Source organism: Streptomyces sp. NPDC004266 (assembly GCF_042874095.1).
Classification (GTDB): Bacteria; Actinomycetota; Actinomycetes; order Streptomycetales; family Streptomycetaceae; genus Streptomyces.
This window is the reverse complement of the sequence record NZ_JBIAMM010000012.1, coordinates 1-112,633: the sequence shown is the minus strand read 5'-3', so window position 1 is coordinate 112,633 and position 112,633 is coordinate 1. Positions and strand designations below refer to the sequence as shown.

Below are 112,633 nucleotides of genomic sequence, written 5' to 3'. Positions count from 1 at the left end.
CACGCGGCGCTCGCCGCGGGCACGCACTACGTCGACATGGCGATGTCGCTGTCCGTGCCGCACCCGACCGCCCCCTACGAGCAGTGCGGGGTCAAGCTCGGCGACGAGCAGTTCGCCCTGGCCGAGGAGTGGGAGAGGGCCGGCCGCCTCGCCCTGGTCGGCATGGGCGTGGAGCCGGGCCTCTCGGACGTGTTCGCCCGTCATGCGGCGGACGAGCTCTTCGACGAGATCGAGGAGCTCGGCGTCCGCGACGGCGCGAACCTCACCGTCGAGGGGTACGACTTCGCCCCCTCCTTCAGCATCTGGACCACCATCGAGGAATGCCTCAACCCGCCCGTCGTCTACGAGAGGGGCCGCGGCTGGTTCACCACGGCGCCCTTCAGCGAGCCGGAGGTCTTCGACTTCCCCGGGGGCATCGGCCCGGTGGAGTGCGTGAACGTCGAGCACGAGGAGGTCCTCCTCATGCCCCGCTGGGTGGACGCGCGCCGGGTCACGTTCAAGTACGGCCTCGGCGACGACTTCATCGCCAAGCTCAAGACCCTCCGCGACCTCGGCCTCGACTCCACGGCGAAGGTCACCGTCCCCGGCGCGCACGGGCCGGTCGAGGTCTCGCCGCGCGACGTGGTCGCCGCCTGTCTGCCCGACCCGGCCGCCCTGGGCGACCGCATGAGGGGCAAGACCTGCGCGGGCACCTGGGTCAAGGGGACCAAGGACGGCGCGGCGCGCGAGGTGTACCTGTACCACGTCGTCGACAACGAGTGGACGATGCGCGAGTACGGGTCCCAGGCCGTGGTCTGGCAGACCGCCCTCAACCCGGTGATCGCCCTGGAGCTGATCGCCGCCGGCACCTGGAAGGCGAGCGGCGTCCTCGGCCCCGAGGCGCTGCCGCCCCGCCCGTTCCTCGACCTGCTCGACGCGTACGGATCGCCGTGGGGGCTCCGCGAGGAGCGCTGAGCCGGGCCGGGCGCGTCCCCGGCGGAAGGGCCCCGGAGTCGCCACGGGCGGTGATCCGGCCGAACTCCCCTGACGGCGGGGCCCTCCGAGCGTGCCTGCCACGATGTCGGCCCAGTACGTCACCCGGCAGATCCTGGGCGTCATGCCCGCACGGTACGGGAGGTGGCCACGGTCCCCGACTCGGTCGCCCTCACCCGGGGACTCGTCCGACACGCCGGGGCCCGGTCCCGGGCCCCGGCGTGCGGGGATCAGTACCGGAGCAGGCCCGCGTCGATCCGTTCCCAGGCGGACCGCAGTTCGGCGAGCCGGGCCTGCTCGGACCCTGCCCGGTCCGCCTGCTCGCGGGAGTCCTCGGACAGGTGGAAGAGCTGGTCGCGGCCGGACTTGCCCCGGTAGTACTTCCAGTCGCCGCGGCGCAGCGCCCGCTCGCCCCGCACCCGCCAGAACAGGTCCCGCTCGGGCACCTCGGCGCCGCGCAGCAGGTGCCCGGCGAGGCTGGTGCCGTCGAGGGGGTACGCCGGGTGGGGGCGGGCGCCGGCCAGTTCGAGCAGGGTCGCCGTCCAGTCGGGCGAGAACACCGGCAGGTCGCTGACCTGGCCGCCGTCTATACGGGCGGGCCAGCGCAGGATCGAGGGCACGCGGATGCCGCCCTCCTGGAGCGAGCCCTTGTTGCCGGCGAGCGGCCAGTTGTAGGAGAAGCGCTCGCCGCCGTTGTCGCTGCCGAAGAAGACGAGGGTGTCCTGCTCCTGGCCGGAGCGCCTCAGCGCCTTGAGGACCTGCCCGATCGAGCGGTCGAGGTCCTCGACCATCTCCTTGTACTTCTCGACGGAGCCGCCGTCCTGGTGCCAGAGGGCGGAGCGGTCACCGGCCTTGATGCGGCGGACGATCTCGTCGCTCGCCTCCTTGTCGCCGTCGGCGATCCAGGGCCAGTGCGGGGTGGTGAAGTTGAGGTTGAGCAGCCAGGGCTTCTCGTGGTCGCGGCTCACGTACTCGCTCGCCCGCTCGGTGAGGATGCGGGTGTAGTAGCGCAGGTCCTTGTACTCGGCGTCGCCCTCGTAGAGGTCGTACTCGCCGCCGAGGCCGAGCTTGGAGTAGTACTCCAGGGCCCCGCCGAAGTTCCCGAAGAACTCGTCCCAGCCGGACCGGGTGGGGGAGTAGTCGGGGAGGTAGCCGCAGTGCCACTTGCCGATGAGCGCGGTGGCGTAGCCGGAGTCGCGGAGCAGTGAGGCGAGCGTGGGGTGGGTGGGCTCCAGGCCGACGGACCTGTCGGCGATCGGCTCGGCGAGCCCGCCCTTGGTGCGGCCCGGGTAGCGGCCGGTGTAGAGGCTGAAGCGGGTGGGGGAGCAGGTCGCGGAGCCGGAGTAGGCGTCGGTGAAGCGGACGCCCTCGCGGGCGAGGCGGTCCAGGTGGGGCGTGCGGATGTGCGGGGAGCCGTACGAGGAGAGGTCGGCCCAGCCGAGGTCGTCGCCCAGGATGAAGAGGATGTTGGGACGCCGGGAGTGACGGCGCGGGTGCGCGGCGCGGAAGGGACGCTCCTGCGGGTCGGGCGCGGGGGCCGCCTGCGCGGCGGTGGCGGTGGCGCCGAGGGCGGCCGCGGCGGCGGCACCGGCGGCGACCCCTCCGAGGGCGCGGCGGGACAGGGGCGTGGACATACGGGTCTCCAGAAGGGCGTGCGGACGTGCGGGCATGCCTCCGGGGCCCGGCGGGCGGGGGACGGCGCCGCGGGCGGGGCGGGCGGAGGAGCGGGGTGGGGTACGGCCGGGTGAGCGGAAGGGCCGTCAGGCGCAGCGACAGACCGCGCTCGCGACACGGACGAGGTCCACGTGTCGGCGCTGGACGAGGGTGACCGAGCGGTCACGCAAGGGCTGCATGGGGCAGGAGTCTCGTCGAGCCGGCCGGGGGCGTCAACGGCGTACGGGCAGGTTGACGCGCGTAGTTCGCATGATCGAAACGGTTCGTACGCAGTCGCGCCGGCCGCCGGGGCCGGCGGTCGAGTGCCCCGGGGTCAGCGGTCCAGTGCCTCGTCGAGGGTCAGCGCGGCGGTGATCAGCGCGAGGTGGGTGAAGGCCTGCGGGAAGTTGCCGAGTTGTTCGCCGGTCGGCCCGATCTCCTCGGCGAACAGCCCGACGTGGTTGGCGTAGGTGAGCATCTTGTCGAAGGCGTACCGGGCCTGTTCGAGCCGCCCGGCCCGGGCGAGCGCGTCCACGTACAGGAAGCTGCACAGCGAGAAGGTGCCCTCGGAGCCGCGCAGGCCGTCGGGGGAGGCGGCCGGGTCGTAGCGGTAGACCAGGCTGTCGGAGACCAGTTCGCGGTCCATCGCGTCCAGCGTGGACAGCCAGCGCGGGTCGCGCGGCGCGATGAACCGGGTGATCGGCATCATCAGCAGCGAGGCGTCCAGGACCTCGCTGCCGTACTGCTGCACGAAGGCCTGCCGCTCGGTGGACCAGCCGCGCTCCATCACCTGGTGCAGCACCGCGTCCCGGGCGGCCGTCCAGCGGGGCAGGTCGGCGGGGCGGCCGAACTCGCGGGCCATCCGTACCGCCTGGTCGAAGGCGACCCAGCACATCAGCCGGCTGTACGTGAAGTCCTGGCGGCCGCCGCGGGTCTCCCAGATCCCCTCGTCCGGGCGGTCCCAGTGCTCGCACAGCCAGTCCACCGTGGCGGCGAAGCGCTGCCAGCCGTCGTAGCCGGCCTGCTGCGCCAGGTGGCGGGCCTGCGCGAAGGCGTAGACGGCCTCGCCGTAGATGTCCAGCTGGAGCTGGTCGGCGGCGCCGTTGCCGGCCCGGACCGGGGCCGAGCCGCGCCAGCCCTCCAGATGGTCCAGCACCTCCTCCCTCAGCTCCGGGTCGCCGTCCACCCGGTACATGATCTGCAACGGCTCGCCGTTGACCGTGCCACCGTCCCGCAACCGGGCGCCCAGCCAGCGGCGGAAGGCGTCCGCCTCCTCGGTGAAGCCCAGGTCGACCATCGCGCGCACGGACAGCGAGGCGTCCCGGACCCAGGTGTAGCGGTAGTCCCAGTTGCGTTCGCCCCCGACCTGTTCGGGCAGTCCCATGGTGGCGGCGGCCACCGGCGCGCCGGACGGGGCGTACGTGAGCAGCTTCAGCGTGATCGCCGAGCGGTTGACCTGATCCTGCCAGCGGCCGCGGTAGCGGCAGCGGCTGATCCAGTCGTGCCAGAAGAAGCGGACCCCGTCGAAAGCGGCCCGCAGGCTCGCCTCGTCGGCCGGCTCGGGAGGCTCGGCGCCCGGCGCGTCCAGGGTGAGCACGGCGGCGGCGTGCTGACCGGCGGTCAGCTCCACCTCGGCGCGGACGTCCCGGCCGTCGCGCTCCAGCGCGATGGCGCCGAGCACCTGGAGGTGAGCGGCGACCGTGGCTCCGGCGAAACGCGCGGTGGCGCCGTCGAGGACCAGCTCGTGCGTCTCCCGGCCGTAGTCGAAGCGCGGCCGGCACTCGACCGCGAAGCGGACCGTGCCGCGGACCACCCGCAGCACCCGGACCAGGGTGTGCCGGTCGGTGGGCACGGTCGGGTCCGCGGGCATCGGCATGAAGTCGGCCACCTCGCCGACCCCGTCGGGGGTGAGGAAGCGGGTGAGCAGCACCGCGCTGTCGGCCAGGTACAGCTGACGCGCCGTCGTACCGGGCGCCTCCACGGTGATCGAGAAGTGGCCGCCGCGCTCGTGGTCGAGGAGCCGGCCGAAGACGCTCGGGGAGTCGAAGCGGGGCGAGCAGAACCAGTCCACGACACCCTCGGCGGACACCAGGGCGCACGTCTGCAGGTCTCCGACGAGACCGTGGTCGGCGATCGGCGGGTAGCGGTGCATCGGCGGCGTCCTCGTGGGCTCGGGGCGACAGGCGATCCTCCCTCCCACCCTCCGGCCGGACGGCCCCCCGGGCCACCGGGGCTGCGCCGAACCGGCGCCGTCGCCGGCGAAGGACGGAGGGAGGACGGTACGACGGCTGTCGCAGCCCGGGTGGGGCCTCTGTCCATGACGGTCGTCATGGGAGGTGGACGTGACCGTCGTCCCGGTGGACACGCCGAAGGGCCGTCTGGGGCCGGATCGCCGCCGCGAGCCGGCCGAGACCCTGACGGACGCCGTACTCGTCCCCGAGGCCGTGCGGTTCGCCCCTGCCGCGCGGGCGGGCTTCCAGGCGCGCTTCCTCAGGAGAAGGCCGCCGCCGTCCGCCCGGCCCTCGGGGCGTAGGACGGGCCGGGCCGGGGCGGAGTGGTCCGCTCAGTCCCCGATCGCGTCGGCGATCAGCGCCCGGAGCCGCGCGGCCGTGCGGTCGAGGGGGTCGGTGCCGCGCTTGGCGCGGCACATGGCCACCGCGCCCTCGACGGCGGCGACGACGAGCGTGGCGATCTGCGCGGCCCGTCCGGCCTCGGCGCCGTGGGCCCGCAGGGAGTCCGCGAGCAGGCCCTCCCACAGCTCGAAGACCTCCGCCGCGGCGGCCAGGGCGGGCGGGACCTCGTCCGCGGGCGGTTCCTCGACGGCGACGGCCAGGACGGGACAGCCCGCGTGGAAGTCGGTGTCCACGACGATCTCCCACCACAGGGCGAGGAAGGCGTCGAGGCCCGCGGCCGGCCCCGCTCCCAGCTCCTTGCGCAGGCTGCGGGCCATCCGGTCGCCCGTGTGGCGGACGGCCTCCGAGGCCGGCTGCTGCTTGCCCTCGGGGAAGCAGTGATACGTGGAACCGAGCGGGGCCTGCGCGTGCTTGGCCGTCTCCCGGATGCTCGTGGCGCTCAGGCCGCGCCGGCTGATCATGTCCGCCGCGCCCACCACGATCCGCTCGCGGGACGGCGTGCTGCTCCTGGACACCCGTACCCCACGCCCTTCCGCTATGACGATCGTCATGGCCTACCGTGACCCTCGCTCGCACCGACGGTCGCGAGCGGGGGCCGGGCCGCGGGCTCGTCGCGGGGAACCGCTACGAACGCGAGCCGCCCGGTGGTTCGCTTCCGTCCCCGCCCGGCGTCGCCGCGGGCGACGACCGGTCCACGGGCGTGGGGAAGTGGGGCAGGACGTCCTCGGCGAGTTCCTGCAGCACCTCGTCGAGGGGCCGGTCGTTCGGCCGGAGGTTGAAGGAGACATGGGCGACGCCGAGCGCGGCCATCTGTTCCAGGTGACCGCGCAGCGCCTTGCCGCCCGTGCTGAGGCCCAGGCGGATGGGGCGCGGCGGGGCGTCCGGGTCCTCCCGCAGGTCCAGGACCATCGGCGTGAGGTACGGCTTCCCGCCGTCCGTGAGCTCCTGCCACTCGCGCGTCCTCAGCCGCAGCGCGCCCAGGTCGCGCGGGTAGTCGAGGGAGGCGTCGGCGTGCTCGGCGATCCACTCGGGCGTCTGCTGAGCGCCGCCGGCGACGGCGAGGGGGATCCCGGCCGGGTGGACGGGCTTGGGCAGGACCTCCAGCTCCCGGTCCGCACCGAGTCCGGCCCGGGACAGCTCCAGCGGGCCCGTGCGCCAGGCGGCGCGGAGGGTCTCGACGCCCTCGCGGAAGGCCGTGCCGCGCGTCTCGAAGTCCCGTCCGAACAGCGGGTACTCCACGGGGCGGTCGCCGCTCGCGAGACCGAGCAGCATACGGCCGCCCGACAGGACGTCGACGGTGGCCGCGGCCTTGGCGGCCAGCAGCGGGTCGCGCAGGGGCAGCACGATCGCGCCGGTGCCGAGGACGGCGTTCTCGGTGACGGCGGCCAGATGGCCGAGGTGGGTGAAGGTCTCGAAGACCGAGCCGGCGTCGCCGAACCGGACGGGGTCGTACAGCGGGACGTCCCGCAGCCACAGGGCGGCGAAGCCGAGCCGGTCGGCGAGCCGGGCGAGCCGGGTGTGCCCGGTCAGGTCGGGGACTCCGAACGGGCGCCCGGCCTCGCGGTCGGCGTGGACGCGCGCGGGGGCCCAGTCGTTGTCGAGGGGGAGTTCGAGGCCGAGGGTGAGCCGCCCGGCGCCGGGGGCCAGACGGGTGAGGGCGGGATGGAGGAGTGCCACGGCGTGTGTCCTTCCGGGCGGACGGGCGGGGCCCCGCCCCGCGGGCCGGAGGCCTGCCGGGGACGGAGCCCAGGGGGAGGGGAGTGCCTGCTCAGTTGAGTTCGTCGGGGTGCGGGCCGGTCCGCAGATCGCGGTCGAGCGCGGCCACGGCCCGCATCTCCTCGTCCGTGAGCGCGAAGTCGAGGACGTCGAAGTTCTCGCGGATCCGGGCCGGGGTGACCGACTTGGGGATGACGACGTTGCCGAGCTGCAGGTGCCAGCGGATGACGACCTGCGCGGGGGACTTGCCGTACCGGGCGGCGATGGCCGCGACGGCCGGGTCGCCGAGGACGGCGCCCTGGGCGAGCGGGCTCCACGCCTCGGTGGCGATGCCGTGCTCGGCGTGGAAGGCGCGCAGCTCGGTCTGCTGCAGCCCGGGGTGGAGCTCGACCTGGTTGACGGCCGGGGTCAGCGCCGTCCCCTCCATCAGCCGCCGCAGGTGCGCGGGCTGGAAGTTGGAGACGCCGGCGGCGCGGATGCGTCCTTCCTCGGCGAGGCGCTCCAGGGCGCGCCAGGAGTCCCGGTACAGATCGCGGGCGGGCGCCGGCCAGTGGATCAGGTAGAGGTCGACGTGGTCGAGGCCGAGCTTGGCGAGGCCGGCGTCGAAGGCGCGGAGGGTGGAGTCGTAACCCTGGTCGGCGTTCCACAGCTTGGTGGTGACGAAGAGCTCCTCGCGGGGCAGCCCGGAGGCGGCCAGCGCACGGCCGACGCCGGTCTCGTTGCCGTAGATCGCGGCGGTGTCGATGCTGCGGTAACCGGCCTCGAGGGCGGCGGTGACGGCGGCGGTGGTCTCGTCGTCGGGGACCTGGAAGACGCCGAAGCCGAGCCGGGGCATCTCGACGCCGTTGTTCAGGGTGACGGTGGGGACGGCGGAGGGGGCCATGGTGAGCGGGTGTTCCTTCACTTGGTGCGTTCGGTCAGGGTGTAGCGGACGGTCTGGGCGCTGATGAGCCCGTCGCGGAAGACGAAGGTGTCGACGCCGTCGAGGACCTCGTGGGCGGAGCCCGCGGCGGTCCACCGCAGGAACAGGACGTCTCCCGCGAACCGCGGGGCGAGCTGCCAGTCGGCGTCGGGCAGGTCGGACAGGAGCCGCCCGATGCCCTCCTTCACGCCCTCGCGTCCGGTCAGGACGCCGTCGGGGGTGAGGAAGACCGCGTCCTCGGTGTAGTTCCGGCTGATCAGGTCGAGGTCGCCGGTGCCGAGGCGGGTGCCGTGGTCGGCGAAGACCTCCTGCGGAGTGCGGGTGCGGGGGCCGGTCATCGGGAGAGTTCCTCGACGGCGGTGGCGGCGAAGCCGTGGTCCTGCTCGGGGGCGCCGCCGCCCACGCCGATCGCGCCGATCAGGCGGCCGTCGCGGTGGACGGGGAGGCCGCCGGCGATGAACAGCAGCGGCCGGTCGAGCGCGGTGGGCAGCGAGTGGAACGGGCCGTCGGGCTTCACGAGGTCGACCAGGTCGGCGGTCGGGGCGTTCAGCTGGAGCGCGGTGTACGCCTTGCGCGTGCTGGTCTCGCCCGAGATCAGCACCGCACGGTCGTCCCGGCGGAAGGCCAGCAGGTGCCCGCCCGCGTCCAGGACGGTGACGCTGACGGTGACCCCGGCGGCCTCGGCGGCGCGGCGGGCGGTGGTGATCAGGGTCTCGGCGTCGGCGGTGCTCAGCGGGGCGACGGCGGTGGTGCTCATGGCGCTTCTCCTGAGGTGAGGTGAGGTGAGGTGAGGGGAGGGGAGTGGGGGTCAGTGATGCACGGGGGTGGGGGTGCGGACGTCGGCACCGGCACCGGCGGCGGCCTCGACCGCGGGAGCACGGCGCTCCAGGGCCGCGGACCAGAAGGCGAGGCCCAGGGCGGTGGCGGCGAGGACGGCGCCGACCCAGTTCGGGGCGGTGTAGCCGAGGCCGGCGGCGATCACGAGGCCGCCGAGCCAGGCGGAGAGGGCGTTGCCGAGGTTGAAGGCGCCGATGTTCACGGCGGAGGCCAGCGTCGGCGCGCCGTGGGCCTGGTCGAGGACGCGCTTCTGCAGCGGGGGCACGGTGGCGAAGCCGAGCGCTCCGACGAGGAGGATGGTGATCGCGGCGAGGATCTTGTCGTGCGCGGTCACGGTGAACAGCGCGAGCACGACCGCCAGGCCGCCGAGGGCCGTGTACAGCATGGGCATCAGCGCGCGGTCGGCGAAGCGGCCGCCCAGCAGGTTGCCGAGGAACATGCCGATGCCGAAGAGCACGAGCAGCCAGGTGACGGAGCCGTCCGCGTAGCCGGCGACGTGGGTCATCATCGGCGCGATGTAGGTGATCGCGGCGAAGACACCGCCGAAGCCGAGCACGGTCATGGCCATCGCGAGCAGCACCTGCGGGTTGCGGAAGGCCTTCAGCTCGCCGCGCAGCCGGGTGCCCTCGGGGCGGGGCATGGCGGGGACGAGCCTCGCGATGCCGAGGAGCCCGACCACACCGAGCGCCGCGACGATCGCGAAGGTGATGCGCCAGCCCACGGCCTGCCCGATGAAGGTGCCGAGCGGCACGCCGACGATGTTGGCGACGGTCAGGCCGGTGAACATGGTGGCGATGGCGCCGGCCTTCTTCTCCGGCGCGACCAGTTCGGCGGCCACGACCGACCCGATGCCGAAGAACGACCCGTGGGCGAGCGAGGCGACGACGCGGCCGGTCAGCATCACCCCGAAGTTCGGGGCGAGCGCGGAGAGCAGGTTGCCGAGCACGAACAGGCCCATGAGCAGCATCAGCATCCGCTTGCGGCTGACCTTGGTCCCGAAGGCGGTGAGCAGCGGCGCGCCGATGACGACGCCGAGTGCGTAGCCGGTCACCAGGAGGCCGGCGGTGGGGATGGTGACCCCGTAGTCGGCGGCGATCTGGGGCAGCAGCCCCATGATCACGAACTCAGTCGTGCCTATGCCGAAGGCCCCGACCGCAAGGGCGAGGAGAGCGAGCGGCATGGCGCGCCCCTTTCCGGAATTGCTTGAACGATCCCTTTGCATGCCTCGACAATAGTTGCATGCGCGCCATATATGCAAGCGCGGGTAGGTGGTGAGGTCTGGATGATGCCGCCCGCGGGCCACGTCGGCTCGCCGCGACGTGGCCGGTGAGGGGCGTGGGCGGGTGACCCGCCGGTGGGCGGCAGGGCTCCCCGGCGTGATGGAGGAGGTGCTCCCCGCGGCGGACGCCCGCCGGGCGGGCGGTGGAGGCGGGGCCGACGCGTGCGCGTGGCGACCGGATCCCGGCGAAGTGTGCCGATTCGGCGAGGGAGTTCGTCTTTCGTTCACCGGCGACCCGGGCGCGCGCCCATGAGATCTCGTAAACATAACGCGTCTGGACCAAAGAGGTTCCGATGCGAAAGATCCAAGGAGCCCCCCGTCATGCCTCCCTCCCCCGACGTCTCCCGTCGCGCGCTGCTCGGCGGTGCCGCCGGCGCCGCCGTGCTCGCCTCGCTGCCGTTCAGCGTGCGCGAGGCCCTTGCGGCGCCCGCCCGCCCGGGCCGGCTGGAAGACATCGAGCATGTCGTCGTACTGATGCAGGAAAATCGTTCCTTCGACCACTACTTCGGGACCCTGCCCGGCGTACGCGGCCTCGGAGACCGCACCGCCGTCCGCGGCGCCAACGGCAGGTCGGTCTTCCACCAGCCCGACCCCTCGCGCCCCGAGGGCCACCTCGTCCCCTTCGCGATGAACGCGGCCCACACCAACGCCTACCGGAACGGCGCCCCCGCCTTCGGCTTCGTCGACTCCTTCCCCCTGTGGAACGACGGTCGGGCCGACGGCTACGTGACCGGCCGCACCGGCGGCTGGCTCGGTCACGGCTTCTACGAGCCCGCCGACATGCCGTTCTACAACGCGCTCGCCGGCACCTTCACGGTCTGCGACCAGTACCACGCGTCGGTCCAGTGCAACACGAACACCAACCGCGACCACTTCATGACCGGCACGAGCGGGGGCACGGTCAACGACACCGTCGTCTACAACAACAGCTACGTTCCCGGTGGTTACACCTGGACCACGTACGCCGAACGGCTCCAGGGCGCCGGAATCAGCTGGAAGACCTACCAGGCCCGGGACAACTACGACGACAACGCCCTCGCCTGGTTCCGGCCGTTCCAGCAGGCCGGGCCCGGCGACCCGCTCCACGACCGGGGCATGGCGATGGTCGGCGCCGCGGCCGACCAGGGCGACGGCCACAAGATGGGCGACGCGCTCGTCGAGGCGTTCCGCGCCGACGTGGCCGCCGACCGCCTGCCGCAGGTGTCCTGGATCGTCGCCCCGGAAGCCCTCTCCGAGCACGCCAGCTGGCCCCCGCCGCTCGGCGAGCACCTCACCGCGCGACTGATCGAGGCGCTCGCGGACCATCCCGAGGTCTGGGCCAAGACCGTCTTCATCCTCAACTACGACGAGCACGGAGGCTTCTTCGACCACTGCATGCCGCCCGTGCCGCCGCTCTCCGCCGACCGGGGCAAGGCCACCATGTCCGTGGACGGCGAGGTCGTCGTCCGGGTGAGGCAGGCCGGCGGCGCCACCGCGATGCGGGTCGTCTCCCAGGACGGCCGCTACCGGGTCCGCGCCGCCGACGGCGGTCTCACCTGGTCGGACACCCTGCCCGCCGGGGAGACCCTGGTCTCCGGGCCGCACGCCATGGGCCTCGGCCTGCGGGTGCCGATGCTCGTCGTGTCCCCGTGGACCCGCGGCGGCGTCGTCGACTCCACCGTCCTCGACCACACCTCCGTCATCCGCTTCCTGGAGCGCCGCTTCGGGGTGCACGAGCCCAACATCAGCCCCTGGCGCCGCTCCGTCGCCGGCGACCTCACGTCCGTCTTCGACTTCTCCGGCGAGGACATCACCTGGCCCGAGCTCCCCGACACCAGCGGCAACGTGGCGAAGGCCGACGCGGCCGCCGGGAAGCCGTCGATCGCCATCCCCTCGCCGCAGTTCTTCCCGCGCCAGCAGCGCGGCACCCGGCCCGCCCGCCCCGTGCCGTACGCCCTGTCGCTGCGCTCCGGGGTCCGCGACGGCAAGGTCGAGCTCGACCTCCGCAACGAGGGGCGCCAGGCCGCCGTCTTCCAGGTGTACGCGGAGCCCGGCAGCGCCCCCGACTTCTACACCGTCGGTGCGGGCGAGCGGCTCTCCGGCGCCCGCGCCCTCCAGGACGGCACCTACGACCTGCGCATCCACGGCCCCAACGGCTCCCTGTGGGCACTGCGCGGCGCCGCCGACGACGCCCTGGAGGCCCGCCTCGAGGAGAAGTCCGACGACGACCGCGCGTACGTGGAGGTCGAGATCGAGAACCGCGGGCGACGCTCCCGCACCGTGCTCGTCGGCGATCTGGCGTACGGCGGCGGGGTCCGTGAGGTCCGGGTCGGCGCGCGCGACGAGCGCACCGTGAAGCTGCGGGTACCGGCCGAGCGCTGGTACGACATCGCCGTGAGCGCCGCCGACGACCCGCGGTTCCTGCGCCGCTTCGCCGGCCGCTTCGCCGACCGGCGGCACGACCGCGGCCGGGACCGCGTCCGAGGCGTCACCGACCCCGCGATGGGCCTCGCCGACGCCCTCACCGCCGAGGTGACCACGGCCGCCGGTGACGAGCCGGTCGTCGCGGGCGGGACCACGGCCCGGTTCACGGTCACCGTGAGCAACCGCGGACCCGCCGAGCTCCACGACGTGACCGCCGCCCTCACGGTGCCGTCCGGGTGGACGGCGAAGCCGGTCGCGGACACTCCGCCCAGGACCCTGGCCCCCGGTTCCTCGTACGCCGCCGGCTGGGACGTCACCGCGCCGGTCGACGCCCCCGCGTACGGCTCCGCCCGAGTGCTCGCGGTCGCCCGCGGCCGCGCGGCGGACGGCCTGCGCCTCGCGGACGGCGAGATCCAGGCCCGGATCGCCCCGACCATGAGCGGTCATCTGCTCGCGGAGGACTTCCAGTCGCTCGCCGGGAAGCTGGTCAAGCGGGGCCAGGTGCTCGGCTGGACGGCGACGGCACCGGAGGGCTGGTCGGTCGTCAACGCGACCGCGATGCCCCAGGGCACGCCGATGTTCCAGGGCTGGACCTTCCACACCCGTCGCGCCTGGTCGGCCGGCGCCCAGAACAGGCCGAACTTCACCCGGGGCCTCGGCATCGTCGCGGTCGCCGACCCGGACGACTGGGACGACACGGGAGCGCCCGCGAGCAAGGGCCGCTTCGACTCGACCCTGGTCTCGCCCGCGGTCCCGATCCCGGCCGACCGTACGACCCTCCGGGTGGACCTCGACTCCCACTACCGGCAGGAGGGCGACCAGAAGGCCGAGGTCCGCGCGGTCTTCGACACGGGCGAGGAGCAGATCGTGCTGCGCTACGGCCCCGGCTCGCCGGACGCGGAGAACACGGCGGTCGCCAAGGACCTCACCGTCCCGGCAGGGGCGCGGACGGTAACCCTCCGCTTCCGGATGTACGACGCCGGGAACAACTGGTACTGGGCGGTGGACCACATCCGCCTGAGCTGACGCGCGTGCGGGCGGTGACCGGGGCCTCCGGTCACCGCCCGAGGCCGCACCCCTCGGGGCGCACGGGCACCCGGACGAATCCGCCCCCGTTCGCATCCGTCCGCGCTCCCGGTGCGGAAGAAGGGACGACAGCGCCGTCCGCGGTGCCGTAACGGATCGTCCGGGGCCTCCGAGAGGGGTCCGGGCGGAGGGGACACCCATGCACACTCACCTCCTCGGTGACTCGGCGCACCGCAGGCCCGCCGAGATCCCCCGCGGCGGGTCCGGCAGCGGAGGAGCGGGTCATGGCGGCTGAACGACTCGACGCCATCGTGGTCGGAGCCGGTGCCGCCGGCCTCGCCTGCGCGGCGGACCTCGTCGGGGGAGGGCTTTCGGTCCGCCTCGTGGAGGCCGACGGATCGCCCGGCGGGCGCATGCGTACCGACCGTGTCTCGGGATTCACGGTCGACCGTGGCTTCCAGGTGTTCAACACGTCCTACCCACAGGTCAGGAAGCGGCTCGACCTGCGCCGACTGCGGCTTCGGCGCTTCAGCCCCGCCGTGCTCGTCGCGACCCCGCGCGGGAACCGGCGGTTCACCGATCCCACCCGCGATCTCCGCGGTGGCAGGGACCTGCTCGTCGGCCGGGTGGCTTCGCCGAGGGACCTGCTCGCCGTGGGAGCGCTGTCGGCCCGGGACATGCTGGAGCCGACGGCCCGGCTGCGTTCCCGTCCCGACACCACCACACACGCCACCCTCAGGAAGGCCGGGATCTCGGAAGACCTGATCGAGACCTTCTTCCGGCCCTTCCTGTCCGGTGTCTTCCTGGAAGAAGACCTGGACACCTCGGCCCGCGTCTTCCACCTCGTCTGGCGCACCTTCCTGAGGGGCACGCAGTGCCTGCCCGCCGACGGCATCCAAGCCGTGCCCCTCCAGCTCGCCGCCGAGCTGCCACCCGGCGTGCTGCTCACCCGGGCACCGGTCGACAGCCTCACCGACGGGGGAGTGCGTCTCGCCGACGGCGCCGAGCTCGACGCCCGGGCCGTCGTCGTCGCCGCCGGTCCACGTGCCGCGGCCCGCCTGCTGCCGGGGCTGGAGATCCCCGAGGGGCGCACCGTGACCACGGTCTACCATGCGGCCGAACGCTCCCCGCTGACCGAACCCACCCTCGTCGTGGACGAGCGCCGGCGCTTCCTGAACACCTGCGTCCTCACCGAGGTGCATCCGCACTTCGCGAGGGACGGCCGGGCGCTGGTGTCGACCTCGGTCCTGGGAGAGCTCCCTCCGGCACGGGACGCGTCACTCCGAGCGGCCCTCGCCGAGGTGTACGGGACGGACACCGACTCCTGGGAGACGGTGCACCGGACCACGGTGCCCGACGCGCTGCCGGCCATGCCGCCGCACCACCCGCTGACACGAACCACCCGCCTGCGCGCCGGCCGCTACGCATGCGGCGACCACCGGGCCACGGGGTCACTGCAGGGCGCCCTCGCCTCCGGTGCCCGCGCCGCCCGGGAGGTCTTGGCCGACCTCGGTCGGGGGCGCGTCCGGCCGTGAGTCCGGTCACCGCCCGTCGGCGAGTGGCCCCCGCACCGGGGTCCTGGCGCCCTCAGCCGCCGTCGACGAGCCGTGCCACGAGGTCCGCCGCTCGTCCGTGCCACAGGCCGGCGCCTCGCAGCATGGCGTGACCGCCGACCGGCATCCGCACTCCCGTCGCGTCGGCACCGACGGCACGGGCGCGACGGACGAAGTCCCACGACTCCTGGGCGGAGGTGACGCGGTCCGCCTCGTCGTGGAGGAGGAAGAGCCGTCGGCCGGCGAGGTGACCGACCGGATCGGCGGGCGGGCACCACGGGGCCAGGGCGACCACTCCCCGTACCGCTGGATCTCCCGCGACGCGCAGGGCCGCTCGCCCGCCCATCGAGTGACCGAGCAGAACGACGGGAACGTCCCCGGCGCGTTCCCGAAGGACGGCGAGGGCCTCCCGGGCGTCGCGGGCGGCGTCGGCCCGGTCCCCGTTCCAGCCCCTTCGGCGGTATCTCAGGTAGGCGACGCACACGGGCCGGGGACGGAGTGCGCGCAGCACCGCACGGCCGAACGGCCTCATGCGGAGGGCGGCGACGTCGACGGGCGGTGGCGGTCGCAGTCCGTCGGCACGACCGCCGGGAAGCAGGAGCACCGCGGCGATCGGGGCGGAGGGCGGGTGCCGGAGAACCAGACGCTCGTCCACCTGCCCCTTCCGCCGATCGGAGAGAGCCACGGTCACCGCTCCCGTGCCCGCGACGGGCGGGCGGGCCGGCGCGGGGGACGGGGGAGGAAGCCGCTCGTCCGGGCGCGGTACTCGGCGTATCCGGGGCGTTGTGCCATGTGGTTCTCCAGGAGCCTCTTGCCGCTCCCGAAGACGAGGAGCCCGCTCATCACGAGGGGGGAGACCACGGTGAGCAGGGCGGTCTGCCACGAGACGCACGCCATCAGGTAGAGGCCCCACCACACGAGGAAGTCGCCGAAGTAGTTGGGGTGGCGGGTCCAGCTCCACAGCCCCCGGTCCATGATGCGTCCCTTGTTCGCGGGATCCGCCTTGAACCGGGCGAGCTGGTGGTCTCCCGTCGCCTCGAAGCACACTCCGACCGCCCACGACGTCAGCCCGACGGCCGCCGTGGCGTCGAGGGGCTCGGGCACGAGGGAGGCGACCTGGACGGGCAGGGAGACGAGCCAGACCAGGCCGCCCTGGAGGAGGTACACCTTGCGGAGGGCGTAGAGGCTTCGACTGCCCGGGGCGCGGTCCAACATCCGCGCGTACCTCGGGTCTTCGCCGTGCCCTCGCCCGCGGCGCGCGATGTGGACGGCCAACCGCAGTCCCCACACGACGGTGGCGAGCGCGACGACGGCTCTGCGGCCGTCGTCCCCGTACCCGTCGGAGAGCGACCAGGACACCAGGGCCACGGCGGCGAACGCGACGCCCCACGCGACGTCGACGATCCGGTGCAGGCCTCTGGCGTTCCCCATGACGAAGGTGATCAGCATGACGGCCGTCGCCGTGCCGGCCGAGACGGCCAGGAGCAGCACGAGGGCACCGGTGTCGACGAACGTCACGCGCGTACCCCTCCCCCGTGACGGGGGTGGAGTCCCCCGTGCCGGGCGTGAAGGACCGACCCCATCGCGCCTACCCCTCCTGGCCGGTCGCGGTGAGCGCGATCTGGCGTACGTCGAGGTAGTGGGCGCGGAAGCCCGCCTCCGAGTAGGCGAGGTAGAGCTCCCACATGCGGCGGAAGACGCGGTCGAAGCCGAGTTCCGCGACGGCTTCCCCGTTGTCCAGGAACGTCTCGCGCCACAGCCGGAGCGTCTCGGCATAGTGCTCGCCGTAACCCGCGTCGTGGACGACGGCGAGTCCGGCCGCGGAGCCGTGTCGGGCGATGGCCTCCCGGGAGGGGATGAGTCCGCCGGGGAAGACGTACTTGCTGATCCAGGTGTGGGTGCGGGCGGTGACGCGCATCCTGTCGTGCGGCATCGTGATGGCCTGGAGCACGGCGCGCCCGCCGGGCGCCAGGAGTCCGCGCAGGGTCGCGAAGTAGTCGGGCCAGTACTCGGGACCGACGGCCTCGATCATCTCCACGCTGACCACGGCGTCGTAGCGTCCGCCCGTCCGGCGGTAGTCGCGGAGTTCGACGTCGACCCGGTCGGAGAAGCCGGCGGCCCTGACGCGTTCCGTCGCCAGGCTCCGCTGCTCGGCGGAGAGCGTGATGGTACGGACGTGGGCCCCGCGGGCGGCGGCGCGCAGGGCGAGTTCCCCCCAGCCCGTGCCGATCTCCAGGAGCCGCGTTCCGGGGCCGACCCGGGCCAGGTCGAGGAGCCGGTCGATCTTCCGGTGCTGGGCGGCGGTGAGGTCGGCGCCCCGGGCCGGAAGGGAGTCGAAGACCGCGGACGAGTAGGTGAGGCTGGGGTCGAGGAACAGGGCGAAGAGCTCGTTGGACAGGTCGTAGTGGCGGTGGATGTTCCGGCGGGCCCCGTCGAGCGAGTTGCGGTCGTTCCGGGGCCTGTGGCGCGTCCAGGCGCCGCGCAGGCGCCGGAGCGGTGCCGGGGCGAGGTCGTCGACGTGACGGGCGAGGACCGTGAGCAGCCCGACGAGGTCGTCGCTGTCCCATTCGCCGGCCATGTAGGACTCGCCGAAGCCGATGAGGCCGTCCGCGCCGATCCTCCGGTAGAAGGCCCGGGGGTCGTGGAGCGTCAGTGTCGGCGCGGTCGACGGGCCGTCCGCCGTGCCGGCCGCGGACCGGCCCCCCTCCGGCGTGACCGTCCGCAGCGGCAGGCGGGCGAGCGCGCGCTCCACGAGCGTGCGCGCGACGGCCGTGCGCAGGGCGGAGGCGCGGGGGAGCCGGGCCACGTCCGGCCAGCGTTCGGCGCAGACCGAGAGGGGACCGTTGTCGGTGTCGCGTGCGGATACCGAGGGTGACAGGAGAGTCACAGCATGCCTTCCTGGGTGGGAGGGGTGGGCCGGGGCCGGACGGGCAGTCCCTTGAGGTGGAGGCGGATCCCATGGAGGCGGATGCCGAGCGAGACGGCAGCGGTCGACCAGGGGTGGCGCAGGGAGGCTGCGAGGAGCGTCCGGGTGCCCGCGGGACGGTGGGTGCCGAGGACGGTGGCGGTCAGGGGGCGGTGGCCCTCCGCGTGGCGGAGCTGGACGGTGAGGTCCAGCCGGTCGCCGGGCAGGGGCAGGCGCATCCGGTAGGAGCCTTCGACGTCGAAGAACGGCGACACGTAGAAGACCTTGGGGACCTCGTCACGACCCTGGGAGTCGGGTCGCAGGAGGTAGCAGTGGCGTTGCCCATAGGTGTTGTGCACCTCCGCGACGACGCAGACCGGGCGCCCGGTGCTGTCGTGGCACCAGTAGAGGGTGAGGGGGTTGAAGACGTGCCCGAGGACACGCGCGTGGCCGAGCATCAGGACCGTTCCGTCGGCGTCGGTGACGCCGTTGGCCACGAGGAAGGCGTCCAGTCCGGCCCGCAGGGTGGGCGCGGTACCGCCGAAGTGGTCACGGGGGTCGAACCGGGCGAGGGGACGAAGGAGCCGGGGAGGACGGGGGAGGTCGTCGATGTCGACCAGCCAGAAGTACGTGCGTCGACGGAACCCGTACCGCAACGGGGCGACCCGCGTGTGGACGACCTCGCTCCGGTAGAGGGCGGGGACATGGGGGAACGTACCGCCCTCTCCGCTTCCGGCCGCTCTCCCGTTCACCAGTCCACTCCGAGGCTCCGGGCCGCCTCGACTCCTGACCGGCAGCCGTCTTCGTGGAACCCCCAGCCGTGATAGGCGCCCGCGTACGCCGTGACAGAGGTGTTGAGGCCCGGCAACAGGCGTTGAGCCGCGACGGATTCGGGGGTGTACACGGGATGCTCGTAGGTCATGCGGGCGAGGACGGTGGAATCGTCGACCCTGCCACCGGGATTGAGCGTCACGATGTGGGGCTCGGCGACGGTCAGCCGTTGCAGTCGGTTCATGTCGTAGCTCACCTGGACCGATTCCGGACGGGCCGCACAGGAAGGAAGCCAGTAGTTCCAGGATGCGCGCGCGTGGGGGCTCCGGGGTAGGAGCGAGGTGTCGCGGTGCAGCACGGTCGGGTTCCGGGAGTAGGTGAACGCTCCCAGGGCGCGTCGTTCCTGTGCGGTCGCGTCGGCGAGAAGCCGCAGGGCCTGGTCGGGGTGGACCGCGAGGACGACGGCGGAGTGGGTGGTCGATTCGCCGTCCTCGGTGACGACGCGGGCCTGGTCCGGGCCGCGCAGGACGCTGCGGACCGGCGTGGCGGTCCGGACGGCCGTCAGCCCCTTGGCCGCGCGTTCGACGTAGGCCGAGGAGCCTCCGGTGACCGTCTTCCACCGCGGCGACCCCGTCACCGCCAGGAGTCCGTGGTGGCCGAGGAACCGGAAGAGGTACGCCGCGGGGTACCGGAGCGAGGTCTCCGGTGCGCACGACCACACCGCCGAGACGAGCGGGATCGCGAAGTGGCTGACGAAGTGGGCCGTGAAGCGGCGCCTTCGGAGGAAGTCCCCCAAGGTCATCGTCTCGTCGCCCGCTTCGAGCAGGCGGCGGGCGGCCCGGTGGAATCGCGGCACGTCGGCGAGCATGCGCAGATGGGCCGGGCGGCGGAGGTTGCCGCCGCCCAGGAGACCTCGCGGCCCCCGGGCGCCGGCGTACTCCAGTCCGCAGCCGTCGCACCGTACGGACATGCTCATCTCCGAGTCCTGGGTCGTCACGCCCAGCTCCCGGAAGAGCCGCAGGAGGTGGGGGTAGGTCCGCTCGTTGTGGACGATGAACCCCGTGTCCACCCGGACGACGCCGCCCTCGCGCAGGGGCAGCTCATGGGTGTGGGCGTGTCCTCCGAGGCGGTCCTCGGCCTCGTACAGGGTGACGTCGTGCACGCGCGCCAGGATGTGGGCGGCCGTCAGTCCGGCCACTCCCGCCCCCACCACCGCGATGTTTCGGCGGTTCATCTGTCCACCCCTCATGGCCCGGACCCGAGTCCGGGAGCAACAGCTGTCGGTCAACGGTTCTTCGGAGCAGTTCCTCGATCGGATGGGGATGCCGGTCCGTGGCCGGGAGGGGTCCCGCGGCGCCCGCCACAGGACCCTCCTCCGATCCGACGCGGACAGTGACGTCGTGTCCTGCTTCGTGCGGCCACCCTGTTCCAGGCAGGCATGACGGGACAACACGCATCGTTTATGCGTCGATAAAACGCTGCGGGGGTGTCGTCGCCTTCGCCGCGGGCGGGGCCGGTGGACCGTACGGGGCGACGCGGGGGAAGGACGCGGACTCAGCGCCCGGAGGGCAGGGACTGCTCCGTCCAGATGGTCTTGCCCGTGCGCGTGTACCGGCTGCCCCACCGGTCGGCGAGCTGCGCGATCAGGAAGAGCCCACGGCCCCCCTCCTCCGTCGCGTGGGCGCGGCGCATACGGGGCTGGGTGCTGCTGCCGTCGGACACCTCGCAGATCAGCGTCGCCGTGCGGATCAGCCGGAGCGAGATCGGCCCACCCGCGTAACGGATGGCGTTGGTGACGAGCTCGCTGGCCACCAGCTCGGTGGTGAAGGCGAGCTCGTCCAGGTCCCAGCGGGACAGCTGGCTCAGCACGTGGGCCCGCGCCTCGGCCACCACCGCCGGATCCGCAGGGAAGGTCCAGGTGGCGGTGGAGTCCGCGGGGACCCCGCGGACCGCCGCGAGCAGCAGCGTCACGTCGTCCGACAGCGGAGCGGGGACGAGGCGCCGCACCACTTCGGGGCCGACCTCCTCCAGGGGCCGGCCTGACCCGAGCGAGGCCAGTGCGTGCCGGAGGGCCGTCATCCCCTCGTCCAGGTCGGAGTGCCCACCCTCGATCAGCCCGTCGGTGTAGAGCGCGACGACGCTGCCGTCCGCCACCTCCCTCTCCACGGGTTCGAACGGCAGTCCGCCGACCCCGAGCGGTGGACCGGGGCTGAGGTCGAGGTAGGAGACGCTGCCGTCGGGGTCCATCAGCGCGGGCGGCGGATGTCCCGCGCTGGCCACGACGCACCGCCGGGTCACGGGGTCGTACGTCATGTAGAGGCAGGTGGCACCGAACGAGCCGAAGGGAATCTCGGTGCCGGGTGGCCGCGCGGCTTCCGTACCGTCGGTGTCGATGACGAACTGGGACACGAGGTCGTCCAGATGCGTCAGCAGTTCGTCGGGTTCCAGGTCGAGGTCCGCCAGTGTCCGCACGGCGGTGCGCATCCGTGCCATCGTCGCGGTGGCCTGGAGGCCGTGCCCGACCACGTCCCCGACCACGAGGGCGACCCGTCCGGACGACAACGGGATGACGTCGAACCAGTCACCGCTGACACCCGTCGCCGTGTCGGTGGGGAGGTAGACGCTCGCGGTGTGCACGGTGGACGTGTCGGTGGTGGAGGACGGCAGCAGGCTCCGCTGCAGGCCGACCGCGGCGTTCCGCTCGCGGGCGTAGCGACGCGCGTTGTCCACGACCAGGGCCGTACGCGAGGCGATCTGCTCCAGGAGGGCGAGGTCGTCGTCGGTGAAGGGCGGACGGTCCTCGTCCCGCCCGACCCGGATGCGGCCGAGGAGCGCCCCTCGCGCCCGCAGCCACACGCTCATCCCGCGCGCGAGGCCACCGACCGCGTCAGGAGGAGCCGGGCTCGCGTCAGGAGGCTCCGCGCTCGCGCCCGACGCGTGCGGCCGCACCCGGCCCGAGAGCACACCGCCGGTGTCCACCTCGTACGTGGCGGAGCCGAGCAGGTCGGGGGAGAGCCCGGCCACCGCCGTCCGACGGAGCACATGCCGATGACGGTGTTCGGGGGCCGGCTCCTCGTGGGTGAACACGGCCTCGGCGACCTCGACGACCGCCACGTCGGCCAGTGCCGGAACGAGTACGGCGGCGAGGTCGCGGGTGGTCTCCTCGGCGGAGAGATTGGTGCTGAGGACGGTGGTGGCCCGGTGCAACAGGTCGAGGCGACGACGCGAGAGCCGTTCTTCCGTGACGTCCACGAAGAGGGCCGTCACGCCCATCACGAACTCGTTCGCCTCCTGCAGGCGGAACGCGGAGACCGCCATGATCCGCCCCGCACCCGGGTCGACCCGCGTGTGCACCTGGACGTCGACCGCGACCAGCGGGACCCCGGTCGTCAGGACCTCCCGCAGCCGCGCGTCGATCACGCGTGCGTCCGACTCCCGGACGAAGTCGCTCAGCCGAGCCCCGTACAGATCGCCCGGGACACCCGTGTAGGGCAGGAGGTGCGTGTTCGTCCTCACCAGGCGCAGGTCGTTGTCGAAGACCGCGAGACCGATCCGGTCCTGGAGGAACAGCTCCCGCATGAAGGCGTTGCCCTGACGCCACTGCGCGACCAGGGCGCGGGGCGCACCCAGTACCAGGAACCGGGGCGGGGAACCCCCCGGTCCGTCGGTGAGCGGCAGGACCCGGAAATCCACCTCCCCGGCGCCGTCCGGGGCGAGCTTCGCGCGCCCCTCCCACACCGGCCCGTCGCGCTGCGCCATGACCGCCCGCCAGCTCCCCGGATCCGCCAGGAGATCCCGGACGCGTCGCCCGTGCAGGTCCCGTGCCGACCGCCCCAACAGGTTCTCCGCCGCGGGTGTGCACCCCAGGACGGTCCCACGGCCGTCCACCACGAGACCGGCCGCGTGCCCCACGTCGAGGAGGTCGTCGCTGTCCGAGGTCATCGGAGGGCACCGTCCATTCCGTGCATGGTGAGCGGCTGCGGCCACCGCTCCTCACCACTCTGCCCGGGCGTCCGGCTCGCGGCACGCCGTACGCTGCCGAATGGCCGCCGTACCAGTACGCCGGTCTCCTCCGCCGCCAGGACCTCCGTCCCCCGCTTCGTCGCCCCACCGGCCGACAGCTCCCTCGCCGACGGCCGCCGACCGGGCACGACCAGCACCGCACCCCTCCTGCACGCCGCACGAAGCCGTCACGCCGGACCCGCCCGGGTCCGGTCACACCCGAGTTTTCGGCCCGGGGCGCGCAGGCGTGACCCGGTGGTACGAGGAGCTGTTCCCGCGGGACCATGAAGGTACCGATTCACTCGGCTCCCCGGCCCGTGGCATGGTGCCCAGCGCAGCGAAGCCGCTCGGACGGTCCGGCTCCACGGACCGCACCGCAGTGATGCCGGGTGCTCCCTCGACCGGTCGGAGCTCGCCGGCCCGTCGTTCGACGTGCGTTCACCCGGCGACCGAGCCGATGCCGATCGCCGTTCGGCATCGGACAGGACGCTCGTCTCGCTCCACCACCCCACTCCTCCTCTCCTCCCGGGACGGACACCGTGTTCGAAGTACGCGCTCGCCGTGGGCGTCGTCACCTCGCCCTCTTCCGCCGCGCCTCGCTCCGCCTGGTCGTGGCCGGCTCCACGACGGTCGCCGCCGTGTCGGCGCTCGTGTCCACGGCCCAGGCGGCCCCGGCGGACGACATCCGCATCAACGAGGTGGTGACGACCGGCAGCGTCAACGACTCGATCGAGCTGTTCAACAAGGGCGCGGCCGCCGTCGACATCTCCGGCTGGGTCCTCAGGGACGACAACAACAGCTCGAAGTTCACCGTGCCGTCCGGGACGACGCTCGGCCCGGGCGCGGTCAGGGCCTTCGACGTCTCCGCGTCGTTCGGTCTCGGTTCCGCGGACAAGGCCCGCCTCTACCTGCCCGGCGGCAGCACGCTGGTCGACAGCTTCACGTGGACCAGCCACTCGGCCCCGTCCTGGTCGCGGTGCCCCGACGGCACCGGCGCCTTCGGCCAGACGGCGCTCACGCTCGGCGCGCTCAACTCCTGCGGCGGGAGCGGCACGGCACCGGAGGCCTGGCCCGGCGGCGGCTCCGTGGCCACGGCCGACGGCTCCGACGTCTTCGGTCCGGACCTCAGCGGCCTGTACGAGGAGGGCTCCGTGATGTGGGGCGCCCAGAACTCCGGCACGCTGTGGCGGCTGGTCCGTGACGGCTCCGGCGGCTGGCGGCCGGACACCGCGAACGGCTGGGCCTCCGGCAAGACCCTGCGCTTTCCCAACGGCACCGGCGCCCCCGACAGCGAGGCCGTGACGCTGACGGCCGCGGGTGCGGCGGGCGGCGCCTACGTGGCGAGCGAGCGCAACGGCGACGCCTCCGGCACCAGCCGCCTGTCCGTCCTCCGTTACGACGTCACCACGGGCACCGGCACCACCCTGACCGCCACGAAGGAGTGGAACCTGACCGCCGGCCTGCCGGCCGTCGGCTCCAACGCCGGCTTCGAGGCGATCACCTGGATCCCGGACGCCACGCTCACCGCGGCGGGCTTCAAGGACGAGTCGACCGGCACGGCCTACGCCCCGAACCGCTTCGGCGCGCACACCGGAGGCGTGTTCTTCGTCGGCGTCGAGGGCACCGGATCCGTCTACGGCTACGTGCTCGAGGACGGCGGCACCGCCACCCGGGTCGCGACGATCAGCAGCGGCATGGCCGGGGTCATGGAGCTCCAGTGGGAGCCGCAGGCCGCGCGCCTGTGGCTGGTCTGCGACGACACCTGCTCCGGCCGGCACCGGACGCTGAAGATCGGCACCGACGGCGTCTTCGCCCCGGCCGCCGTCTACAACCGCCCGGCCGGCATGGCCGACCTGAACAACGAGGGCTTCACCCTCGCCGCCGCCGACGAGTGCGCGGGCGGCACCAAGCCCGTCTACTGGGCGGACGACAGCAACACCAGCGGGCACGCGATCCGCAGGGGCACCATCACCTGCTGACGCCCGGCACAAGACGGAGCGGGTTGCCCCCTCCCCCGGAGGGGGCAACCCGCGTATCCGCAGAGGGCTACCTCTTCGGGCAGGTCTCCTGGGTCACCTTGCCGCCCGTCGTGCCGGCGGTGGCCGGGTCCATCGACAGGCACAGGCCCGTCCAGTTGTTGATGAACGTGTAGGCCGGCCGGGACCCGGTCGGAGTGGCGAGCTTGGTCGGGATGATGTTCCACATCTGGCTGCCCGAGAACCAGCGGGTCTCGCAGTCCCACCAGAACAGCTGGGTTCCGGAGCCCGGCGGAGTGCCGTTGTTGTACGGGACGGTCAGGCACTTGCCGTTGCTCGCCTTGATCCAGAAGTGGCCCTTGCCGTCGTACGAGGGCTTCTCGGCCCCCCACTGGTGGCTGCCGGGCGGCGTCGACTGGCACTCGCGCTGGGTGACCAGGCCACCGGTCCTGGAGCTGTCGAACTCGGGACCCCGGACCATGCAGCGGCCGTACAGGCTGTTGACGTAGGTCTTGTTGTCGTTGACCAGCCAGATCATCCGGTTGCCGCCCTGGACGGCATTGTCGGCGTTGTGGTCGATGATCGCGTTCACCAGGCCCCAGCCGGGGAAGTCCGACATGACGATGCCGACGCGGCCCCGCGTGCTGTTGAGGTGCTGCATCAGCTGGACGTTGACGCCGGTGTACTTGACGCCGTTCGAGTACAGGTCACCACCGGCGTAGTGCCAGGGCAGGTACCCGAAGGGCGCCTGGGACGCGGACGAATACGTCAGGAACAGATCGTTGGGGGAGGGGCTGGCCATCGCCTTGTCGACGTTGGCCTTGACGTGGTTCCACTTGCCCGGGATGGTCGGCTCGCCCCAGTGGTCTTCCTTGAAGTCGTTGAAGCCCTTGATCCCGTAGTGATCGCTGTCGGCGTTGTCGAAGCTGCCGAGGACCACCTTGCCGCGGACCTGCCCCAGCGTGGGGATCGCGGCCGGGCCGGCCCCCGACACCGAGGGGGTGTAGAACAGGCTGGAGTACCTGCTCCGGTAGCCGTCGAAGACGGTCCGGACCCGTTCCCGCGTCACCGACTTCGGGTCGTGCGCGCAGTCGCCGGGGGTGCTGCTCTCGCCCTCGTAGACGCACTCGGCCCTCAGCCGCATCACGATCGTCTCGGTGGGATGCGCCGAGAGGAACGACCGTGCCTTCGTCAGGACGTCGTCGAAGTTGGCCTGCTGGTAGTACACGCCGTGGTGGACCGTGAAGGCGTCGTTCCCGCTGACGCGGACCCGGATGTCGACGGCCCGGATGCCCCGTTCCAGCTGTGCCGTCAGCGTCTGCGCGCTGTCGCCGTAGTCCTCCTGCGTGGCCGCGGCCGTACCGCCGTGGATGGAGAGCGTGTCATGGGTGCCGGGGATGGACATCGCCGACAGCTTGGTGTCGCTCGCGATGCCCCACATCCACTCGGCCCGGTCCGCCTGCCCGAGGTTGCGGTAGGCGTCCTCATTGGTCGACCCGGCCGCGCCGGCGGCAGTGGGCGTCAGCAACGTCGCTCCCAGCGCGACGCAGACCGTCATCAAACGCGCCAGCGGGCGGGACCGTCGGCGCGGTCCGACGCCGGTGACATGGGGGGTGGTGCGGGGCATGAGACTCCTGTCCGGATGCGAAGCGGTGCAGGGTCCAGACTGGGCGCCGCCGCTATCGTTTCGCTGCCGTTCTGCTTGCGCCCTGCCCCACGACCCTCTCCCCGCCGCTGGGACAGCGGTTACCGGACCGGGGCGTCACGGCCGAGGGCCGTGACGCCCCGTGCCCGTCCTCAGTGGCCGAGGGCGTTCTTGAGCTGCTGCTTGGTCATGGTGGAGCGGCCTTCGATGCCGCGCTTCTTCGCCTCCTGGTACAGGTCGTCCTTGGTGCGCTCGGACGAGCCGCCGCCCCCGGACCTCTCGCCACCGCGCCGCGAGGCGGACTTGCCCGAGGTCGAACCGCGGCCGGCCGACGTGCTCTCGCCCGACCGCGCCCGCTCCTTGTTCACGGTGCGGGAGGCCATCTCCTGGGCACGGCCCTCGGACATGCCCCGCTTCTCGCCGGACTCCTTGACGTGCTCGTACTGGCGCTCGCGCTTGGAGCTGCTTCCTCTGGGCATGGGAACACTTCCTTCGTGAGGGATTCCAGGTCCCCGGCAATGCTGCGCTTACCCGGACCGCCACGCATGTCACCCACACCCATACGAGAATCGGAAGCCGGACGCCCACCTCACCGCAGACGGCTGTCCGTGGACCCCGGACCGCCGGTACTAGCAGCCGGCGTCCGCGACGACGTAATAGCCGGGCGCGGTCTGCTTCAGGGTGTGCGTGACGAAGGTGTTGTACAGGCCCATGGCCTGGCCGGAGCCCGTGGCGTAGGTCTGGCCGCCGCTCTGGTAGGCGCGGCCGGCGGCGGTGTGCTGGTAGTTGTTCGCCGTGTGGCAGAGGGGCGTGGAGCCGGTGGTGGTCGCGGTCACCGACGAGGAGGCCGCCCCCGCCGCCCCGGCCGCGTCGACGGCGGCCACCGTGTACGCGTACGTGGTGCCGACGGCCAGGACCGTGTCGGTGTAGGAGGTCGACGTCGTGGTGCCCGCCTTCGCGCCGCCGCGGTAGACCTCGTAGGACGCCGCTCCGGGGACCGCGTTCCAGCTCAGCGAGACGGAGGTGTCGGTGGTGCCGCCGACCGTCAGTCCTGCGGGCGCGGGCAGGGTGCCCGGCGTCTCCCCTCCGTCGCCGCCACCGTCGAGCCCCCAGAAACGGGCGGTGTGGTAGCTGGAGCAGATGGTGTCGAGGTAGTAGGTCCCGGCGGTGCCGCACTGGTCCGGGCCGCTGCCCGGGTCGACCGCCAGGCCGTGGGCCATGCCGGAGATCGAGTAGACCCGTACGACGGGCTTGCCGGAGGCGTCGTCGTACTCGCTCAGGGTGGTGCCGCCGGAGAGGCCCTCGGTGCGGGAGGGCGTCTGGCCGATGCCCCACACGTTCGTCCACTGGTCGCGCAGCTCGGTGGCGTTGGCCGGTACGACCGTGGTGTCGGAGGTGCCCTGCCAGATCGCCACGCGGGGCCAGGAGGCGGTGCCGGCGGGCGCGGCGGAGCGCACGAGGTCGCCCCACTGGGCGGGCGTCTTGTTCGGCGGGCTGTACATGCAGGTGTACGCGGCGGACACGCTCGTCGCGCAGTGTGCGGAAAGTCCGGAGCCGATGGAGCCGCCGGCGAAGACGTCGGGGTAGGCGGCGAGCATGTTCGCGGTCATGCCGGCGCCCGCCGACAGACCGGTGATGTACACCCGTCGCGCGTCGCTGCCGTAGCGCGCGACGGCGGTGTCGACCATCTGCCTGATGGACAGGGCCTCGCCCTTGCCGCGCGTGCTGTCGCCCGAATCGAACCAGTTGAAGCAGGAGTTGGAGTTGTTCGCGCTGCTCGTCTGGGGGAAGACGAGGGCGAACCCGTACTGGTCGGCGAACTTCGGCCAGCCGGAGTGGGCGTAGTAGTCGCTCGCGCTCTGCGTGCAGCCGTGCAGGGCGACGACGAGCGGTGCGCCCGGGGCGAGGCCGTCCGGCGCGTACGTGTGCATGGAGAGGTTGCCGGGGTTGGAGCCGAAGCCGGTGACCTGGGTCAGGCCTGCGGCGGACGCCTGCGGGCCGGCGGCCACCAGACCGCCCGTCAGGGCGAGGCCGCCCGCGGTGACGGCGAGCCACCGGCGGATGCCGCCGATGACGCGGCGGCCCTTCGCGGTGCGGAACGGGGGATACGGCTGTCCCATGGCTGATGCCTTCCGTGGGGGAGAGGACGGGGGGCACCGTGGCGGTCGCGGCTCGTGCCACCGGTGTGGCGTGAATCATGCGGTCCTGCTCGCTGACGTCGACATGGGCGGGACAGCCAGCCTTGACGGAGGATCAGTGTGTCGGCCTTCCATGGCCCGACCCGCGAACGTCCCGGTAGTGAGCAGGAGTCGGGCCCACCGTCCTCGGCGGACACCGCGCCCGCCTGACCCGCCTCCGCGACCCGGTCCGACGCCCGAGGACCTGGAGGAATTCTCCGGAAGATTATGGAGGACTTCTGGTGGTCGCGTGACTTTTCCGTCGGGGATTCGCCGCCCACGCCTCGCCGAACATGCATGCGCATCCTTCGAACTCATCGGTAACCCTTCTCTGAGCTGGGCGAACGCGTTCACGGGGTGCTCCACCGCGAACATCACGCTCCTTCATACGGCCGATGTATGGTCAGGCCGCCCTCGTACGGGTGGGCATGAAGGCGAGGCAATTCGAGGCGAGGCGCACCGATGGGAACTCCGACCACTCCGTCGTCCGGCGGAGCAGGCGAAGGCGGGGGTTGGTTCACACGAGGGCCGGCTCAGGCACCTGACGAGTTTTCGGCCCCGCGGGCCCCCCAGGCACCGCGGGCCCCGCAGGCCCCCCAAGCGCCCCAGGTCCCTGAGGCGCCGCGAGCCCCCCAAACACCCCAGGCCCCTCAGCCACCGCGAGCCCCCCAGGTCCCTCACGCGCGTCGGGCACCTCAGGCCCCTCACGCGCCCTCTGCGTCCTACACACCCCAGGGACCCCGGGGGCCTCACGGCTCCCCCAGGGGCCAGGGATCGGCCACGCCGCCCGGCGCGGCCGGGGCCGGCCCGTCGGGCGAGTCGGACGCGGCCCTCCTGCGCCGCACCATGGCCGAGATCGAGCCGATCGCCGACCAGGTCACCTCGTACTTCTACGCCCTTCTCTTCCTCCACCACCCCGACCTGCGGGAGCTCTTCCCCGCGGCGATGAACACCCAACGGGACCGCCTCTTCAAGGCGCTGCTCACCGCCGCGACCCACGCGGACGACCCCGCCACCCTGACCACGTACCTCACCCACCTCGGCCGCGGGCACCGGAAGTACGGCACCCGCCCCGAGCACTACCCGGCCGTCGGCGAGGCCCTGATCGGCGCCCTCACCCGGTACGCCTCCGCCGTCTGGGGGCCGAGGACCGAGGCCGCGTGGGTGGCCGCCTACACCACGATCTCGCAGATCATGATCGACGCGGCGACCGAGGACGAACTCCGTTCCCCCGCCTGGTGGCAGGCGGAGGTGGTCGGCCACGAGATGCGGACCCCGGACATCGCGGTCGTCACGGTCCGGCCCGACCAGCCGTACCCCTTCCTCGCCGGGCAGTACACCACCCTGGAGACCCCGTGGTGGCCGCGCGTCTGGCGGCACTACTCCTTCGCCTCCGCGCCCCGCTCCGACGGCCTGCTGTCCTTCCACGTCAAGGCCGTCCCGGCGGGCTGGGTCTCCAACGCCCTCGTGCACCGCGCCCGTCCCGGCGACGTCATCCGCCTCGGTCCCCCCGCCGGCTCCATGACCGTGGACCACAGCACCGACAACGGGCTGCTGTGCCTCGGAGGCGGCACCGGCATCGCGCCCATCAAGGCCCTCGTGGAGGACGTCGCCCGGCACGGCCGGCGCCGTACCGTCGACGTCTTCTACGGCGCCCGTGAGAACCACGGCCTGTACGACATCGAGACGATGCTCCGGCTCCGGCAGTCGCACCCCTGGCTCTCGGTCCGACCGGTCCTGGACGACGGCATCGGCGGCCTGCCCTCCGGCGGTCTGCCCGACGCCATCCGCGAACACGGCCCGTGGCACACGCACGACGCCTATCTGTCCGGGCCGCCCGGAATGATCCGCCGCGGTGTCGAGGCCCTGGTGGGCGTCGGCATCCCCACCCACCGCATACGACACGACTCCCTAGAGGAACTGGCCGGGGCAACGACGTGAGCACTTTCCAGCAGGACCCGAGCACCTCCGAGCAGACCGGGCGGCGGACGGCACCCCTGCGCACCACCCGCCCGGGCAGCGACGGCGAACACCTCGTCCAGTGGCGCCTGGGCACCACCGAACGCGCCGACCGGTTCTACGCCGAACAGGTCCTCGACCGGCTGAACCCCCGGATGCGCGATTTCACGGCCCGGCAGGAGATGTTCTTCCTGGCCACCGCCGACCGCCACGGAGCCTGCGACAGCACCTTCCGCGCCGGCCCGCCCGGTTTCCTCCACGTCCTCGACGACACGACGCTCGCCTACCCCGAGTACCGGGGCAACGGCGTCCACGCCAGCCTCGGCAACATCGAGGAGAACCCGCACGTCGGCGTCCTGATGGTGGACTTCCTCCGCGACCGCATCGGCCTCCACGTCAACGGCCGGGCCAGGGTCGTCGCCGACGACGAGATGCGCCGGGCCCACCCCGACGCCGCGCTCGCCGTCGACCCGGTGCCCGGCCGGCGGGCCCTGGTGTGGGTCGAGATCGCCGTCGACGAGGCGTACATCCACTGCGCCAAGCACATTCCCCACCTCCAGAAGGTCCCCGCCCGCGGCAGCGGCCGGTCCTGGGGCACGGACGACGTCAAGCGCAAGGGCGGCGACTTCTTCGGTGCGGCCGCCGACGCCCCGGAGCGCGGCCCGTTCGTGCCGCCGCCCCGCGCCGATCCGGCGACCTGGCGCGCGGCGGCCGAGACGGTGCTGGCGAAGGCCGACTCCGCGGCGGGGGCACGGGCGTTCAGCGGCTGGTTCAGCCGCGGCGCCGGCCCGCGCCGAGCCGCTCAGGCGAAGGCGGAGGAACTTCCGCGCGACGCGCACCGGAGCGCGCTCGGCGGGGCGTCACCCGCGTGGCGCGCCGGGCACGTCCCGCAGCCGTGACCGGAAGGCGCTGCCGCCGCCCGAGGGGGTGGCCTCCGCGGCCGGTCGGCCGGGGCTTGCAATGCGCGCTGTCACCTTTCAGTATGGTTACGTGAATCATGCATTTCCCTGTGGGACGCCCTGCCTGGACTTCGTCGGCACCCTGCGGGCGCGCCGCAATGTCGCGCCCCTGGAGAAGCTGGCCACGCCCGGACTCCTGGACGACTGGTTCGTGGAGTCGGGGATGGTGGATCTGACGCCCGGGGCGAACGAGGCGGACGTGGTGATCGCCGTGCAGTTGCGCGAGGCGATCTACGACCTGGTGGCCGCTCGCCTCGATGCGCGGCCGCTGCCCGCGGAGGCGGTCGCGGAGGTGAACCTGCACGCCTCGGGCCTGCCGGTGACGCTGCGGCTGGGGCCCGACGGGGTCATGCGGACGGGGTCGGTCGCGCAGGGGCTGGCGACGCTGGCCCGCGAGGCGGTCCGGCTCCTGGGCGGGGACGAAGCCGCCCTGCTGAGGGAGTGTGCCCGGCCGGAGTGCACGCAGGTCTACCTCGACCGCTCGCGGGGCCATCGCCGGGAATGGTGTGCGATGAAAACCTGCGGCAACAGGGTCAAGGCCGCCAACTACCGGGCGCGCCGACAGGCCGCCCAGACCTGACCGCACCGGCCCGGATCCGGCAGCGCCTCCCCTGTGTCACCTGTTTGACCGGTGATGAAGTTCTGTGTCAGTCTGGAGCGTGTCCATCCTTCGGTGATACGACACGCTCCAGGCCGACCGGCCGGCCCGCGAGGCCGGTCCGAGGCGACGCGACAGGCGAAGAGGACGGTGACGGGCGATGGCCGGCAGCGAGGAAAGGGCCGTACTGGCGGGCGGCTGCTTCTGGGGCGTGCAGGAGCTCATCCGCGCGCAGCCGGGTGTGCTGACGACGCGGGTGGGATACAGCGGCGGCGACCTGGCCCACCCCACGTACCGCCGTCACGAGGGGCACGCGGAGGCCGTCGAGATCGTCTTCGACGGGACGGTGACCGACTACCGGACCCTGCTGGAGTTCTTCTTCCAGATCCACGACCCGAGCACGAAGAACCGACAGGGCAACGACATCGGGGACAGCTACCGCTCCGCCGTGTTCTACCTGGACGACGAGCAGCGGCGCGTGGCCGAGGACACCATCGCCGACGTCGACGCCTCGGGGCTGTGGCCGGGGCCCGTGGTCACCGAGGTCACCGCGGCGGGACCGTTCTGGGAGGCCGAGCCCGAGCACCAGGACTACCTGCAGCGCTACCCGGACGGGTACACCTGCCACTTCCCGCGCCCCGGCTGGCGACTGCCCCGGCGGGAAGAGGCCTGACCCGGTCGACGGGGCGGGGAGGCACCCCGGGGGAGGAGCCCGGCTCGTGGCCCGCGCCCGGGAGCGCCACCCCGCCCCGTCGTCGTCCCGAGGGCGATCGCGCCCGACGGTCCCGCCCCGACCGTCAGGCGGTCGTCACGCCGCTGCGGCGGTGCGGATGCGCCGGATACACGCCGAGGACGCGCACCTCGGTGGAGAAGAAGCGCAGCTCGTGCAGGGCCAGCGCCACCTGCGGCTCGTCCGGGTGTCCCTCGATCTCGACGTAGAACCGGCTCGGGCTGAGACCGGCGCCCCTCTGGTAGCTCTCGATCTTGGTGAGGTTGACCGCGCTGCTGGCGAAGCCGCCCAGGGCCTTGTAGAGGGCGCTCGGGATGTTCCGTACGGCGAAGAACAGGCTCGTCATGGTCGGCCCCTCGCCGACGGGCGCGAACGCGGGCTCGCGGGAGAGCACGACGAACCGCGTCGTATTGTCCGGATCGTCCTCGACCTCCGGACGGAGGACCTCCAGGCCGTAGTGCCGGGCCGCGGCGGGCGGGGCCAGCGCCGCGTGGCGTACGTCGCCGAGCTCCGCCACCTCGCGGGCGGCCCCCGCCGTGTCGTCACTGACGAGCGTGCGCCAGCCGCCCTCCCGCAGCACCTTCCGGCACTGCCCCAGCGCGTGCACGTGGCTGCGTACGCACTCGATGTCGTCCAGCGTGGCTCCGGGGACGCCCATCAGGTCGAAGCGGATGGCGAGGAAGTGCTCGCCGGTCACGAAGAGCCCCGACTCCGGCAGCAGGTGGTGCACGTCCGCGACCCGGCCTGCGGCGGAGTTGTCCACCGGAATCACCGCCAGGTCGGCGGTGCCGAGCGTCACGGCGTCCAGGGCCTGCTCGAAGCCGGTGCAGGGCAGCTCCGTGATGCCGGGGAACAGGTGTTGCGTGGCTGCCGCCGAATTGGAACCCGGTTCACCCTGATATGCGGCGATCATTGCCCTGTAACACCTTTCATCGCGTGAGACGGCCGGACTCGGCGACCGACAGGAGAGCCACCGTAGACCTCGGACGGTGGATGACCGTGATGCTGTCCAGCACCAGAGACGCCGAGGGGCGCGGCGCCGGCCGGAAGGCACGGGCCCGTCGATCCCTCCGGCGAGGAGGCGTACGCCGACCCCGCCGGCTTCCCCCACTCGCCTCGTCACCGACTGACGGGCGCTCCAGGAGGGAAGGAGACCCCGAAGCCGTGCGATCCGCGCGTACATCTCGTACGTCTCGTACATCTCGACGAAGTGAGGGATTCCAGTGACCGTTCTCGGGGACTCTGTCGAATCGATGGAACAACTGGCCTCGGTCTGGCGGGAGATGGTGCTCGACCGGGACGAGGAGGCGGACGTCCGCGACCTTCCGGGCATCGCCGTCCGCTGGGCCGACTGCCGGTTCGCCTTCTGGAACTGCGTCACCCTGACCGAGGTCGGCGTCGACGCCGGGCTTCTGGAACGGCGTCTGCACGAAGCGGCGGAGATCATGCGCGCGAAGAGGCGGCCGGGCTTCCTGTGGGTCTTCGAGGACCTGATCGAGGCCGACGCGCGTGCGGGGCTGGACGCGGCGGCCGAGCGGGCGGGCCTCGTGCACGCCTTTCCCGGTACGGGCATGGCCGGGGACCTGCCGCCCCTGCCGGAGCCGGTCCATCCGGACCTGACGTTCGTGCGGGTGACGACCGACGAACAGCTTCAGGCGTACGCGGACCTCAACTCCCGCGCGTACGGCTTCCCCCTGGAGGACGGCCGGGACGGCCTCGCCGGCTCCGCGCTGTGGAAGGACCGGGTGCACGCCTACCTGGGCGTGCGCGACGGCGTCCCGGTGACCTGCGCCGCGACGGTGGAGGCGGAGGGTCGGCTCTTCGTCGTGCTCGTCGCCACCGACCCGCGGTGGGAGCGCCGCGGTTACGGCGAGGCGGTGACGAGGAAGGCGCTGTACGAGGGAGCCCGCGCCACCGGTCTGACCCGCGCCACCCTGCACGCGACCGTCGCCGGGGCGCCCGTGTACCCGCGCATCGGCTTCGAGCCGAACTCGCCGATGCGCTTCTTCGCCCTCAAGGGCTGAGGGGCCGCCGTAGGTCGGAGGCGCGCCGCCCGCCGACGGACGCCGCCCGCTCCGGACTCCGCCGCTGCCGTTCGGCCGACCGGTGCCGGCAGCGCGCCTCCGCCCGACCGGTGAACCGCAGACGGAAGGGCGCCCGCGCCGGCTTCCGGTGCCATGTCAGCGCCGCGCCGCACGGACCAGGGCGACGTCCGCGGCGGGGACGGCGAGGCGTGCGGGCGCCCGCATGGCAACGTCCGATCTTCGGCACCGTTCGAGATCGTGGCACGATGGACGGCATGACGACCCACCGAAGGGACCATGCCGCGTAGACGGCCAGGGCACGTCCGGGCAGGCGCGACCCGGCACCGGACATCAGCAGCAGGGCCGGGCATCGACGGTCTGTCCTCGGGTGCGTCGTCCGAGATCTTCCGTCTCGAACACACACGCAACTACCTGCGGCCAGGCGACGTCGGTGCGGCCATGCGCCTGTGGAAGGAGTACGTCCACCGCCCGGAACGCCAGTTGTGGCACGACGACGAGTGGGGCGACGTGCACGGGTACTGCTGCGGCGATCCCTTCGAGGCCCGAGCTCTCCTCGACACCGTGATGCGGGCCATGTCGGCTGGGAACGCCCGGCAGCTCCGACGGATCGTCAGCCGGTCCGACGCCGTCTGGAACCGGCCGTCGCCGCCGCACGCACCGGACGGGGGGGTGAAGGACGAGCCGGCCGCGGAGGGAGCCGGGCGGCGACTCCAGCCGTTCGCCGCGGAGCCGGCTCACCGAGCCGCGAGTGCGTGGCGGCCGGATTCTTCGAGGGTGTACATCACGGACCGCTGTTGTCTGTGACGCCGGACGTGCCCCTTGGCCACGAGCGACTCCAGGGTGTTGCGCACGACCTGCGGGGTGGGGCTGCGGTCCGGGTGCTTCTCCAGCAGTTCGCCCCGCAGTTCCTTCGCGAGGCGCGGCCCGTCGTCACCGGCGAGCAGGGACATCAGGAGGTCTCCGAGCAGAGGCTGCCGCGACTTCCCCTTCGCGGCCGCCCCCGCGGGCTTCCCCGTCCGCGCCGTCCGCCGCGCAGGAGTGCCGGTGGAGGACGAGGCGGATGCCTTGCGCGACCTGGTCCCGGTGGGCACGGGCTCTGCCGAGGCCTGCTCGGGCGAAGGCGAAGAGGCCTGCTCGGGCGAGGGCGAAGGTTCCGCCAAGCTCTCGTACCGTTCGGCGAGTTTGAGGATGTCGACGAGGAGGGCTTCCTCCTGCTTCAGCATCCTGAGCTTCTCGGCCAGCTCCTGCTGGCGCCGACGGTTCTCCTTCAGATCCGACGCGGCCTGATCGACGAGCCGCGTTCGGAGCGTGGAGGCGGGTTGGCTGGTCACAACCGTTCACTCCCTAGCGCATGGATGACGCTGCGCATGCTACCCACGCCGGAGCGGCCGTGCAGAGGGCCCGGCAGATGTCGCACGACCTGTCGTACGACCTCGTTGCTCGCCTCGGTCATCAGCGTCCCTCTCCCAAGTAACCTTCTTGACCGGTGACGAACGCTCATGTCAGTCTCTCCCGGAGCGCGCTGCACGAAAAATCCGACGCAAGAGGAACCGCTTCGAGCGGTTACTTACTTCTGATGGAGGAAACATGAGGCGACGACTTCTGGCCGCCGTCGCGGCAGGGGTGCCGCTGGCCGCGGCGGTGTACCTGCCGACCGCCTGGGCGGGCACCGAGAGCTCCGCCGCCCAGCCGCTCAGCTGCTCGACCGTCACCGTGCGGGCTCCCGCGGGCACCGAGGTGGAGAACGTCGTGGCGGTCGCCCGTCCGGCCGGGACCGTCGACGTGCCGGAGGTCCCGCCCCTCCCCGCCGCGCGGATCACCGACGTCCCGGCCCACTGCGATCTGACGGTCACGCTGACCCACCCGGGTGAGGGCGACCACGCCCAGGTGAAGATCTGGCTGCCCCAGGACAACTGGAACGGCCGCCTGCAGACGGTCGGCGGAAGCGCCTTCGCCGCAGGCGACTACGGCACCGCCCTCGCGGGCGCCGTCAAGAACGGCTACGCCGCGGCCACCACCGACGCCGGCGTCAAGACCTACCTCGACACCAGCTGGGCCCTGGACGCCGGGGGCCGGGTCGACACCACGCTCCTGACGAACTTCGCCTCCCGGTCCGAGCACGAGACGGCCGTCGTCGCCAAACAGGTCATCGGCGACTACTACGGGAGGGCGGCCTCCTACGCGTACTTCAACGGCTGTTCCACCGGCGGCCGCCAGGGCTACGCGGAAGCCCAGCGCCACCCCGACGACTACGACGGCATCCTCGCCAACGCCCCGGCCATCAACTGGGACGAGTTCGAGGTCGCCACGCTATGGCCGCAGGTGGTGATGAACAACGAGAAGACCTACCCCAGCGGGTGCGAGTTCGACGCCTTCAACACCGCCGCGGTCAAGGCCTGCGACCCCCTCGACGGCGTCGAGGACGGCCTCGTCGAGAACCCGGCCCGCTGCGACTTCGACCCCCGCCGGCTCATCGGCACCACGGTCGTGTGCGAGGGCAGGGAGCTGACCGTCACGGCGGCCGACGCGGCCGTGGTCCGCAAGATCTGGGACGGCCCGCGCACCGCCTCGGGCGAGAAGCTGTGGGCCGGCGTCCCGATCGGCGCCGACCTGAAGTTCCCGTACCTGGCGGGCACCCTGCCGGACGCGAACGGCGACCTCAAGGGCGTTCCGTTCCCCGTCCCGTCCGCCTGGGTCGCGTCCTGGGTGAAGAAGCAGCCCTCGTTCGACGTCTCGACGATCACCTACAGCCAGTTCGCCGAGCTGTTCCGGCGGTCCAGGGCCGAGTACGACGAGGTCATCGGCACCGACAGCCCGGACCTGTCCGCCTTCCGCAGGTCCGGCGGCAAGCTCCTGACCTGGCACGGCCGGCAGGACCAGCTCATTCCCACCCAGGGCACGGTGACCTACCGCCAGCAGGTCGAGCGGAAGGCGGGCGGCGCCGAGCGGGTCGACGACTTCTACCGCCTCTTCCTCGCGCCGGGCACGGCCCACTGCGCGCTGACCGGGCAGACCGACGACCTCGGAGCCCTGCGGGCCTGGGTCGAGCAGGGCAAGGCGCCCGACGTCCTGACCGCCACGCTCACGAACTCCTCCGGCGAGCAGGTCACCCGCGATCTGTGCGCCTACCCGAAGGTGTCCCGCTACAAGGGCCACGGCGACCCGGCCGCAGCCGACAGCTTCCGGTGCGTGCACCCGCTTCGATACTGAACTGCCGGAACGCCCCTCGGCCACGGAGGAAGGCCGGCCGCCGTGCGACCGAGACCAGGATGCCCGGCACGCGCGGTCGCGGAGTCCGTGCCAGTACACCTCCACACCGCCTGCCCGTCCCGCGGAGACCCCGGGGGCTTCCGATGCGGGCCGTGGTCACCGTGTGCCGGGCCGGTCACCTCCGATACCGCTGCGCCACTGCCGCGAAGGCGGCCTTGGGTTCCCATTCCATGTCGGGGTAGGTCCGCCCCCGGCGTCCTTCGAGGAGTTTGACGATGCCCAGGCCGGCCCGGTCCAGGTCGTCCCGGGGGTCGCCGTCCGGGCGGTGCGGGTAGCCGGGCAGGGCGAACAGGAACACGAACGCGCTGTCCACGCCTTCGCTGTCGAAGATCTCCAGGAGTTCGCTCAGGTACGCGGCCTGGCCGGCCTCGTCACGTTCGTACACGCCGTTCAGCCGTACGGGGACCTTGGTCTCCGGGTCGTGCTCGACCACCTCCAGCACCCGTCCGCCGCGGTCGCCCGCGCCGCGGTAGGCCGCGGTGCCGAATCCGGTGACGGCGAGCGGCTTCGGGCCTTGAGCCAGGGCGCGCACCGCGTCCCGGAACCGGTCGGCGACCTCGGCGGAGCGGATCAGCTCGAACGTCACCACGTCGAAGGGGGTCCAGTCGACCTGTTCGAACTGGATGGCCGCGTAGGTGAGCTTGCCCTGGAAGCGCTCGCGGACCGTGGCCGCGGCCTCGCGGAGGAACGCGTTGATGCGCACGCCGAGCTCGCGCATCCCTTCGGCCCGCCGCTCGGGTCGGCTCATCAGCTGCTCGACCCGCTCCTCGGGGCTCTCTCCGGGCAGGAACCCGCGGTTCATCACGCTCAGCTCGACCCCTGCGACGAACACGACGGTGGCCCCCTGCCGCCGGAGCCGTTCCGCTCGTTCGGCGCAGTCGCGGAAGAGCACGAGGATCTGCTCCGGGTCCAGCTCCAGCGGATACGGCGAGAACCAGACCTCCAGGCCGAGCCCGGCGGCGGCGCCGGCGGCCAGCTCCAGTCGGTCCGGGTCACCGCCGATGATCTGGACCGCGTCGCAGTGCAGGTCGTCCCGGATGATGGCGAGTTCACGCCGGACCACCGCGGGGTCGAAGTGCTCGCGGGACGTCTGGCCGTGCACGACGAACCCGGTGTCGTAGGTCATTCCTCTTGCTCGCACGGTGAGGTCCCCTCTGTCGGTCTCGGGCGGTCTCGGGCGGATCGAGGCTGACAGGAAAAGTGCGTGCACGCAAGTTTGCGTGAAAGAAAATTTGCGTTCACGCATTCCTGTGTGGAACGCTGAGCACCGTGACGACACCACTGCCAGGGCTCCGGGAGCGGAAGAAGCAGGCCACGCGCGAGGCGCTGCGCGAGGCGGCCCTGCGCCTGGCCGTGGAGCGCGGACCCGACCAGGTACGGGTCGAGGACATCGCCGAGGCGGCCGGGGTTTCGCCGCGCACCTACAACAACTACTTCGCCGGCCGCGAGCAGGCGATCGTCTCCGCTGTCACCGCGGACCGGGAGGCGCGGATCGCGGCGGCGGTCGGGGCCCGGCCCGCGGAAGTGCACCTGGCCGACGCCGTCACCGAAGCAGTGGTCGAGCAGTACACGAACACCGGCGAGCGCGAACAGCAGGCGCTGCTGCTCATCACCACCCGGACCGCGCTGCGCGACGCGTTCCTCGCCGCCACCGCCGACATCGAGCCCCCGCTCACGGCGGTGATCGCCGAACGCCTGGGTGACACCGGAGCGCACACGGCCCGAGTCCTTGCGGCAAGCGTGGCCGCGGCGGTTCGCATCGCGCTCGAAGGCTGGCTCCGGCCGACCGGGAACGCGGAGGCCGCCGAGGGTTTCGGCGCCGGAGGACTCGTCGTGCCCTCCGGCTCACTGCCCGACCAGCTCCGCGCGGCACTGGCCCCGCTCGTGCCCGCGTTCGACGCCGCCGAGCGACGCACCCGGCCGTCACCATCCGAGCCGGCCGGTTCGGCGTAGATCGTGACCATGGATGCGGAGGCCGCTCGCCGGTGGCCTGCCCGCGTGGCTGAGACCTGGACCGAAGAGCAGTTGATCGCGGACGGCTTCGAGCGTGCGCACACCGAGTCGGAGTGGTACGACGGACCGCGCGCCGGCCTTGCTGACATCGACGGGAAGCCCCACTACTTCGAGAGCCACGACTACGACCACGCCGACGAAGCCGATGAGTACCGGGTCTGGCCCGCGAGCGAGGCCGCGGTGGAGCTGGAACGTGAGCAATGGGCGATCTTCGCCAGGTGGAACGAGCGTCGTGAGGCCGACGAGGCCGGACCGGAGAGCCATCCGGGCCACGGCGGGATCGACCCCCGGTACGACGAGCTGGAAGTGCTGCTGGCGCCGCACCGCCGGGCGCCGGACGACACGCGTCGGCTCGTGGGCGAGCTGCGGTTCGTCGACGGCGCTCGCTACCGGGTCGAGGGACTCGACTACTGGTTTCGGTGGCGCCCGAGCGAGTGAGGCCGCCGTGGACAACCGATGATCACGGGGCGGCCTCGGACGTCAGGGCAGTTCCTGCCCACTGGCAGGAGGCATTCGAAGGTCCGATGAGCCGGATGGTCCGTCGGTTCGCTTGGGTGGAACCCGCCGCCGGGTAAGGCAGTTGATCACCTGCTTGCTGTCGGCCCTGCCGCGGAGGAACGGCCGGCCCCTTGCCGAGCATGCGGGCGACGCCACTCCGGACGGCATGCAGCACCTGCTGCACCGCGCGAAATGGAACGCCGACGCGATCCGTGTACGCGAAGGCAAGCCCGTCTCCCGCCCGCTCCCACGCAGCCGGCGGCACCATCCGTCCGCACGCCGGACACGGCACCTCGCCCCTGCCGGGGGCCCACCATCCGTCGCATGACAGGCGAGAACACCTCATGGTGCCCGTCCCCGAACGCCACCGCGCAGGGCATGCCGGTGGCTTCGAGTCGCTCTGCCCCAGTACAAGGGCGGCCCGCTCCGGACGTTCCTCCTGCCCGAGCGCCGGGAGACCAAGACCGCCCCGCGCTACTTCGCCCTCGACGGCACCGACCACGCCCGCCACAAGGCCCGGGGCAGCGTGATCCGCCGCTGCGTCACCCGGCGGAACAAGCACGCTGCCGACGAACACCTCCGCAGGGTCGTGGGCCGCGCCGACGGCGCCTGACCGGCCACTACCCGAACGAGCCGTCGGCTCGACCGGCGAAGCTCTCGCAGCCGTCGTGCTCGAACCGCACTCGCCCGTCGGATGCCGAGCCGGGATTGCTGCGCACCCCGTAGTCCCGGCCGAGCCGCCCGCTCGACGCGATCCACTAGAAGTGGTCCACGTCGACGACGGCCTGGGCGAACGCCGCCGGTGCCTCCTGTGGCACGTTGTGCCCGACGGACAGCGCGCGGTGCTCGTACGGGCCGGTGAACTTGCCGCGGTAGGAGGAGCCGTCACCGGGCGGGGCGGTGAAGGGGTCGAGCAGGGGGTCGATGGTGAGGGCGGGCACCCCGATGACCGGGGCCGTGGCGAGCAGGTCCTCGTAGCGGTCGTAGCGGCGCTCGCCCTCGGCGAGGCCCAGCCGCCAGCGGTAGTTGTGGATGACGATCGCGGCGTAGTCCGGGTTCCGGAAGGCCGCCGCGGTGCGCTCGAAGGTGGCGTCGTCGAAGTTCCAGGTCGGGGAGACCAGGTCCCAGACGAGCCGGGTCAGGTCGTGGCGGAGGTCTTCGCGCTCCATGGCCTTCTTGCCGCGCTCGGTGGCGAAGTAGTACTGGTACCACCATGTGTGCTCGGCGGCCGGTGAGATCGGCTCCCGTTGCATGGCGCGGTCGGTGATGAGGTAGCCGCTGACCGAGACCAGTGCCTTGACCCGCTCCGGCCAGAGGGCCGCGAGGATGCCGCCCGTCCGCGACCCCCAGTCGAAGCCGGCGATCACGGCCTTGTGGATCCTCAGGGCGTCCATGAGGGCGATGACGTCCAGCGCGATCGCCGACTGCTGGGCGTTGCGGAACGTCCGGGAGGAGAGGAAACGCGTCGTGCCGTGGCCGCGGAGGTAGGGCACGATCACACGGTAGCCCTGGTCGGCCAGCAAGGGGGCGACGTCGACGTAGCTGTGGATGTCGTAGGGCCAGCCGTGCAGGCAGATCACCGCGGGCCCGTGGGCGGGGCCCAGTTCGGCGTGACCGACGTCCAGCAGACCGGCCTTGACCTGCTTGAGCACGGGGAAGGAGACGTGCGCGCCCGGAGCGGTCGTCGGGACCGCGGGTGCTTCGCCGCCGTTGTCCGGGGCGGCGTTCGCCGCGCCCTGGAGACCGGTCAGCGAAGCGGCGGCCGTTCCCGTACCGAGCCCCAGGAGCTTGCTGAAGGTACGCCTGTCGATCATGTGAAACCCTCCGTGCGCTGTGGCGCGCTCCCTGCCCGGCGCAGGGGCGGTCGGACCGGGGCCGGCTCACGCTCTCACTCTTCTCCGCGCCCCCGTCCACGCGTCCGTGCAGGGGATGGCCTTGCGTGATGTGTGGGCCGAGCCCTCGGCGAGTGACCGGATGGACAAGTCACTTCCTTTCCGTGAACGTATCACCTCCTAGAAGGGTTATTAACCCCAAGAAGCTTGCATGTCTCGATCTGAATCACTGGCTTGACCGGTGATGGCGTGACTGGCAGGTTAGTCACCGTCCAAACCGGTGATGGCGCATCACGCGCGCGCCGGCCCACTGTCGAAAGGACGTGTCGTGATGAACCTCAAGGGCGCAGGCGAGCGGCGGACGATGACCGGAGTCGCAGCCGCAGTCCTCGCGGCGGCCGCGTTCGGGGCCTTCGCCCCGACCGGCACCGCCGGCGCCGACGCTCCTGTCGAGGTCGCCGCCATCGCCGGCGAGGGCGGCGCGTACGGGCCCAGGCCCACCGTCGTCCTGGAGCACGGCGCGTTCGCGGACTCCTCCAGCTGGAGCGGCGTCATTTCGAGGCTGCGCGCCGACGGTTACCCCGTCGTGGCCGCCGCCAACCCGCTGCGCGGCCCCCACGGCGACGCCGCCGCCCTGCGCGGCCTGCTCGACCACGTCAAGGGGCCGAAGGTCCTCGTCGGCCACTCGTACGGCGGTTCCGTGATCAGCGAGGCCGCCGCCGACCGTACCGACGTCAAGGCCCTCGTCTATGTGGCGGCGTTCCTCCCCGCCCCCGGTGAGACCGCGCTGGAGCTGACCGGCAAGTACCCCGGTTCCACCCTCCCCGGCGCCCTCGACCCGGTCCCCGTCACCGACCCCGACGGCACCCGGGGCACCGACCTCTACATCCGGCAGGACGAGTTCCGCCACCAGTTCGCCGCGGACGTCCCGCGCGACGAGGCCGCCCTCGCCGCCGCCGGCCAGCGCCCCATCGCCCAGGCCGCACTGGAGGAGAAGGCCACCGTGGCGGCCTGGAAGGCCATCCCCAGCTGGGCCGTCGTCACCACCCGGGACCTGAACATCCCGCCCGCCGCGCAGCGCTTCATGGCCGAACGGGCCGGCGCACGCATCACCGAGGTCGCCGCCTCGCACTCCGTCGCCGTCTCCCGGCCCGGTGTCGTCACCCGCGTCATCGAATCCGCCGCCCGCGCCACCCGCTGACCCCTCCGTCCCCTCACCCGCGAAAGAGAGAGCGACTGCCATGGATCTGAAGCTCGAAGTCGTCGTCATCCCCGTCTCGGACGTCGACAAGGCCAAGGGGTTCTACGTCGACACGCTCGGATTCAGCGCCGACGCCGCCTTCTCCGACCCCGACGGCAACGAATGGTTCCTCCAGGAGGTCGCCGTCCGCGCCCCCGGGCGCTGACTCCCGCCCCTCATGCCCTTCGGTGTCCCGTGGGGGACCGGCCCTCGCGGACGCTTCTCGCGTAACCCTCTTGACCGGTTACGCGAGGAGGGGCATATTGGTTGCTGTCCGGGCAGTGGGCAGCACGTGATCCATGAACGACGAAGTGGAGACCGGTCATGAACAAGGAACTCGCGGTGGACCCGGCCGCGGCGGCGCGACACGAGCGGTTCGGCAAGCTCCCCGAGCGCGTCCCCCTCGAGAGCATGATCGAGGAGAAGCAGGCCGAGCCGAACGCGGGGGCGACCGCGGAGTACCACCCCGAGGGCGCGTGGGCCTTCTCCTCGTGCCTCGCCCTGGACCTGGGGCTGTAGTCGGTCGCACGGGATACGTCCTCACGACGCACATACGTTTCCCGCGCGGTGCGTGCCTCTGGTTTCCCGTCCGCGGACCGCCGCGGACGGAGAGGGCGGGCGTCCAGCAGGTCACGGGCGTGCCGCGGCAGCGCGGCCGGGGGCGAGGGGCCGCGCTGCCCTCCGGTCACACCTCGGGGGCCCCGGTCTCCCTGAGCACGCCGTCGGCCAGCCGCAGCCACCGGTCGACCCCGATCTCGGTGAGGAACCTCTCGTCGTGACTGACCACCAGGAACGCGCCCTGGTAGGAGTCGAGCGCGCTTTCCAACTGGCCCACGCTGACCAGGTCGAGGTTGTTGGTGGGCTCGTCGAGCAGCAGCAGCTGGGGGGCAGGTTCGGCGCACAGCACGCAGGCCAGGGTGGCGCGCAGTCGCTCGCCGCCCGAGAGCACCCCGACCGGCAGATGGGCCCGGGGGCCGCGGAAGAGGAAGCGGGCGAGCAGGTTCATCCGCTCCGCCTCCGGCCGTGCGGGGGCGGACCGGGCGAAGTTCTCCGCCACCGTGAGGTCCGGGTCCAGCAGGTCCAGACGCTGCGACAGATAGGCGATCCGGCCGCCGTTGCGCTTGATCTCCCCGCTGTCCGGGGCGAGGTCGCCGGTGATCAGACGCATCAGGGTGGTCTTCCCCGCCCCGTTGGGACCGGTCAGCGCGATGCGCTCCGGGCCCCGGACGGCCAGGTCCACGCCACCCGGCGCGAACGCGTCCCCGTCGCCGAGGCGCACCTGCATCCCTTCGCCGAGGAACAGGTTGCGGCCGGCGGGCACGCGGGTGTCGGGCAGTTCCAGGGTGAGGCGCTGCTCCTCGCGCAGCGCGCGCCCGGCCTCGTCCAGGCGCGCCTTGGCCTCGCTGACCCGGGAGGCGTGCATCTGCCCGGCCCGGCCCGCGGCCTCCTGCGCGCCCCGCTTCATGTTGCCGGCGAAGATGCGGGGCAGACCGGCGCTCTTGAGGTTCTTGGCGGCGTTGCTCGCCCGTCGGTCGGCGCGCTCGCGGGCCTGCTGCATCTCCCGCTTCTCCCGCTTGAGCTCCTGCTCGGCGTTGCGCACGTTCTTCTCGGCGGCCTCCTGCTCGACGCGGACGGCCTCCTCGTACGCGGTGAAGTCGCCCCCGTACAGGCGTAGTTCGCCACTGCCGAGTTCGGCGATGCGTTCCATGCGGTCGAGCAGCGCACGGTCGTGGCTGACCAGGAGCAGGCAGCCGTTGAAGTCCGACAGCACGTCGTAGAGCTTGTGGCGGGCCTCCAGGTCGAGGTTGTTGGTGGGCTCGTCGAGCAGCAGGACGTCGGGGCGCCTGAGCAGCTGGGCGGCGAGGCCGAGGGAGACCACCTGGCCGCCGCTGAGCGTGCTCAGGCTGCGGTCCAGGGCGAGGTCGGGCAGGCCCAGGCGGTCGAGCTGGGCGCGGGTGCGCTCCTCGATGTCCCAGTCGTCGCCGATGGTGGCGAAGTGCTCCTCGGCCACGTCGCCGGACTCGACGGCGTCCAGGGCGCGGATCACCCCGGCGATGCCGAGCACCTCGGCGACCGTGAGGTTCCCGGTGAGGGGCAGGCTCTGGGGGAGGTGGCCGAGGATGCCGTCGACGGACACCGTGCCGGTGGCCGGCTTGAGTTCGCCCGCGATCAGCTTGAGCAGGGTGGACTTGCCGGAGCCGTTGGGGGCGACCAGGCCCGTACGGCCGGAGGGCACGCTGAAGGACAGGTCGTCGAAGACGGGGGTGTCGTCGGGCCAGGTGAAGGAGAGGTTCGAGCACACGATGGCGGCGTCGGACATGAAGAGACCTCGGAAGTACTGAGGGCAGGGTGTGGTCCTCTGCCCTGGGCAGACGGGGAAAGGGGTACGACGAAACGGACCACCTCCGCGGTGCTCCTGGGCACCGGCCGGTGGCCGTCAGATCCGGATCTCACCCGGAGATGTCGTCTTCACCCGCCACGTCTGCGACTCCTCGATACACGGTCTACGTCCACCACAGCTTAACAGCGACGGCCGGAGGACGGGGCGGTCAAGTGCGGGCGGGGCGGAGGAGGGTGGGGTGGCGAACTGCGGGCGGAGCGGAGGGGCGCACCTCGATGCGTCCCGTGCGAGGAGCTCGACCAGCCCTGACGGGGCACGTCCGGGCCTCGTGGACCCGGCGCGCACGCGCCGGCGGCCCGCCTCGTGGCCGAAGGGCGCGACCTTTCCCGAAAACCTGTCCGACAGTGCGGTTCTCTTTCCCTCACGGCGGCGTCATTCGGCCAACATCGGGAGGATTTCGGCCCTCCGGACAACCGGTCATCACCCCTTCCCCTCTCACCGCACGGGCGCGGCGAGTGCCTCCTGCCGCACCGGTCGGGCGTCCGTCCCGTCCCGGCGGGCGGGTGGCCCGCTGTCCGCCCCCTTCCACAGCACCCGGAGGACGAGGGAACGATGACCACCACGCGCACCACCCGGCTGCGGCGTCCGCTGCTGGCCGGTACCACGGCTGTCGCCGCCATGGCCGTGACGGCCGGCTTCATGGCCGCCACGCCGGAGCAGGCGAACGCAGTGACGGGCCCCCGACTGAGTCTCGTCGCGGCGACCGGCTCGATCACGCTCACCTCCTGGAAGGAGGACCCGGGCGTCTACCTGGACCTGGGCACGTATCTGACGGCGGAGGGAACCCCCTTCGAGCTCAAGGCGACCCGGAAGTCCTACAAGGACCCGGTGACCCTCACCCAGACCCTGTACGAGGGCGGCAGGGCCAAGACGAAGACCCTGCCCCAGGGCACCGTGAAGGACTTCTCCGGGCTGCCCGGCTTCGCGGAGATCACCGTCACCGACAAGGACGGCAAGAAGGTCGTCAGCCGGGCGGAGAGCTTCTGCCCGAACAACGCCAGCGGACGGATCCGCCCCGACGCGCCCTCCACCTCGAAGTATCCGGAGAGCTGCCCCACCAACCCCTTCACCCTCGGTTCCGTGTGGGGCGTGGAGAAGGGGTGGGCCGCCAACACCTACGGCGGTTCCTACACCCAGCCGGTGAAGCTCGCCGCCGGCACGTACACGGCCGAGGTCCGGGTCGCCAAGAAGTACCGGGACCTCTTCAAGATCGCCGACCGGCCCGCCAGGGTGAAGGTCACCGTCGAGGAGCGCAGTTGGGAGCAGAACGGCGGCGCCGCGGCCGCCCGGGCGGCCGCCGCCGGGGAGCACGCCGGGCACGCCGCCCACCACGCCCAGGCCGGTCACGCCGGGCACGGCCCCGGGCACGCTCCGACCCCCGCCCAGGCAGGCGCTCCGGAGACCAGCGGCGCGGGCCCCTCGTACAACGTGGGCCACGGGCCGCTGAAGGCCGCGCCGCCGGCCCTGCCGTGGGCGCTCAAGAAGCAGCAGGCGGCGCGCGCCGACCTGCCGGCCGGCGACACGGCGGGTCGGACCGACGGCTCGCGCCAGGCGCCCGCCCTCGCCCCGCAGGCCAAGAGGCCCACCGGGAACCCCTCCGTCCCGAACGTGCCCAAGCCCGACCTGCGGTCGCTGCCGGCCTACGGCATCACCATCAGCGACGGCGACCGGGACATCCCCGGCAAGGACTACCTGGCCTTCAGCGCCAACGTGTGGAACGCGGGCCCGGCCCAGCTCGTGGTGGACGGCTTCCGCTCGCCCGGCAAGGCCAAGATGGACGCGTACCAGTACTTCTACGACGCCCGCGGCAAGCAGGTCGGCTACACCCCGACCGGCACCATGGAGTGGGACCCCCGCCCCGGCCACGTGCACTGGCACTTCACGGACTTCGCCAGCTACCGGCTGCTGAAGGCCGACAAGAAGGAGGCGGTGCGCAGCGGCAAGGAGGCCTTCTGCCTCGCCAACACCGACGCCGTCGACTACACGGTGAAGAACGCCAACTGGCACCCCTTCAACACCGACCTGGCCACCGCCTGCGGTCAGGAGAACTCCATCTCCGTCCGCGAGGTGCTGGACGTCGGCTCCGGCGACACCTACACCCAGGACCTGCCGGGACAGTCGTTCGACATCACGGACGTGCCCAACGGCACCTACTACATCCAGGTACTGGCCAACCCGGCCAAGCGGCTGAAGGAGACCGACCTCGGCAACAACAGCGCCCTGCGGAAGGTCGTCCTCGGCGGCACGCCCGGACGGCGGACCGTGACCGTCCCCGCGCACGACCTCGTGAACGCGAACTGATCCCGCCCGGACACCGGCACGCCCCCTTCGGGGCGACGGAGCCACGGCACACGGGTGACGGACACCGGCCCGCGGGGGGTGGGGGAGATCTCAACGGGCCACTGGAAAGCATCGTTTCTGCACGTCCGCGGCCCCACGATCAGCCGTCCGGCATTGGAGTGAGAGGCGGTGTCCCGTCGATCCCCCGGGGCGTTTGACCGCCCGACGGGCACTGTGCCACGTCACTCGGAACTCATGAGGAGTAGCTATGCGTTCTCTGGCCGCGTCTGTCCTGGCCGTGGGAATCCTGTTCGGCGGTGCCGGTGCCGCGCTCGCCCACGACGGCGTCGGAATCGGAAGGTTCTCCGAGGGCGGCTCCGGCTCCGCCTCGCACTGTGCGGTGGCCGGCGTCCCGTCCGTGTACGGAACGATCTTCACCGCCTCGTGCTCGGAGAAGGGCTGGGAAGAGGGCGCGGAGTTCGAGTACCTCGGCGCCCACTGACCTGCGGCCACGCCCGGCGACAGGCACCACCGAGCAAGACCCACGCGTCCCGTGCCCGCGCACGGGACGCGGCGACGGGCCCGCTCTCGCACGCGAGAGCGGGCCCGTCCGCTCTCCGCCCGAAGAGCAGGGCCCTCCGGCCTCTCCGGCCCGGCCAGGAGGGCGCGCCCGTGTGCATCCGCCGCCCGAGCACCGGGGGAACCGCGGATAGCAGGAGTGCGAAACCAGCACGCCGGCGCGGCGCGCCCGCGGCCGGCGGCCGAACAGGGAGGGCGCGATGACCGTCTCCGTCGTTCTGTACACCTCTGACCTCAGGGTCCACGACCATCCGCCCCTCAGGGCCGCGGTCCAAGGGGCACAGGAGGTGGTGCCGCTGTTCGTCCGCGATCCGGCCGTGGACCGCGCGGGGTTCGCGGTCCCCAACCGGCTGGGCTTCCTCGCCGACTGCCTCACGGATCTGGACCGGGGACTGAGGGACCGCGGCGGCCGCCTCGTGGTGCGGGAGGGCGACACGGTGTCCGCGGTACGGGCCCTGGTGCGGCAGACGGACGCCGACGAGGTGCACATGGCCGCCGGTGTGACGGCGTTCGCCAGGGCACGGGAGGCACGACTGCGCCGGGCCCTGGAGGACGACGGCTGTCGGCTGTACGTCCACGACGGGGTGGTCACCGTCGTTCCGCCCGGCGACGTCCTTCCCGAGGGAAGGGATCACTTCGCCGTGTTCACGCCCTATCACAAGCGCTGGGCCGCCGAACCGCTCCGGACACCGCTGCCCGCCCCCGGAGCGCTGCGCGTCCCCTCGGGGGTGCGGTCCGAGCGCGTCCCGCGGCGTTCCGCGGTCACCGGTCTGTCGCCGGCCCTCGCGGTGGGAGGGGAGAGGGAGGGGCGCAAGCTGCTCGGTTCGTGGCTGGCGGATCAGGCCGACGCGTACGAGGAGGGCCAGGACGACCTGGCGGGTGACGCCACGTCCCGCCTCTCGCCCCATCTCCACTTCGGCGCCGTCTCCGCGACCGAGGCGGTGCACAGGGCGAGGAAGCGGGGCGGCGCCGGGGCCGACGCCTTCGTGCGGCAGCTGTGCTGGCGCGACTTCCACCACCAGGTCCTGGCCGCGCGGCCCGAGGCGGCGGAAGCGGACTACCGTCCGCGTCAGGACCGCTGGAGGCGGGGCGCCGACGCCGAAGAGGACCTCGCCGCCTGGCGGGAGGGCCGGACCGGCTATCCCGTCGTCGACGCCGCCATGCGGCAACTCGCCCACGAGGGGTGGATGCACAACCGCGGCCGGTTGATCACCGCCTCCTTCCTGGTCAAGACGCTCTACATCGACTGGAGGGAGGGCGCGCGCCACTTCCTCTCCCTGCTGGTGGACGGTGACGTCGCGAACAACCAGCTCAACTGGCAGTGGGTGGCGGGCACGGGCACGGACACCAGGCCGCAGCGCGTCCTCAACCCGGTGCGGCAGGCCAGACGGTACGACCCCGACGGCAGCTACGTCCGCCGCTGGGTTCCGGAGCTCGCCGCCCTCGACGGACCGGCCGTCCACGAACCCTGGCGGCTCACCGGGCCCGACCGGTCGTCCTTCGACTACCCGGACCCGGTGGTCGAGCTCTCCGAGGGCCTGGCGCGCTTCCGGCAGGCCCGGGGCACGGCCTGATCCGGATCCCCGTCCCGCACCGGACGTGCGGCGTCGATTTCGACGCGGAAACGATGCGAGTTGTGCGGAGTGGCGTGCCGGCCGGAACGTGAGGCGTACGGGGCCGACGAGACCCCGACGCCGCTCTCGCCGCGGCACGGCCCGGTGGACGCCCGTGCCACCGCCCGCAGGAGGAAGCGCCATGACCGCACACCGGATCACCAGCGACCTCGTCGGCCCCCCGGAGCCGTACTCCGCTCACGCGCCGCTCGAAGACGGCGACGACCGGATCGCCCGCGGCCTGGTCCACGGCGACGAGCACTGCCTGGCCGCGGCGTACCGGCGCTGGGGCCGCCTGGTCCACACCCTGGCGGCACGGGCGCTGGGGGACCCCCGCGAGGCGGAGGACGTCACCCAGCAGGTGTTCGTCGCCGCGTGGCGCGGGCGGGCCGGCTTCCGCCCCGAGCGCGGCACCCTGCCGGCCTGGCTCACCGGCATCACCCGCCGGAAGATCGCCGACGCGCTGACCGCCCGCACCCGCCGCACCGAGCTCGCGGCGACCCTCGGCGCCGCCCTGGAGCACGAGGCCCGGACGGCCGAGCAGCCCGAGCGGATCCTCGACCGGATGGTCGTCACCGAAGAACTGGCCAGGCTGCCCCGCGTCCAGCGCGACGTCCTGGAACTCGCCTACTTCGCCGACCTGACCCAGACGCAGATCGCCGACCGCACCGGCATGCCCCTGGGCACGGTCAAGAGCCACGCGCGGCGCGGCCTCCAGCGCATGCGACACGGCCTCGCGCTCGCCGCGGCCGAGGGCTGACCGGCCCGCACGACCGCCCGAGGACCCCGGACGACCGACTGCGGAGAACGGGCCCCCGCATCCGCCTGCCCCCAGGACGACGAAGAAGTGGTGCAGGGCGTGTACGCCACGGCCATCGGTGAAACGGATCAGCGCATGGACACTCCCACCCCGCCCGAGGGCGCCCGCTGCCTGGTCACCGGCGCGAGCGGCTACATCGGGGGCCGCCTCGTGCCGGAGCTGCTCGACAGCGGCCATCGGGTGCGCTGCCTGGCCCGGCACCCGGACAAGCTCCGCGACTTCCCCTGGATCGACCGCGTGGAGACCGCGCGCGGGGACGTCACCGACGCCGCGAGCCTCCGCGAGGCCCTCGCCGGCATCGACGTCGCCTACTACCTCGTCCACTCCATGAGCTCGACGTCGGACTTCGAGGACACCGACCGGCTCGCCGCCCGCACGTTCGCCGCCGAGGCCCGCTCCGCCGGCGTCCGGCGCATCGTCTACCTGGGCGGCCTGGCCCCGCGCGAAGTGCCGGAGGACCGGCTCTCACCCCATCTGCGCTCCCGTACCGAGGTGGGGCGCATCCTCCTCGACTCGGGCGTCCCCACCACCGTCCTGCGGGCCGCCGTCGTCATCGGCTCCGGCTCGGCCTCCTTCGAGATGCTCCGGTACCTGACCGAACGGCTGCCGGTCATGGTCACGCCCAGCTGGGTCGACAGCCGGGTCCAGCCCATCGCGGTCCGCGACGTGCTGCGGTACCTGGTGGGGAGCGCCGGCATGCCCCCGGACGTCAACCGGACCTTCGACATCGGCGGCCCCGACGTGCTCACGTACCGGGAGATGATGGAGCGGTACGCGGAGGTCGCCGGGCTCCGCAAGCGCCTGATCGTCCCCGTACCGGTCCTCACCCCCCGGCTGTCCAGCCAGTGGATCGGTCTCGTCACGCCCGTCCCCGCCTCGCTGGCCCGGCCCCTCACCGAATCGCTTCGGCACGAGGTGGTCCGCACCGAGGACGACATCACGCGCTACGTCCCCGACGGCCCCGGGGCACCCGTCCCCTTCGAGGAGTCCCTCCGGCTGGCCCTCCGCCGCGTGCGCGACGCCCGGGTCACCACCCGCTGGTCCTCCGCCTCGCCGCCCGGGGCGCCGAGCGACCCGCTGCCGACCGACCCGGACTGGGCGGGCGGCAGCCTCTACACGGACGAACGCTCGCGCACCGTCGACTCGAGCCCGGAGTCGCTGTGGCGGGTCATCGAGGGGGTGGGCGGCGAGAACGGCTGGTACTCCTTCCCGCTCGCCTGGGCCGTCCGGGGGTGGGCGGACCGGCTCGTCGGGGGAGTGGGGCTGCGCCGGGGACGCCGGGACGCGGCGCGGCTCCGGGTCGGCGACGCGCTGGACTTCTGGCGCGTCGAGGAGATCGACCGCGGACGCCTGCTGCGCCTCCGGGCGGAGATGCGCCTGCCGGGTCTCGCGTGGCTGGAGATGGCCGTCGACCGGGACGAGCGGGGCCGGACGTCGTACCGGCAGAGGGCGCTCTTCCACCCCCGGGGCCTCGCGGGGCAGACGTACTGGTGGAGCGTGGCCCCGTTCCACGCCGTGGTCTTCGGCGGCATGGCCAGGAACATCGCCCGGACCGCCGAGACGGAGGGCAGGCGGCGGGACACGCCGTGAACGACGGCCGATCGCCGGCCCCGGTGTCCGCCCCCGTGCATCCGGATGCCGCCACGAAGGGAAACACCTGTACGGCGGCGAACGCCGCGGACCGGGAGCGCGGTCCGGACGAGGAGGCGGGGGAGGAGACGTCGCCTCCGCCTTGGACACGACCGCGGGGGCCGGGCGCCACCGCGCGCCGCGTCCGGCCCCCCTCACGGAGGCTGCCATGAACCATCCACGGGATCCGCGAGGACGGACCGCGGTCATCACGGGCGCCGCCCGCGGACTGGGCGCGGGCCTGGCCCACCGGCTCGCCGAGCGGGGGATGAAGGTGGCCCTGCTCGGCCGTGAGGCGACCACACTGGAGGCGGTCGCCACGACCCTCCGTACGGAGAGCCACGTCGTCGAGGTCGACGTCACCGACGACGCGGCCATGCGCTGGGCCTCGGACGACGTGGCCCGGCACCTCGGGGCCCCGTCGGTCGTCGTCGCCAATGCCGGCGTGGCCGAAGGCGGCCCCTTCGAGAGCTCCGACCCGGAGACCTGGCGCCGCGTCATCGAGGTCAACCTCGTCGGAAGCGCCGTCACCGCGCGGTCCTTCCTCCCCGGGCTGCGCGCCACGCGCGGTTACTTCCTCCAGGTCGCCTCGACGGCGGCCTTCGGCGCGGCCCCCATGATGAGCGCCTACTGCGCCTCCAAAGCCGGGGTCGAGGCCTTCGCGCGCTCCCTCCGCGCCGAAGTGGCCCCCACGGGCGTCGCCGTGGGCGTGGCCTATCTGCACTGGACCGACACCGACATGATCCGCGATGTCGACCGCCACGCGGTCCTCCGGGAGCTGCGTGGACACATGCCGGCCCCTGCCCGCCGGGTGTACTCGGTGGACCGGGTCTCGGCCTGGCTCGCCCGCGGGATCGACCGCCGCTCCCCTTCCGTCTACGCGCCGCCGTGGCTCAGGCTCGCCCAGGCCGGACGCCCCCTCTTCCCCCTCGCCGTCGACCTGCTGTCACGTCGGGAACTACCGCGCCTCATGAGGGAGTCCGCGTTCGAGCAGACCGGTCTGCTCGGCCCCGGCGGTCGCATCGAGGCGGCGTCGCTCGACCGTTCCGCCGCCGGCTCGGCCGGCGACGCGCCGGAGCGGGCATGAGGCCTCGGGTCCGACGGGCTCGCAGGCGCCGCCGTTCCTCCTGGGGTCCGCATAGGCTGTCCGTGTGGATGACGGGCATGTGGGGGCGAGCGTGACGGACGACGGGAGCAGGGCCGACCTGCAGAAGTTCGCGGTCGCCCTGCGCCGGACCCTCGGTGAGATGAACCGTCTGGTCCACGGCTTCGCCTCCACGGAGAACCTGCACCCCACCGACGTCCACGCGCTCTCGTTCGTGCTCGACAACCCCGACACGGCCACGCCGGGACTGCTGAGGGAGCATCTCGGCCTGACCTCCGGTGCGGTGACCGCCTGCCTCGACCGTCTCGAGAAGGCCGGCCACATCCGTCGCAGCAGGGCCGACGACGACCGACGTGTGGTGCGCATCCACTACGTCCCGGGGGCCCGGGCGGCGGCACGGGCCCACTTCATGCCGCTCGCGCAGGCGGCGGATCGTGCGCGGGACCGGTTCACGGAGGACGAGCTCGCGGTCGTCCTGAGGTATCTGGACGCCCTGAACGAGGAACTCGGCGAGCTGCGCGTCCCCCGCCGCTGACGCCGACCGGTGCGGCGGGCACGGCTTCCCCGGAGCCGCATCCGGGGCGGGCCGGTGCACGGAAGACATGGTGGTCGACCCGGGGCGCGGTGCCCGCACCTTCCCCCTGGCGTTGTCCGGATCGGTCCATGCTTCAATTTATCTCGATCATTGAGATAATTAACCGTCGAGAGAAGTTCGGGGAGTCCTCATGTCCGCACCCCTGAGGTGGGCGAGCAGACTGCTGCCGCTGCTGGTGCTCGTCGTCTGGCTCGCCGTCGGGGGAGGGCTCGGCCCGTACGCCGGCAAGCTCGGCGAGGTCGCGACCAACGACCAGGCCGCCTTCCTGCCCCGCACCGCGGAGTCCACCCTGGTCCTGCGCCAGCAGGAGACGTTCCGTCAGGAGGAGACCCTGCCGGCCCTGGTCGTCTGGACCGCGGAGGGCGGAGGGCGCCTCGCCCCGTCGGCGCGGGCGGCCGCCACGGAGGCCCTGGCGGCACTCGAAGGCACGGCAGGAGTGGTCGGCGCGCCCTCCCCGGCGTTCCCCTCCGAGGACGGCGAGGCCCTGCGGGGCATCGTCCAGCTCCGCCCCGACCTCGGCGACGAGCTGCCCGTGACGCTGGACCGGATCGAGGCCGCGGCGTCCGCCGTGCCGGGGACCGAGGCGTGGCTGGGCGGTCCGGCCGCGACCCAGGCGGACCTCAAGGACGCGTTCGCGGGCATCGACGGTCTCCTGCTCGTCGTCGCCCTGGTGACCGTCCTGGTGATCCTGCTCCTGGTCTACCGGAGCGTCCTGCTGCCGCTGCTGATCATCCTCGGTGCCGTCTTCGCCCTCGGTCTCGCCTGCGCCGTCGTCTACGTCCTGGCCGACCGGGACGTCGTGCGGGTCGACGGCCAGGTGCAGGGCATCCTCTCCATCCTCGTCATCGGCGCCGCGACGGACTACGCCCTCCTGCTGGCCGCCCGCTACCGGGAAGAGCTCGGCGCCCGCGACGGGGACAGGGTCCCGGCCATGCGCGCCGCCCTGAAGCAGTCCTTCGGCCCCGTCGTGGCCAGCGCCGCCACGGTCGCGCTCGGTCTGCTCGCCCTGCTGCTCAGCGATCTCACCAACAACCGGGCGCTCGGCCCCGTCGGCGCCATCGGCATCGCCTGCGCCGTCCTCAGCACGGTGACGTTCCTCCCCGCCGCCCTGGTCCTCCTGGGGCGGGCCGCGTACTGGCCGGCCCGTCCCCAGGCGACCGCCGGGGACGACGCGCACCCCGTCTGGCGCAAGATCGCGGCCCTCGTCGACGGCGTGCCGCGCAAGGTCTGGGCCGTCGCCCTCACCGCCCTGCTCGTCTGCGCCGCCTTCTCTCCCGCGCTCGACTCCAGGGGCGTCCCCCTCGACGAGATCTTCGTCAAGGACGCCCCGTCCGTCGCCGCCCAGGCGCGCCTGGGCGAACACTTCCCCGGTGGCGCGGGCAACCCCGCCGTCGTCATCGCCGACGACGGGGCCGCCGAGGAGGTGCGCGCCGCGGCCCAGGCCGTCGACGGTGTCGACTCCGCCGCCCTCTTCGCCGTCCCCGGCACCGCACGGCCGCTGGTCGCGGACGGCCGCGTCCGGATCGACGTCACCCTCGCGGACGCCGCGGACTCCGATGCCGCCAAGGACACCGTCGGGCGCCTTCGCGCCACCCTGCACGCGGTACCGGGGGGCGACGCCCTCGTCGGCGGCTACACCGCCCAGCGGTACGACACCCAGGTCACCGCCGAACGGGACAGGGCGCTCATCGTCCCGGTCGTCCTGGGGATCATCCTGGTGATCCTCGTCGGCCTGCTGCGCTCCTTGCTGCTGCCCGTCCTGCTGGTGGCGACGGTCGGGCTCAACTTCCTGGCCACGCTGGGGGTCTCCGCCCTCGTGTTCGAGCACGTCCTCGGGTTCACCGGGACCGACCCGGCCGTCCCCTTGTACGGATTCGTCTTCCTGGTCGCCCTCGGCGTCGACTACAACATCTTCCTCATGTCGCGGGTGCGCGAGGAGACGGTGCTGCACGGTACGAGGGAAGGCGTGCGCCGTGGCCTGGTCGCCACGGGCGGGGTCATCACCTCGGCCGGCGTCGTCCTCGCCGCCACGTTCGCCGCGCTGGGCGTCATCCCGCTGGCGTTCCTGGTCCAGATCGCCTTCATCGTGGCCTTCGGCGTCCTGCTCGACACCCTCGTGGTCCGGTCGCTCCTGGTTCCCGCCCTCGTCAGGGACATCGGTCCCGCGGTCTGGTGGCCGGGCTCGCTCCGGCACCGCCCCTGACCTCGCCCCCCGGGGTCACGCAGGGTGCCTGACGCGGTCGTCGACGGGCACGGCCTCGGGGGCGAGCCCCAGGACGCGGTCGAGGTAGGGGTTGGCGAAGACCCCGGTCGGGTCGAGGGCGTCGCGCAGGGCGACGAAGTCGTCGAAGCGTTCGTAGCGGGGGCGGAGGGCGTCGGCGTCGAGCGTGTGCATCTTGCCCCAGTGCGGGCGGCCGCCGTAGGAGCCGAGGACGTCCTCGCACGCCTCGAAGTAACGGCGGTACGGCATCCGGTGGTACTGGTGGAAGGCGATGTAGCAGCTCTCCCGCCCCTGCGCGGTGGACAACCAGATGTCGTCGGGAGCCGAGAACCGCACCTCCAGCGGGAAGGACACCCGCTCCCCGGTGGTGTCGATCCACCGCTTGATCTCCCGGAGCGCGTCGACGGCGTGCTCGCGGGGGATGGCGAACTCGCCCTCGTGGAAGCGGACGTCGCGCGGCGAGGCGAAGACCCTGGGGGACAGGTCCGTCCACTCGCGCGCGGACATCGCCCGCGCCGCGAACCGGGCGATCGGCGGCACCAGGGCCGGAACCGCCGTGCCGAGCCGGCACAGGCCCTCGAAGCCGAGGCCGCTGACCGTCTCGTCGACACGTCGGGTCAGCGCGCCGATCGGCTTCAGCGGCGTGTCCGCCGGCAGCCGGCGAAAACGCCGGGTCAGCGCGGTCTCGCTGTGCGGGAACCAGAAGAACTCGAAGTGGTCGTTGTCCTCCGTCAGCTCGTCGACGCGCTCCAGGACCTCGGCGACCGGCATCGCGGTGTCCCGGGCGTGCAGGGCGAACTGGTCGACGCACTGGAGCGTGACCTCGGTGACCACGCCGAGCGCCCCGATGCCGACCCGCGCCGCCCGGAACAGTTCGGGCCGCTCGTCGGCGGAGCAGCGGACGACCGAGCCGTCGGCCAGGACCAGCTGCAGCGCCCTGACCTGGGTGGCGATGCCGCCGAAGCGCAGCCCCGAACCGTGCGTCCCGGTCGAGATGGCCCCGGAGACGGTCTGCCGGTCGATGTCGCCCATGATCTCCATGGCCAGCCCGTGGGAGGCGAGCAGCGGACCGAGTCGCCACAACGGCATCCCGGCCCCCACCGTGACCAACCCGCTCTCCCTGTCCACGGAGTTCAGACCGGCCAGGTGGTCCAGCCGCAGCTGGACGCCGGGCGCCACCGCGGCGCCGCTGAACGAGTGCCCGGAGCCGACCGCCTTGACCCTCAGCCCCTCCCGTGCCGCCTCCGCCACGGAGGCGGCCACCTCCTCCGTACGCGTCGGCCGCAGGATGCGAACGGGGTGGGCCCGCTCGCTGCCGGACCAGTTGCGCCACACCTCGGTCATGCGGGAAGTCCTTTCGACGGGATCGGCGATCGACGGGATCGGTGGGATCGACGGGATCAGTGATCGACGGGGGAAGAGGGCCGGCGGTGCTCGACGGCACGCGACGGGTCGAGACCGGGTCGCGGTCCCCGGAAGCCTGGACTCGGTCGGTCGTGCAAGTCAAGACTTCAGGACGCTTGACCTGGACAGCCGACCAAGACAAGGTGGGCGCCACCTGAGCCGGTCCCGGCCTCGGTCCCGGTCCCGAGAAAGGCACGCACCCCATGGGACGTTCCACCCCCGCCACGGAAACCACGCACGCCGCGGACCGGAGCGCGCACCCGACGCCGCGGCCCGCGAGCTTCCCCGAACTGCAACGCGCCACCGCCGACCTCCAGCCGCCGTTCGCCGTCGCCGACCTCGGGGCCCTGCGGGCCAACGCCGCCCAGATGGTGCGCAGGGCCGGCGGCAAACCGATCCGTCTGGCCAGCAAGTCGCTGCGCTGTCGTCGCCTGATCGGCGACGTCCTGCGCCTGCCCGGCTTCTCCGGCATCCTGGCCTTCACCCTCCCCGAGGCCGTGTGGCTCGCCGCGGACCACGAGGACGTCCTGGTCGGCTACCCGACCACGGACGTCCCCGCCCTGCGGACCCTGGCGGGCGACGGGCGGATCGCGGAGCGCGTCACCCTGATGGTCGACTCCGTGGAGCACCTGGACCTCATCGCCTCCGCCGTCGGTCCGGACGGCCCGCCCCTGCGCGTCTGCCTCGACCTCGACGCCTCCCTCCGCCTGGCCGGCGGGCGAGTTCACCTCGGGATGCGCCGTTCCCCCCTGCACTCGCCCGAGCAGACCCGCGACCTCGCCCTCGCCGTGCTCGCCCGGCCGCGGTTCCGGCTCGTCGGCCTCATGGCGTACGAGGGGCAGATCGCCGGCGTCGGCGACGACCAGCCCGGCCCCGCCCTGGCCCGCGCGGCCGTCCGGCTCATGCAGCGCGTCTCCACGCGCGAACTGCGCGAGCGCCGCGCCGCCGCCGTCCGGGCCGTACGGGCCCTGGCATCCCTGGAGTTCGTCAACGGCGGCGGAACCGGCAGCCTGGAGACCACCTCCGCCGAACCGGCCGTGACCGAACTCGGGGCCGGCTCCGGCCTGTACGCCCCCGGGCTCTTCGACCACTACCGTCGCTTCCGTCCGTCGCCCGCCGCCCACTTCGTGCTGCCCGTCGTCCGCAGGCCCGGCCCCCGCCACGTGACCGTCCTCGGCGGCGGCTGGACCGCCTCCGGCCCGGCGGGCCCGGACCGGCTGCCCGCACCGGTCCGGCCGACCGGGCTGCGACTGCTGCCCCGCGAAGGCGCGGGCGAGGTCCAGACCCCCCTCACCGGGCAGGCGGCCGACACCCTGCGGCTGGGCGACCGCGTGTGGTTCCGGCACGCCAAAGCGGGTGAACTGTGCGAGCGGGTGAACGAGCTGCACCTGGTCGAGGGCGACCGGATCGTCGACGTCGTCCCCACCTACCGGGGCGAGGGCCACGCCTTCCTGTGACCGCCGGTCACCCGCGTACACCGCCGGTCACCCGCGTACACCGCCGGTCACCCGCGTACACCGACCGGACCCACTGCCCAGAGCCGCCCCAGGGAGCCCGCATGACCCACCACTCGGCCGACGAGCGCCGCGAACAACTCGTCGAGGCCACGATCCGCGTGATGATCCGTGACGGCGTCGGCAAGGCCACCACCCGGGCCATCGTCGCCGAGGCGGGCCTTCCCCTCGGGGCGTTCCACTACTGCTTCCGCTCCAAGAGGGAGCTGCTGCACGGCGTGATCGAACGGATCATGCTCCGGGCGCTCGCCTTCCCTCTCGTGCCGACCGCCGCCGACGCCTCCCCGCACGAGCTCATCCGTGCCACCCTGCACGGCTACTGGGACCGGGTACGCGAACGCCCCGACGAGCACCAACTCACCTACGAACTCACCCAGTACGCCCTGCGGGAGCCGGGCCTCGCGGACGTGGCCCGCCGCCAGTACCAGCACTACCTGCAGGTCAACATCGACTACCTCCAGTCCGTCGCCCGCCTCGCCGGCATTCGCTGGACCACGGAGATCCCCGCCCTCGCCCGCTACGGCCTCGACCTCCTCGACGGCCTCACCCTCCACTGGCTGATCGACCGCGACGACGCCAGGGCGCTCGCCGCCCTCGACATGTACGCCACACACCTGGCGACGCTTGCCGTCCCCTGTCCCGACGGGGTTTCAGAGCCCGCCCCGGCGGTTCCGGAACGCTAGACCGCGTCCGGCGGCCCCGGTGACCAGGCGGGTGGTGGTGAGCCCGGCGGGGAAGGGGTTGTTCAGCGCGGTGTCCCAGTAGCCGTCGGGGCGGCAAGCGCGCTCGCCGTCGGGGACGGTGGGCAGGGACCAGACCGGCTGGGTGAGCTGCGCCGCCTCGGCGGCGTCGTCGTAGACGGAGGCGTCCCAGCGGGCCATGGACAGCGGGATCTCGGCGTCGGGTGCCAGGAGCGCGATCCGCAGGTCGTGGCGGGCGGGAGCGGGGTCGGCGGCATGGACGGTCAAGCCGTAGCGGGTCCAGTCGTCGCCGTGGACGTCGTAGCCGGGGTTGACGGTGATGGCGACCAGGCGGCCGCCGGGCCCGAGGGCACGGGCGGCGCCCGCGAACATCGCGTTCATCTCATGCGGGGAGCGGGCGTAGTTGAACAGCCAGATCGCCGTGACCGTGTCGAACAGTCCCAGGTCAGGCAGGTCCAGGGCATCGGCCGTGCGGAAACTGACGGCGTCGTCGTCGGTGGCGGCCTCCGCCCGGCGGACCATCTCCGAGGAGACGTCCACGCCCACGACCTCGGCGGCACCCAGCTCCCGGGCCGTTCGGGCGTAGGCGCCGTAGCCGGTGGCCAGGTCCAGGACACGCCGGCCGCGCAGGTCACCGACGAGATCCAGGAACAGGCGGCGCTCGGGGATCGGTGCGGTCGCGGTGGTCTTGTACTGCCGGTACAGGTCGCCGACGACGTCGTACTGAGGCTCGCTCACGGTCATGATCATGAACCTAGGCCGGGCGGTACGTCCGCCGACCGTGACGCGCACACCACCCGATGGCTGTCCCTCTGGCGGCGTAGCCGTGACGCGACCCCGCACGGACGGTCGGATCGTCGCCCCGCCGCGATGGTCCGCGGCGTTCGGTCGGCGGCTGCCCGGTCCGGCCGGGCCGATGCTCGCGCCGGAACTTGTGCGAACATCGGAAGATCCTGCACAGGAGCATCACACAGGCTGCGCACGGTCTTTCGAAAGCTTGGTTAGCGTTGCAGACCGCTCGAATCCGTTTGCAAACGTGACCGGGTCGCAGGCCCGTCGGGCCGGCGGCAGGCATGTCGACCCCGAAAGACGGAGATGGACTACTGCTCGTCGTGCCGCCGACATCTCAACGGCGCCCTGGTGTGCCCCGGATGCGGCGCCTACGCCCCGGACATCGCTCCGACCACCACCGGCGGTCGCATCGTCCCCGCCCCGGTGGCCACGACGGCGACGGGAGAGGTGTCCGCGCCGGTCACCCCCTCCTCGGGCGCATGGCACGACGGTCGGCTTCTCGACGGGCTCCCCGTCGGCGCCGTCGTGGAGGGCACGCCGGGGGGCGACTCGGCGGCGGAGGTCGTGGGCGCGTCGGCGTCGGTGGAGGGGCGGGCGGCACGGCGCCGCCAGCGTGCCCGCTGGAGGAAGAACCAGCGCCGGGCCGTGGTGGCGACCGCCGTCGCGCTCGTCGGCGGTGGTCTGACCATGAGCGGGATGGACCGGCAGTCCGGCGACCGGGCCCAGGCCGCCACGGCGCCGCAGGACCCGGGAGCGGGCGTCGTCGAGGACCGGGAGGAGCAGGGCGCGCCTCCTCCTCCCCCTTCTGTGCGGCCCGATGTCCAGCGGGCCTCGGTCGCCCCGTCCGCGCCTCCGGTCGCGCCGCCCGTGTCCCACCAGTCGCGTCGGCGGTACACGACGGCCTCCCTCCGCACGACGCCGCCGATCTCCCCGGCGCATGCCACCGCTCCTCTTCACGGGACGGAGCCGTCGGCCCCGGAGCCGCGGAGCACCTCACCGGCTTCCCCGGCCCCGGTCCCGGCTTCGCCACCCGCGCCTACGGGTGCGACCGGAACGGCGGACGCGCCGACGCGGGCCCCTGCCCCCGCCGATGCCGTCGGCTCCCCGAGCCGGGAACCGGCCGACCGGCCGGACACGACGTCGGCCTCGACCTCTCCGTCGGAGATATGCGTGCTCGTGGTGTGCCTGCCGCTCTCCACGTCGTGACCCCACGGGGCGCCGTCGCCCGCGTGCGAGCTGGCGCCCCCTCCGTGTACGGGAAGGCGGGACCGGCCCCTGCGGGAGGCGGGGGCCGGCCGATTCGTCGGGTGCCGCCGGCCGCTACCGGCGGGCGAAGGGGGAGTCCACCGCCTCCACCGCGGCGACGAGCGGGGCGAGCTCGGGGTTCTGCGCGGCCTCGTCGAGCGCCTGGCGCAGGGCGGCGTCGTTGGTCGGCCGGGCCTCCTCCAGGAGCTTCAGGCCGGCCGGTGTGACATCGGTGTAGATGCCGCGGCGATCGGTCGGGCACAGGTACCGGGACAGCAGTCCGCGGTCCTCGAGCCGGCTCACCAGGCGGGTCGTGGCGCTCTGGCTGAGCACCACCGCGTCGGCGACCTGCTTCATCTGCAGGTGGCCGCCCTCGCCGTCGTGCTGTCGGCTGAGCACGTCGAGCAGGGAGTACTCCCGGACGCTCAGGTCGTGCCGGGACTGCAGGGCGCGCTCGATGTGCGTCTCGATCCTGCCGTGCAGGAGGGACAGGGCTCCCCATCCACTGGCGAGAGCGGTGAGCGCGGGATCGGTGGCGGTCATGAGGGTCCGTGTCTCCTTCCGGGGTGTGCTTGGATCCAGGATACGGCACAGAAGAAAATACCAGCGAAGAGTCATATAGCGCTGACGCAAGTATCTCGCGCTCGGTCCCCTTGCTCGGTCCCTTTGCGCGGCTCCCTCGCCCGACCCCCTGCCCGGTCCCGCGCGCACCGGCGGGGCGACAGGCGCCGGAAGCCGGCCCCTTCCGCCGCTCATCACGTCGGGTGAGCGCCGACCGGTTCGTGGCGGGTCGCCGGGACGTGAAGGGTTCGGCCGTCGATCATGGGCGCGGTGGCGTCCCCGCCCGACCGCTCCTCACCCCCAAGCGAAGGAAGACACCGACATGGCACTCCCGCGAACCGAGGCCCAGGCCGCACCTGTCGACCCCACGGCGCCCAAGGCCCGCATCTACGCGATGCTGGACACGGACGGGGACGGAGTCGCCTCCAGGCACGACTACTTCGTCCGCATCGACCGGGCCCAGCGGGCGACCGGCCGCGGCGACGACGACCCCCTGGTCGTCGCCGCCCGCGCCACGGGCGAACGGGCCTGGGCCGCGATGGACGCCAACGGCGACGGCGTGATGACCTACGAGGAGTACATCGCCTGGGTGGACGCCGATAAGTTCGACAACATCTGCCAGTACGCCCTGGGCGCCCTCTTCGACCTCGCCGACGCCGATCAGGACGGCGCACTGGACCGCGCCCAGTTCACGATGCTGCGCCAGGCGCTGGGCAATCGGGCCGACAACGCCGACGCGGCTTTCGACGCACTCGACAGTGACGGGGACGAACGCGTCAGCCGTGCCGAGTACCTGGCATCGATCCGTGCGTACGTCACGGGTGAGGACTCTCCCATGGGCGCCGCCCTGTACTGAACCGCTGCCCCGGGCGGCGCACCCGAGACACCGGAACGGGGCGACACGGCACCGGGGCGGGGACGGGGCGGCACCGGGGCGAGGACGGGACGATGCGCCCGTTCCTAGGAGTCCCGCGTGGCCCCGACGGCGGCGGACAACAGGTCGGCGAGGTCGTCGACGACGGGGTGCGAGGCGCGCGGGCGGGTGACGGCGAGGACCTCGCGCTCCGGGCGCTCGGCCGAGGGAAGGCCTTCGACGCGGGCGAGCGGCCGGGCCGGGTCGTGCCAGCCGCAGACGACGGAGGCCGGTACGAGGCCGACCGCCAGCCCTTGGGCGATCAGCGCGAGCGCCGTGTGGTAGTCGTCCGTCTCGTACCGCACCGCCGGGTCGAGACCGGTGCGATGGGCCCACCGCCGCAGCAGGCGCCGGTCGGCGGTCCCCATGTGCCCGGCGACCCAGTCGGCCTCGCGGCAGTCGTCGAGCGTGACGGCGCCGGTGCCGCGTGCCGCCATCAGCCACAGGGGCTCCCTGCCGAGCCCGCGGATCCGCAGATCGGCCGCGCCGGGAGGGTCCTCGGGCAGATAGCGGTAGGCCAGCAGAAGATCGATCTCCCCGGCCCGCAGGCCCCGCAGACCGTCCACGGGCTCGGTCTCCGTGACGTGGAGGACGACATCCGGATGAGCCCGACGCAGCGTGGCCAGCGCGGTGGGGAGCAGGCGTCCGGCCGCGGTCGCGTAGACGCCGATGCTCAGCTCCGGCGCCCCGGACCGGGCGATGCCGTCGGCCAGGCGCTGGAAGTCCGCGGTGGCGGCCAGGACGCGGGCGGCCGCGTCGGCCAGCGCGCGGCCGCCCGCGGTCGGGGTGACACCGCCGCCCGGGCGGCGCGAGAGCAGCTCCGTCCCCACCTGCCGCTCCAGCCGGGCGATGTGCTGGGACACCGCCGAGGGGACGTAGCCCAGCGCCGCCGCCGCGGTGCTCATCGACCCGTGCCGCATCACCTCCAGCAGGGTCCGCAGCAGCCGGGGATCGATGCCGTTCATGATGCGTGAAAGCTCGCTTTCTTGATTGTCGCTTCCCATGATGCCCGGGCGAGGAGAGGCTGTGCCCATGGACGTGAACACGAAGCAGGACGCGGGGACACCGGTCGCCGTGGTGACCGGAGTGGCCCAGGGCATCGGCCGACAGGTGGCCGAAGTGCTGGCGGGCGAGGGGTACGCCCTGGTGCTGGCCGACCTGAAGGAACCGGCGGAGACACTGGCGGCGGTGCGGGACGCCGGTGCGGAGGCCTGCGCGGTGGTCGGCGACGTGGCCTCGGAGGCCTACGTGGCCGAGCTCGCCGAGCAGGTGCGCGAACGCTTCGGCCGGGTCGACGTCCTCGTGAACAACGCGGGCGTCTCGCTGCTCACCCCGGCCGAGGACACCACCGCCGAACAATGGCGGCGCGTCCTGGAGGTCAACCTCACCGGCCCCTTCCTGCTGTCCCGGGCGCTGGGGAGGCTGATGCTGGACGCGGGCGGCGGCTCGATCGTCAACATCGCCTCGATCGCGGGGCTGCACGGGGTCGCGGACCGGGCCGCGTACAACGCGAGCAAGCACGGGCTGATCGGCCTGACCCGGACCCTGGCCGCGGAGTGGGGCGGGCGCGGGATCCGCGTCAACGCCGTGTGCCCCGGTTGGGTCAAGACCGAGATGGACGCCGAGGACCAGGCCTCCGGCGGCTACACCGACGCGGACATCGTCGAGCGGGTGCCCATGGCGCGGTTCGCCGCGCCCGGGGACATCGCCCAGGCCGTCGCCTTCCTCGCCGACCCCGCCCGCAGCGGTTTCGTCAACGGCGTGGCGATGCCGGTGGACGGTGGCTGGACCGCGGACGCGAGCTGGAACTCGCTCCGCCTGCGGAAGCGCTGAGGCCGGCGCGGAACGCAGCCGACGGACGCTCGTCTCCCCGACGCCCCCGAACCGGCCGGAGCCCCGAACCGGCCGGAGCCCCGCCCGACGGGGCTCCGATCCGATCGCCGACGAGGTCGGACGCCCACGCGGGCGGTCTGCGACGGCGCGCGGCAGGGCCGCCGGTGCCGTGGACCGGCTCGCCCCCCGGCCAGCCGCCCGGGTTTCCGACCGAAGGCCATCTGCCCGTACGCGGCACGCCCGTCGGGCCCTGAGGAACCCCCCGGGGCCGGGGAGGACGCCCGCTCGACCGCGGACGGTGAGCAAGGCGCCACGTGCGGCGCTCCCGGATCCGGGAACGTCATCCGGGAGCGCCGCATGAAACGGCTCACGTCGGTGACAAGCCCACCGTGAACGGACATGCGCATGAGCCCGGCCCGGGGACCGTCGTCGTGGTCACGGGCGCGTCGAGCGGCATCGGGCGGGCGGTGGCGGCCGCGTTCGCCGCGCGCGGCGCCCGGCTCGTCCTGGCCGCCCGCAGCACCGACGTCCTCGAACAGGTGGCCGCCCGGTGCGCGGGGGCGCATCCCCGGGCCGAGGCCGTGGCCGCCACCGCCGACGTCACGGACTTCGCCGCGACGGAGCGCGTCGCGCGGACCGCGGTGGACCGGTTCGGCCGGATCGACGTCTGGGTGAACGCCGCCGGTGTGGGCGTCCTGGGGCGCCTGGACCGGGTGCCGCCGGCCGATGTGCGCCGCCTGTGGGAGACCAACGTGCTGGGCGCCTTCCACGGCGCCCGCGCCGCCCTGCCGGTGATGCGCCGACAGGGCGGCGGGATCCTGATCGACGTGTCCTCGGTGCTCGGCGGCGCCGTGGTGGCGCCGTACACGGGCGCGTACGCCGCGTCCAAGGCCGCGCTGGTGACGCTCGACGAGGTGCTGCGGCAGGAGCTGCGGCTCAGCGGTGACACCGGCGTCGCGGTGTGCACGATCCTGCCCGCGGGCGTCGACACGCCCTTCTTCCGGCACGCCGCCAACCACACGGGGCGCCGCGTCCGCTCGCTGCCCGCCCTCGCCACGCCGCAGCGGGTGGCCCGGGCCGTGGTGCGCACCGCGTCCCGGCCGCGCCGCCGCGTCCACGTCGGGCCCGGATCCCGGCTCCTGCCCTGGGCGCACGCCCTCGCGCCGGAGACCGTACGGAGCCTGGTCCGGCGGCGTACCGGACGCGTCTACCTGGACGCGCCCGGCACGGCCCCGGTCACACGGGGCGTCCTGTACGAGCCGTCGGCCGCGACCGCGTCGGTCGCCGGAGGGCGGCACGCGGGGGCCCGTACGGCCGCGCGGCGGGTCGCCGGCTGCACGGCCGTGCTCGCCTCGGCGGCCGCCGTCCGATCGATGGCACGGCACCTGCCGTCCAGGGGCCTCTCGTCCCCGCATCACCGGAGGAGTTGAGGAATGTGGCGCAGTGGAACCGGGTCCTCGAAGCGACGCCCGAAGAAGTCTGGGAGGTGCTCAGCGACGGGCGGCGGTACGCGCGCTGGGTGGTCGGCGCCCACGATTCGTGGGAGCGGGACGACCACTGGCCCGCCGTGGACGCCGAGCTCGGCTATGCCCTGAAGCTGGGCCCGTGGACGTACCGCGGGCGGACGGTCTCGCGGCTGTGCGAGCCGATCCGCCGGCTCGAACTGGAGGCGGTCACGCACCTCGGCTCCGCCCGGATCTCCTTCCTCGTCGAGCCGTGGGGCAGCCGGACCCTGGTCCTCGTCGACGAGCATCCGCTCAGGGGTCCGGCGGCCCGCTGGCACAACTCGGGAGCCGACCTGGTCCTGCGCTGGCGGCACCGGCACCTGCTGGCCCGCCTGGAGAAGGCCGTCTTCGCCGCACGGGCCCGCTCGCGCGCCGGCGCCTCCGACGACGCGCGCCCGTCCTCGAGTCCCGGGGACAGGGACGCCGCCCGGGACCGGCCGTGACGGCGCCGGACGCGGTGGTCATCGGCGCCGGCCCCAACGGGCTGGTGGCGGCCAACCTCCTCGCGGACGCCGGCTGGCACGTCGTCGTCCTGGAGGCGCGGGAGGTGCCCGGCGGCGCGGTACGGAGCGACCGGGGCGTCCATCCCGACTACGTCCACGACCTGTTCAGCGCCTTCTACCCGCTCGCGGCGGCCTCTCCCGTCGTGCGGGCCCTCGGGCTCGACCGCCACGGTCTGCGCTGGCGCCACGCGCCGCACGTCGTGGCCCACCCCCTGCCCGACGGCGGGGGAGCCCTTCTCAGCCGTGACCTCGACCGCACGGCCGCCTCGCTGGACGCGTTCGCGCCGGGCGACGGCGCCGCTTGGGAAAGCCTCCACCACTGGTGGAGCGAGTACCGCGACGATCTCGTCGGCGCTCTGTTCACCCCCTTCCCGCCGGTCCGGAACGGCCTCGGACTGGTGGCCGGGCACGCGCCGCGGGACGTCCTCCGGCTCCTGCGGACCATGCTGCTGCCCGCCCGCCGCTTCGGCGAGGAACACTTCGCCGGCGAGGGCGGGCGACTGCTCGTCACGGGGAACGCCCTGCACGCCGACCTCGGCCCGGAGTCCGCCCTCGGCGGCGGCTTCGGATGGCTGATGTGCATGCTCGGCCAGGACGAGGGGTTCCCGGTGCCGGCGGGCGGGGCGGGCGGGCTCACCGACGCCCTCGTGTCCCGCCTGCACGCGCGGGGCGGTGAAGTGCGCTGCGGCCGTACGGCCACGGAGGTGTCGGTACGGGAGGGCCGCGCGGTCGGCGTGCGCACCGACGACGGGGGATGGTTCCCCGCACGACGGGCGGTCCTCGCCGACGTCCCCGCGCCCGTCCTGTACGGGCGGCTCGTGGACGAGCGGCATCTGCCCGCCCCGGTCCGCGCGGATCTGCGCCGGTTCCAGTGGGACTTCGCGACGTTCAAGGTGGACTGGGCGCTGTCCCGCCCGATCCCGTGGAGCTTCGCCGACGCCCGGGGGGCCGGGACCGTCCATGTCACCGACGGGGTCGACGCGCTCACCCGCTTCGCCGCCCAGCTGGCCACGGGGCAGGTGCCGGACGTCCCCTTCACCGTCCTCGGCCAGATGACCACGGCGGACCCGGACCGCTCCCCGGCGGGCACCGAGTCGGCGTGGGGCTACACGCACGTGCCGCAGTCCGTCCGGTCCGACGCGGGCGAGGACGGCCTCGCGGGCCGCTGGGACGAGCGCGAGAAGGAGGCGTTCGCCGCGCGGGTCGAAGCGGGCGTGGAGCGACTGGCGCCCGGCTTCCGGGACGCGATCGTGGCCCGCCGCGTCCTGGCGCCCCCGGACCTGGAGCTCCTGAACCCCGCGCTCGTCGGAGGCGCCGTCAACCAGGGCACCACCGCGCTCCACCAGCAGCTCGTCCTGCGGCCGTTCCCCGGCAGCGGCCGCCCCCGGACCCCGGTCCGCGGCCTGTACCTCGCCTCCGCCAGCGCCCACCCCGGCGGAGGCGTCCACGGCGCCCCCGGCGCCAACGCGGCCCGCGCCGCCCTCGGCGCGCTCCGCTCCCTCCGTGCGCGACACCGCTGAGACGGCCCCGGGCCCGTGCGCGGGCCGCCTCCCCGTCACTCCAGGAACGCCGGTGCCAGTGCCGCCGTCAGCAGGCGCTTCGGGGCGCCCGAGCCGTCGGCCGGGACGGTGTAGAGGTCGGCGCCGTAGTCGCCCGGCAGGGAGTAGGAGACCGTGCGGTCGTCGAGCCAGACGGCCTGGTCGTCGACGCTGCGGGGCTCGGCGAGCGCGGTCTCCCGCAGGGTGGCGAGGTCGAGGGCGTACTCGTGCCAGGGCGCGTCGGCGGGAGCCCCCGCGACCCGCTTCTTGTAGACGATCCGGGTCTCGTCGGGGGAGAGCGACGGGCACTCGACGTTCTGGTGGAGCGTGGTGACGGTACGGGCCGTCAGGTCGCCGCGCACCAGATAGGTCCGGCCGCCGGTCGCCATGGTCGCGTAGAAGTGCCGGTCGTCGCGGGAGAAGGTGACGCCCCAGAAGTTGGTGTCGGCGGCACGGTGGTCCTTGCCGTCCTTCACCACCCGGAACTCCTCCAGGGACGAGGTGAGCCGGCCCGTCGACGTGTCCAGGACCGCGGTACGGGTGGAGAAGCCCGCGCTCGCGTACGAGTCGCCGCCGACGAAAACCGTCCACGCCACCAGCCGGCCCGACGGCGAGACCCGGGCACGGGTCGGGACGCCGGGCAGCGGGTAGCGGGCCCGCTCCTTGAGGGCCGAGTCGACGACGACCGCCCGGTAGCTGTCCTCCACCGCGCCGCGCACGGCCTGCAGACAGATCCCGGTGCCGCCGGCCGCGTGGAAGCGCAGGCACTTCACCCCCGAGGCGGTCCGCGGACCGGCGGGGGTGCCGGCGGGCACGGTGACCAGCTCGTCGCGGTGCGGGCCCCAGGCCATGTTGCGGAAGACGATCCGGCGGTCGGCACCGCTCGCGAGCGAGATCCGCCCGGACGCGATCGCGGGGCCGCCCGCCCGGGGGCGGTCCTTCTCGGCGGCCCGGTCGGCCGCGTGCAGCAGCGACGCGGCGGCCACACCGCCGAGCACGGCGATCGCCGCGAGCAGGACGAGCAGTTTGCTGCGCAGGGTCATACGGGTGACTCCTCCGAAACCGTGCCGGTGGTCGGGGCCGTGGCGGCGCCCCTGTTCAGGGCCGCGGGCCGCAGGGCGAACGCCGCCGCCGCGCACACCGCGAGCAGGGCCGTCGCCGCTCCCAGCGCCCAGCGGTCGCCCCACGCGGTCCAGGCCGCGCCGAACGCGATCGAGCAGCCGAGCCGGGCGAGTGCCTGTCCCGTCTGGACCAACGCGAGCCCCGAAGAACGGAGTTCGGCCGGTACGCAGCCGGCCGCGGCCGCCATCAGGACGCCGTCGGTCGCCGCGTAGAACCCGCCGTGCAGCGCCAGGACCAGCCAGGGGAGTGCCGGGCTCTGCCAGCCGCTGAGCAGCGCCCCGTACACGAGCAGCAGGGCGACGTGGCCGCCGAGGAACACCCGGCGGCGACCGACCCGGTCGGCGAGCCGGCCCAGGGGAACGGCGAGCAGCAGGAAGGCGGCGGCGGTGCCGAGCGGCAGCAGCGCGAACCAGTGGTCGGTGACGCCGAGCCGCCGCTGCAGCAGCAGGTAGACGAACGAGTCGCTGACCGTGGCGAGTCCCAGCAGCAGGGCGGTCAGGGCGAGCTGGCGCACGTCGGGCACCCGGAGCAGACCGAGCGCGGCCCTGAGCGAGGCGCGCGGTGCTTCGTCGTGGGCCGGGGCCGTCTCGGACCGGGGGAGCGGCGGCCGCGACGGTACGAAGAGCAGCAGGACGAGCACGCCGACCGCGGCCACGGAGAAGCTGACCGTGAAGACGGCGTCGTAACCGTCCGCGGCCTGACGGAGGATCAGGAAGGCGACCAGTGGGCCGATCAGGGCACCCGCGGTGTCCATCGCCCGGTGCACTCCGAAGGCGCGGCCGCGCGACTCCTCCGGCGAGGCGAGCGAGATCAGCGCGTCGCGCGGCGCGGTCCGCAGGCCCTTGCCGGTGCGGTCGGCGGCCAGCACGGCGCCGATCAGCGGCAGCGAACTCGCCATCAGGAGGAGGGGCTTGCACAGCGCGGAGAGGCCGTAGCCGAGCGCCGCCACCGTCTTGTGCCGGCCGCCGCGGTCGGCGAGATGGCCGCCGACGAGCCGGACGAGCGCGCTGAAACCGTTGTACACGCCGTCGAGGAGGCCGAATCCGAGCGGCGAGAGGCCGAGCCCGGCGACCAGGTAGAGCGGCAGCACGGCCGTGACCATCTCCGAGGACACGTCCGTGACGAGGCTGACCGTGCCGAGCGCGAGCACGGTCGGTGCGACGGCGGCGCGCCGCCCGGGACCGAGGTCCCGGGCGGCGGCCGTCGCGGCCGTCGCGGGGGTGCTGCGACTGTCCGCTACGTACACGTCACGACGTCCAGATGCCGGTGATCGGGGTCGCGTTGGCGGCCTGGCCGGCGTGCGCGGTGCCGTACATGTCCTCGATCGTGCGGAGCAGGTTGTAGTGGTTGTACGTGGTCGCGGACGTCGAGCCCGGGATCACCTGCTGGCCGTACAGGACGGTCGCGATCTTGTTGCCGGCGAGCCGGTTGTCCTCGTCGAAGGTCACGACGAGCAGGCTGTTGTGCGTCTTCGCCCAGGTCGCGTAGGCGCCCAGGTTGTTCTTCAGCCAGGTGTCACCGGTGCCGACGGAGCAGTCGTGCATGTCGCTGCACAGGTTCGGGACCACGAACGACACCTGCGGCAGCGTGGTGTAGTCGGTCGGGAACTGCGCCATCGTGTACGCCGACGAGGTCGGGACGTTCGAGAAGCCGAACCACGGGTTGTGCTTCCGCGCGTACTTGCCGCTGCTGCACGTGGTCGATCCCTGGCTGGGCAGCGTCTCGTTGTAGCTCTTCCAGGTCTTGCCCGCGGCGATCAGCTCGGAGGCCAGGTTCGGCGCGGAGGAGAAGCCCGGCGTGTAGCAGGAGTCGTCCGTGATGCCCTGGGTGGAGCCCGAGAACATCGCGAAGTAGTTGGGCTGGCTGGGGTGGGTCTCGGCGTACGACTGGGTGAGGTTGGCGCCGCCGCTCTTCAGCGAGTTGATGTACGGGGCGCTGGAGCTGCCGATGATCTGGCTGTAGGCGTGGTTCTCGAAGACCACGACGACCACGTGGTCGGGGGTGGGGACGGTCGCCGCCGCCTGGGCCTGCGACGTGCCGCCGAAACCGGCCCACAGGCCGATCGACGTGGCCGCGAGACCGAGGGCGGACAGAAGGGCGGTGCGGCGTTTCCTGGGCGCGCCGGACACGGCTACCTCCGGTTGAGGGTGATGACTACGGGAGCGGTGCAAGCGGCAGGTTAGGAGTGGACATGTCAACCTGGAAGGTATTCCGTGTGAAGAGGCGGGAAACGTCTCGTGCCACCGGGCCGACCCCGCTCACCTGCTCGACCGTTCCTCGCCCTCCAGTCTCCGCCCCACGGGCCCCGGCCGCAGGACGTCGGCAGGCACCCGTCGCGACCGGGACGGGGCGTCCTCCCCGGGGACGGCCCGGGAATCCGGCGGAGCACCAGAGGAATCCGGCCCTCCAACCGGGCTTTCCGCCCCCGGCGCGGGCCGGGGCGGCCCGCGCCGGGCGCGGCCCGCCTCCTGGTGGCACGCTGAAGGAAGGAGGATCCGCGCCGCCGAGCCCCGGGAGGATCCGATGGGGCGTGACGTCCCGGCACTGACATTCACGCGTGACGACCGTCGCCGCTTCCGCGACAGGACGCGCGCCTCCCTCGACGTCCTCGCCCGGATGCTGCGCGAGGCACGCTTCGACGTGGACTGGCCCCGGGTCGGCCTGGAGATCGAGCTGAACCTCGTCGACGAGACCGCCAGACCCGCCATGCGCAGCTCCGAGGTCCTGGGGGCCATCGCCGACCCGGCCTGGTCGAGCGAGCTGGGCCGGTTCAACCTGGAGATCAACATCCCGCCCCGCCGTCTCACCGAGGGCGGCCCCGACACCTGGGAGGAGGAGATCCGCAACGCCCTGAACCACGCCGAGGAGAAGGCCGCCGCGATCGGCGCGCACCTGGTCATGATCGGGACCCTCCCGACCCTGGAGCGCGAGGACGTGAACCGTGGCGCGCTGTCCGAGAACCCGCGCTACCACCTCCTCAACGACCAGATCTTCGCGGCACGCGGCGAGGACCTCCTCATCGAGATCGACGGGGTGGAACGGCTGCGGACCTACGCGGACACCATCACGCCCGAAGCGGCCTGCACCAGCACCCAGTTCCACCTCCAGGTCGCGCCCGAACAGTTCGCCGCGTACTGGAACGCCGCCCAGGCCATCGCGGGCGTCCAGGTCGCGCTGGCCGCGAACTCGCCCTTCCTCTTCGGCAAGGAACTGTGGAGCGAGACCCGCATCCCGCTGTTCGAGCAGACCACGGACACCCGGCCGGACGAGATCAAGGTCCAGGGAGTGCGGCCCCGCGTGTGGTTCGGCGAACGCTGGATCACCAGCGTCTTCGACCTCTTCGAGGAGAACACCCGCTACTTCCCGGCGCTCCTGCCGCTCTGCGAGGACGAGGACCCCGAGGAGACCCTCGACCGCGGCGAGATCCCGCACCTGGCCGAACTCACCCTGCACAACGGCACGGTCTACCGCTGGAACCGCCCCGTCTACGCGGTCGTCGACGGGGTCCCGCACCTCCGCGTCGAGAACCGGGTGCTGCCCGCCGGGCCGACCGTGGCCGACGTGATGTCGAACGGCGCCTTCTACTACGGCCTCGTCCGCGCCCTGGTCGACGAGGACCGGCCGATATGGACCCGGATGTCGTTCGCGGCCGCCGAGGAGAACCTGCACACGGCGGCACGACGCGGCATCGACGCCGAACTCTTCTGGCCCGGCACGGGCCAGGTGCCCGCGACCGAACTGGTCCTGCGCCGACTCCTTCCGCTCGCCCACCGGGGTCTGGAGGCCCTGGGGCTGGACGCGCGGTGGCGTGAACCGCTGCTCGGCATCGTCGAGCAGCGCTGCGTGGCGGCCCGCAACGGCGCCGTGTGGCAGGCGGAGGCGTTCCACCACCTCCACGACATCGCCCACCTCGACCGGCCCGTGGCCCTGCGCCGTATGACCGGCCAGTACATCGACTTCATGCACCTCAACGCCCCGGCCCACACCTGGCCGGTGGAGTGACCGGCCCGGGGCGCGTCCCGCCCCGGGCCGCCGGCGGCGGACTCAGCCGCCTATGCGCGTGAGGGCGCTCGGGCCGAGGTGTTCGGCGATGACGCCCAGCGCGGCCTTGACCTCCTCCAGGCGCGCGGGGTCCTCGAGCGCGCGGGTGAGGACGCCGTCGACGTCGGCGGCGCGGACTTCCGCGACGCGGGGGGAGGCGGTCGGGGAGGGGGCGATGAGGGTGCGCCGGCGGTCGGCGGGGTCGGTGCGGGTCTCGACCGCACCGGCTTCCCGCAGACGGGCGACGCAGGCGGAGACCTTGCTCTGGGGGAAACCGGTCCGCGCGGCGATGTCCTTGACGGGCGTGTCGGGATGGGCCTTGATGTCGGCCGCAACGATGATCACCGACTGCGTGCTCGTCCCGTGGGAGCCGATGCCCTCGGTGGGGATGGCGGCCTCGCCGAGCTTCATGAGGGTGCGGCCCAGCAGGGCCAGGTCCATGCCGTTCATCGCAACAAGGTACATCACTCAAGATGCATCACTTCAGATGCATCAATCTTGATGCATCTGAAGTGATGCATTAGTGTGAGGGCACCACCGACGAAGGAGAACCCATGCCGACCACCGGCCTGCTGCCCGTCGACGGCGCCACGCTCCACTTCGAGCAGCGCGGAACCGGCCCGCTCCTCCTCATCGCGCAGAGCGGCGAAGGAGACGCCCGGCGCACCACCGACCTCGTCGACGCCCTGGCCGACGACTTCACCCTGATCACCTACGACCGCCGGGGCCTGTCCCGCAGCACCCTCGACGACCCCCGTCGGCCGGTCGCCATGACCGATCACGCCGACGACGCCCACCGCCTCCTCGCGCACGTGGCCGACGGCCCGGCCCTCATGCTCGGCTGCAGCTTCGGGGCGGTGATCGGACTGCACCTGGCCGTCGAGCACGCCGACCAGCTCGACACCCTGATCGCCCACGAGCCCGTGGCCCCCTGGCTGCTCGACGCGGAAGCCGACTCCCACCGCCGAGAACTGGCCGGACTGCAGGACCTGTTCGCCACGGGCGGTCTGCCCGCGGCCCTCCCGGCCATCGCGAAGTCCCTCGGCATCGACCCGGCCCACCCCGACACGGAGCCCGACCTGACCCCGCAGCCGATGGACGAACAGCGCCGGAGCAACTTCGCCCGCTTCATCACCGAGGAGTTCACCACGCTGCGGACCGACCCCGGATGCCGCGACCGCCTCGGCACCACCGGGGTCCGCATCCTGCCGGCCGTCGGGCGCACCACGCCGACCACGATCTTCGACCACCAGGCCGCGCACCGTCTGGGCGCACTGCTCGAACGACCGGTCGTCACCTTCCCCGGCGGCCACAACGGCAACACCACACACCCGCGGGCCTGGGCGGCGCAGCTCCGCACCACCCTGTACGCGCGCTGCCGGTGACGGCCGCCCCGGGCAGGGCGCGCGAGACGGCGGGCGCGCGGGCGGGGTGCGGCGCACGCCCTTCCGCGTCACCGGGCGCCGGTGGGGAGCGGCCGCTCCGGGGCAGGATCGCCGAGGACTCCCCGACGGAAGGGCCGACTGTGGCAAGCGAGTTCCAGCGAGACAAGCTGGTCACCATGTTCCGCGCGTTCGACGCCGACGACAACGGCTACCTCGACCGGCGCGACTTCCAGGCCCTCGCGGAGCGCTGGAAGGACCTGCCCCGCGTGCGGCCGGGATCCGAACTGGCCGCACGCGTGGACACGGTCATGCTGGGCTGGTGGGACCTGCTCGCGGCGCACGTGGACGCGGACGGGGACGGCAGGGTCGACCTGGACGAGATCCTCGCCATGGTGGACCGGCTGCCCACCATGAGAGAGGTCGTCGCCGAGACCGCCGAGACCGTCTTCGACGCCGTCGACGAGAACGGCGACGGCCGTATCTCCCCCGTCGAGCACCGGCGGCTGGTCGACACGTGGCACGGGGAGAGCGTCGACCTCGGCGACGTCTTCGACCGCCTCGACCGGGACGGGGACGGTCACCTCAGCCGTACCGAGTTCACCGAACTGTGGATCCAGTTCTGGACCAGCGACGACCCGGCCGAACCCGGCAACCAGCTGTGCGGCCCCGTGCCGCCCCGCCTCCGATGAGCGCGCCCGGACCTCGGCGGGAACCACCTCTCAGAGGTGGTCCTCCAGGAGCCCCCGGACCTCGCCGCTGCTCGTGGGACCCGTGCCCTGTGCCACCGCCTGCCCGTCCTTCAGCAGGACGTAGGACGAGGCTCCGGTGATCCCGTACCGTTCGCTCGCGGCCGGACAGCGCGTGATGTCGACGCGGACGGCCGTCAGGCGGCCCGCGTACTCGTCGGCGACGGCACCGACGACGAGGTCCATCACCCGGCTGGGCTCGATCGCCTTGGGCCATGTCCCGATGAAGTACGCGAGGACCGGGACTTCGCTCATCCTGAGGATGAAATCGACCTCCGCGTCCTCACGGGGGCGGTGAACCCGGTTCGCCATGGAAGCTCCTGATCTCGCGTTCCGTCCTTCTCCGCCCATCATCTCCCGCCAGGCGCGCCGCCCCGGTCACGGAACGCGCCGCACGCGCCGGGCCCCCGGCCCGCCGTGCCGCTCGCGCCCATGGGCCGCGTCACTGCCTCGTTCCCCTTCATGACCGGACTCCCGCCTGCGTCTCGGGACGCACCTGCTCGAGGAGCGCGCGGAACAGCGGCAGTCGCAGCTCCGGAGCGGGGACGGACGCCTCGGGATGCCACTGGACTCCGAGGGTCCATGCGCCGGCGTGCGGGGACTCGGGTCCCGCGGAGGACTCGACGGCTTCGACGCATCCGTCGTCGGCGCGGGCCGAGACCCGCAGGCCGTCGCCGACGCGGTCGACGGCCTGGTGGTGACCGGACGACACGGGTATCCGGTCGCGCCCGAACGCCCGGGCCACCGCGCTGCCGGCCGAGAGCGCGACCTCGTGGACGGTCCACTCCTCGCCGTTCTTCGGGTCGTGTGCCACGGAGGTCCTCGGCAGGTCGAGGTGGAGCGTGCCGCCCCGGACGACGTTCAGCAGCTGCATACCGCGGCAGATGCCGAGGAGCGGCAGCCGGTTCTCGAGGGCGTACCGGATGACGGCCGTGTCGAGCCGGTCCTGCGCGGGATTGACGTCGTACAGCGCGGGGTGCCGCGGGTCGGCCCCGTACAGGGCCGGGTCGACGTCCCCGCCGCCCGGCACCACGAAGCCGCGGCAGCCTGCGAGCCGCTCGTCGGGCGGGCTTCCGTCGGAGGAGGGCCGCAGCAGGACGGGCTCGGCGCCCGCCGCCCGGATCAGCGCGACGACGTCGTCGAAGACGCGGTTCGCCTCGAGGACGCGCTGGTCGGCGCCGGGCGCGTCCGCGTCACTGAGGCGCACGGGTATCCCGATGAGGGGGGCCGGTGCCGTGGGCTCAGTCGTGCTCATAGGCTCTCCTGCTGATCGCGACTTGCGGTTGAAGTGCGAAATCTAGAGGATAGGTTTCATGGACGACAAGGGCTGGGAACAGCACATTGCGCCGGTGCGCTCGGCGGGAGCCGCGGAGGCCGTCGCACGGCGGCTCAACGAGCTCATCGGTGCGCGGATTCTGGTCGGAGGTGATCGCTTCCCTCCGGAGAAGGCCCTTGCCGAGATGTTCGGCGTCGCCGTGATGACCATGCGGCACGCCATGGCGGTCCTGCGCGAGGACGGACTGATCGAGACCCGGCGCGGGCACCGGGCCGGCACCTACGTGGTCCCGAACGTCCTCGGCCGCATCCGGGAGCTGACCGCTCTCCACCCGTACACACAGGCCGACATCGAAGAGCTGACGGCCTGGCGGATCGCGGTGTCCGGAGAGGCGTCCGCCCGGGCCGCGCGTCGCGCCTCCGAGGCAGGCCTCGCCAGGCTGCGCGAACTGGAGGCCGCCACGGACGAGGCGGTCGCCGACGCGGAGGCCTATCGCACCCTGGACGCCGGACTGCATCTCCACATCGCCGAACTGTCCGGCTCGCGGCGGCTGCTGGAGGCCGAGCAGGGCATCCAGGACGAGCTGACCCGGCTCCTCGCGGACCATCCCGGCGGAGTGGAGTCGCGCAGCATGCCGGACCAGCAGCATCGCGCGCTCGTCGCGGCGATCGAGCACAGCGATCCGGCCAAGGCACGGGAGCAGTTCACGATTCACGCGGAGGCCACGGCGGACCTGTTCCTGCCGTTCGTCCAGTAGCCGGCGGACGCGCCGGTGTCGGCCGTGCGCCGACGCGGGCCGCGGCGCCGGTTCGACAGGGCTGGGGAGAAGGCCGGTGGAAGCGGCCGCGGCAGGCGGTCACCGCCCTTCGCCCGCGATGCCCACGGATGACGCGACACGGTCGAGCGCCGCACCAGCACGTTCGAGCAGTGGCGCGGCCCCGCCGTCCGGTACGGCAGGCCCGCGACCGTCCACCCCGCCGGACCGCGCATCGCGGGAATCCCCGTGTGGTCAGTGGGGCGAGCTCGGAGGCGGAGTGGCACGGACGGAGAGGGACCCGGTCTCGAAGCCGTCCGGCCACTCGTCCTCGTCGAGCGTGTAGTCGTCGACGACGAAGCACTCCGGCTCGTCGGCGAAGCCCGGCAGGAGTCGCGCTCGGCGGATGCGCTCCTCGGCCTTGGCCCGGGAGGAGTAGACGCCGAGCAGCTTGACGTCGTCACCGTCCTGTTCGTCGATGAACACGCTCTCGCCGTCGACGTGCAGAGCGGTCCCGTCCGCACCGGCTTCATTCCGGTGGGCGATGTGCCACAGCAGAGAGATCACCACCGGCGCAGGCTACCGCCGGGCACGTCCAGGCCGCAGCCACCTGATCACTTCGGGCCGAGCGTGCCCCACCGAGAACCGGAAGAGAGCTCCTGGCCCGTGCTGCGAGACGTCACCGAGGGCAGGTACCGCGGCGCGCGCCAGGCGTCGAGCCGCTGCTCGACCGCGGCCCCCAGCGACAACAGGTCGGCGTCCTGGCGGTCGCCGGCCATCAGGAGCAGGCCGACCGGCAGCTCGCCGACGAATCCGGCGGGGACGGACAGCGAGGGGTAGCCGGCGACAGCGGCCGGGGTGGAGGACGGGATCACGTCGTTGTCGCCCCGGGCGCAGTCGGTCGTCCAGGCGGGCGGGTTCGCCGGAGAGGCGATGGCGTCCAGGTCGTGGGCGGCCATGGTCTCGTCGATGGAACGCCGGGACAGGTCCTTCAGTTCCGCGCGCACGGCCCGGTGGCGCGGATCCGTGGTCGACGGCGCGACGAGGGCCTGCTCGAACAGCTCCTGACCGGCGAAGCAGGTCTGTTCGGCCGGGTGCGCGCGGTGGAACTCGATCAGGCCGGCGAGGTCGCGGGGCCCGTTGCGGGAGGCGAGGTAGGCGTCGATGTCCCGGTGGAACTCGCTCAGCAGGGCGGGGAACTCGAGCTCCGCGAGCCTGTCCTGGTACGGGGGCGTCACCTCGACGACCTGGGCCCCGGCGGAGCGAAGCCGTGCCGCGGTCCGGGTCATCAGGGCGTCCACGTCGGCACCGAGCGAGGGGAGCCGCCACAGGCCGATCCGCTTGCCGCGCAGGGATCCGGGACGCGGCAACGCCTCCGTGAGGCCGGGGGCACCGCCGGCGTCCTGACCGCTGAGCACCGAGAAGGCGATCGCCGTGTCGACGACGTTGCGTGCCAGGGGGCCGGCCGTGTCCTGCTCGGCGGAGATCGGGACGACGCCCGCCTGGCTGACGAGTCCGAGGCTGGGCTTGTGGCCGACGACCCCGTTCATCCCGGCCGGGCACACGATGGAGCCGTCCGTCTCGGTGCCGATGGCCACCTGCGCCAGCGAAGCGGCGACGGCGGCGGCCGAACCGGAGGACGAACCGCACGGATTGCGGTCCAGGACGTAGGGGTTGTGCGTCTGCCCGCCCACCGCCGACCAGCCCGACGTCGGCTTCGCCGCGCGGAAGTTGGCCCACTCGGACATGTTCGCCTTGCCGAGGATCACCGCCCCCGCCGCGCGCAGTCTCCCGACCAGCTCGGCGTCCGTGGCGGGCGGACTTCCGGCCAGTGCCAGCGACCCCGCCGTCGTCGGCATGTCCCGGGTGTTCACATTGTCCTTCAGCAGGACGGGAATGCCGTCGAGCGGGCCGCGGACCTTGCCGAGGCGATGCCTGACATCACTGGCGGCCGCCTGGCTCAGGGCCGTCGGGTCGGTGCGCAGCACCGCGTCGATCTTCGGGTCGACCGCTTCGATCCGGTGGAGGTACGCCCGGGTCAGCTCCGCCGAGGTCAGGTGCCCGCGCCTCATGCGCGCCTGCAACTCGGGGATCGTCACCGTGTCCAGGTCCACTCCGCGCGGGAACACCGACTCGACGCCGGACGAGGAACGATCGACACCGGAATCGGCGGCCACCGCACGCTGCTCCGGGACACCTGCCGACAGAAGGGCTGCCACGGCCAGGGCCGCGGTCAGTGAGGCGACGCTTCTCTTCTTCATGGGGGACAGCCCACTGCAGGACGCGCACCGGGCACAAGGAACTTCTGCGCCTCTCCGCCCGCCCCGGTGCGCCCCCTCGAACCGGAACCACGACGCCGGGCCGCCTGCCGGCCGTCCCGGCACCGCACACCGCGCATCGCCCGACGCACCCCGACCAGGGAAGGAGCGTCCGGTGCGGGCGGACCACGCGGCGGGGACACGCGGAGTCGGCCGGTGACGACAGCGCGGCGCCCGTACCCGTCACCCGGCCGAGCCGGACCGAAGGCCGCGGACGGGCATCACCCGGCGCCCGGGGGGCACCCGCAGGAACAAGGAGGGCCCCACGACGGGAGGCGCACGCCATGACGGGCTCGGACGGTCCGCAGGACGCTGTGACCGCGACCCTGGACGATCTCGGCTCGGGCGCCTACCTGACGGACGAGCAGGGCCGGATCGTCGCCGTCAACAGACACGGGGAGAACCTGCTCCGCCGCCCCGCCGCCGACCTGCTCGGCCAGGACGCCCACGACCTGCTGCACCGCACCGGGACGGGGGCGAGAGTGCCGCGGACCCAGTGCCCGCTGCGGGAGAGCACCCTCGACGGGCGCACGGAGCAGGGCGAGGGCGAGTGGCTCGAGCGCGGCGACGGCACCCTGCTGCCGGTGTCGTGGCTCGCCACCCCGTGCCGGACCGACGCCCGCCCGTCCGCCACGCTCGTCCTCTTCCACTCCGTCCGGCCCGCCGACCGACCCGTCCGGCGTCCCCTCGGCGATACGCAGCTCTCCGAACTGGAACGGCTCGCCCTGCTCGCCGAGACGACCACCCTGCTCACCTCCACCCTCGACGTCCACGAAGCGCTGCGCCACCTGATCGACCTGGTCGTGCCCCGCCTCGCCGACTGGGCGGTCATCGACCTGATCGGAGAGCGGGACGAGGTGTGGCGCTTCGCCGTGGCCCACGCCGAGGACGGCGGCGTGGCCTTCCGGGACGACCTCCAGGGCCCGATGCCACCGGTGCCGCAGGAGTCCTCGATGCCCCTGTCCCGCGCCCTGCGCGGCGTGGCGTCCTCCCTCGCCGGCCCCGAGACCTACCAGGGGCCGCCCGACTCCGGCATCGCCGTCGAGCAGCGGCGCCTGTTCGACGCGACCGGCATGCACTCGGCGATCATGGTCCCGCTCCGCAGCCTGCACGAGGTGCTGGGCGCCCTCACCCTCGGCCGTGCCGACCAGCCGCAGCGGTTCACGGCGACCGACACCGTCCTCCTGGAGGACATCGCCCGCCGCGCCGGCTTCGCCCTGGAGAACGCCCGCCTCTACCAGCGGCAGCGCAAGGTCGCCGAGACCATGCAGCGCCACCTGCTGCCGAAACTGCCGTACACCCCCGCCCACACCATGACCGCCCGCTACCTGCCCGCGCCGGACGCCTCCCAGGTGGGCGGCGACTGGTACGACGTGTTCACCCTGACGGACGGCGCGACCGCCCTCGCCATCGGCGACGTCGTCGGCCACGACCTGGAGGCCGCGGCCGGCATGGCCCAGCTGCGCAACATGCTGCGCGCCTACGCCCTGTCCCAGCGGAAACCGCCGAGCAAGGTCGTCGAATGGCTCGACCGGGCCACCGTGGACGTCGCCGAGGTCTCCCTGGCCACCATGGTCTTCGCCCGCATGACGCAACGGGACGGCCGGTGCGAGCTCTCCTGGACCAACGCCGGCCACCCCCCACCGCTCCTGGTCACCCACGAAGGCGTCGCCCGATACCTCACCGAGGGCCATGGGGTCCTCCTCGGCATCGCCCCCGAACAGGACCGCCCCGACGCGACCACCGAGATCCCGCCCGGCGCGACCCTGCTGCTCTACACCGACGGCCTGATCGAATCCCCGGCCCGCAGCCTCGACGACGGCCTGACCCACCTCCGCCGCCACGCCGCCTCCCTGGCCCACCGCCCCCTGGAGTCCTTCACGGACGAGCTCCTCGCCCGCGTACGCCCCCCGGACAACGACGACGACGTCGCTCTCCTGGCCGTTCGCCACACGCCGAGCCCCTGACCGGCGCGCGCCTCGCCGTTCCGGCTCACCCCCCGGTCCGCTGCTCCGGAACAGCGGCGGCACGGACCGGGAGGCGGGCCCGCTCTCGTACGCCGCCATCAACTCCGCAGATGAGAAGCGCCGTTGAGGTCGAGGATCGTGCCGGAGGACCATTCGGCGGCGGGAGAGGCGAGCCAGAGCACCGCCGCCGCGATCTCCTCGGCCGATCCCACCCGGCCGAACGGGCTCTGCTTCCGGATCGACTCGCCCTCGGGCCCCTCCAGGCGCGGCGCGACGCGCTCGGTCGCGAAGAAGCCGGGGGCGACCGAGGCGACGGCGATCCCATGAGGCGCGAGCGAGACCGCGAGCGACTGGCCCAGTGCGTGCACGGCGGCCTTCGTCGCCCCGTACGCCGGGTGGTCGGGCTCGCCCCGGAAGGCGCCACGGGAGCCGATGTTCACGATCCGGCCCCCCGTACCCTGCTCGATCATGAGCCGGGCGGCGAGATGGCTCAGGTTCGCGGTGGCGAGCAGGTTGACCGCCACGTGCTGCTGCCACACCGCCACCCACTCCTCGTACGAGGTCTCCGCCAAGGGGTGACGGACGTTCACCGCCGCGTTGTTCACCAACACGTCGATCCCGCCGAGGCCCTCCGCCGCCATGTCCATCACGGCGGCCGCCTGCGCCGGGTTCGCGAGGTCGCCGCCGACCAGCACGTGACCCGTCCCGGTGAGGGACTCCAGACTCACGCGCGCCTCCTCGGCACGCGAGCCGAAGTGGACGGCGACCCGGTCGCCGTTGGCCGCGAACGCCTGGGCCACCGCGCGCCCGAGGCCACGTGACGCGCCACTGACAAGGACGCGCCTGCCTGATGCGGGCAGATTCATGGAGATTCCTTTCGAACCGCGACGGAGGAGGAGCCCCTGTCTCCCCGCCGCCCCGTGAGTGTTCGGTCGGACCTTCCGTACGGCGGTGGCGAGGCAACTCGGCCGCGTACGCAGGTCGTCGATCACCCAAAGCGTAGGAGATCCGAGCGGAGTGCTCGCCGCCGCCGTCGCAGCCCGCCTCCTCGCTCTCCTCCGGGCGGACTCGCGCACATCACCGGAACGAGTGGTGCGCACACCGGCGTCCGGGTCGCGCGGCGCCGCGGCCTGCCGGCCCCGGCCCCCTTGGCCCGCGAGGTAACGGCTGTTACCATGCGGGTATGGCAAAGACACAGCTGGGCGCGCGCGTGGACGAGGACGTGGCGGAACTCGCGAAGAAGCGCGCCGCCGACCTGGGGCTGAGCGTGGGGGACTACCTCGCCCGGCTCGTGCAGGACGATGCCAGCGGCCTGCGCGCCCGAGCGGTCGACGCGGCCGCCCGCTTCCTGGCCGAACACCAGGCGGTCTTCGACGAGGCCGAGCAGGCCCAGCAGGCGCCCCGGGAAACGCGCGCGGCGTGATGGAACTGCACATCGACGTTCCCTGGATCCTGCAGGTCGCCGAGGCCGCCGGAGCGGACGACCCGTCCCCCGACGACTACGGCGTCCCGGTGTCGGCCGTCGCCCGCCACCGGGCCGAGGTGCTCGAACAGCCGGTGTACGACGGTCCCTACGCCAAGGCCGCCGCCCTGATGCACACCCTGGGCCGGTGCCGCTGGCTGGAGCGCTCCAACCTGGCCGTCGCCGCCGCGACCGGCGTCATGTACCTCGAAGCCGCCGGAGTCCCCGTCAAGCCGGCCCGCCAGGACGCCATCGCCCTGAAGGACCTGCTCCTCGACCCCACCTGCACGGCGGGGAGGATCGCCGCCCTGCTGCGGACCTGGCCCACGGCCACCTGACGCGCACTCCTCCGGCCGGGGCCGGAGGAGTCGGGACGCGCCCGCCCGCTCCGCGAGGATCAGCAGTCCGCCACGCCCAGGAAGTGCAGCACCGCCAGCACGCGGCGGTGGTCGGCGTCCGCCTTGGGGAGGTCGAGTTTGGCGAGGATGCTGTTGATGTGCTTGGCGACCGCGCTCTCGCTGACCACGAGTCGGGCGGCGATGCCCGCGTTGGACCGACCCTCGGCCATCAGGGCCAGCACCTCCCGCTCGCGGGAGGTCAGCCGGTCCAGCGGATCGCTCGGCCGCCGCACCAGCAGCTGGGCGACGACCTGCGGGTCGAGCGCGGTGCCTCCGCCCGCCACGCGCCGCAGGGCCTCGATGAACTCCTCGACGTCCACGACCCGTTGCTTGAGCAGATAGCCCACCCCGCTGGTGTGGGTGGCGAGCAGCTCGGCCGCGTAGCGTTCTTCGACGTACTGGGAAAGCAACAGCACGGCGGTCGACGGCCGGTCGCGGCGGATCGACAGCGCGGCGCGCACCCCTTCGTCCGTGAAGCCGGGCGGCATGCGGACGTCCACCACCGCGAGGTCCGGCCGGTGTTCCTCGACCGCGGCCAGCAGCCCCGGAGCGTCCCCGGCCTCGGCCGCCACCTCGAATCCCGCCATCTCCACCAGCTTGACCAGCCCGGTCCGCAGCAGCACGGAGTCCTCGGCGATCACGACGCGCTTCCCGTCCGGCACCGCACGGCTCGTGTCGGACGCGGTACGGCTCAAGTCGGACACGGCAGCTCCACGCTCATCATGGTCGGGCCCCCGACGGGGCTGGTCATCCTGAAGGTTCCGTCCACGGACCGCACGCGCTGGGCGAGTCCCCTGAGTCCGCTGCCCTTGGACGGATCGGCTCCGCCCGTACCGTCGTCGGCGATCACCACGCGCAGTATCCCGCCCAGCCGGGTGACCGTCACATCCGCCCGGGTCGCCTCCCGCGCGTGCTTGGCCATGTTCGTCAGTGCCTCGGAGACCACGAAGTACGCGACCGCCTCGACGGCGGGGGCCACCCGCCGCTGCAGGTCCACCCGCAGCCGTACGGGCAGCGGAGCCCGCGCCGCGAGCCCGGACAGCGCCGCGTCCAGCCCCAGTTCGTCCAGTACGGCGGGATGCAGCCCGCGGACGAGCTGGTCGAGTTCCTCGATCGCCTCCTTCGCCTCCCGGTGGGCCGTGTCGATCACCTCCAGCACCTCCGGCGGCAGATCCTTCAGCGTCGCCCTGGCCAGACCCAGATTCAGCGCCAGCGACACCAGACGCTGCTGGGCGCCGTCGTGCAGGTCCCGCTCGATGCGCCGCCGTTCGGCATCCGCGGCGTCCACCGCACCGGCCCGGCTCTCGGTGAGATCGGCCACCCGCCGCGCCAGGTCCTCGTGCGGGTCGGGTCCCAGCAGACCGGGGGCCACGTGTGCCTCGAAGCGGACCAGGGCCGCGGCGAGGGCGGGGACGGCGGCGAGCACGGCGAGACCGGTCAGGGTGACGTAGAGCGCCTGGGTGGTGTGGCCGGGGTGGTCGATCCGCCACTGCCGGGGGACCGCCCAGACCCACACGTACACCGTGACGGCGGCCAGGCCCGTCGACAGCGCGGCGAGCAGAAGCGTTTCGAGCCCGCCGAGCAGCAATCCCACCGGACCGTGGTAGACGAACTGCCGCCAGGGCCGACGCCGTCCCGGGCGGGCGATCTCGATGCCGAGCAGCCGCCGGAACCGCCGGCGTTGGGCCGCGGTCAGGGCCGGCACGGCCGACACCACCAGCACCAGGGCCGGCCCCAGGAGCAGCGGCGCGCTGCTGTCCCGTCCCTCGACGACCTCCCAGACGAGGCCGTAGACCATGAACAGCAGGAATCCCATGAGGAGATGCGGCGGCACCCCCAGGGCGACGAAGGAGACGTCGCGGGTCAGGCGGCCGAGCGCGCGTCGGGACGCGGGCGGGATCTTCATGATCCAACACTAGGGCCTGTCTTTCGGATCATGCCGGGCGTCGCGACCTGCCATGGAGCTGCTGTCCGGAAAGGGGGTGCAACCAGCACCACCCCAGGACGGACAGTGGTGTTACCGACTTCCGCCGACGGGAAAAGCAGGGTGGGTCACGAGCCCGACGGCCGGGTTCATGACACCGGAAGAGACCTCCGCCATGACCCTCATCACTCTCGGCGCCCCCACCCGCGGGTGCCCGACGGCCGCCTTCGCACCCCGTGGCTCCTCCCGCCCGACCCGCGCCGCCCGCCGGCAGGGACGCGTGCTCATGGGCGCGGGCCTCGCCCTGCTGCCCTGGCTCGGCTACCTCGCCGCCACCCTGCCGCCCGCCGAGGCCGCGGCCTGGATCACGCTCGACACCTTCGAGGCCGCCGCGCTGATCGCCGCCGGCAGTCGCCTGCTGCACGGCGACGGCCGTCACCGCCTGCCCGCGGCCGCCGCGGCGGTGCTGCTCGTCGCCGACGCCTGCGTCGACCTCGCCACCGCCACGCCCGGCACGGAGCTCACCACCGCCCTCGCCATGGCCGTGGTCGCGGAGATCCCCCTCGCGGTGATGTGCGCGATGCTCTCCGCGCGCCCACCACGCGGCACTTGCCGGACCACCTCGTCGCCGTCGCTCTCGCCCGTGCCCTCAGCGGCCTCGACCAGTGATCACCGAGACGCCCGCTGACCACGGCCGCGATCGGCACGGACGAGCAGGAACCACTCACCTCGTCCACCCGTCCTCTCCACGGGAGCCGCCACGGACTCCCCACCGCCTTCGCTCTTCACCACCGAGGTTCGAGGAGATCCATGGTCGACACCGTCAACTCGCTGGCCACCCGCGTTCACGAACTGCTGGTGGCGCTCATGACCGAGGGCGCCGACGCGAGGGTGCCGGGGCAGGGGTCCTCGCCCGCGCGTGGATTCCTCGGCGCCTCACCGAGCGTCGACGTCACCACGGGCTTCCACGACGTCGTCGCGCGCGCCACGACGCTCGGCCCCGACGGCACATGGCTCGTCGCCGCGGGCCACGTGAGCCTCGGCGTCCTGGCCATCGCACGCGGACAGGCGGACCGAAGCGTCTTCCACCTCGACGCCGCGGCGGCAGCCGGTTACAACGACTGCGTGACGCTCCACGCCGCCCCCATGCGCCCGCTGCACGACGACCCCCGCTTCCGGGCCCTGTACCAGCGGATGCGCATCACGGCGGCCGACCTCGACGAGCTCTTCTGGTTGCACCGGGAGATGCACCTCATGACGCAGGACGCCCAGAAAGCGATGATCGACAACCTCGGCCGCCTCGACACCGGGGTGTCGCTGCTCCCGCAGGCCCCCATGCCGACCCGTGAACCGCACACCGTCGGCGTCCTGGTCGCCCGCATCGATCTTGCCGCGACCCAGACCGCGCTCCGACAGGCCGCCCTGAAGACGGACTTCCAGCGCAGCTCCGGCAACACCAGCCTCAGCCTCATCGACGACTCGTGGGACTACTCCCGTGCCAGGCACGACGCCTGGCACGCCGACGACCTGGATTCCCGGCGCCTGCGGGCCGCCGAGGCCCGGGCGTTCGTCGAACGCCCCGGCGCCGGCACCACCCTCACCCCCTGCCCGCCGCTGGGTTCGATCACGTACCCGGCCTGAGGAGGGCCGCACCGGCACGGCGACGAGGGGCCCCACCGGCACGGGGGTCGGCGCGGCCCCTCATGGCCGTACCGCAGAGCGAGCGGTCGTCCAGGGGCCGGCCCCGCGACCGACGTACGGCGCCGCCCGAGCAGGTCGCGGGCATGCGCCACGAGGAGCTGTCGGCGCCAGCCCGTACCGGCGGCGCAGCAAGACAGCGAGTCGCCCGATCGAAGGCACCGCTGCGCTGCTGCGTCTTGGGATCGAAGGCGGATACGGGGTGACGTCGCCGAATCTCAGGCGTCGGCTGTCCTTGCCGTGACGGTACGGCCCCCCAGGGACGGCCGGGAACTCGGCGCGAGGCCCACCTCGCCACCGCGCGGCCACAGCAGGACTTCCGCCAGGCGTGCTTCCCTCATCCAGGCGCCTGCGCCGCGCCCGTACGTGCTCGCCGGCACGGTGCGCCACCTGACGTACCGACGAACTGCGGGCGCGGATCGACCGGGTGAGGTCGACGTCGTCACGCGTCCGCCGCCGACCGGCCGCGAGCGTTCCGGCGGGACCGCCGCCGCCCACGACCTTGTGGAACGCGTGGTGTTCGGTCACGCCCCCAGGACACCTCTCGTCGCCGAGACGTGACATCATGCCACGTGACGGGCGTCACACCCCTCATGGAGTGCGGGCGTCCGGGGCCAGGAGGGGCGGCACAGGGCGATGGCACCGCCCAGTGCCGCGCCGCGCCCGGCCGGACGGCGACCCGGGAACGGCGTGGACCGGCGGACGACGACCCGGGAACGGCGTGGACCGGGTCGAACCCCCCCTAGAACATGGTGTTGTCGTTCTGGGAGGCGGGCGGGACGACCTGGAGGACGTCCCAGTGCTCGACGATCTTGCCCTCGGCGTCGAAGCGGAAGATGTCGATGCCGGCGTACTCCTCCTCGGGCCAGGTCTGGTGGCAGTGCAGTACGACGTGGTCGCCCTCGGCGAAGGCGCGCTTGTACTCGACGCGTTTGCCCGGGTACTCGGCGGCCATCCGCTCGAAGTAGTCGATGAAAGCCTGCTTGCCGTCGCCGACGTGCGGGTTGTGCTGGATGTAGGTGGCGCCGACGTACCGGTCGACGGCTTCGGCGGGTCGGCACTGGTTGAACATCAGGTCGTAGAACGCCTTGGCCGTGGCCTTGTTCTTCTCCGGGTCGCTCATGACGCCACCGTAGGTCCGCCGTCGGGGCGAGGCGCGGTGGGCGCGTCGAGCAGGTGGTGGGCACGCACGTCAGGACTGTGGTGCGTCGGCCGCCGGGGCGGTCACGATGCGGGGGAGGGCTGCGGGGTGTTCCCGTGTGAGCCAGGCGACGAGCTCCTCCCGGACGGCGCAGCGGGTCGTCCACAGGTCGTCCGCGTCCTTGGCGGTCACGAGGGCGCGCACGGTGATGCCGGTCGGGGACGTGTCGGTGACGGCGAGGTCCCACGCCCGGCCGTCCCAGCCGGGGCAGTCGTCGAGGAACTTCCGCAGGTGGGCGCGCATCAGCGTGACGGGTGTGGAGTGGTCGCAGTAGAGGAACACCGTCCCGGTCAGCTCGTTGCCGCCGCGCGACCAGTTCTCGAAGGGGCGCGAGGTGAAGTACGAGACGGGCAGGGTGACCCGGCGTTCGTCCCACGTCCGGACGGTGAGGAAGGTGAGCGTCACCTCCTCCACGGTGCCCCACTCCCCGTCGACGACCACCGTGTCCCCGATGCGGACCATGTCGCCGAAGGCGATCTGGAAGCCGGCGAAGAGGTTCCCGAGGGTCGACTGCGCCGCGACGCCGGCGACGATGCCGATGATCCCGGCCGAGGCGAGCAGTGACGCACCGAGCCCCCGGAAGGAGGGGAAGGTGACGAGCGCGAAGGCGGCGGCGATCACGCCGATGACCACCGACACGACCCGGGTGAGCAGCGTGACCTGCGTACGGACGCGGCGCAGCCGTGCCGCGTTGCGCGTGCGTCCGGCGTACCGCGCGTACGAGGACTCGACGACGGCCGAGACGAAGCGGACCGTCAGCCAGGCGCCGCCGCCTATCAGGCACAACAGGAGGAGGTGGTCGAGCCCTTCGGAGTGGTCCAGGAGAGGGGGCCAGTCCGTCGCCCGGTACGACCACCGGAACAAGGCGCAGAGCAGCACGACGTACAGCGGTGTGCGGCAGCGCCTCAACAGCCCCCAGAGCGGGGTGTCGGGACGGCGCGCGTCCGCGTACCGCGCGAGGAGGTCTGCAGCCCGGCCGACGGTCAGGGCCGCCAGCGTCGAGCCGCTGAGGACGATCGCCAGTCGAACAAAGCTTTCCATGGCTCCCCAGTGGACGAATGGAATCCGGTCGTCCTTCTCGCCTCACCGCCGGCCCGCCGGGCAAACACACCGCCTCCACGGCGCCGACGGGGACCGCCGTCGCCGCCCGGGGGATGAGACCGGCGGGGCGGGGTAGCCGGAACCCGTCCGTTCCGACAAGGGAGGAACCGTGGGTCTGGGAATATGCATCATCCTGATCGCCGTAGGAGCCATCCTCACGTTCGCGACCGACTGGCAGCTCGACGGGGTCAACCTCGACCTGGTGGGGCTGATCTTCATGGCCGTCGGCATCATCGGCACGGCCGTGTACACGAGCATCCTGCGCCGCCGCCGGATGGTCGTTCCTCCGGTCGCCCCGACGGTGACCGAGGACGACCGCCGGGACCTGCTCTGAGGCGGTGGCGGGACGAGTGGTCCGGCTCTGGGGCGGTGGCGGGAGGAGTGCCCGAGGGGCCGCCGCGCCGGTCCACGCGGATCGCCGGCACGCGGGCGCCGTCCCCCTGCCCGGCCCCGGCGAGACCCGACGGGCCCCGTCGGGCACATGCCCGGTCGGACGGGTGTCGTCCCCGCCACGGCGCCGCCCCGCCCCTCCGTGGCCGATACTGCCCGCATGGGGGAAGACGACACCGTCCGGGCACGTCTCCGCGCCGCCCTGCGCGCCGACGACCCGTGGTCCGCGCTGTACGCGCTGAAGACCGACCGGCCCGACCGCCTCGCCGCGGCGGTCGAGGAGCTGTACCGATCGGACACGGACAGGGCCGCCTCCGGCGCGCACCTCACCTGGCTCCTCGGGATCCTCGGCGAACCCGGCGGCGCGGTACTGCTGCGCCTGCTCGCCGAGCCCCCGCTCTCCGCCGACGACCGCCGGGACCTGCTGCGGACCACCGTGACGCGCGGACTGCGGCTGCCGGCCGAACTGCTGCGCACGTACGCGGACGACACCCCGGCGCCCGACGGGAAGGACGCCCGCCCCGGTGGCTCGCCCGCTCCCGAACTCGTCGACGCCATGGGCCTCTCCGGCGACCCGTCCTTCGCGCCGCGCCTCGGAGCCCTTCTGTCGGACCCCGCCGCCCCGCGCGGCCGCGCCGCCCTCGCGCTGGGCCGCCTCGGCGCGCGTGAGTGGACGGTGCCGATCGCCGGGCGGCTGTCCGAGGTGACCGGGCTGGACCGCACGGCGTTCGCCGTCGCCCTGGAGCTGATGAGCGACCCCGCCGCCGTACCGCACCTGCTCCGATGGCTCGCCGAGAGCGGCGAAGAGGGGGTGTACGACGTCCACCACGCACTCGTACGGCTCACCGGACGCGACCCGCTCCTGCCGGAATCGGCGAGCGGGGCGGCGTACGCGGCGGCCGTGCGCGCCGTCTGGGCCGACGGCCGCACCGAGCGCGCACCCGCCGTGGTGCGGGAGCTCGTCGTCGAGTCCGGGGCGCGGGCCCGGTTCTCCGTCGACGGGGGAGCGGGCCGGGTCCGGATCGCCTTCGACCCTCCGTCGCCCGGTGCCTCCTGGCCGCGCTGGGACCGGTCGCTGACGTTCGACCGGAAGCCGCTGTACCGGGTCGGCTCGTCCTGCGGCACGTGCGAGCTCGGTCTGACGCTGCTGGACTGGCCGGACGAGGAGGCGACCCGGATCGCGGCCCGTATGCGCGGGCGGCTGGCCGACCTGGACCGCCTCGACGCCGAGCTGTTCCTCGAATGGGGCCCCGTCCTCGGCGAGTTGGAGACCGGCCACTACCGCGCCCTCCTGCTCGACCTCCCGCTGGAGCGGGTGACGGACCCGGCCCGCTCCTGGTGGTACCGCCGGGTCACGACCCGGGCGGAGGAGGACGACTCCGAGTACGGCGACGACCGCCCCGAGGACCACTGGCCCGGCGTCGCGCACTTCCAGCTCACAACGCCCGTTCCGGGCGCGCGGGTGCCGTCCACCTACGGCGCCCTCCTGCCCTCACAGCCGCCCGAGGCGCTCGACCCCACGACCGTCGCCCGCCACGCGGCCGCCGTGGCGGCGGGAGAACGGCCGGCCGCCGTGATCCTCGGCTGGCTCGACGACCGGTACGTGGAGGCCCGGCACGAGGAACGGTGGCTGGTCGGTGCGGTACTTGACGGTCACCACCGTCTCACCGCGTACGCGGCGGCCGGCGTGCCGGCCCGCGTGCTCTTCCTCGCCCGGGCGGGCGAGGGCGGCGGCACGGACGGCGGCCTGGAGGAGGTGGCCGCCGCCTACGGATGCCGGGACTGACGACGGCACCGCGGACGGCCCGAATCGGCCCTCGACGGGGCCGTTCCGCCGCATCGCGCTGTCCCTGAGGCGGCCGCTCTTCTCTCCCGCCGGGCCGGAGCCCCGGCCCTCCCGCCGTCCCCCGGTGAAGGCGGGCACGGCGCGCCACACGTCCCGGGAAGTGCCGGGCTCCTCCGCCGGCCGGCCGTCGCCGCCCGGCGGGGGCGGTTCGTGGTGGCCGTGGTGCGCCACCCGGGCTGCGTCGGTCGCACTGATCTAGATTGCCCGGGTATGGGAGAAAGCAGCGGAATCAGCCGTCGATCCGTTCTGAAGGCCGTCCCCGTCGTGGGTCTCGCGGCGGCGGCCGGCGGAACCCCGGGCGTACGGCGGGCAGGTGCGGCGTCGACGCCCTTCCCGCAGCCTGCCGTGTCGACCTCGCGGCCGGTGCCCGGTTCGGCGTCGCCGGTGCTGGAGCAGACGCTCGACGTCCGGTTCACGGACGTCTCGGTGCCGGGCCACGGCCGGATCACCACCCGCACGTACAACGGGACGATCCCGGGACCGACCCTGCGCGTGCGCGGTGGGCAGACCCTGCGGCTGACACACGTCAACGGCCTTCCGCCCAACCCGCCCCACACCGGCGGCCACAACACGCCGCACCACCCCAACAGCTTCAACCTGCACACCCACGGGATGCACGTCTCCCCGTCCGGGCTCGCCGACAACGTCCTGCGCGAGTTCGCGCCACGCACCCAGGAGGAGGTCGCCGCCGGTGCCCCGGAGCCGCGGTACGTGACGACCGTCCACGTGCCGGCCGACCACCCCGCCGGCACCTACTGGTACCACCCCCATCTGCACGGCGCCATCGCCGAGCAGATCGTCGGCGGCATGACCGGGGTGATCGTCGTCGAGGGCGACGTCGACGAGGTGCCCGAGATCAGGGCGGCCGCCGACCTCGTCGTGTGCGTCAACGAACTCAAGGTCAAGGACGGCAAGGTCCCCGCCTTCACCTCAGGCGGCTGGGTGACCGGCGTCCCCTCCGTCTTCACCGTCAACGGCACGGTCGATCCCACCCTGCGGCTGCGCCCCGGCGAGGTGCAGCGGTGGCGGCTGGTCGCCGCGACCGCGTTCACCGCCCTGCGGCTCCGGATCGTCGGGGACCGCGCCGTCGGGGGCCGCGGAAGCCTGCCGATGCACCAGATCGCGCAGGACGGCGTCACCTTCGCCGGACCCGTCGCCCTGGACCTGCTGGACCTGGCCATGGGCAACCGCGCCGATGTCCTGGTCCGGGGCGACACCCCCGGCCGGTACGAACTGCGGGCCGACGGGGTGCCCGGGCCGCTGATGACGATCGAGGTGGCGGGAGAGCCCCTCCAGCCGCCGATGGACCTGCCGACGGCGCTGCCCCCGGGCAGACCCTTCCTCGACGAGAGGGACATCGCCAACCCCGACGCGGACCGTGAAGTGCTCTTCCACGCCGATGCGGGCGTCTTCCCCGGGGCGTTCCCCAACGCCTTCCGCGTCCTGGGCACCAACCCGACCCCCGCGGCCGACCCCCACGGCGACCTCACCCGCGACCCGGCCTACGGCCTGTTCGACCCGGACCGCACCAACCACACCCTGCGCCTCGGCACCGTCGAGCGATGGACCGTCCGCACCGACGAAACCCTGCCGGCGCACCGGCACCCCTTCCACCTGCACACCAACCAGGTCCTTCTCACCCACCGCAACGGCCGACGGCTCGACCCGCCGGTCTGGCACGACACCATCGGCCTGGCCGGCGGCAGACCCGGAGAGTCCGTCACCTTCCTGGTCGCGTACGAGGACTTCACCGGCCGCACCATCGCCCACTGCCATCAGCTGCACCACGAAGACCTCGGCATGATGCAGCTCGTCGACTACGTCGAAGGGTGAGAGCCGGCCCCGAGCAGCCGCCGCCCGGATACGGACGAGCCGGCCGTCGAGGAGGCCCGGGCACATCACCCCGCCGTCTTCGAAGGCCTCAGCCGGCCGGGTGATGCGCTTCAGCCGTCCTCCGAGACGTCGCAAGTGGCCGCGGCGTCGGGCGGCGGCCGGTGTCCCGCACGCGACCCGAGCAGGCGCACCCGGCGCCAGGTGGGGCGCCGCCCCTCGGCCAGCGGCCCGGGGCGGCGGTCCCGTGCTCAGTCCGTCCCGGTCAGCTGGGCGTGCCGTACGCCTGGATGACGGTGGCGTTCAGGTCGCACCAGACGGTCGAAGTGCCTCCCGACGGGACACGGTTGCCGAAGTGCCGGTACACGTAGCCGTTGTCGGTGCGCTTGCAGTCGACGACCCCGGTGAAGGAAGACCCGGTGCACCTGATCTCGGCTCCTCGGTGACCGCCGCTGCCGGTGACCAGACGGGCGGAACAGCTGAAGGCGGCCGGGGCGGACGCGGACGCCGTGGGGGCGGCGGCCAGCAGGCCGCTCGCCGCGAGGGCGAGAGCGGCGACGGTCCCCGTGACGCGCTGACGAACATGCATGAGCACTCCTGCCTGGTGAGGTGAGCACTGACTGTCACTCAGAGGGAATCTATGGCGCGCGCACGGCACATCATTCGCAATGCGAGAGAGGTGGCGAAGAGTCGCCAACCGTCCGGACCAGGACGGACACGTCGGCGCCGAGGAGACGGCCTCACGGGACGCGCCTCCCGGCCACGCCATGGCCTGTATGGCGCATCCGGCTCTTCCTCCCGGGTGACCCCGGTGGCGCGCGTCCCGCGCTCACCGGTGTCTGGACGAAGGAAGCGCAGGCAGAAAGCGGGAGACCATGGAGCGGAAGCACAAGCGCCTCGCGACACCCCGGGCCGCCGGGGTGGCAGGGGTGGCGTTCGCGATCCTGACGGCCGTGGCGATCGTCCTGGTGCGCATCGCCCTGCCGGGCGGCGTCGACGACGTGACCGTCGACGCGGGACAGCGGAGTGCCGTCCGGACGGCACTGGAGCTGATCCCGTTCGCCGGGATCGCGTTCCTCTGGTTCATGGGCGCTCTGCGCGAGCAGGCGGGCGAGCGCGAGGACAAGTTCGTCTCCACCGTGTTCCAGGGCAGCGGCCTGATCTTCGTCGCCATGCTGTTCGCCGCCGCCGCGACGGCCTGGACCGTCCTCGACGACGGCCGGCAGGGCTCCTCCTTCGGCAGCGACCTCGCCTACGCCCTGCTGACCACGTACGCCATGCGGATGGCGGCGGTGTTCGTCATCACCACCTCGACCATCGGCCGCCGGCTCGGCGTCCTCCCGCGCCCCCTCGCCGTCCTGGGCTGGCTGGCGGGCCTGGCGCTGCTCGTGGTGGGAGCGGACGTGCCCTGGTCGGAACTGGTCTTCCCGGCCTGGGTGCTGGTCCTCAGCCTGAACATCCTCTGGGGCGGGCGTTCCGTCGCGTCGCCGCCTGCCGCCCCGACCTGATCCGGCCGTACCGCTCACCCGAACAGTCCGCTCCCCGTCGCCGTGGCCCTCCCCGCCGTCGAGAGTGGGCGCAGGGGGCTTGACCTGGCCGTTGGAAGGACCGAACCCCGTGGTGAGCATTGCCGTCGATCTGAACCGCTGCCAGGGCTACGCGCAGTGCGCGTTCCTGGCTCCCGAGATCTTCACGATGCACGGCGACGAGGCGCTGTTGTACGACCCGGACGCCGACGAGGCACAGCGCGACAAGCTGGCCCAGGCCGCCGCGGCCTGCCCCGTGCAGGCCATCCTCGTGGACGCCGTGGACGCCGTGGACGCCGTGGACGAGCCGGCCGAGGCGGTGCCCGATGCTCGGTGACGGAGCCCTGGAGCAGCTCAGGCGCGAGGGCCGCATCGTCGTCGTCGGCGCCTCGCTGGCCGGCCTGCGGGCTGCCGAAACCCTGCGCGCCAAGGGCTTCGCGGGATCGCTGACCATGATCGGCGACGAGCCCTACGAGCCGTACGACCGTCCCCCGCTGTCCAAGGGGGTGCTGCTGGGCAGGGCGCGTGCCGACCGCACCGCACTGCCCCGGCTCCGCTCCGTCGACGCGACCTGGCGGCTCGGCGTCCCCGCCGCCGGCCTGGACATGGCCGCCCGGACGGTGCGGCTGGCCGACGGCGACGAGGTGCCGTACGACCGCCTGCTGATCGCCACCGGCGTCCGGGCGCGGCCGTGGCCGCGCGAGGAGGAGGCGGAACTCGACGGCGTCTTCGTGCTGCGGACCCGCGCCGACGGCGCCGCACTCGCCCGGCGGCTCGCCGAGGGACCCCGACGGGTCCTCGTCATCGGGGGAGGGTTCGCGGGCTCGGAGATCGCCTCCGCCTGCCGCGAACGCGGCCTCCCCGTCACCCTCACCGAACGCGGCGCCGCGCCCCTGGTCGGCGCACTGGGCGGGGTGGTCGCCGCGGTGGCCGCCGACCTCCAGCGCGAGCACGGCGTGGACCTGCGGTGCGGGGTCATGGTGACCGCTCTGGAGGGCGACGCCTCGGGACGGGTGCGCGCGGCACACCTGTCCGACGGCTCCACCGTGGAGGCCGACGTGGTGGTCGTCTCGCTCGGCGCCCTCCGCAACACCGAATGGCTGTACGGTTCCGGACTCGGGGCGGGCCCCCGCGGCATCGCCTGCGACGCCGGCTGCCGGGCCTTCGACATCCGCGGGATCGTCACCGACGACATCTACGCGGCGGGTGACGTCGCCCGCTGCCCGCACCCCCTGTTCGGCTACCAGTTCCTGTCCCTGGAGCACTGGGGCAACGCCGTCGCGCAGGCCGGGATCGCCGCGCACAACATGCTCAGCGAGAGCACCGACCGGCTGCCGCACATGGACGTGCCGGCCTTCTGGTCCTCCCAGTTCGGAGTCAACGTCAAGTCGGTCGGAGTGCCGTCGATGGGGACGGAGATCCTCATCGCGCAGGGCTCACTGGACAGCCGCCGTTTCGTCGGCGTCTACGGGTACCAGGGGCGCGTCATCGGTGCCGTCTCCTTCGACCACGGCCGATGGCTGCCGTTCTACCAGGAACTCATCGAGAGCACCGCGCCGTTCCCGCCGCAGTTCGCGACGGTCGACCGGCACCCGGACGGACAGCGTCCCATGGACGCGGACTTCCCCGACCCCTCGGTCCCCAGTCACGGCCCCACCGTGACCCTCAGCGGATACTCGCCGGCCGACCGCCGGATGACGTTCACCCCCGCGCACTGACCCGCACGGCCACAAGGACCTGCCATGACGCAATCCCTGCTGCACCAGATCCTGGACTACGCCAACCGGGCCGACCCGTACCCGATCTACGAAGAGCTGCGGAAGACGCCGGTCCACCACACGGCCGACGGGCCGTACGTGATCAGCACCTACTACGAGATCCGCAGCCTCCTGCACGATCCCCGGATCAGCTCCGACGCCCGCAACCTGGCCTCGAACAGCGCTGATCCGCTGGCCGAGGAGAGCCCGCAGGAAGGCGCCCTGCCACCGGGCTTCCTGCGGCTCGACCCGCCGGAACACGACCGGATGCGGCGCATGACGAACCGGCACTTCGGCCCGCCCCACTCGCCCCGCCGCGTCGACGGAATGCGCCCGGAGCTCCACGACATCGTGGACGGCCTCATCGACGGCTTCACCGACCCAGCCGGCATCGACCTGGTGGAACAGTTCTCGTACCCCTTCCCGGTCACGGTGATCTGCAGGCTGCTCGGAGTGCCGCGCGAGGACGAGTCGCGTTTCCACACCTGGGCGGACACCCTCGCCGCCAGCCTGGACCCCGACCCGGACGCCGATCCCGCCGAGCGGGACAAGGGCGCGCACGAGGCCCGGATGCAGTTGGGCATGTACCTGGCCGGCCTCATCGAGGAGCGCCGCAAGAACCCCGGGGACGACATGCTCTCCCAACTGGCGACGGCCAAGGGCGAGGACGGCCCCATGACCACGATGGAACTGCTCAGCACGGCGGCGCTGCTGCTGATCGCCGGGCACGAGACCACGGTCAACCTCATCACCAACGGCATGCTGACCCTGCTGCGCAACCCCGACGTCCTGCGGCGCCTGCGGACCGAACCGCGCCTGGCCGTGCCCATCGTCGAGGAACTCCTGCGCTTCGAACCACCGGTGCAACTGCTGCCGCAGCGCACCACCCTCGCCGACATCGAGGTCCGCGGCGTCACCATCCCCAAGGGCTCCACCCTCTGGCTGGTCCTGGCGTCCGGCAACCGCGACCCCCAGCGCTTCGAGGACCCGGACCGCTTCGACCCGGACCGCCCGGACGTCCAGCACCTCGGCCTCGGCAGCGGCATCCACAGCTGCTTCGGCGCACCGCTGGCCCGCCTGGAGGCCCAACTCGCCCTGTCGGAGCTGGCCCGGAGACTGGAGAACCCACGCCTGCTGGAGGACCCGCCCCCGTACCGCCAGAACGCCGTACTGCGCGGGCCGCGCCATCTGCGCATCGCCTGCGACGGGGTCACCGCCTAGGACTTGCCCGGGTGCTCACGTACGGAAATCGCGCCGTGCCGCAGCCGCCGGCACTTTGAGAGCCCGGGCATGCCCTGGGGCGTGTTCCGAAGGTCCCTCGTCCTCGGCGCCCCGTTCGCCAAGCGGGGGTTCGAGACCGTCGCCCCGGACAACCCCGGCCACGGCCTCAGCCGGGTCAAGCCCGGGGCGACCCCCTCGTACGACGACTGGGGCGACCTCGTCGTCGACTTCCTCGCCCACGAGCAGTCCCGCGACGGCAGGGGCCCCGCACGGACGTCCCGCCCATCGGACGGTCCCCTGCCGGAGCCGCCGTCACTGCTGCCAGACTGAGCCGCATGGCCGCAGCCCCGAACGTCCCGAGACCGTCGATGCGCGAGTTGATCCAGCGGCGCAGGCGCGCCGAATTCCTGGGGCGCGGGGCCGAACTCGACGCGTACCGCCGGAACTTCGCCCTGGGGACCGAGGACCCGGCGTACCGCTTCCTCTTCCACGTCCGGGGCAACGCCGGCATCGGCAAGTCGTCCCTGGTCCGTGAGATGGAACGGATCGCCGGCGAGCACGGTGCGGTGACCGCGCGCATCGACGACTCGGTGGGCGGCGCCGTGGAGGTCATGGCGGCGGTCAGCCTCCGGTCCGGCGAGCTCGGGCATCCGCTGAAGGCGGTCGACCGGCTGCTCCACACCTACCGGCAGCGCCGGCACGAGGCCGAGTCCGCCCTCGGCGCCCCCGGCGACGACCCGGCGGGACCGAGCGCGCCCTCTCCGGCCGCACGCGCCACCGCTCAGGCGGCGCTCACCGGACTGGGCATGCTGCCGGTCGTCGGGACGTTCGCCGGCGCACTCGATCCCGGCCAGATCGCGGAGGGCGCCGACCGGCTGCGGACCGTGCTCAGCGCCCGGCTGCGCAGCCACGACGACGTCCGGCTCGTGCTCGACCCCCTGTCGGTCCTCACCCCGGTGTTCGTGACGGAGGTGGGCCGGATCGCGACAGAGGTCCCCTGGGTGGCGCTGTTCCTCGACACGTACGAACGGACCGCGCCGTTCCTGGACCGCTGGCTCTGCGACCTGCTGGCCGGCGAGCGCTACGGGGCGCTGCCCGGCAACGTCGTCGTGACCCTCGCCGGCCAGCGCTCCCTCGATCCGGTCCACTGGGCCGACTGGGCCGACCTCGTCGTCGACCTGCCGCTGGCCCCGTTCTCCGAGTCGGAGACCCGCAGCTTCCTGAGCGGTCGCGGAGTGCTGGCCGAGTCCGTGGTGCAGGACGTGCTGAGGCTCTCCCGAGGCCTGCCCGTCCTGGTGTCCACCCTGGCGGAGAGCGCCGCGCAGGCCGGTGCCGTCGACGACCCGAGCACCACGGCGGTCGAGAGGTTCCTGAAGTGGGAGAGCGATCCGGTGCGCCGGGCGGCCGCCCTTGCCGGGGCGCTGCCGCGCCGCCTGGACGAGGACGTCTTCCGGGCGGTGGCCGACGAGACCGGCGCGGACCTCTTCGGCTGGCTGCGGGCCCTGCCGTTCGTGGACGTCCTCGGCGGCCGGGCGCGGTACCACGAGGTCGTACGGGCCCCGATGCTGCGGCTGCAGCGGACCACGTCCGCCGACCGCTGGCGGGCCGCGCACGAACGGCTCGCGCAGTGCTACACGGACCGCCGGGAGGCCGAGAGCCGGGGCCTCACCTGGCACCTGCGCTGGTCCGAGGAGGGCTGGCGGGCGGCGCGCCTGGAGGAGGCGTACCACCTGTTGTGCGCCAAGCCGCGCGAGGCGCTGCCCGCCGTCCTGCGCGACGGCGTCGACGCCTGCGACGAGGGACCCGAGGTGGCCCGCCGCTGGGCGGGCACCGTCGCGGCCGCGGGAGAGGACGGCGACGCGGCGGTCCTGCGCGAGTGGGGGAGGGGACTGCTCGGCGCACTGCGGGACGAGGAGCGCGGCACGATCGCGGTGCTCGGCATGCTCCTCGGCCGGGCCGGACTCACCGACTCCGAGCGCACCAGGGCGCTGTCGGTCCGGGGAGAGGCACACCGTCGCCGCAGGGAGTACACGGAGGCCTTCGCCGACTTCGACCAGGCGATCGCGCTGACGCCGGAGTCCCCCCGGCCGTACACGGGGAGGGCGGTGACCCATCGCGATCTGGGAGCTTTCGACAGGGCCCTGGAGGACCACGACCGGGCCTGTGACCTGGCGCCCGACGGGGAGCGGGCCCTGGGGCACCGCGGAGAGACGTACCGAGTGGCGGGCCGGCTGGACGAGGCCCTGGCGGACTTCGACCGGGCCCTCGGCATCACCCCCACGACGACCTGGGCCCTGGCGAGCCGCGCGGACGTGCTGCGCCGGCTCGGCCGCCCGCAGGAGGCACTGACCGATCTCGACCGGGCGCTGTCCCTGGAACCGGACTACGTGTGGGCGCTGGTACGGCGCTCACGGCTCAGGCGTGCGCTGGGCGACACCGGCGGCGGGCTCGTGGACCTGGACCGGGCGCAGGACCTGTCCCCGGACGACCCGTGGCTGGTGGGCGAGCGGGGCGAGACGCTGCGGGAGCGGGGACGGTACGCGGAGGCTGTCGCTCAGTACGACCGCGCCCTGGAGCTCGACCCCGGCTACACCTGGGCCCTCGGCAGCCGCGCCCTCGCACAGCACGCCCTGGGCCGGAGCGAACTGGCGCTCGCGGACCTGGACCGGGCGCTGGGCATGGATCCGAACTACGCCTGGGCCAGGGCGCGGCGGGCCGAGATCGTGGCGGGACTCCCCCGTCTGCGCGGATGACGACTTCCCCCTGTCTGTAAGGGACTTGAGCGGGCACACGGAGGCCATGACCGTTTCCAAGACCTGCGTCCTCGTCCTCGACAGCACCGATCCCGAGCCCCTCGCCCGCTTCTACGCCGAACTGCTCGACGCCACCGTCGAGCCGAGCGGCGGAGACCCCGACCTGCTGTTGATCTCCGGCGCCACCGGAATTGTCCTGGGCGTCCACCGCGACCCCGGCCACGCGCCGCCGAGCTGGCCCCGGCCGGACGACTCCCAGCAGGCCCACCTGTGGATCGTCGTGGCTCCCGACGCCCTCGACGAGGCCGAGCGCGAAGCGGTCTCCCTGGGCGCACGCCCGGTGACCGCCGAACAGAACGGCACCCGGACGGACCGGCGCACCGATGCGCGCCGCTTCATGGATCCGGCCGGGCACACCTTCGTACTGGCCCCCGCGCGCGGTGTTTCACCGTGACGCCCAGGGGCAGCCGCTCCAGGTGCCGGTCCCTCGCGCGAGGCGACCGCACGAGCTGTTCGCACGAGACAGGAGGAGACCATGGGTCACCACGAGCGCCGACGCACACTGCCCGCGGATGCGCCGCCACGGACCACCCCCTCCGAGGCCGTCGGTGAAAGCGGCGACGCGGAGGCACGCCGGGAGGCCGAGGAGGCGGAGCAGAACCGTCGGGGCGAGGCCGAGGACGACGAACGAGGCATGAGCGCCAAGCGCCAGTCCCCGGGCCTGGGCCGCGAGGAGCAGCGCCGCCCGCTCTGACGGAGGGGCGACGCCCAGGGGGCCTAGGCGGCGTCCGGCCTATCCTGGCGCCCTGGGCCGAGTGCGGCAGGATCAAGCCGCACAGGTCATGGGCGACGGGGGTGGCGGGTTGGGCCGGCAGGAGAGGTACCGCAAGGTGCTCAGACCGCTGCTACGAGCCGGGCTCGAGGTGATACCCGACGCGGTTCCGGGCTCGGCGATACCGCATGTCCTGGGGTACGAACGAGAGCGGGTCTTCGGGTTCCGCTTGGTCGAGTACGAGGACCCGCGATTCGTGGAGCGGCTCAACGAGGCCTGGTACGACCTCGCCACCTCCTCAGGCCTGATCGACGAGAACCGCGAGTTCCTCCTCATGCTGCCCAGGGGCACCTGGACCGCCCGGGAAGACCGCCGGCGACGCACGATGCACGTCTGGCACCGGGTCCGCCTGCTGGAACGGTGGGACGTCATGGGGGCCGGTGCGGCGACGTTCCTCGGCATCCGCGCCGGCCACCCCGGCTTCGCCATGCTGGCCCTGGACAACAGCGTCTGGCTCCTGGCCGACACGTACGAAACGGGTGCGGCCGTGTACGCGGTACGCGATCCCGCAGGCTCTCCGGGGGTCCTGCGTGCGTTGGAGTGGGAGGTGGAGTGGCTCGCCAGGAAGGACGAAGACCGGGAGTTCCGGCGTGAAGTCGGCGTGTGGCTGGAGAGCAGGCGACAGCGCCGGACGGCAGGTGCGGACATGGCCGGGTGAAGAAGCCGGCGGTTGCGGTTCGAGCGAACTCGAGGGCGACCGACACCGAGATCCTCGACGGGTACGAAGGCCCGGCCCCGCCGAGCGAACCCGCGGCAGTCCGTCCGCCGCCTCGGACCGGCCACCCGCGCCGGCCGCCACCGCGTGCGGCCCGCGGCCGCCACGAATCCTTCCGGGCCGTGCATGATGACGTGCATGAACACGGAAACATGCGACCCGGTCGAGCTCGCCGCCCTCCGCGAGGTCTTCGCGTCCCGTCCCGAGGCGGCGCCGCCGGCCGGCTGGGAGGCGGTGCGGTCCTTCGAGGCGGAGCACGGCATCGTGCTCCCGGAGCCGTACCGCACGTTCGTGGCGGAGGTCTGCGACGGCCTGCGCGCCGGACCGCCTTACTACGGTCTGCTGCCCCTCGCGCAGACGCCCTCGGACTGGGGCTCGGATCGCCCCGAGCGGTTGCTTGCCCAGCCCTTCCCCCTCAAGGAGGCATGGCTGTGGGAGGCGGAGGACGACGAGGAGGAGCTGTCTGAGCAGGAGTTCGAGGCCAGGACCGGCCCCGTGTTCGACCACGGCTCGCTGCTGCTGGGCACCGACGGCTGCGGCATGTACTGGCACTTGATCGTCACCGGCCCGCAGCGCGGTCACGTCTGGCAGATCGCCGGAGAGGGCGCGATGCCCTTCGGCACCCAGTCGCCCGACGCCCTGATGCCCGGCACCCCCGGCTTCACGGGCTGGGTGTCCCACTGGGCCCAGGGCCGCTCCTGGTTCGCGGACGCTTAGGGAGACGATTCGGAAGAGGGGAAGGAGGCCCGGCAGGCGACGTGGCGGTCGCCTGCCGGACCGTGGTGATCACCCTCTCCCAGCCCTCCCCAGCGTGCTTCGTCGCCGACTCCCCGCCCGCGTGGAGACGGCCCCGATCCCGTACCGGCGGACGACGACCGAGATCGTGGACCCCTCCCGGAGCCCGGACCACGCGTCGGCCCGTGCCCGGGCGTCACCTTCCACCCGGAAGACGACGCCCAGGCACACGCCTTCACGCCCCGTTGCTCCCGCCGACCCGCTCGACCGGGATCCACAACTGGGAGTCCGTCTCCGTGCCGATCTCCACCGGCTGCGTCCGCAGCAGCTCCGGCCCCGGCCGGCTCGCGTACGGGTTCGAGGGGAACCACTGCGTGAACACGTCCCGCCACAGCTCCTGGAGGGCGCTCGGATACGGCCCGTGGTCGTCGAAGACGGCCCAGGTCCCGGCCGGCACGTCGAGGGCGTCGAGCTCCTCCGCGGCCGCCTCGGGGCCGGTGACCACACCGATCCAGTAGTCCACCTCGGCGCCCTCCTCCCGGCTGTCGGTCAGGTGCACCACTGCCGACAGGACCCCCTTCGGCTCCCCGTCGGCCAGTTCCTTCATCCGTACGATCGCCTGCTCGTCCAGGCTCTCCACGTGGGCCGCGGCCGCCGCGTTGACCCCCTCGTGCACGAGAGGCACCCGTGCCTTCCTGCCGACGACCCGAAACGCTTCCTTCTCGACGATCCGGTACCGCATGGTCGTACTCCCTTCGACGACGACACGGAAGGACATGCGCGACTGCGCCGTGAGCGTCGCACCCGTGCGCCGGGCCTCGCCCGGACCGATGCCGTGCACCGACCGGAACGCCCGGGCGAACGCCTCGCCCGAGCCGTACCCGTACCGCACCGCCACATCGAGCAGCGTCCGCTCCCCGCCCAGCACCTCGGCCCCGGCGAGCGTCATGCGCCGGCGCCGTACGTACACGGAGAGCGGCATCCCGGCGAGCGCCGAGAACAGACGCCGGAAGTGGTACTCCGACGTCAGCGCGATCCGGGCGACCTCGGCGATGTCGACCTCCCGGCCGGCCTCCGCTTCGAGGCAGCGCTCGATGTGGTCGAGCGCCTGGTTGAGCTGCTCCAGCACGGGTGCGTGTCCTTCCCTCTGATGTCTTCACCGTAGGAACCACCACCCTCCCAGGACCCGATGATCCGTGCCCGGAACGATCGGGTCCCCGCCCCGCCTCGCCCCGTCCCGCTCCGCGAGCACCACGCACGGCTGCTCGCGGAGCGGACCCGGCTGGGGAGCGCAGGCCGGCCGCGTACGAGGAGTCCCCGCAGATGGCTCCCGAGGGTCCGGACCCGGCGACCGTACGGGAAGGCCGGGCAGCGGTGGACCTCAGACCGCGACCGACACCAGGTCCACCACGAAGACGAGCGTGGAGCCCGCCGGGATCAACGGCGTGGGCGACTGGTTGCCGTAGCCGAGGCGTGGCGGAACGATGATCTCGCGCCGGCCGCCGACCTTCATCCCCCTGATCCCGCGGTCCCAGCCCTTGATGACCCTGCCACCGCCCACAGCGAACTTGAACGTCTGGCCCCGGTCCCAGGAGGCGTCGAACTCCTTTCCCGACTCGAAGGTGACCCCGACGTAGTGAACCTGGACGACCCTGCCCGGCTTCGCCTCGAGGCCGTCCCCGACGACGAGGTCGCGGACGGTCAGCTCGGTGGGAGCGTCACCCTCCGGAAGGTCGATCTCCGGCTTCGTCAGTTCACTCATTGCAGCCTCACTCACTCTCCGCCGGAAGCCCTCGTACGGACCGCCCGGCGCACGGTCGCTCCATGCGGTGGACCATCACGCTACAGAGGCCCCTGACCCCGGGAGCGCGCCGAACCCGACGGAGGGGGCACCCGGTGTGACCGGGCGCGCTACGGCTTCGGTGTCGCCGTGACGAGGCCCGAGCCGACCGGGTGCTCGTCGTCGACGAGGACGAGCCGGTTCCCGGCCCAGGTGTGGAGCCGGTAGGGGACGTCGAAGGCCGTGCGCCCACCGTCCAGGGCCGCGGCAGAGCGCTCTTCCGCTTCCGTCGGACCCGCACCCGGATACTGACCGATCTCCGCCCAGGAACTGTCCCACTCCGGCTCGTGGATCACGGCTGAGACCGATGTCGCGCCAGGGGGGGGCTCAGTAGGAAGGGTCTCAGCGACGCCTACGGGCCTTCACCCGAAACGATCGGTCGTCGGTCGTCGGTCGTCGGTCATCGGACGGCGTACCCGTCCCACAACGGGCCGCCTGCCAGGTCCAGCACCTCCGTCACGACCGCGGTGAAGGCTTTCGCGTCCCCGGCGATCGCCTGCGGGGCGGCTTCGGACAACGCGCGGTGCACCGCGGGGTCGGCTGCGGCCAGCCGCCGTGACAACCACTTGCCGGCGCCGAGCCAGTGCCCGCCGATCAGAAGGACCAGCTCTGAAGCGCGCTGGAGCATGTGCGAGACCAAGAACACCCGCTCCGCGGGGGCCGTGCAGCCGCGCAGGTCATCGAGCAGGTCGGTCAGGATGTACCGCTGGTGGTCACGCTCCTGATCCGAGAGCGGTGGCGGGCCCGCGGCCCAACGCCGGCGTGCCTCGTCCTGAAGTGAGGCGCCCAGTCCGTCTCCGTCCACCAGGAGCGTGCCGTCGGCACACATGGCGAGCAGGGGCGATCTCCGCTTCGCGGTTTCCTGGTCGACGAAGCCGCGCCAGACGGCCTCCGTCTGCACGAACAGTTCCACCGGCCAGCCGCGGTACACGAGGTTCTCCCGGCAGGGCGCGGGCGGTCCGTCCAGGAGAACCACCATGTCCAGATCGGACGTGGGTGTCCGACGGTCGGTCAGCACGCTGCCCGCGAGAAAGACCGCCCGGGCGTCGGGAAACCGGTCCCGGACCAGTTCGCGGGCGGTGAGCAGGGGGTCATCCATGATCGCAGCGTACGTACGACGCCGGCCCCGTAGGAAGACTGGCGCACCTCACCACGAGCGGGCCGTCGCAGGGGATCTGCGTGAGGACTGGGCGGCCGCGCCGGCCACCGCAGGGCACGACCCGGCCGTGCCGACGCCGTGGATCGCCGAAGGACTGCTGATCCTTCTGCCCGAGGACGCGGTGGGCCGGCCGCTTGGGGCGACGCTCTCGTCGTCCTCCCAGGGCCAAGCTGCCCCAAGGGGAAGGTTGCCGCGCTGGACGAGCTGTTCGCGGGGACGGACGTGTACGTGATCCGTCCGGTGTGGACGGCCGAACCCGACGTTCCCGCTCACGCACCCGACATCGGGTACTGGCGGACCCTGCTGGTGGCGGACATCCTCATCACCGACGTCCGTATGGAACGCCTTCACCACCCGTACGACGGCGGGGCCGACGTCTTCCTCACCAGTCCTGTGGAACGGAACCGGCTTCGCGCCAGACACGCCGACTGGCTTTCCCGTCACCCGGCCGGCCTCTAGGAGGCTTCTTGGGCGTCGGCAGCCGGCGGGCCGCGCCACTGCTCGCCCGACCACCCATGGGTGCCGGACGAGTCGCTGTGAGGTGTCGGTCACGAGCAGCTTTGTCAGTGGTCGACTGGACATGACCTCGTTCCCGGTCGACCTGGAGGACCCGAGCAGTTCGTGCGTCTCCGTGTTCCTTCCCATGGACCTCGAAGAGGGTTGGCTCGATGAGCAGCGAAGGCTGCTTGGGCGGGTGCTGGGGGAATGGCCGAGCGAGGTCCTGCAGTCCTCGTCGGGTGGCTATGAGTGGCCGCGCTCACCACGCCGGGGCGGCGCCGCTGTCGGCCGCGCTTGCCTCGTACCGGAAGGCACAGCCTGGAGGAGCGGAATCGGCTGGGTGACGTCGTCGCGGAGCTTGGCGAGGAGGACCTCGTGCGACCGGGTACCGGACCCCGACTTCGGTCCGTGATCATCTCGTTTCGTTGGAGTCCTTGCATCCGGTTCTGGCGACCACGGCACCCCGCGGAGTGCCGAGACAGGTGCGGATGAATGCGCTCAGCTCGACGTTCGGTAACGCGGGGGGGCTTGGAGGGTTTCGAGGCTTCACGGAGTGCGACAATCTGGCCGTGTCCGAGGAGTCGTCGCGCTGGTATCGAAACCGTCTGGTCGTGGGGCCGTTCAGGCCGTTCGAGGTCGGTGAAGTTGAGTGTCTCGAACGGGAGGTAGGGCTGCCACTGCCGCCTTCCTATCGCTCGTTCCTGGAGGCGGCGGGCGGGGAGAGCCTCATGTACGCGGTCCGACTGCCGGCTTGCGACCCGGAGCCGTTCCAGAGTTTCGACGACCTCTATCGGCTCGGCCGTGACGACGACGGCGCATACGGCTGGGGGACCCTGCTGGGCGAGTACCGTCGCAGCCGTGATGGGCAGCTTGCCCACGAGGTCTCACTGGCCGGCCTTCTCCCGATCGCCCGCAACGGCGGGAGCGACACCCTGTTCCTGGACCTGAACCCGGCCACTCACGGCCGGCTCCATGCCTTCGTGCATGGCATCCCTCACCCGGGACACCTGTCGAAGGGGGTCTTCACCCAGGTCGCTGACGACTTCGACGCCTACCTCGACAGCCTCGTCGTCGATCCGGACGTCGCGGAAGACACCTGGGCCGATGTCGTCGACAGCGACCCCACCGACCCTTGGCGGCGGACCGTCGAGGAATGGCTGGACAAGGAACGGCCGGGCTGGCGTGCCGAGCCGTGGGCAGCGGCCTGAGCCCCCGGGCGAGGTGATCGATCAAGCGACGTGGCGGCGGACGACGGGCTGGTGCGGTCGTAGACGCTCGACATCGGCACCTCGCCGAAGTGGGCGAACGCCTGATGGTGGCAGTCGAAGAATCAGGTGCCGGTGAAGCCGTACTCGGCCACCAGCCTCTCGTGAACCACGACACCTTTGATCAGAATCTCGGACCGCAGCATCGCGTCGATCAGCCGAGTGGGCGCGAACGACCTCCCGCCCACCGACGATCCGGGCAGGGCAGGCCAGTCTTGTCGAACCGGTGGATCGCGTCGCGGACGGGATCCACACCGGACCGCGTCCTGATCCACGTCGAGGTCTCCGGTAACCCGGCTGCACCCGGAGGTCACGGTCTGCCGCTCCGACACTCGGAGAAGCCCCTCCTCCCGCGAGACGCTCCTGACCACGGGTCAGGCCGCCCCCTTCTTCAGGACGGGGAACCTCCTCACCCTTCCGGGCCCCCGGCACACGCCCTCAGTCCGTCGCGGACGACCGCTCGGGCGCGCTTCGCCGACTCCGGGTGGCCGTCCAGGTGTTCCAGCATGCGGCAGGTGCCCACCAGGATCGCCGTCAGCTCCGGCACCTCCAGGTCCCGTCGCACCGCACCGGCCTGCTGGGCGCCGTCGAGGAGGGTGACGAGCACCTCGCGCAGGTCACGTCCGGCCTCGGAGGTGGCGGCCCGGACATCGACTCCCGCATCCGCGAGCGCCGTAGCGAAGGCGTTCTTGACGGGAGACTGATCCAGCACCAGGTCGAAGAACGCGAAGAGGGCGTACGCCGGCCCGAGCTCGGCCATCAGGCGTCGTCCCTCCTCGGCCAGTCGCCGCAGCCGGCGGACGAGTACCGCTTCCAACAGGGCTTCCTTGGTGGGGAAATGCCGGAACACGGTGGCGATGCCGACCTTCGCCTCCCGGGCGATCTCCTCCGTGGACGCGCCGGTGCCCCGTTCGGTGAAGACCGCCTCGGCGACCTCCAGCAGCCGCGCACGGTTCCGCCGCGCGTCGGCGCGCAGGGGCTTCGCGCCTGTGCCGGGGGGAGTCTGATCTGTCGTCACCTGAGCCTCGCCATGCCTGGACAAACGGAGTGGGCTATCCGTATCGTCGGAAACGGAGTCGCCTATCCGATTATAGGCGGCGGGATCACGGAGGTCGGCCATGTCTGCACCAGCTACGCCCCGCGAGGTCTTCGGAAAGTTGACGGGTCTCATCTCGGCGGGCAAGTGGAGCGAACTCCCCGAGCTCTATGCGGAGGACGCCGAGGTGGAGATCGTCTTCTCGCCGGTTCCCCCTCGCCGCATCCGCGGCCGGGAGGAGCTCCGTAAGCGTTTCGATGCCCTGGGGTCCTCTGACGCGATTCGTCTGCGGGCCGAGAACATCCGCGTCCACGAGACCGACGACCCCGAGGTGGTGATCGCCGAGTTCGACTACGAGGCGCTGTACCCCGCCACCGGCCGCACCTTCCACACCGCCAACATCCAAGTGCTGCGCGTCAGGAACGGCCAGATCGTCGAGACCCGCGACTACCACGACCACCTCGCCTTCGCCGCGGCGGACGGACGCGCGAGCCAGTTGCTCGCCGCACTGGACCAGCAAGGGTGACCGACGCATGACGGACCGTCCGGCCATGTCGAACGCAGCACGTGAAGTCCCACGAGCACGCTGGACGGCAGCCTGGCGGTGGTGGCGAACCGCTCGGGAAGCGACTTCGCCAGGGCGGTGAGCGGCGCGGGTCGGGGCGGGCGAGCAGCGGCGGTAGTAGGCGAGTGCGCCGCAGACGACGGCGTGTCTGATGCTGTGGAAGCCAGGGTGGTTGGGCGAGGGCGAGGGCGAGGGCGAGGGCGAGGGCGAGGGCGAGGGTGCGGCGGACCGCGGACGACGGGCACCCCGAGGTCCTCATGAGGCTCGCCCGGCTGCGGGAGAAGGCCAGTACTCCAGGCTGCCGCCGACCCCCTGCCGGAACGGGCGGCCGACACCGGGCAGGTCGGCGCCCTGACGCAGCCGGCGCAGATGCGGGAAGCCGCGGGGGACCCGGTGGTCGCCGAGCACGCCGTACGTCTCGCAACCGACACCGGCCTCGCGTCGGCACCGACGCCGTTTACCTGGATGCGGACGGACCGGGAAACGACCGACACCGCCGGCACCCTGTGGCGCCGTGCTCTGGGCCCTGACGGCATGCCATCGGCCCCGTGGCGAACGACGTCCGGCCCCACTGAACCTCTTTCATCCTGTGCTGGTGGGTGAAATGGGCTGGTCAGCGGGTGCGGTGACGAGGCAGGGCCCCTCGTCGTTGGCGTGGTGATTCCACTCATCACACCGGCGACCGAAGGGGCCCTGAAGGTTTCCGTATCGAGCCACGCTCGACGTCCCGCAAGAGCTCGTCGAGCATGTTGCCTGGCTGTTGTACGAGCACCGCCGGACCCGCAACACCCGCCGGCGCAAGCTCGGCTGCTTCGACCAGGCACTGCTCACCCTGGTCCACCTGCGTAAGAACGAGACGTTCGCCCTCGCGGACCGCGCCTACCAAGGTGCCGGCGCCACCTTCCGCACCCCGTACTACCGCCACCGAGAACAGCCCCAGCATTACCAGCAGTTCAACCACGACCACGCCCGGCTGAGAACCCCGGCGAACGCGCCTTCGCCCAGTTGAAAGCCTGGCGGCTGCTCCGGCGAGCCAGATGCTCCACCCGCCGCATCGGCACCATCGTCCAAGCTGTCCACACGCTGCTGACCTGCAACTATTCAGGATGAAAGAGGCCGAAGGAATCAGGCCCGCCTCCTCACCTATGGCTTCACATCGAGACGCACGAGCGCGCCGATCTCCACGAGTTGGTCCGGCAGTGCCAAGTCGGAAACGCCCATGACCGTGCTGGCGGGCCTGTGGTCCCCGAAGTACTCGGCGTGGAGGCGTGCTGTCGTGTCGAAGTTCTCCCGCAGGTTCCTCACCAGAACCGTGGTCTCCACTATCTGGCTACGCTCGGCCCCGAACTGCCTCAGCACCAGGTCCAGATTCTCCAGCGTGGTGCGGACCTGCAGTTCGAAGTCGCCGGCACCCACGAAGCTGCCGTGACGGTCATGAGACAGCTGCCCCGACACATAAACCGTGTCACCGACCTGAGTGGCCTGACTGTAACCGTACAACGACTCCCACGGCATGCCGAACCCGAATGCCTTCACCTGAGAACTCATGACTCACTCCCTTGATACAGCGCGCGGAACCGTCAGTTGCAGACAGGCCCCTTGCGCGTAGAAGTTACGGGTCCGTACAAACGATGCTTGTCTGGTAGCGCCTTCCAAGTGTTCTCTGCGCGCACAAAATTGGCTGCAGTGGGCTCCTCCGGGCGCCGGTGTGATGAGTGGAACCTGTACGCCGACGACGAGGTGCCCTGCCTCCTCACCACACCCCTCGGCCAGCCCGTTTCACCCTTCAGCAGAGGATGAAAGAGGCTCACTGAGCCGTTTTCATCCTGAATAGCCGCAGGTCATCAGCGTGTGGACGGCCTGAACGATGGTGCTGATGCGGCGGGTGGAGCATCTGGCTCGCCGG

The 112,633-nt window shown here is 72.7% G+C and carries 104 protein-coding genes and 3 pseudogenes (1 of these 107 cut by a window edge); 57 read left to right on the top strand and 50 right to left on the bottom strand.

What is annotated here, in order from left to right; translation table 11 throughout:
• On the top strand, positions 1–954 hold the 3' portion of the coding sequence (locus ACFYUZ_RS26875) for a saccharopine dehydrogenase family protein (RefSeq protein WP_389313372.1). Its footprint begins 270 nt before the window's first position; only the last 954 of its 1,224 coding nucleotides appear in the window; its start codon lies beyond the left edge, outside the window; it ends in the stop codon at positions 952–954.
• A gap of 248 nt (positions 955–1,202) precedes the next feature.
• On the opposite strand, the gene ACFYUZ_RS26870 is transcribed toward ACFYUZ_RS26875, so the two are convergent.
• The 9 genes from ACFYUZ_RS26870 to ACFYUZ_RS26830 form a co-directional block, all read right to left on the bottom strand.
• Positions 1,203–2,606: a sulfatase gene (locus tag ACFYUZ_RS26870; RefSeq protein ID WP_389313370.1), complete on the bottom strand. Its 1,404-nt coding sequence runs from the start codon at positions 2,604–2,606 to the stop codon at positions 1,203–1,205.
• Between the two features lie 126 nt (positions 2,607–2,732).
• Positions 2,733–2,825 (bottom strand): putative leader peptide, encoded by a 93-nt coding sequence (locus tag ACFYUZ_RS26865; RefSeq protein ID WP_389313368.1) that lies wholly within the window; start codon positions 2,823–2,825, stop codon positions 2,733–2,735.
• A gap of 134 nt (positions 2,826–2,959) precedes the next feature.
• Positions 2,960–4,777: a glycoside hydrolase family 15 protein gene (locus ACFYUZ_RS26860; RefSeq protein WP_389313366.1), complete on the bottom strand. Its 1,818-nt coding sequence runs from the start codon at positions 4,775–4,777 to the stop codon at positions 2,960–2,962.
• A gap of 411 nt (positions 4,778–5,188) precedes the next feature.
• Positions 5,189–5,809: a TetR/AcrR family transcriptional regulator gene (locus ACFYUZ_RS26855; protein ID WP_389313364.1), complete on the bottom strand. Its 621-nt coding sequence runs from the start codon at positions 5,807–5,809 to the stop codon at positions 5,189–5,191.
• Between the two features lie 73 nt (positions 5,810–5,882).
• Complete coding sequence (locus tag ACFYUZ_RS26850; RefSeq protein ID WP_389313362.1) at positions 5,883–6,935, bottom strand: TIGR03571 family LLM class oxidoreductase; 1,053 nt, start codon at positions 6,933–6,935, stop codon at positions 5,883–5,885.
• Positions 6,936–7,026: 91 nt separating this feature from the next.
• A complete protein-coding gene (locus ACFYUZ_RS26845) occupies positions 7,027–7,857 on the bottom strand; it encodes an aldo/keto reductase (protein ID WP_389313360.1) in 831 nt (276 codons plus the stop codon).
• A 17-nt stretch (positions 7,858–7,874) separates the two neighbouring features.
• Positions 7,875–8,234: a nuclear transport factor 2 family protein gene (locus ACFYUZ_RS26840; RefSeq protein WP_389313358.1), complete on the bottom strand. Its 360-nt coding sequence runs from the start codon at positions 8,232–8,234 to the stop codon at positions 7,875–7,877.
• Positions 8,231–8,653, bottom strand: a complete 423-nt coding sequence (locus tag ACFYUZ_RS26835; protein WP_389313356.1) for a heme-binding protein — start codon at positions 8,651–8,653, stop codon at positions 8,231–8,233. The genes ACFYUZ_RS26840 and ACFYUZ_RS26835 overlap by 4 nt, the downstream gene beginning before the upstream one ends.
• A gap of 51 nt (positions 8,654–8,704) precedes the next feature.
• Positions 8,705–9,913: an MFS transporter gene (locus ACFYUZ_RS26830; protein WP_389313354.1), complete on the bottom strand. Its 1,209-nt coding sequence runs from the start codon at positions 9,911–9,913 to the stop codon at positions 8,705–8,707.
• Between the two features lie 420 nt (positions 9,914–10,333).
• Between ACFYUZ_RS26830 and ACFYUZ_RS26825 the strand changes: the two genes are divergently transcribed.
• Positions 10,334–13,441, top strand: a complete 3,108-nt coding sequence (locus ACFYUZ_RS26825; RefSeq protein WP_389313352.1) for a phosphocholine-specific phospholipase C — start codon at positions 10,334–10,336, stop codon at positions 13,439–13,441.
• Between the two features lie 284 nt (positions 13,442–13,725).
• Positions 13,726–14,976 (top strand): NAD(P)/FAD-dependent oxidoreductase, encoded by a 1,251-nt coding sequence (locus ACFYUZ_RS26820; RefSeq protein WP_389313350.1) that lies wholly within the window; start codon positions 13,726–13,728, stop codon positions 14,974–14,976.
• A 52-nt stretch (positions 14,977–15,028) separates the two neighbouring features.
• Here ACFYUZ_RS26820 and ACFYUZ_RS26815 read toward each other — a convergent pair whose 3' ends face one another.
• From ACFYUZ_RS26815 to ACFYUZ_RS26790, 6 genes are all read right to left on the bottom strand, one after another.
• Positions 15,029–15,679, bottom strand: a complete 651-nt coding sequence (locus tag ACFYUZ_RS26815) for an alpha/beta fold hydrolase (RefSeq protein WP_389313348.1) — start codon at positions 15,677–15,679, stop codon at positions 15,029–15,031.
• Positions 15,680–15,681: 2 nt separating this feature from the next.
• Positions 15,682–16,512 carry a DUF1295 domain-containing protein gene (locus tag ACFYUZ_RS26810; RefSeq protein ID WP_389313346.1) on the bottom strand — a complete coding sequence of 277 codons (831 nt, stop codon included), beginning with the start codon at positions 16,510–16,512 and terminating at the stop codon, positions 15,682–15,684.
• Positions 16,513–16,582: 70 nt separating this feature from the next.
• Positions 16,583–17,872 carry a class I SAM-dependent methyltransferase gene (locus ACFYUZ_RS26805; protein WP_389313679.1) on the bottom strand — a complete coding sequence of 430 codons (1,290 nt, stop codon included), beginning with the start codon at positions 17,870–17,872 and terminating at the stop codon, positions 16,583–16,585.
• A gap of 5 nt (positions 17,873–17,877) precedes the next feature.
• Complete coding sequence (locus tag ACFYUZ_RS26800; protein ID WP_389313344.1) at positions 17,878–18,651, bottom strand: DUF1365 domain-containing protein; 774 nt, start codon at positions 18,649–18,651, stop codon at positions 17,878–17,880.
• A complete protein-coding gene (locus tag ACFYUZ_RS26795) occupies positions 18,648–19,904 on the bottom strand; it encodes an NAD(P)/FAD-dependent oxidoreductase (protein WP_389313342.1) in 1,257 nt (418 codons plus the stop codon). The genes ACFYUZ_RS26800 and ACFYUZ_RS26795 overlap by 4 nt, the downstream gene beginning before the upstream one ends.
• Before the next feature lie 320 nt (positions 19,905–20,224).
• Positions 20,225–22,612 (bottom strand): SpoIIE family protein phosphatase, encoded by a 2,388-nt coding sequence (locus ACFYUZ_RS26790; RefSeq protein WP_389313341.1) that lies wholly within the window; start codon positions 22,610–22,612, stop codon positions 20,225–20,227.
• Between the two features lie 599 nt (positions 22,613–23,211).
• On the opposite strand from ACFYUZ_RS26790, the gene ACFYUZ_RS26785 reads away from it, so the two are divergent.
• On the top strand, positions 23,212–24,651 hold the full coding sequence (locus ACFYUZ_RS26785; RefSeq protein ID WP_389313339.1) for a lamin tail domain-containing protein: 1,440 nt from the start codon (positions 23,212–23,214) through the stop codon (positions 24,649–24,651).
• A 67-nt stretch (positions 24,652–24,718) separates the two neighbouring features.
• Here the strand turns inward: ACFYUZ_RS26785 and ACFYUZ_RS26780 are convergent, their stop codons facing one another.
• From ACFYUZ_RS26780 to ACFYUZ_RS26770, 3 genes are all read right to left on the bottom strand, one after another.
• The gene (locus ACFYUZ_RS26780) at positions 24,719–26,275 is read right to left on the bottom strand and encodes a phosphatidylinositol-specific phospholipase C domain-containing protein (RefSeq protein ID WP_389313337.1); all 1,557 of its coding nucleotides are present in this window, start codon (positions 26,273–26,275) and stop codon (positions 24,719–24,721) included.
• A 170-nt stretch (positions 26,276–26,445) separates the two neighbouring features.
• Positions 26,446–26,772 (bottom strand): plasmid stabilization protein, encoded by a 327-nt coding sequence (locus ACFYUZ_RS26775; protein WP_389313335.1) that lies wholly within the window; start codon positions 26,770–26,772, stop codon positions 26,446–26,448.
• A 150-nt stretch (positions 26,773–26,922) separates the two neighbouring features.
• Entirely contained in the window at positions 26,923–28,413 is a 1,491-nt protein-coding gene (locus ACFYUZ_RS26770; RefSeq protein ID WP_389313333.1) for an alpha/beta hydrolase family esterase, read from the bottom strand.
• Between the two features lie 519 nt (positions 28,414–28,932).
• Between ACFYUZ_RS26770 and ACFYUZ_RS26765 the strand changes: the two genes are divergently transcribed.
• From ACFYUZ_RS26765 to msrA, 4 genes are all read left to right on the top strand, one after another.
• Entirely contained in the window at positions 28,933–30,411 is a 1,479-nt protein-coding gene (locus tag ACFYUZ_RS26765) for a globin domain-containing protein (RefSeq protein ID WP_389313332.1), read from the top strand.
• Entirely contained in the window at positions 30,408–31,328 is a 921-nt protein-coding gene (locus tag ACFYUZ_RS26760) for a pyridoxamine 5'-phosphate oxidase family protein (protein WP_389313330.1), read from the top strand. Before ACFYUZ_RS26765 ends, ACFYUZ_RS26760 begins: the two co-directional genes overlap by 4 nt.
• Before the next feature lie 91 nt (positions 31,329–31,419).
• A complete protein-coding gene (locus ACFYUZ_RS26755) occupies positions 31,420–31,968 on the top strand; it encodes a CGNR zinc finger domain-containing protein (protein ID WP_389313328.1) in 549 nt (182 codons plus the stop codon).
• A 178-nt stretch (positions 31,969–32,146) separates the two neighbouring features.
• On the top strand, positions 32,147–32,659 hold the full coding sequence (gene msrA / locus ACFYUZ_RS26750) for a peptide-methionine (S)-S-oxide reductase MsrA (RefSeq protein WP_389313326.1): 513 nt from the start codon (positions 32,147–32,149) through the stop codon (positions 32,657–32,659).
• A gap of 124 nt (positions 32,660–32,783) precedes the next feature.
• On the opposite strand, the gene ACFYUZ_RS26745 is transcribed toward msrA, so the two are convergent.
• Complete coding sequence (locus ACFYUZ_RS26745) at positions 32,784–33,629, bottom strand: prephenate dehydratase (RefSeq protein ID WP_389313324.1); 846 nt, start codon at positions 33,627–33,629, stop codon at positions 32,784–32,786.
• Positions 33,630–33,969: 340 nt separating this feature from the next.
• Here ACFYUZ_RS26745 and ACFYUZ_RS26740 point away from each other — a divergent pair, with 340 nt between their 5' ends.
• Complete coding sequence (locus ACFYUZ_RS26740) at positions 33,970–34,740, top strand: GNAT family N-acetyltransferase (protein ID WP_389313322.1); 771 nt, start codon at positions 33,970–33,972, stop codon at positions 34,738–34,740.
• A 755-nt stretch (positions 34,741–35,495) separates the two neighbouring features.
• Here ACFYUZ_RS26740 and ACFYUZ_RS26735 read toward each other — a convergent pair.
• Complete coding sequence (locus tag ACFYUZ_RS26735; protein ID WP_389313321.1) at positions 35,496–36,092, bottom strand: hypothetical protein; 597 nt, start codon at positions 36,090–36,092, stop codon at positions 35,496–35,498.
• 256 nt (positions 36,093–36,348) lie between these two features.
• Between ACFYUZ_RS26735 and ACFYUZ_RS26730 the strand changes: the two genes are divergently transcribed.
• A complete protein-coding gene (locus ACFYUZ_RS26730; protein ID WP_389313319.1) occupies positions 36,349–37,971 on the top strand; it encodes a DUF6351 family protein in 1,623 nt (540 codons plus the stop codon).
• A gap of 175 nt (positions 37,972–38,146) precedes the next feature.
• Here the strand turns inward: ACFYUZ_RS26730 and ACFYUZ_RS26725 are convergent, their stop codons facing one another.
• Positions 38,147–39,157, bottom strand: a complete 1,011-nt coding sequence (locus ACFYUZ_RS26725) for a hypothetical protein (RefSeq protein WP_389313317.1) — start codon at positions 39,155–39,157, stop codon at positions 38,147–38,149.
• A 143-nt stretch (positions 39,158–39,300) separates the two neighbouring features.
• On the opposite strand from ACFYUZ_RS26725, the gene ACFYUZ_RS26720 reads away from it, so the two are divergent.
• Together ACFYUZ_RS26720 and ACFYUZ_RS26715 are read left to right on the top strand one after the other, a co-directional pair.
• The gene (locus ACFYUZ_RS26720; protein WP_389313315.1) at positions 39,301–39,984 is read left to right on the top strand and encodes a TetR/AcrR family transcriptional regulator; all 684 of its coding nucleotides are present in this window, start codon (positions 39,301–39,303) and stop codon (positions 39,982–39,984) included.
• A gap of 45 nt (positions 39,985–40,029) precedes the next feature.
• Positions 40,030–40,482, top strand: coding sequence for a hypothetical protein (locus tag ACFYUZ_RS26715; RefSeq protein WP_389313313.1), 453 nt, complete (start codon positions 40,030–40,032; stop codon positions 40,480–40,482).
• 818 nt (positions 40,483–41,300) lie between these two features.
• On the opposite strand, the gene ACFYUZ_RS26710 is transcribed toward ACFYUZ_RS26715, so the two are convergent.
• Positions 41,301–42,356, bottom strand: coding sequence for an alpha/beta fold hydrolase (locus ACFYUZ_RS26710; protein WP_389313311.1), 1,056 nt, complete (start codon positions 42,354–42,356; stop codon positions 41,301–41,303).
• A gap of 349 nt (positions 42,357–42,705) precedes the next feature.
• Here ACFYUZ_RS26710 and ACFYUZ_RS26705 point away from each other — a divergent pair, with 349 nt between their 5' ends.
• The 3 genes from ACFYUZ_RS26705 to ACFYUZ_RS26695 all read left to right on the top strand — a co-directional run bounded on the left by ACFYUZ_RS26705 (position 42,706) and on the right by ACFYUZ_RS26695 (position 44,133).
• The gene (locus tag ACFYUZ_RS26705) at positions 42,706–43,575 is read left to right on the top strand and encodes an alpha/beta fold hydrolase (RefSeq protein WP_389313309.1); all 870 of its coding nucleotides are present in this window, start codon (positions 42,706–42,708) and stop codon (positions 43,573–43,575) included.
• Positions 43,576–43,615: 40 nt separating this feature from the next.
• Positions 43,616–43,780 carry a VOC family protein gene (locus tag ACFYUZ_RS26700; protein WP_389313307.1) on the top strand — a complete coding sequence of 55 codons (165 nt, stop codon included), beginning with the start codon at positions 43,616–43,618 and terminating at the stop codon, positions 43,778–43,780.
• A 158-nt stretch (positions 43,781–43,938) separates the two neighbouring features.
• Positions 43,939–44,133: a hypothetical protein gene (locus ACFYUZ_RS26695; RefSeq protein ID WP_389313306.1), complete on the top strand. Its 195-nt coding sequence runs from the start codon at positions 43,939–43,941 to the stop codon at positions 44,131–44,133.
• A 166-nt stretch (positions 44,134–44,299) separates the two neighbouring features.
• Here the strand turns inward: ACFYUZ_RS26695 and abc-f are convergent, their stop codons facing one another.
• Positions 44,300–45,934, bottom strand: a complete 1,635-nt coding sequence (gene abc-f, locus ACFYUZ_RS26690) for a ribosomal protection-like ABC-F family protein (RefSeq protein ID WP_389313305.1) — start codon at positions 45,932–45,934, stop codon at positions 44,300–44,302.
• A 633-nt stretch (positions 45,935–46,567) separates the two neighbouring features.
• Here abc-f and ACFYUZ_RS26685 point away from each other — a divergent pair.
• The 8 genes from ACFYUZ_RS26685 to ACFYUZ_RS26650 all read left to right on the top strand — a co-directional run bounded on the left by ACFYUZ_RS26685 (position 46,568) and on the right by ACFYUZ_RS26650 (position 56,839).
• The gene (locus ACFYUZ_RS26685; RefSeq protein WP_389313303.1) at positions 46,568–48,316 is read left to right on the top strand and encodes a lysyl oxidase family protein; all 1,749 of its coding nucleotides are present in this window, start codon (positions 46,568–46,570) and stop codon (positions 48,314–48,316) included.
• Between the two features lie 247 nt (positions 48,317–48,563).
• Positions 48,564–48,797, top strand: a complete 234-nt coding sequence (locus ACFYUZ_RS26680) for a hypothetical protein (RefSeq protein ID WP_389313301.1) — start codon at positions 48,564–48,566, stop codon at positions 48,795–48,797.
• Positions 48,798–49,074: 277 nt separating this feature from the next.
• Positions 49,075–50,448 carry a cryptochrome/photolyase family protein gene (locus ACFYUZ_RS26675; RefSeq protein ID WP_389313300.1) on the top strand — a complete coding sequence of 458 codons (1,374 nt, stop codon included), beginning with the start codon at positions 49,075–49,077 and terminating at the stop codon, positions 50,446–50,448.
• 181 nt (positions 50,449–50,629) lie between these two features.
• A complete protein-coding gene (locus tag ACFYUZ_RS26670) occupies positions 50,630–51,247 on the top strand; it encodes a sigma-70 family RNA polymerase sigma factor (RefSeq protein ID WP_389313298.1) in 618 nt (205 codons plus the stop codon).
• 135 nt (positions 51,248–51,382) lie between these two features.
• Complete coding sequence (locus ACFYUZ_RS26665; protein WP_389313297.1) at positions 51,383–52,897, top strand: SDR family oxidoreductase; 1,515 nt, start codon at positions 51,383–51,385, stop codon at positions 52,895–52,897.
• 208 nt (positions 52,898–53,105) lie between these two features.
• Positions 53,106–54,023 (top strand): SDR family oxidoreductase, encoded by a 918-nt coding sequence (locus tag ACFYUZ_RS26660; protein ID WP_389313295.1) that lies wholly within the window; start codon positions 53,106–53,108, stop codon positions 54,021–54,023.
• Between the two features lie 64 nt (positions 54,024–54,087).
• Positions 54,088–54,576: a MarR family winged helix-turn-helix transcriptional regulator gene (locus ACFYUZ_RS26655; RefSeq protein WP_389313293.1), complete on the top strand. Its 489-nt coding sequence runs from the start codon at positions 54,088–54,090 to the stop codon at positions 54,574–54,576.
• A gap of 190 nt (positions 54,577–54,766) precedes the next feature.
• On the top strand, positions 54,767–56,839 hold the full coding sequence (locus ACFYUZ_RS26650) for an MMPL family transporter (RefSeq protein WP_389313291.1): 2,073 nt from the start codon (positions 54,767–54,769) through the stop codon (positions 56,837–56,839).
• 15 nt (positions 56,840–56,854) lie between these two features.
• Here the strand turns inward: ACFYUZ_RS26650 and ACFYUZ_RS26645 are convergent, their stop codons facing one another.
• Entirely contained in the window at positions 56,855–58,201 is a 1,347-nt protein-coding gene (locus ACFYUZ_RS26645; protein WP_389313289.1) for a D-arabinono-1,4-lactone oxidase, read from the bottom strand.
• Positions 58,202–58,464: 263 nt separating this feature from the next.
• On the opposite strand from ACFYUZ_RS26645, the gene ACFYUZ_RS26640 reads away from it, so the two are divergent.
• Positions 58,465–59,718, top strand: a complete 1,254-nt coding sequence (locus tag ACFYUZ_RS26640) for an amino acid deaminase/aldolase (protein WP_389313288.1) — start codon at positions 58,465–58,467, stop codon at positions 59,716–59,718.
• 101 nt (positions 59,719–59,819) lie between these two features.
• Positions 59,820–60,458, top strand: a complete 639-nt coding sequence (locus tag ACFYUZ_RS26635) for a TetR/AcrR family transcriptional regulator (protein WP_389313287.1) — start codon at positions 59,820–59,822, stop codon at positions 60,456–60,458.
• Here ACFYUZ_RS26635 and ACFYUZ_RS26630 read toward each other — a convergent pair.
• The 3 genes from ACFYUZ_RS26630 to ACFYUZ_RS26620 form a co-directional block, all read right to left on the bottom strand.
• Complete coding sequence (locus tag ACFYUZ_RS26630; protein WP_389313286.1) at positions 60,426–61,214, bottom strand: class I SAM-dependent methyltransferase; 789 nt, start codon at positions 61,212–61,214, stop codon at positions 60,426–60,428. The genes ACFYUZ_RS26635 and ACFYUZ_RS26630 overlap by 33 nt on opposite strands.
• Positions 61,215–61,636: 422 nt before the next feature.
• The gene (locus ACFYUZ_RS26625) at positions 61,637–62,164 is read right to left on the bottom strand and encodes a hypothetical protein (protein ID WP_389313285.1); all 528 of its coding nucleotides are present in this window, start codon (positions 62,162–62,164) and stop codon (positions 61,637–61,639) included.
• Positions 62,165–62,588: 424 nt separating this feature from the next.
• Positions 62,589–63,056: a MarR family winged helix-turn-helix transcriptional regulator gene (locus ACFYUZ_RS26620; protein WP_389313284.1), complete on the bottom strand. Its 468-nt coding sequence runs from the start codon at positions 63,054–63,056 to the stop codon at positions 62,589–62,591.
• A gap of 340 nt (positions 63,057–63,396) precedes the next feature.
• On the opposite strand from ACFYUZ_RS26620, the gene ACFYUZ_RS26615 reads away from it, so the two are divergent.
• Positions 63,397–63,930 (top strand): EF-hand domain-containing protein, encoded by a 534-nt coding sequence (locus tag ACFYUZ_RS26615; protein WP_389313282.1) that lies wholly within the window; start codon positions 63,397–63,399, stop codon positions 63,928–63,930.
• A 104-nt stretch (positions 63,931–64,034) separates the two neighbouring features.
• Here ACFYUZ_RS26615 and ACFYUZ_RS26610 read toward each other — a convergent pair whose 3' ends face one another.
• Positions 64,035–64,952 (bottom strand): LysR family transcriptional regulator, encoded by a 918-nt coding sequence (locus ACFYUZ_RS26610; RefSeq protein WP_389313281.1) that lies wholly within the window; start codon positions 64,950–64,952, stop codon positions 64,035–64,037.
• A 67-nt stretch (positions 64,953–65,019) separates the two neighbouring features.
• On the opposite strand from ACFYUZ_RS26610, the gene ACFYUZ_RS26605 reads away from it, so the two are divergent.
• The 4 genes from ACFYUZ_RS26605 (at position 65,020) to ACFYUZ_RS26590 (ending at position 69,348) form a co-directional block, all read left to right on the top strand.
• The gene (locus ACFYUZ_RS26605; RefSeq protein WP_389313279.1) at positions 65,020–65,820 is read left to right on the top strand and encodes an SDR family NAD(P)-dependent oxidoreductase; all 801 of its coding nucleotides are present in this window, start codon (positions 65,020–65,022) and stop codon (positions 65,818–65,820) included.
• Positions 65,821–66,209: 389 nt separating this feature from the next.
• A complete protein-coding gene (locus tag ACFYUZ_RS26600; RefSeq protein ID WP_389313278.1) occupies positions 66,210–67,250 on the top strand; it encodes an SDR family NAD(P)-dependent oxidoreductase in 1,041 nt (346 codons plus the stop codon).
• A gap of 5 nt (positions 67,251–67,255) precedes the next feature.
• Positions 67,256–67,768, top strand: a complete 513-nt coding sequence (locus ACFYUZ_RS26595) for an SRPBCC family protein (protein ID WP_389313276.1) — start codon at positions 67,256–67,258, stop codon at positions 67,766–67,768.
• Complete coding sequence (locus ACFYUZ_RS26590; protein WP_389313274.1) at positions 67,765–69,348, top strand: phytoene desaturase family protein; 1,584 nt, start codon at positions 67,765–67,767, stop codon at positions 69,346–69,348. The genes ACFYUZ_RS26595 and ACFYUZ_RS26590 overlap by 4 nt, the downstream gene beginning before the upstream one ends.
• 35 nt (positions 69,349–69,383) lie before the next feature.
• On the opposite strand, the gene ACFYUZ_RS26585 is transcribed toward ACFYUZ_RS26590, so the two are convergent.
• The 3 genes from ACFYUZ_RS26585 to ACFYUZ_RS26575 are packed head-to-tail and all read right to left on the bottom strand — an operon-like array spanning position 69,384 to position 72,617.
• The gene (locus ACFYUZ_RS26585; protein ID WP_389313273.1) at positions 69,384–70,409 is read right to left on the bottom strand and encodes a TolB-like translocation protein; all 1,026 of its coding nucleotides are present in this window, start codon (positions 70,407–70,409) and stop codon (positions 69,384–69,386) included.
• Complete coding sequence (locus tag ACFYUZ_RS26580) at positions 70,406–71,734, bottom strand: MFS transporter (RefSeq protein ID WP_389313271.1); 1,329 nt, start codon at positions 71,732–71,734, stop codon at positions 70,406–70,408. Before ACFYUZ_RS26580 ends, ACFYUZ_RS26585 begins: the two co-directional genes overlap by 4 nt.
• Before the next feature lies 1 nt (position 71,735).
• A complete protein-coding gene (locus ACFYUZ_RS26575) occupies positions 71,736–72,617 on the bottom strand; it encodes an alkaline phosphatase family protein (RefSeq protein WP_389313270.1) in 882 nt (293 codons plus the stop codon).
• A 394-nt stretch (positions 72,618–73,011) separates the two neighbouring features.
• Here ACFYUZ_RS26575 and ACFYUZ_RS26570 point away from each other — a divergent pair, with 394 nt between their 5' ends.
• Positions 73,012–74,490, top strand: coding sequence for a glutamate-cysteine ligase family protein (locus tag ACFYUZ_RS26570; protein ID WP_389313268.1), 1,479 nt, complete (start codon positions 73,012–73,014; stop codon positions 74,488–74,490).
• A gap of 42 nt (positions 74,491–74,532) precedes the next feature.
• Here the strand turns inward: ACFYUZ_RS26570 and ACFYUZ_RS26565 are convergent, their stop codons facing one another.
• Complete coding sequence (locus ACFYUZ_RS26565; protein WP_389313266.1) at positions 74,533–74,979, bottom strand: MarR family winged helix-turn-helix transcriptional regulator; 447 nt, start codon at positions 74,977–74,979, stop codon at positions 74,533–74,535.
• Positions 74,980–75,083: 104 nt separating this feature from the next.
• Here ACFYUZ_RS26565 and ACFYUZ_RS26560 point away from each other — a divergent pair, with 104 nt between their 5' ends.
• Entirely contained in the window at positions 75,084–75,914 is an 831-nt protein-coding gene (locus ACFYUZ_RS26560; RefSeq protein ID WP_389313264.1) for an alpha/beta fold hydrolase, read from the top strand.
• A 140-nt stretch (positions 75,915–76,054) separates the two neighbouring features.
• Complete coding sequence (locus ACFYUZ_RS26555) at positions 76,055–76,603, top strand: EF-hand domain-containing protein (RefSeq protein WP_389313262.1); 549 nt, start codon at positions 76,055–76,057, stop codon at positions 76,601–76,603.
• 30 nt (positions 76,604–76,633) lie between these two features.
• Here the strand turns inward: ACFYUZ_RS26555 and ACFYUZ_RS26550 are convergent, their stop codons facing one another.
• A complete protein-coding gene (locus tag ACFYUZ_RS26550; protein WP_389313260.1) occupies positions 76,634–76,972 on the bottom strand; it encodes a thioredoxin family protein in 339 nt (112 codons plus the stop codon).
• A gap of 148 nt (positions 76,973–77,120) precedes the next feature.
• A complete protein-coding gene (locus tag ACFYUZ_RS26545) occupies positions 77,121–77,915 on the bottom strand; it encodes a gamma-glutamyl-gamma-aminobutyrate hydrolase family protein (protein ID WP_389313258.1) in 795 nt (264 codons plus the stop codon).
• 58 nt (positions 77,916–77,973) lie between these two features.
• Between ACFYUZ_RS26545 and ACFYUZ_RS26540 the strand changes: the two genes are divergently transcribed.
• Positions 77,974–78,693: a FadR/GntR family transcriptional regulator gene (locus tag ACFYUZ_RS26540; protein ID WP_389313257.1), complete on the top strand. Its 720-nt coding sequence runs from the start codon at positions 77,974–77,976 to the stop codon at positions 78,691–78,693.
• Between the two features lie 252 nt (positions 78,694–78,945).
• On the opposite strand, the gene ACFYUZ_RS26535 is transcribed toward ACFYUZ_RS26540, so the two are convergent.
• Both ACFYUZ_RS26535 and ACFYUZ_RS26530 read right to left on the bottom strand, forming a co-directional pair.
• Positions 78,946–79,260, bottom strand: a complete 315-nt coding sequence (locus ACFYUZ_RS26535) for a hypothetical protein (RefSeq protein WP_389313255.1) — start codon at positions 79,258–79,260, stop codon at positions 78,946–78,948.
• 44 nt (positions 79,261–79,304) lie between these two features.
• Positions 79,305–80,951, bottom strand: a complete 1,647-nt coding sequence (locus tag ACFYUZ_RS26530; RefSeq protein WP_389313253.1) for an amidase family protein — start codon at positions 80,949–80,951, stop codon at positions 79,305–79,307.
• Between the two features lie 341 nt (positions 80,952–81,292).
• Here ACFYUZ_RS26530 and ACFYUZ_RS26525 point away from each other — a divergent pair, with 341 nt between their 5' ends.
• Entirely contained in the window at positions 81,293–82,975 is a 1,683-nt protein-coding gene (locus tag ACFYUZ_RS26525; RefSeq protein ID WP_389313251.1) for a SpoIIE family protein phosphatase, read from the top strand.
• A gap of 98 nt (positions 82,976–83,073) precedes the next feature.
• Here the strand turns inward: ACFYUZ_RS26525 and ACFYUZ_RS26520 are convergent, their stop codons facing one another.
• A complete protein-coding gene (locus ACFYUZ_RS26520) occupies positions 83,074–83,841 on the bottom strand; it encodes an SDR family NAD(P)-dependent oxidoreductase (protein ID WP_389313249.1) in 768 nt (255 codons plus the stop codon).
• A gap of 317 nt (positions 83,842–84,158) precedes the next feature.
• Here ACFYUZ_RS26520 and ACFYUZ_RS26515 point away from each other — a divergent pair, with 317 nt between their 5' ends.
• Complete coding sequence (locus tag ACFYUZ_RS26515) at positions 84,159–84,398, top strand: hypothetical protein (protein ID WP_030691035.1); 240 nt, start codon at positions 84,159–84,161, stop codon at positions 84,396–84,398.
• Positions 84,398–84,775, top strand: a complete 378-nt coding sequence (locus ACFYUZ_RS26510; protein WP_389313678.1) for a fic family toxin-antitoxin system, toxin component — start codon at positions 84,398–84,400, stop codon at positions 84,773–84,775. The genes ACFYUZ_RS26515 and ACFYUZ_RS26510 overlap by 1 nt, the downstream gene beginning before the upstream one ends.
• Before the next feature lie 59 nt (positions 84,776–84,834).
• Here ACFYUZ_RS26510 and ACFYUZ_RS26505 read toward each other — a convergent pair whose 3' ends face one another.
• Positions 84,835–85,476, bottom strand: a complete 642-nt coding sequence (locus ACFYUZ_RS26505) for a response regulator (protein WP_389313677.1) — start codon at positions 85,474–85,476, stop codon at positions 84,835–84,837.
• 50 nt (positions 85,477–85,526) lie between these two features.
• On the bottom strand, positions 85,527–86,741 hold the full coding sequence (locus tag ACFYUZ_RS26500) for a sensor histidine kinase (RefSeq protein WP_389313247.1): 1,215 nt from the start codon (positions 86,739–86,741) through the stop codon (positions 85,527–85,529).
• Positions 86,742–86,934: 193 nt separating this feature from the next.
• Here ACFYUZ_RS26500 and ACFYUZ_RS26495 point away from each other — a divergent pair, with 193 nt between their 5' ends.
• Complete coding sequence (locus ACFYUZ_RS26495; RefSeq protein ID WP_389313245.1) at positions 86,935–87,447, top strand: hypothetical protein; 513 nt, start codon at positions 86,935–86,937, stop codon at positions 87,445–87,447.
• A 122-nt stretch (positions 87,448–87,569) separates the two neighbouring features.
• Positions 87,570–88,400 carry a hypothetical protein gene (locus tag ACFYUZ_RS26490; RefSeq protein ID WP_389313243.1) on the top strand — a complete coding sequence of 277 codons (831 nt, stop codon included), beginning with the start codon at positions 87,570–87,572 and terminating at the stop codon, positions 88,398–88,400.
• 799 nt (positions 88,401–89,199) lie between these two features.
• Here ACFYUZ_RS26490 and ACFYUZ_RS26485 read toward each other — a convergent pair.
• On the bottom strand, positions 89,200–89,580 hold the full coding sequence (locus tag ACFYUZ_RS26485) for a nuclear transport factor 2 family protein (RefSeq protein ID WP_389313241.1): 381 nt from the start codon (positions 89,578–89,580) through the stop codon (positions 89,200–89,202).
• A 69-nt stretch (positions 89,581–89,649) separates the two neighbouring features.
• Entirely contained in the window at positions 89,650–90,699 is a 1,050-nt protein-coding gene (locus ACFYUZ_RS26480; protein WP_389313239.1) for a mechanosensitive ion channel family protein, read from the bottom strand.
• Positions 90,700–90,868: 169 nt separating this feature from the next.
• Here ACFYUZ_RS26480 and ACFYUZ_RS26475 point away from each other — a divergent pair, with 169 nt between their 5' ends.
• From ACFYUZ_RS26475 to ACFYUZ_RS26465, 3 genes are all read left to right on the top strand, one after another.
• Positions 90,869–91,093 carry a DUF6458 family protein gene (locus tag ACFYUZ_RS26475; protein WP_389313237.1) on the top strand — a complete coding sequence of 75 codons (225 nt, stop codon included), beginning with the start codon at positions 90,869–90,871 and terminating at the stop codon, positions 91,091–91,093.
• 216 nt (positions 91,094–91,309) lie between these two features.
• On the top strand, positions 91,310–92,935 hold the full coding sequence (locus ACFYUZ_RS26470; RefSeq protein WP_389313235.1) for a HEAT repeat domain-containing protein: 1,626 nt from the start codon (positions 91,310–91,312) through the stop codon (positions 92,933–92,935).
• Positions 92,936–93,205: 270 nt separating this feature from the next.
• Complete coding sequence (locus ACFYUZ_RS26465; RefSeq protein WP_389313234.1) at positions 93,206–94,828, top strand: multicopper oxidase family protein; 1,623 nt, start codon at positions 93,206–93,208, stop codon at positions 94,826–94,828.
• A gap of 262 nt (positions 94,829–95,090) precedes the next feature.
• Here the strand turns inward: ACFYUZ_RS26465 and ACFYUZ_RS26460 are convergent, their stop codons facing one another.
• Positions 95,091–95,414 (bottom strand): hypothetical protein, encoded by a 324-nt coding sequence (locus ACFYUZ_RS26460; RefSeq protein WP_389313232.1) that lies wholly within the window; start codon positions 95,412–95,414, stop codon positions 95,091–95,093.
• A gap of 286 nt (positions 95,415–95,700) precedes the next feature.
• On the opposite strand from ACFYUZ_RS26460, the gene ACFYUZ_RS26455 reads away from it, so the two are divergent.
• The 10 genes from ACFYUZ_RS26455 to ACFYUZ_RS26410 all read left to right on the top strand — a co-directional run bounded on the left by ACFYUZ_RS26455 (position 95,701) and on the right by ACFYUZ_RS26410 (position 104,346).
• Positions 95,701–96,333, top strand: a complete 633-nt coding sequence (locus ACFYUZ_RS26455) for a hypothetical protein (RefSeq protein ID WP_389313230.1) — start codon at positions 95,701–95,703, stop codon at positions 96,331–96,333.
• Positions 96,334–96,445: 112 nt separating this feature from the next.
• Positions 96,446–96,688 carry a ferredoxin gene (locus ACFYUZ_RS26450; RefSeq protein ID WP_389313676.1) on the top strand — a complete coding sequence of 81 codons (243 nt, stop codon included), beginning with the start codon at positions 96,446–96,448 and terminating at the stop codon, positions 96,686–96,688.
• Positions 96,678–98,069, top strand: a complete 1,392-nt coding sequence (locus ACFYUZ_RS26445; RefSeq protein WP_389313229.1) for an NAD(P)/FAD-dependent oxidoreductase — start codon at positions 96,678–96,680, stop codon at positions 98,067–98,069. The genes ACFYUZ_RS26450 and ACFYUZ_RS26445 overlap by 11 nt, the downstream gene beginning before the upstream one ends.
• A gap of 24 nt (positions 98,070–98,093) precedes the next feature.
• Positions 98,094–99,329 carry a cytochrome P450 gene (locus ACFYUZ_RS26440; RefSeq protein WP_389313227.1) on the top strand — a complete coding sequence of 412 codons (1,236 nt, stop codon included), beginning with the start codon at positions 98,094–98,096 and terminating at the stop codon, positions 99,327–99,329.
• 81 nt (positions 99,330–99,410) lie between these two features.
• Positions 99,411–99,659 carry a hypothetical protein gene (locus ACFYUZ_RS26435; RefSeq protein ID WP_389313225.1) on the top strand — a complete coding sequence of 83 codons (249 nt, stop codon included), beginning with the start codon at positions 99,411–99,413 and terminating at the stop codon, positions 99,657–99,659.
• Between the two features lie 5 nt (positions 99,660–99,664).
• The gene (locus ACFYUZ_RS26430) at positions 99,665–102,082 is read left to right on the top strand and encodes a tetratricopeptide repeat protein (RefSeq protein ID WP_389313224.1); all 2,418 of its coding nucleotides are present in this window, start codon (positions 99,665–99,667) and stop codon (positions 102,080–102,082) included.
• Positions 102,083–102,128: 46 nt separating this feature from the next.
• Entirely contained in the window at positions 102,129–102,536 is a 408-nt protein-coding gene (locus ACFYUZ_RS26425; RefSeq protein WP_389313222.1) for a VOC family protein, read from the top strand.
• Positions 102,537–102,617: 81 nt separating this feature from the next.
• The gene (locus ACFYUZ_RS26420; RefSeq protein ID WP_389313220.1) at positions 102,618–102,836 is read left to right on the top strand and encodes a hypothetical protein; all 219 of its coding nucleotides are present in this window, start codon (positions 102,618–102,620) and stop codon (positions 102,834–102,836) included.
• A 247-nt stretch (positions 102,837–103,083) separates the two neighbouring features.
• Entirely contained in the window at positions 103,084–103,572 is a 489-nt protein-coding gene (locus tag ACFYUZ_RS26415; protein WP_389313218.1) for a hypothetical protein, read from the top strand.
• Between the two features lie 183 nt (positions 103,573–103,755).
• A complete protein-coding gene (locus ACFYUZ_RS26410; protein ID WP_389313216.1) occupies positions 103,756–104,346 on the top strand; it encodes an SMI1/KNR4 family protein in 591 nt (196 codons plus the stop codon).
• Positions 104,347–104,599: 253 nt separating this feature from the next.
• Here ACFYUZ_RS26410 and ACFYUZ_RS26405 read toward each other — a convergent pair whose 3' ends face one another.
• The 4 genes from ACFYUZ_RS26405 to ACFYUZ_RS26390 all read right to left on the bottom strand — a co-directional run bounded on the left by ACFYUZ_RS26405 (position 104,600) and on the right by ACFYUZ_RS26390 (position 107,303).
• On the bottom strand, positions 104,600–105,493 hold the full coding sequence (locus ACFYUZ_RS26405; RefSeq protein WP_389313214.1) for a GyrI-like domain-containing protein: 894 nt from the start codon (positions 105,491–105,493) through the stop codon (positions 104,600–104,602).
• A gap of 252 nt (positions 105,494–105,745) precedes the next feature.
• The gene (locus tag ACFYUZ_RS26400; protein ID WP_389313212.1) at positions 105,746–106,126 is read right to left on the bottom strand and encodes an FKBP-type peptidyl-prolyl cis-trans isomerase; all 381 of its coding nucleotides are present in this window, start codon (positions 106,124–106,126) and stop codon (positions 105,746–105,748) included.
• Between the two features lie 149 nt (positions 106,127–106,275).
• Positions 106,276–106,500, bottom strand: a complete 225-nt coding sequence (locus ACFYUZ_RS26395; RefSeq protein ID WP_389313210.1) for a hypothetical protein — start codon at positions 106,498–106,500, stop codon at positions 106,276–106,278.
• 104 nt (positions 106,501–106,604) lie between these two features.
• Positions 106,605–107,303 carry a nucleotidyltransferase domain-containing protein gene (locus ACFYUZ_RS26390; RefSeq protein ID WP_389313208.1) on the bottom strand — a complete coding sequence of 233 codons (699 nt, stop codon included), beginning with the start codon at positions 107,301–107,303 and terminating at the stop codon, positions 106,605–106,607.
• On the opposite strand from ACFYUZ_RS26390, the gene ACFYUZ_RS26385 reads away from it, so the two are divergent.
• The 3 genes from ACFYUZ_RS26385 to ACFYUZ_RS26375 all read left to right on the top strand — a co-directional run bounded on the left by ACFYUZ_RS26385 (position 107,302) and on the right by ACFYUZ_RS26375 (position 109,069).
• Positions 107,302–107,595 (top strand): class I SAM-dependent methyltransferase, encoded by a 294-nt coding sequence (locus ACFYUZ_RS26385; protein ID WP_389313206.1) that lies wholly within the window; start codon positions 107,302–107,304, stop codon positions 107,593–107,595. The genes ACFYUZ_RS26390 and ACFYUZ_RS26385 overlap by 2 nt on opposite strands.
• 348 nt (positions 107,596–107,943) lie before the next feature.
• Positions 107,944–108,273 carry a DUF5959 family protein gene (locus ACFYUZ_RS26380; RefSeq protein WP_389313204.1) on the top strand — a complete coding sequence of 110 codons (330 nt, stop codon included), beginning with the start codon at positions 107,944–107,946 and terminating at the stop codon, positions 108,271–108,273.
• Between the two features lie 157 nt (positions 108,274–108,430).
• Positions 108,431–109,069, top strand: coding sequence for an SMI1/KNR4 family protein (locus tag ACFYUZ_RS26375; protein WP_389313202.1), 639 nt, complete (start codon positions 108,431–108,433; stop codon positions 109,067–109,069).
• A gap of 24 nt (positions 109,070–109,093) precedes the next feature.
• Here the strand turns inward: ACFYUZ_RS26375 and ACFYUZ_RS26370 are convergent.
• Both ACFYUZ_RS26370 and ACFYUZ_RS26365 read right to left on the bottom strand, forming a co-directional pair.
• Positions 109,094–109,284, bottom strand: a pseudogene (locus tag ACFYUZ_RS26370) (hypothetical protein); the annotation flags it as partial.
• Positions 109,285–109,535: 251 nt separating this feature from the next.
• On the bottom strand, positions 109,536–110,144 hold the full coding sequence (locus ACFYUZ_RS26365) for a TetR/AcrR family transcriptional regulator (RefSeq protein WP_389313200.1): 609 nt from the start codon (positions 110,142–110,144) through the stop codon (positions 109,536–109,538).
• A 100-nt stretch (positions 110,145–110,244) separates the two neighbouring features.
• On the opposite strand from ACFYUZ_RS26365, the gene ACFYUZ_RS26360 reads away from it, so the two are divergent.
• Positions 110,245–110,688, top strand: a complete 444-nt coding sequence (locus ACFYUZ_RS26360) for a nuclear transport factor 2 family protein (RefSeq protein WP_389313199.1) — start codon at positions 110,245–110,247, stop codon at positions 110,686–110,688.
• 693 nt (positions 110,689–111,381) lie between these two features.
• Positions 111,382–111,837: pseudogene (locus ACFYUZ_RS26355) on the top strand (transposase family protein).
• 33 nt (positions 111,838–111,870) lie between these two features.
• Here ACFYUZ_RS26355 and ACFYUZ_RS26350 read toward each other — a convergent pair.
• Both ACFYUZ_RS26350 and ACFYUZ_RS26345 read right to left on the bottom strand, forming a co-directional pair.
• On the bottom strand, positions 111,871–112,275 hold the full coding sequence (locus ACFYUZ_RS26350; protein ID WP_389313197.1) for a RidA family protein: 405 nt from the start codon (positions 112,273–112,275) through the stop codon (positions 111,871–111,873).
• A gap of 273 nt (positions 112,276–112,548) precedes the next feature.
• Positions 112,549–112,633: pseudogene (locus ACFYUZ_RS26345) on the bottom strand (IS5/IS1182 family transposase); the annotation flags it as partial.

Coding starts and splice junctions, on each gene's coding strand:
- ACFYUZ_RS26870 (WP_389313370.1), bottom strand. CDS start 2,606: ATGTCCACGCCCCTGTCCCGCCGCGCCCTCGGAGGGGTCGCCGCCGGT.
- ACFYUZ_RS26865 (WP_389313368.1), bottom strand. CDS start 2,825: ATGCAGCCCTTGCGTGACCGCTCGGTCACCCTCGTCCAGCGCCGACAC.
- ACFYUZ_RS26860 (WP_389313366.1), bottom strand. CDS start 4,777: ATGCACCGCTACCCGCCGATCGCCGACCACGGTCTCGTCGGAGACCTG.
- ACFYUZ_RS26855 (WP_389313364.1), bottom strand. CDS start 5,809: ATGACGATCGTCATAGCGGAAGGGCGTGGGGTACGGGTGTCCAGGAGC.
- ACFYUZ_RS26845 (WP_389313360.1), bottom strand. CDS start 7,857: ATGGCCCCCTCCGCCGTCCCCACCGTCACCCTGAACAACGGCGTCGAG.
- ACFYUZ_RS26840 (WP_389313358.1), bottom strand. CDS start 8,234: ATGACCGGCCCCCGCACCCGCACTCCGCAGGAGGTCTTCGCCGACCAC.
- ACFYUZ_RS26835 (WP_389313356.1), bottom strand. CDS start 8,653: ATGAGCACCACCGCCGTCGCCCCGCTGAGCACCGCCGACGCCGAGACC.
- ACFYUZ_RS26830 (WP_389313354.1), bottom strand. CDS start 9,913: ATGCCGCTCGCTCTCCTCGCCCTTGCGGTCGGGGCCTTCGGCATAGGC.
- ACFYUZ_RS26825 (WP_389313352.1), top strand. CDS start 10,334: ATGCCTCCCTCCCCCGACGTCTCCCGTCGCGCGCTGCTCGGCGGTGCC.
- ACFYUZ_RS26820 (WP_389313350.1), top strand. CDS start 13,726: ATGGCGGCTGAACGACTCGACGCCATCGTGGTCGGAGCCGGTGCCGCC.
- ACFYUZ_RS26795 (WP_389313342.1), bottom strand. CDS start 19,904: ATGAACCGCCGAAACATCGCGGTGGTGGGGGCGGGAGTGGCCGGACTG.
- ACFYUZ_RS26790 (WP_389313341.1), bottom strand. CDS start 22,612: ATGACCTCGGACAGCGACGACCTCCTCGACGTGGGGCACGCGGCCGGT.
- ACFYUZ_RS26780 (WP_389313337.1), bottom strand. CDS start 26,275: ATGCCCCGCACCACCCCCCATGTCACCGGCGTCGGACCGCGCCGACGG.
- ACFYUZ_RS26775 (WP_389313335.1), bottom strand. CDS start 26,772: ATGCCCAGAGGAAGCAGCTCCAAGCGCGAGCGCCAGTACGAGCACGTC.
- ACFYUZ_RS26770 (WP_389313333.1), bottom strand. CDS start 28,413: ATGGGACAGCCGTATCCCCCGTTCCGCACCGCGAAGGGCCGCCGCGTC.
- ACFYUZ_RS26765 (WP_389313332.1), top strand. CDS start 28,933: ATGGGAACTCCGACCACTCCGTCGTCCGGCGGAGCAGGCGAAGGCGGG.
- msrA (WP_389313326.1), top strand. CDS start 32,147: ATGGCCGGCAGCGAGGAAAGGGCCGTACTGGCGGGCGGCTGCTTCTGG.
- ACFYUZ_RS26745 (WP_389313324.1), bottom strand. CDS start 33,629: ATGATCGCCGCATATCAGGGTGAACCGGGTTCCAATTCGGCGGCAGCC.
- ACFYUZ_RS26740 (WP_389313322.1), top strand. CDS start 33,970: ATGGAACAACTGGCCTCGGTCTGGCGGGAGATGGTGCTCGACCGGGAC.
- ACFYUZ_RS26730 (WP_389313319.1), top strand. CDS start 36,349: ATGAGGCGACGACTTCTGGCCGCCGTCGCGGCAGGGGTGCCGCTGGCC.
- ACFYUZ_RS26725 (WP_389313317.1), bottom strand. CDS start 39,157: ATGACCTACGACACCGGGTTCGTCGTGCACGGCCAGACGTCCCGCGAG.
- ACFYUZ_RS26710 (WP_389313311.1), bottom strand. CDS start 42,356: ATGATCGACAGGCGTACCTTCAGCAAGCTCCTGGGGCTCGGTACGGGA.
- ACFYUZ_RS26705 (WP_389313309.1), top strand. CDS start 42,706: ATGAACCTCAAGGGCGCAGGCGAGCGGCGGACGATGACCGGAGTCGCA.
- ACFYUZ_RS26700 (WP_389313307.1), top strand. CDS start 43,616: ATGGATCTGAAGCTCGAAGTCGTCGTCATCCCCGTCTCGGACGTCGAC.
- ACFYUZ_RS26695 (WP_389313306.1), top strand. CDS start 43,939: ATGAACAAGGAACTCGCGGTGGACCCGGCCGCGGCGGCGCGACACGAG.
- abc-f (WP_389313305.1), bottom strand. CDS start 45,934: ATGTCCGACGCCGCCATCGTGTGCTCGAACCTCTCCTTCACCTGGCCC.
- ACFYUZ_RS26685 (WP_389313303.1), top strand. CDS start 46,568: ATGACCACCACGCGCACCACCCGGCTGCGGCGTCCGCTGCTGGCCGGT.
- ACFYUZ_RS26680 (WP_389313301.1), top strand. CDS start 48,564: ATGCGTTCTCTGGCCGCGTCTGTCCTGGCCGTGGGAATCCTGTTCGGC.
- ACFYUZ_RS26675 (WP_389313300.1), top strand. CDS start 49,075: ATGACCGTCTCCGTCGTTCTGTACACCTCTGACCTCAGGGTCCACGAC.
- ACFYUZ_RS26670 (WP_389313298.1), top strand. CDS start 50,630: ATGACCGCACACCGGATCACCAGCGACCTCGTCGGCCCCCCGGAGCCG.
- ACFYUZ_RS26665 (WP_389313297.1), top strand. CDS start 51,383: ATGGACACTCCCACCCCGCCCGAGGGCGCCCGCTGCCTGGTCACCGGC.
- ACFYUZ_RS26660 (WP_389313295.1), top strand. CDS start 53,106: ATGAACCATCCACGGGATCCGCGAGGACGGACCGCGGTCATCACGGGC.
- ACFYUZ_RS26650 (WP_389313291.1), top strand. CDS start 54,767: ATGTCCGCACCCCTGAGGTGGGCGAGCAGACTGCTGCCGCTGCTGGTG.
- ACFYUZ_RS26645 (WP_389313289.1), bottom strand. CDS start 58,201: ATGACCGAGGTGTGGCGCAACTGGTCCGGCAGCGAGCGGGCCCACCCC.
- ACFYUZ_RS26640 (WP_389313288.1), top strand. CDS start 58,465: ATGGGACGTTCCACCCCCGCCACGGAAACCACGCACGCCGCGGACCGG.
- ACFYUZ_RS26635 (WP_389313287.1), top strand. CDS start 59,820: ATGACCCACCACTCGGCCGACGAGCGCCGCGAACAACTCGTCGAGGCC.
- ACFYUZ_RS26620 (WP_389313284.1), bottom strand. CDS start 63,056: ATGACCGCCACCGATCCCGCGCTCACCGCTCTCGCCAGTGGATGGGGA.
- ACFYUZ_RS26615 (WP_389313282.1), top strand. CDS start 63,397: ATGGCACTCCCGCGAACCGAGGCCCAGGCCGCACCTGTCGACCCCACG.
- ACFYUZ_RS26610 (WP_389313281.1), bottom strand. CDS start 64,952: ATGAACGGCATCGATCCCCGGCTGCTGCGGACCCTGCTGGAGGTGATG.
- ACFYUZ_RS26605 (WP_389313279.1), top strand. CDS start 65,020: ATGGACGTGAACACGAAGCAGGACGCGGGGACACCGGTCGCCGTGGTG.
- ACFYUZ_RS26585 (WP_389313273.1), bottom strand. CDS start 70,409: ATGACCCTGCGCAGCAAACTGCTCGTCCTGCTCGCGGCGATCGCCGTG.
- ACFYUZ_RS26570 (WP_389313268.1), top strand. CDS start 73,012: ATGGGGCGTGACGTCCCGGCACTGACATTCACGCGTGACGACCGTCGC.
- ACFYUZ_RS26565 (WP_389313266.1), bottom strand. CDS start 74,979: ATGAACGGCATGGACCTGGCCCTGCTGGGCCGCACCCTCATGAAGCTC.
- ACFYUZ_RS26560 (WP_389313264.1), top strand. CDS start 75,084: ATGCCGACCACCGGCCTGCTGCCCGTCGACGGCGCCACGCTCCACTTC.
- ACFYUZ_RS26550 (WP_389313260.1), bottom strand. CDS start 76,972: ATGGCGAACCGGGTTCACCGCCCCCGTGAGGACGCGGAGGTCGATTTC.
- ACFYUZ_RS26545 (WP_389313258.1), bottom strand. CDS start 77,915: ATGAGCACGACTGAGCCCACGGCACCGGCCCCCCTCATCGGGATACCC.
- ACFYUZ_RS26540 (WP_389313257.1), top strand. CDS start 77,974: ATGGACGACAAGGGCTGGGAACAGCACATTGCGCCGGTGCGCTCGGCG.
- ACFYUZ_RS26530 (WP_389313253.1), bottom strand. CDS start 80,951: ATGAAGAAGAGAAGCGTCGCCTCACTGACCGCGGCCCTGGCCGTGGCA.
- ACFYUZ_RS26525 (WP_389313251.1), top strand. CDS start 81,293: ATGACGGGCTCGGACGGTCCGCAGGACGCTGTGACCGCGACCCTGGAC.
- ACFYUZ_RS26520 (WP_389313249.1), bottom strand. CDS start 83,841: ATGAATCTGCCCGCATCAGGCAGGCGCGTCCTTGTCAGTGGCGCGTCA.
- ACFYUZ_RS26515 (WP_030691035.1), top strand. CDS start 84,159: ATGGCAAAGACACAGCTGGGCGCGCGCGTGGACGAGGACGTGGCGGAA.
- ACFYUZ_RS26510 (WP_389313678.1), top strand. CDS start 84,398: ATGGAACTGCACATCGACGTTCCCTGGATCCTGCAGGTCGCCGAGGCC.
- ACFYUZ_RS26500 (WP_389313247.1), bottom strand. CDS start 86,741: ATGAAGATCCCGCCCGCGTCCCGACGCGCGCTCGGCCGCCTGACCCGC.
- ACFYUZ_RS26495 (WP_389313245.1), top strand. CDS start 86,935: ATGACCCTCATCACTCTCGGCGCCCCCACCCGCGGGTGCCCGACGGCC.
- ACFYUZ_RS26490 (WP_389313243.1), top strand. CDS start 87,570: ATGGTCGACACCGTCAACTCGCTGGCCACCCGCGTTCACGAACTGCTG.
- ACFYUZ_RS26485 (WP_389313241.1), bottom strand. CDS start 89,580: ATGAGCGACCCGGAGAAGAACAAGGCCACGGCCAAGGCGTTCTACGAC.
- ACFYUZ_RS26480 (WP_389313239.1), bottom strand. CDS start 90,699: ATGGAAAGCTTTGTTCGACTGGCGATCGTCCTCAGCGGCTCGACGCTG.
- ACFYUZ_RS26470 (WP_389313235.1), top strand. CDS start 91,310: ATGGGGGAAGACGACACCGTCCGGGCACGTCTCCGCGCCGCCCTGCGC.
- ACFYUZ_RS26465 (WP_389313234.1), top strand. CDS start 93,206: ATGGGAGAAAGCAGCGGAATCAGCCGTCGATCCGTTCTGAAGGCCGTC.
- ACFYUZ_RS26460 (WP_389313232.1), bottom strand. CDS start 95,414: ATGCATGTTCGTCAGCGCGTCACGGGGACCGTCGCCGCTCTCGCCCTC.
- ACFYUZ_RS26455 (WP_389313230.1), top strand. CDS start 95,701: ATGGAGCGGAAGCACAAGCGCCTCGCGACACCCCGGGCCGCCGGGGTG.
- ACFYUZ_RS26445 (WP_389313229.1), top strand. CDS start 96,678: ATGCTCGGTGACGGAGCCCTGGAGCAGCTCAGGCGCGAGGGCCGCATC.
- ACFYUZ_RS26440 (WP_389313227.1), top strand. CDS start 98,094: ATGACGCAATCCCTGCTGCACCAGATCCTGGACTACGCCAACCGGGCC.
- ACFYUZ_RS26430 (WP_389313224.1), top strand. CDS start 99,665: ATGGCCGCAGCCCCGAACGTCCCGAGACCGTCGATGCGCGAGTTGATC.
- ACFYUZ_RS26425 (WP_389313222.1), top strand. CDS start 102,129: ATGACCGTTTCCAAGACCTGCGTCCTCGTCCTCGACAGCACCGATCCC.
- ACFYUZ_RS26420 (WP_389313220.1), top strand. CDS start 102,618: ATGGGTCACCACGAGCGCCGACGCACACTGCCCGCGGATGCGCCGCCA.
- ACFYUZ_RS26410 (WP_389313216.1), top strand. CDS start 103,756: ATGATGACGTGCATGAACACGGAAACATGCGACCCGGTCGAGCTCGCC.
- ACFYUZ_RS26400 (WP_389313212.1), bottom strand. CDS start 106,126: ATGAGTGAACTGACGAAGCCGGAGATCGACCTTCCGGAGGGTGACGCT.
- ACFYUZ_RS26385 (WP_389313206.1), top strand. CDS start 107,302: ATGATCGCAGCGTACGTACGACGCCGGCCCCGTAGGAAGACTGGCGCA.
- ACFYUZ_RS26390 (WP_389313208.1), bottom strand. CDS start 107,303: ATGGATGACCCCCTGCTCACCGCCCGCGAACTGGTCCGGGACCGGTTT.
- ACFYUZ_RS26380 (WP_389313204.1), top strand. CDS start 107,944: ATGACCTCGTTCCCGGTCGACCTGGAGGACCCGAGCAGTTCGTGCGTC.
- ACFYUZ_RS26360 (WP_389313199.1), top strand. CDS start 110,245: ATGTCTGCACCAGCTACGCCCCGCGAGGTCTTCGGAAAGTTGACGGGT.
- ACFYUZ_RS26350 (WP_389313197.1), bottom strand. CDS start 112,275: ATGAGTTCTCAGGTGAAGGCATTCGGGTTCGGCATGCCGTGGGAGTCG.